Source organism: Actinomycetospora atypica, from assembly GCF_042653685.1.
GTDB classification, from domain to species: Bacteria; Actinomycetota; Actinomycetes; order Mycobacteriales; family Pseudonocardiaceae; genus Actinomycetospora; species Actinomycetospora atypica.
The window spans coordinates 1-97,714 of the sequence record NZ_JBHSIV010000024.1 but is presented as its reverse complement, the minus strand read 5'-3'; the positions used below and the strand labels follow the sequence as shown (position 1 = coordinate 97,714).

At 74.5% G+C, this 97,714-nt stretch carries 114 protein-coding genes, 2 pseudogenes and 1 riboswitch; of the genes and pseudogenes, 60 read left to right on the top strand and 56 right to left on the bottom strand.

The window, feature by feature from the left end; genetic code table 11:
- Positions 1–66: 66 nt before the first annotated feature.
- The 4 genes from ACFPBZ_RS20470 to ACFPBZ_RS20455 are packed head-to-tail and all read right to left on the bottom strand — an operon-like array spanning position 67 to position 2,864.
- Positions 67–576, bottom strand: a complete 510-nt coding sequence (locus ACFPBZ_RS20470; protein WP_378037952.1) for a phosphohydrolase — start codon at positions 574–576, stop codon at positions 67–69.
- A gap of 10 nt (positions 577–586) precedes the next feature.
- A complete protein-coding gene (locus tag ACFPBZ_RS20465) occupies positions 587–925 on the bottom strand; it encodes a hypothetical protein (protein ID WP_378037951.1) in 339 nt (112 codons plus the stop codon).
- 48 nt (positions 926–973) lie between these two features.
- Entirely contained in the window at positions 974–1,753 is a 780-nt protein-coding gene (locus tag ACFPBZ_RS20460; protein ID WP_378037950.1) for a crotonase/enoyl-CoA hydratase family protein, read from the bottom strand.
- The gene (locus tag ACFPBZ_RS20455) at positions 1,743–2,864 is read right to left on the bottom strand and encodes a TIGR03617 family F420-dependent LLM class oxidoreductase (protein ID WP_378037949.1); all 1,122 of its coding nucleotides are present in this window, start codon (positions 2,862–2,864) and stop codon (positions 1,743–1,745) included. The genes ACFPBZ_RS20460 and ACFPBZ_RS20455 overlap by 11 nt, the downstream gene beginning before the upstream one ends.
- 199 nt (positions 2,865–3,063) lie before the next feature.
- Between ACFPBZ_RS20455 and ACFPBZ_RS20450 the strand changes: the two genes are divergently transcribed.
- Positions 3,064–3,903: a tryptophan 2,3-dioxygenase gene (locus ACFPBZ_RS20450; protein ID WP_378037948.1), complete on the top strand. Its 840-nt coding sequence runs from the start codon at positions 3,064–3,066 to the stop codon at positions 3,901–3,903.
- Here ACFPBZ_RS20450 and ACFPBZ_RS20445 read toward each other — a convergent pair.
- The 4 genes from ACFPBZ_RS20445 to ACFPBZ_RS20430 all read right to left on the bottom strand — a co-directional run bounded on the left by ACFPBZ_RS20445 (position 3,900) and on the right by ACFPBZ_RS20430 (position 7,286).
- Positions 3,900–4,343: an ester cyclase gene (locus ACFPBZ_RS20445; RefSeq protein ID WP_378037947.1), complete on the bottom strand. Its 444-nt coding sequence runs from the start codon at positions 4,341–4,343 to the stop codon at positions 3,900–3,902. The genes ACFPBZ_RS20450 and ACFPBZ_RS20445 overlap by 4 nt on opposite strands.
- Positions 4,344–4,372: 29 nt before the next feature.
- Positions 4,373–5,122, bottom strand: a complete 750-nt coding sequence (locus tag ACFPBZ_RS20440; RefSeq protein WP_378037946.1) for a maleylpyruvate isomerase family mycothiol-dependent enzyme — start codon at positions 5,120–5,122, stop codon at positions 4,373–4,375.
- The gene (locus ACFPBZ_RS20435) at positions 5,119–5,703 is read right to left on the bottom strand and encodes a TetR/AcrR family transcriptional regulator (RefSeq protein WP_378037945.1); all 585 of its coding nucleotides are present in this window, start codon (positions 5,701–5,703) and stop codon (positions 5,119–5,121) included. The genes ACFPBZ_RS20440 and ACFPBZ_RS20435 overlap by 4 nt, the downstream gene beginning before the upstream one ends.
- 89 nt (positions 5,704–5,792) lie before the next feature.
- Entirely contained in the window at positions 5,793–7,286 is a 1,494-nt protein-coding gene (locus ACFPBZ_RS20430) for an amino acid permease (RefSeq protein WP_378037944.1), read from the bottom strand.
- A 162-nt stretch (positions 7,287–7,448) separates the two neighbouring features.
- Here ACFPBZ_RS20430 and ACFPBZ_RS20425 point away from each other — a divergent pair, with 162 nt between their 5' ends.
- The 5 genes from ACFPBZ_RS20425 (at position 7,449) to ACFPBZ_RS20405 (ending at position 11,712) form a co-directional block, all read left to right on the top strand.
- Entirely contained in the window at positions 7,449–8,921 is a 1,473-nt protein-coding gene (locus tag ACFPBZ_RS20425) for an aldehyde dehydrogenase (RefSeq protein ID WP_378037943.1), read from the top strand.
- A gap of 44 nt (positions 8,922–8,965) precedes the next feature.
- Complete coding sequence (locus ACFPBZ_RS20420) at positions 8,966–9,757, top strand: DUF1684 domain-containing protein (RefSeq protein ID WP_378037942.1); 792 nt, start codon at positions 8,966–8,968, stop codon at positions 9,755–9,757.
- A gap of 104 nt (positions 9,758–9,861) precedes the next feature.
- The gene (locus ACFPBZ_RS20415; RefSeq protein ID WP_378037941.1) at positions 9,862–10,464 is read left to right on the top strand and encodes a hypothetical protein; all 603 of its coding nucleotides are present in this window, start codon (positions 9,862–9,864) and stop codon (positions 10,462–10,464) included.
- A gap of 8 nt (positions 10,465–10,472) precedes the next feature.
- Positions 10,473–11,168, top strand: coding sequence for a class F sortase (locus ACFPBZ_RS20410; protein WP_378037940.1), 696 nt, complete (start codon positions 10,473–10,475; stop codon positions 11,166–11,168).
- A gap of 10 nt (positions 11,169–11,178) precedes the next feature.
- On the top strand, positions 11,179–11,712 hold the full coding sequence (locus tag ACFPBZ_RS20405) for a hypothetical protein (RefSeq protein WP_378037939.1): 534 nt from the start codon (positions 11,179–11,181) through the stop codon (positions 11,710–11,712).
- Positions 11,713–11,720: 8 nt separating this feature from the next.
- Here ACFPBZ_RS20405 and ACFPBZ_RS20400 read toward each other — a convergent pair whose 3' ends face one another.
- From ACFPBZ_RS20400 to ACFPBZ_RS20385, 4 genes are all read right to left on the bottom strand, one after another.
- Positions 11,721–12,803 (bottom strand): serine/threonine-protein kinase, encoded by a 1,083-nt coding sequence (locus ACFPBZ_RS20400; protein ID WP_378037938.1) that lies wholly within the window; start codon positions 12,801–12,803, stop codon positions 11,721–11,723.
- Positions 12,800–13,366, bottom strand: coding sequence for a hypothetical protein (locus tag ACFPBZ_RS20395; protein ID WP_378037937.1), 567 nt, complete (start codon positions 13,364–13,366; stop codon positions 12,800–12,802). Before ACFPBZ_RS20395 ends, ACFPBZ_RS20400 begins: the two co-directional genes overlap by 4 nt.
- A 107-nt stretch (positions 13,367–13,473) precedes the next feature.
- Positions 13,474–13,605, bottom strand: coding sequence for a hypothetical protein (locus tag ACFPBZ_RS20390; protein WP_378037936.1), 132 nt, complete (start codon positions 13,603–13,605; stop codon positions 13,474–13,476).
- 201 nt (positions 13,606–13,806) lie between these two features.
- Positions 13,807–14,283 (bottom strand): GNAT family N-acetyltransferase, encoded by a 477-nt coding sequence (locus ACFPBZ_RS20385; RefSeq protein ID WP_378037935.1) that lies wholly within the window; start codon positions 14,281–14,283, stop codon positions 13,807–13,809.
- Positions 14,284–14,299: 16 nt separating this feature from the next.
- Here ACFPBZ_RS20385 and ACFPBZ_RS20380 point away from each other — a divergent pair, with 16 nt between their 5' ends.
- On the top strand, positions 14,300–15,022 hold the full coding sequence (locus ACFPBZ_RS20380; RefSeq protein ID WP_378037934.1) for an SDR family NAD(P)-dependent oxidoreductase: 723 nt from the start codon (positions 14,300–14,302) through the stop codon (positions 15,020–15,022).
- Positions 15,023–15,026: 4 nt separating this feature from the next.
- On the opposite strand, the gene ACFPBZ_RS20375 is transcribed toward ACFPBZ_RS20380, so the two are convergent.
- Genes ACFPBZ_RS20375 through ACFPBZ_RS20360 form a run of 4 tightly spaced genes read right to left on the bottom strand, consistent with a single transcriptional unit; the run spans position 15,027 to position 18,151 of the window.
- Complete coding sequence (locus ACFPBZ_RS20375; RefSeq protein ID WP_378037933.1) at positions 15,027–15,731, bottom strand: methylated-DNA--[protein]-cysteine S-methyltransferase; 705 nt, start codon at positions 15,729–15,731, stop codon at positions 15,027–15,029.
- Positions 15,728–16,270 carry an RNA polymerase sigma factor gene (locus ACFPBZ_RS20370; protein ID WP_378037932.1) on the bottom strand — a complete coding sequence of 181 codons (543 nt, stop codon included), beginning with the start codon at positions 16,268–16,270 and terminating at the stop codon, positions 15,728–15,730. The genes ACFPBZ_RS20375 and ACFPBZ_RS20370 overlap by 4 nt, the downstream gene beginning before the upstream one ends.
- Before the next feature lie 37 nt (positions 16,271–16,307).
- Positions 16,308–16,943 (bottom strand): response regulator, encoded by a 636-nt coding sequence (locus ACFPBZ_RS20365; protein WP_378037931.1) that lies wholly within the window; start codon positions 16,941–16,943, stop codon positions 16,308–16,310.
- Positions 16,940–18,151, bottom strand: coding sequence for a sensor histidine kinase (locus ACFPBZ_RS20360; protein WP_378037930.1), 1,212 nt, complete (start codon positions 18,149–18,151; stop codon positions 16,940–16,942). The genes ACFPBZ_RS20365 and ACFPBZ_RS20360 overlap by 4 nt, the downstream gene beginning before the upstream one ends.
- Before the next feature lie 128 nt (positions 18,152–18,279).
- Here ACFPBZ_RS20360 and ACFPBZ_RS20355 point away from each other — a divergent pair, with 128 nt between their 5' ends.
- Positions 18,280–18,777: a hypothetical protein gene (locus ACFPBZ_RS20355; RefSeq protein WP_378037929.1), complete on the top strand. Its 498-nt coding sequence runs from the start codon at positions 18,280–18,282 to the stop codon at positions 18,775–18,777.
- A gap of 29 nt (positions 18,778–18,806) precedes the next feature.
- Here the strand turns inward: ACFPBZ_RS20355 and ACFPBZ_RS20350 are convergent, their stop codons facing one another.
- Positions 18,807–19,418 carry a maleylpyruvate isomerase family mycothiol-dependent enzyme gene (locus tag ACFPBZ_RS20350; protein ID WP_378037928.1) on the bottom strand — a complete coding sequence of 204 codons (612 nt, stop codon included), beginning with the start codon at positions 19,416–19,418 and terminating at the stop codon, positions 18,807–18,809.
- 34 nt (positions 19,419–19,452) lie between these two features.
- Positions 19,453–20,436 (bottom strand): RNA polymerase subunit sigma-70, encoded by a 984-nt coding sequence (locus tag ACFPBZ_RS20345; RefSeq protein ID WP_378037927.1) that lies wholly within the window; start codon positions 20,434–20,436, stop codon positions 19,453–19,455.
- A gap of 118 nt (positions 20,437–20,554) precedes the next feature.
- On the opposite strand from ACFPBZ_RS20345, the gene ACFPBZ_RS20340 reads away from it, so the two are divergent.
- Positions 20,555–22,054: a glutamate-cysteine ligase family protein gene (locus ACFPBZ_RS20340; protein ID WP_378037926.1), complete on the top strand. Its 1,500-nt coding sequence runs from the start codon at positions 20,555–20,557 to the stop codon at positions 22,052–22,054.
- 61 nt (positions 22,055–22,115) lie between these two features.
- Here the strand turns inward: ACFPBZ_RS20340 and ACFPBZ_RS20335 are convergent, their stop codons facing one another.
- Positions 22,116–22,592, bottom strand: coding sequence for a GNAT family N-acetyltransferase (locus ACFPBZ_RS20335; RefSeq protein WP_378037925.1), 477 nt, complete (start codon positions 22,590–22,592; stop codon positions 22,116–22,118).
- Positions 22,593–22,667: 75 nt separating this feature from the next.
- Here ACFPBZ_RS20335 and ACFPBZ_RS20330 point away from each other — a divergent pair, with 75 nt between their 5' ends.
- Genes ACFPBZ_RS20330 through ACFPBZ_RS20320 form a run of 3 tightly spaced genes read left to right on the top strand, consistent with a single transcriptional unit; the run spans position 22,668 to position 24,252 of the window.
- Positions 22,668–23,039, top strand: coding sequence for a VOC family protein (locus ACFPBZ_RS20330; RefSeq protein WP_378037924.1), 372 nt, complete (start codon positions 22,668–22,670; stop codon positions 23,037–23,039).
- 4 nt (positions 23,040–23,043) lie between these two features.
- The gene (locus ACFPBZ_RS20325; protein ID WP_378037923.1) at positions 23,044–23,790 is read left to right on the top strand and encodes an SDR family oxidoreductase; all 747 of its coding nucleotides are present in this window, start codon (positions 23,044–23,046) and stop codon (positions 23,788–23,790) included.
- Positions 23,791–23,799: 9 nt separating this feature from the next.
- Positions 23,800–24,252: a GatB/YqeY domain-containing protein gene (locus ACFPBZ_RS20320; protein ID WP_378037922.1), complete on the top strand. Its 453-nt coding sequence runs from the start codon at positions 23,800–23,802 to the stop codon at positions 24,250–24,252.
- Between the two features lies 1 nt (position 24,253).
- Here ACFPBZ_RS20320 and ACFPBZ_RS20315 read toward each other — a convergent pair whose 3' ends face one another.
- A complete protein-coding gene (locus ACFPBZ_RS20315; protein ID WP_378037921.1) occupies positions 24,254–25,000 on the bottom strand; it encodes a sulfite exporter TauE/SafE family protein in 747 nt (248 codons plus the stop codon).
- A 19-nt stretch (positions 25,001–25,019) separates the two neighbouring features.
- On the opposite strand from ACFPBZ_RS20315, the gene ACFPBZ_RS20310 reads away from it, so the two are divergent.
- The 3 genes from ACFPBZ_RS20310 to selD all read left to right on the top strand — a co-directional run bounded on the left by ACFPBZ_RS20310 (position 25,020) and on the right by selD (position 27,471).
- Positions 25,020–25,247 carry an RNA-binding S4 domain-containing protein gene (locus ACFPBZ_RS20310; protein ID WP_378037920.1) on the top strand — a complete coding sequence of 76 codons (228 nt, stop codon included), beginning with the start codon at positions 25,020–25,022 and terminating at the stop codon, positions 25,245–25,247.
- Between the two features lie 352 nt (positions 25,248–25,599).
- Complete coding sequence (locus tag ACFPBZ_RS20305; protein WP_378037919.1) at positions 25,600–26,445, top strand: DUF742 domain-containing protein; 846 nt, start codon at positions 25,600–25,602, stop codon at positions 26,443–26,445.
- A gap of 21 nt (positions 26,446–26,466) precedes the next feature.
- Positions 26,467–27,471, top strand: coding sequence for a selenide, water dikinase SelD (gene selD, locus ACFPBZ_RS20300; RefSeq protein ID WP_378037918.1), 1,005 nt, complete (start codon positions 26,467–26,469; stop codon positions 27,469–27,471).
- On the opposite strand, the gene ACFPBZ_RS20295 is transcribed toward selD, so the two are convergent.
- Positions 27,464–28,612, bottom strand: coding sequence for a glycosyltransferase family 9 protein (locus tag ACFPBZ_RS20295; RefSeq protein WP_378037917.1), 1,149 nt, complete (start codon positions 28,610–28,612; stop codon positions 27,464–27,466). The genes selD and ACFPBZ_RS20295 overlap by 8 nt on opposite strands.
- A 131-nt stretch (positions 28,613–28,743) precedes the next feature.
- Here ACFPBZ_RS20295 and ACFPBZ_RS20290 point away from each other — a divergent pair, with 131 nt between their 5' ends.
- From ACFPBZ_RS20290 to gcvP, 8 genes are all read left to right on the top strand, one after another.
- On the top strand, positions 28,744–29,496 hold the full coding sequence (locus ACFPBZ_RS20290; protein WP_378037916.1) for an SDR family oxidoreductase: 753 nt from the start codon (positions 28,744–28,746) through the stop codon (positions 29,494–29,496).
- A 25-nt stretch (positions 29,497–29,521) separates the two neighbouring features.
- A complete protein-coding gene (locus ACFPBZ_RS20285; protein WP_378037915.1) occupies positions 29,522–30,094 on the top strand; it encodes a CDP-alcohol phosphatidyltransferase family protein in 573 nt (190 codons plus the stop codon).
- Between the two features lie 46 nt (positions 30,095–30,140).
- Positions 30,141–30,527: a glycine cleavage system protein GcvH gene (gene gcvH / locus ACFPBZ_RS20280; RefSeq protein ID WP_378037914.1), complete on the top strand. Its 387-nt coding sequence runs from the start codon at positions 30,141–30,143 to the stop codon at positions 30,525–30,527.
- A gap of 256 nt (positions 30,528–30,783) precedes the next feature.
- Positions 30,784–31,248: a glycogen accumulation regulator GarA gene (gene garA, locus ACFPBZ_RS20275; protein WP_378037913.1), complete on the top strand. Its 465-nt coding sequence runs from the start codon at positions 30,784–30,786 to the stop codon at positions 31,246–31,248.
- Positions 31,249–31,276: 28 nt separating this feature from the next.
- Positions 31,277–32,170, top strand: a complete 894-nt coding sequence (locus ACFPBZ_RS20270; RefSeq protein ID WP_378037912.1) for a MerR family transcriptional regulator — start codon at positions 31,277–31,279, stop codon at positions 32,168–32,170.
- 541 nt (positions 32,171–32,711) lie between these two features.
- A complete protein-coding gene (locus ACFPBZ_RS20265) occupies positions 32,712–33,179 on the top strand; it encodes a bifunctional nuclease family protein (RefSeq protein ID WP_378037911.1) in 468 nt (155 codons plus the stop codon).
- 260 nt (positions 33,180–33,439) lie between these two features.
- The gene (locus ACFPBZ_RS20260) at positions 33,440–34,018 is read left to right on the top strand and encodes a MerR family transcriptional regulator (protein ID WP_378037955.1); all 579 of its coding nucleotides are present in this window, start codon (positions 33,440–33,442) and stop codon (positions 34,016–34,018) included.
- Between the two features lie 57 nt (positions 34,019–34,075).
- Positions 34,076–34,180: riboswitch (glycine riboswitch) on the top strand.
- A gap of 209 nt (positions 34,181–34,389) precedes the next feature.
- Positions 34,390–37,314 carry an aminomethyl-transferring glycine dehydrogenase gene (gene gcvP, locus ACFPBZ_RS20255; protein WP_378037910.1) on the top strand — a complete coding sequence of 975 codons (2,925 nt, stop codon included), beginning with the start codon at positions 34,390–34,392 and terminating at the stop codon, positions 37,312–37,314.
- 67 nt (positions 37,315–37,381) lie between these two features.
- On the opposite strand, the gene ACFPBZ_RS20250 is transcribed toward gcvP, so the two are convergent.
- The 8 genes from ACFPBZ_RS20250 to ACFPBZ_RS20215 form a co-directional block, all read right to left on the bottom strand.
- Positions 37,382–38,740 (bottom strand): MFS transporter, encoded by a 1,359-nt coding sequence (locus ACFPBZ_RS20250; protein WP_378037909.1) that lies wholly within the window; start codon positions 38,738–38,740, stop codon positions 37,382–37,384.
- A gap of 46 nt (positions 38,741–38,786) precedes the next feature.
- Positions 38,787–39,584 (bottom strand): universal stress protein, encoded by a 798-nt coding sequence (locus tag ACFPBZ_RS20245; RefSeq protein ID WP_378037908.1) that lies wholly within the window; start codon positions 39,582–39,584, stop codon positions 38,787–38,789.
- Positions 39,581–40,957, bottom strand: a complete 1,377-nt coding sequence (locus ACFPBZ_RS20240; protein WP_378037954.1) for an APC family permease — start codon at positions 40,955–40,957, stop codon at positions 39,581–39,583. The genes ACFPBZ_RS20245 and ACFPBZ_RS20240 overlap by 4 nt, the downstream gene beginning before the upstream one ends.
- Before the next feature lie 120 nt (positions 40,958–41,077).
- On the bottom strand, positions 41,078–42,043 hold the full coding sequence (locus ACFPBZ_RS20235) for a VldE C-terminal domain-containing protein (protein WP_378037907.1): 966 nt from the start codon (positions 42,041–42,043) through the stop codon (positions 41,078–41,080).
- Between the two features lie 254 nt (positions 42,044–42,297).
- Complete coding sequence (locus ACFPBZ_RS20230) at positions 42,298–43,368, bottom strand: NAD(P)/FAD-dependent oxidoreductase (protein WP_378037906.1); 1,071 nt, start codon at positions 43,366–43,368, stop codon at positions 42,298–42,300.
- A 4-nt stretch (positions 43,369–43,372) separates the two neighbouring features.
- Positions 43,373–44,509 (bottom strand): hemolysin family protein, encoded by a 1,137-nt coding sequence (locus ACFPBZ_RS20225; RefSeq protein WP_378037905.1) that lies wholly within the window; start codon positions 44,507–44,509, stop codon positions 43,373–43,375.
- Positions 44,506–45,864, bottom strand: a complete 1,359-nt coding sequence (locus tag ACFPBZ_RS20220; RefSeq protein ID WP_378037904.1) for a hemolysin family protein — start codon at positions 45,862–45,864, stop codon at positions 44,506–44,508. The genes ACFPBZ_RS20225 and ACFPBZ_RS20220 overlap by 4 nt, the downstream gene beginning before the upstream one ends.
- Before the next feature lies 1 nt (position 45,865).
- A complete protein-coding gene (locus ACFPBZ_RS20215) occupies positions 45,866–46,342 on the bottom strand; it encodes a PPOX class F420-dependent oxidoreductase (protein WP_378037903.1) in 477 nt (158 codons plus the stop codon).
- 62 nt (positions 46,343–46,404) lie between these two features.
- Between ACFPBZ_RS20215 and ACFPBZ_RS20210 the strand changes: the two genes are divergently transcribed.
- From ACFPBZ_RS20210 to ACFPBZ_RS20195, 4 genes are all read left to right on the top strand, one after another.
- Entirely contained in the window at positions 46,405–47,151 is a 747-nt protein-coding gene (locus tag ACFPBZ_RS20210; protein ID WP_378037902.1) for an SDR family oxidoreductase, read from the top strand.
- A 55-nt stretch (positions 47,152–47,206) separates the two neighbouring features.
- Positions 47,207–48,163 (top strand): type I pantothenate kinase, encoded by a 957-nt coding sequence (coaA, locus tag ACFPBZ_RS20205; protein WP_378037901.1) that lies wholly within the window; start codon positions 47,207–47,209, stop codon positions 48,161–48,163.
- A gap of 104 nt (positions 48,164–48,267) precedes the next feature.
- Positions 48,268–48,753, top strand: coding sequence for a MarR family winged helix-turn-helix transcriptional regulator (locus ACFPBZ_RS20200; RefSeq protein WP_378037900.1), 486 nt, complete (start codon positions 48,268–48,270; stop codon positions 48,751–48,753).
- A gap of 120 nt (positions 48,754–48,873) precedes the next feature.
- The gene (locus ACFPBZ_RS20195) at positions 48,874–49,416 is read left to right on the top strand and encodes a mycothiol transferase (protein WP_378037899.1); all 543 of its coding nucleotides are present in this window, start codon (positions 48,874–48,876) and stop codon (positions 49,414–49,416) included.
- Positions 49,417–49,422: 6 nt separating this feature from the next.
- Here ACFPBZ_RS20195 and ACFPBZ_RS20190 read toward each other — a convergent pair whose 3' ends face one another.
- Positions 49,423–50,211, bottom strand: a complete 789-nt coding sequence (locus tag ACFPBZ_RS20190) for a DUF427 domain-containing protein (protein WP_378037898.1) — start codon at positions 50,209–50,211, stop codon at positions 49,423–49,425.
- 52 nt (positions 50,212–50,263) lie between these two features.
- Entirely contained in the window at positions 50,264–50,881 is a 618-nt protein-coding gene (locus ACFPBZ_RS20185) for a class I SAM-dependent methyltransferase (protein ID WP_378037897.1), read from the bottom strand.
- A gap of 35 nt (positions 50,882–50,916) precedes the next feature.
- On the opposite strand from ACFPBZ_RS20185, the gene ACFPBZ_RS20180 reads away from it, so the two are divergent.
- Positions 50,917–51,654 (top strand): YqjF family protein, encoded by a 738-nt coding sequence (locus ACFPBZ_RS20180; RefSeq protein ID WP_378037896.1) that lies wholly within the window; start codon positions 50,917–50,919, stop codon positions 51,652–51,654.
- 16 nt (positions 51,655–51,670) lie between these two features.
- On the opposite strand, the gene ACFPBZ_RS20175 is transcribed toward ACFPBZ_RS20180, so the two are convergent.
- The 3 genes from ACFPBZ_RS20175 to ACFPBZ_RS20165 all read right to left on the bottom strand — a co-directional run bounded on the left by ACFPBZ_RS20175 (position 51,671) and on the right by ACFPBZ_RS20165 (position 53,639).
- Positions 51,671–52,411: an SRPBCC family protein gene (locus tag ACFPBZ_RS20175; RefSeq protein ID WP_378037895.1), complete on the bottom strand. Its 741-nt coding sequence runs from the start codon at positions 52,409–52,411 to the stop codon at positions 51,671–51,673.
- Positions 52,408–52,821: a hypothetical protein gene (locus tag ACFPBZ_RS20170; RefSeq protein WP_378037894.1), complete on the bottom strand. Its 414-nt coding sequence runs from the start codon at positions 52,819–52,821 to the stop codon at positions 52,408–52,410. The genes ACFPBZ_RS20175 and ACFPBZ_RS20170 overlap by 4 nt, the downstream gene beginning before the upstream one ends.
- A 62-nt stretch (positions 52,822–52,883) precedes the next feature.
- Positions 52,884–53,639: a DeoR/GlpR family DNA-binding transcription regulator gene (locus tag ACFPBZ_RS20165; protein ID WP_378037893.1), complete on the bottom strand. Its 756-nt coding sequence runs from the start codon at positions 53,637–53,639 to the stop codon at positions 52,884–52,886.
- A gap of 47 nt (positions 53,640–53,686) precedes the next feature.
- On the opposite strand from ACFPBZ_RS20165, the gene ACFPBZ_RS20160 reads away from it, so the two are divergent.
- Positions 53,687–54,067 (top strand): DUF4406 domain-containing protein, encoded by a 381-nt coding sequence (locus tag ACFPBZ_RS20160; RefSeq protein ID WP_378037892.1) that lies wholly within the window; start codon positions 53,687–53,689, stop codon positions 54,065–54,067.
- The gene (locus tag ACFPBZ_RS20155) at positions 54,064–54,954 is read left to right on the top strand and encodes a PhzF family phenazine biosynthesis protein (RefSeq protein WP_378037891.1); all 891 of its coding nucleotides are present in this window, start codon (positions 54,064–54,066) and stop codon (positions 54,952–54,954) included. Before ACFPBZ_RS20160 ends, ACFPBZ_RS20155 begins: the two co-directional genes overlap by 4 nt.
- A gap of 9 nt (positions 54,955–54,963) precedes the next feature.
- Here ACFPBZ_RS20155 and ACFPBZ_RS20150 read toward each other — a convergent pair whose 3' ends face one another.
- Positions 54,964–55,914, bottom strand: a complete 951-nt coding sequence (locus ACFPBZ_RS20150; RefSeq protein WP_378037890.1) for an MBL fold metallo-hydrolase — start codon at positions 55,912–55,914, stop codon at positions 54,964–54,966.
- Positions 55,915–55,918: 4 nt separating this feature from the next.
- The gene (locus tag ACFPBZ_RS20145; protein ID WP_378037889.1) at positions 55,919–56,407 is read right to left on the bottom strand and encodes a universal stress protein; all 489 of its coding nucleotides are present in this window, start codon (positions 56,405–56,407) and stop codon (positions 55,919–55,921) included.
- 282 nt (positions 56,408–56,689) lie between these two features.
- On the opposite strand from ACFPBZ_RS20145, the gene ACFPBZ_RS20140 reads away from it, so the two are divergent.
- Complete coding sequence (locus ACFPBZ_RS20140) at positions 56,690–57,670, top strand: GH12 family glycosyl hydrolase domain-containing protein (protein ID WP_378037888.1); 981 nt, start codon at positions 56,690–56,692, stop codon at positions 57,668–57,670.
- A gap of 36 nt (positions 57,671–57,706) precedes the next feature.
- Here ACFPBZ_RS20140 and ACFPBZ_RS20135 read toward each other — a convergent pair whose 3' ends face one another.
- The gene (locus ACFPBZ_RS20135) at positions 57,707–58,909 is read right to left on the bottom strand and encodes an FAD-dependent monooxygenase (protein WP_378037887.1); all 1,203 of its coding nucleotides are present in this window, start codon (positions 58,907–58,909) and stop codon (positions 57,707–57,709) included.
- A 45-nt stretch (positions 58,910–58,954) separates the two neighbouring features.
- Here ACFPBZ_RS20135 and ACFPBZ_RS20130 point away from each other — a divergent pair, with 45 nt between their 5' ends.
- The 3 genes from ACFPBZ_RS20130 (at position 58,955) to ACFPBZ_RS20120 (ending at position 60,983) form a co-directional block, all read left to right on the top strand.
- Positions 58,955–59,395 (top strand): VOC family protein, encoded by a 441-nt coding sequence (locus ACFPBZ_RS20130; protein WP_378037886.1) that lies wholly within the window; start codon positions 58,955–58,957, stop codon positions 59,393–59,395.
- A gap of 5 nt (positions 59,396–59,400) precedes the next feature.
- Positions 59,401–60,042, top strand: coding sequence for a winged helix-turn-helix transcriptional regulator (locus ACFPBZ_RS20125; protein WP_378037885.1), 642 nt, complete (start codon positions 59,401–59,403; stop codon positions 60,040–60,042).
- 137 nt (positions 60,043–60,179) lie between these two features.
- Positions 60,180–60,983 carry a helix-turn-helix domain-containing protein gene (locus ACFPBZ_RS20120; RefSeq protein ID WP_378037884.1) on the top strand — a complete coding sequence of 268 codons (804 nt, stop codon included), beginning with the start codon at positions 60,180–60,182 and terminating at the stop codon, positions 60,981–60,983.
- Here ACFPBZ_RS20120 and ACFPBZ_RS20115 read toward each other — a convergent pair.
- Positions 60,944–61,666 carry a VIT1/CCC1 transporter family protein gene (locus ACFPBZ_RS20115; RefSeq protein ID WP_378037883.1) on the bottom strand — a complete coding sequence of 241 codons (723 nt, stop codon included), beginning with the start codon at positions 61,664–61,666 and terminating at the stop codon, positions 60,944–60,946. The genes ACFPBZ_RS20120 and ACFPBZ_RS20115 overlap by 40 nt on opposite strands.
- Positions 61,667–61,724: 58 nt before the next feature.
- A complete protein-coding gene (locus ACFPBZ_RS20110) occupies positions 61,725–62,198 on the bottom strand; it encodes a MarR family winged helix-turn-helix transcriptional regulator (RefSeq protein WP_378037882.1) in 474 nt (157 codons plus the stop codon).
- Between the two features lie 69 nt (positions 62,199–62,267).
- On the opposite strand from ACFPBZ_RS20110, the gene ACFPBZ_RS20105 reads away from it, so the two are divergent.
- From ACFPBZ_RS20105 to ACFPBZ_RS20075, 7 genes are all read left to right on the top strand, one after another.
- Positions 62,268–63,374, top strand: coding sequence for a cytochrome P450 family protein (locus ACFPBZ_RS20105; RefSeq protein ID WP_378037881.1), 1,107 nt, complete (start codon positions 62,268–62,270; stop codon positions 63,372–63,374).
- Between the two features lie 35 nt (positions 63,375–63,409).
- Complete coding sequence (locus ACFPBZ_RS20100; RefSeq protein ID WP_378037880.1) at positions 63,410–64,057, top strand: DUF899 family protein; 648 nt, start codon at positions 63,410–63,412, stop codon at positions 64,055–64,057.
- A gap of 80 nt (positions 64,058–64,137) precedes the next feature.
- Complete coding sequence (locus ACFPBZ_RS20095) at positions 64,138–64,989, top strand: acyl-CoA thioesterase (RefSeq protein WP_378037879.1); 852 nt, start codon at positions 64,138–64,140, stop codon at positions 64,987–64,989.
- Positions 64,971–65,456, top strand: a complete 486-nt coding sequence (locus ACFPBZ_RS20090; protein WP_378037878.1) for an SRPBCC family protein — start codon at positions 64,971–64,973, stop codon at positions 65,454–65,456. Before ACFPBZ_RS20095 ends, ACFPBZ_RS20090 begins: the two co-directional genes overlap by 19 nt.
- Positions 65,457–65,540: 84 nt before the next feature.
- A complete protein-coding gene (locus tag ACFPBZ_RS20085; RefSeq protein WP_378037877.1) occupies positions 65,541–67,025 on the top strand; it encodes an efflux RND transporter periplasmic adaptor subunit in 1,485 nt (494 codons plus the stop codon).
- Complete coding sequence (locus ACFPBZ_RS20080) at positions 67,022–67,774, top strand: HlyD family secretion protein (protein WP_378037876.1); 753 nt, start codon at positions 67,022–67,024, stop codon at positions 67,772–67,774. The genes ACFPBZ_RS20085 and ACFPBZ_RS20080 overlap by 4 nt, the downstream gene beginning before the upstream one ends.
- Before the next feature lie 89 nt (positions 67,775–67,863).
- A complete protein-coding gene (locus ACFPBZ_RS20075; protein WP_378037875.1) occupies positions 67,864–68,220 on the top strand; it encodes a TraR/DksA family transcriptional regulator in 357 nt (118 codons plus the stop codon).
- Between the two features lie 32 nt (positions 68,221–68,252).
- On the opposite strand, the gene ACFPBZ_RS20070 is transcribed toward ACFPBZ_RS20075, so the two are convergent.
- The gene (locus ACFPBZ_RS20070; protein ID WP_378037874.1) at positions 68,253–68,753 is read right to left on the bottom strand and encodes a DUF5709 domain-containing protein; all 501 of its coding nucleotides are present in this window, start codon (positions 68,751–68,753) and stop codon (positions 68,253–68,255) included.
- Positions 68,754–68,829: 76 nt separating this feature from the next.
- On the opposite strand from ACFPBZ_RS20070, the gene ACFPBZ_RS20065 reads away from it, so the two are divergent.
- Entirely contained in the window at positions 68,830–69,486 is a 657-nt protein-coding gene (locus ACFPBZ_RS20065; protein WP_378037873.1) for an HAD family hydrolase, read from the top strand.
- Between the two features lie 22 nt (positions 69,487–69,508).
- On the opposite strand, the gene ACFPBZ_RS20060 is transcribed toward ACFPBZ_RS20065, so the two are convergent.
- Positions 69,509–70,588, bottom strand: coding sequence for a YihY/virulence factor BrkB family protein (locus ACFPBZ_RS20060; protein ID WP_378037872.1), 1,080 nt, complete (start codon positions 70,586–70,588; stop codon positions 69,509–69,511).
- A gap of 189 nt (positions 70,589–70,777) precedes the next feature.
- On the opposite strand from ACFPBZ_RS20060, the gene ACFPBZ_RS20055 reads away from it, so the two are divergent.
- Together ACFPBZ_RS20055 and ACFPBZ_RS20050 are read left to right on the top strand one after the other, a co-directional pair.
- Positions 70,778–71,452 (top strand): hypothetical protein, encoded by a 675-nt coding sequence (locus ACFPBZ_RS20055; RefSeq protein WP_378037871.1) that lies wholly within the window; start codon positions 70,778–70,780, stop codon positions 71,450–71,452.
- Between the two features lie 104 nt (positions 71,453–71,556).
- Positions 71,557–72,216 (top strand): alpha-ketoglutarate-dependent dioxygenase AlkB family protein, encoded by a 660-nt coding sequence (locus tag ACFPBZ_RS20050; protein ID WP_378037870.1) that lies wholly within the window; start codon positions 71,557–71,559, stop codon positions 72,214–72,216.
- A 14-nt stretch (positions 72,217–72,230) separates the two neighbouring features.
- On the opposite strand, the gene ACFPBZ_RS20045 is transcribed toward ACFPBZ_RS20050, so the two are convergent.
- Positions 72,231–73,214, bottom strand: a complete 984-nt coding sequence (locus tag ACFPBZ_RS20045; RefSeq protein ID WP_378037869.1) for an NAD-dependent epimerase/dehydratase family protein — start codon at positions 73,212–73,214, stop codon at positions 72,231–72,233.
- A gap of 107 nt (positions 73,215–73,321) precedes the next feature.
- On the opposite strand from ACFPBZ_RS20045, the gene ACFPBZ_RS20040 reads away from it, so the two are divergent.
- Positions 73,322–73,753: a Cif family virulence factor gene (locus tag ACFPBZ_RS20040; RefSeq protein WP_378037868.1), complete on the top strand. Its 432-nt coding sequence runs from the start codon at positions 73,322–73,324 to the stop codon at positions 73,751–73,753.
- A gap of 13 nt (positions 73,754–73,766) precedes the next feature.
- Here ACFPBZ_RS20040 and ACFPBZ_RS20035 read toward each other — a convergent pair whose 3' ends face one another.
- From ACFPBZ_RS20035 to ACFPBZ_RS20025, 3 genes are read right to left on the bottom strand one after another with little or no spacing between them, the layout of a single operon-like run.
- On the bottom strand, positions 73,767–74,540 hold the full coding sequence (locus ACFPBZ_RS20035) for a TetR/AcrR family transcriptional regulator (RefSeq protein WP_378037867.1): 774 nt from the start codon (positions 74,538–74,540) through the stop codon (positions 73,767–73,769).
- Positions 74,537–75,199 carry an MOSC domain-containing protein gene (locus ACFPBZ_RS20030; protein WP_378037866.1) on the bottom strand — a complete coding sequence of 221 codons (663 nt, stop codon included), beginning with the start codon at positions 75,197–75,199 and terminating at the stop codon, positions 74,537–74,539. Before ACFPBZ_RS20030 ends, ACFPBZ_RS20035 begins: the two co-directional genes overlap by 4 nt.
- A 16-nt stretch (positions 75,200–75,215) precedes the next feature.
- Positions 75,216–76,025, bottom strand: coding sequence for a hypothetical protein (locus ACFPBZ_RS20025; RefSeq protein ID WP_378037865.1), 810 nt, complete (start codon positions 76,023–76,025; stop codon positions 75,216–75,218).
- Between the two features lie 336 nt (positions 76,026–76,361).
- On the opposite strand from ACFPBZ_RS20025, the gene ACFPBZ_RS20020 reads away from it, so the two are divergent.
- Positions 76,362–77,276, top strand: a complete 915-nt coding sequence (locus tag ACFPBZ_RS20020) for a DUF72 domain-containing protein (protein ID WP_378037864.1) — start codon at positions 76,362–76,364, stop codon at positions 77,274–77,276.
- Here ACFPBZ_RS20020 and ACFPBZ_RS20015 read toward each other — a convergent pair.
- Positions 77,273–78,508, bottom strand: a complete 1,236-nt coding sequence (locus ACFPBZ_RS20015; protein WP_378037863.1) for an MFS transporter — start codon at positions 78,506–78,508, stop codon at positions 77,273–77,275. The two genes, ACFPBZ_RS20020 and ACFPBZ_RS20015, sit on opposite strands and share 4 nt — an antisense overlap.
- A 162-nt stretch (positions 78,509–78,670) precedes the next feature.
- Here ACFPBZ_RS20015 and ACFPBZ_RS20010 point away from each other — a divergent pair, with 162 nt between their 5' ends.
- From ACFPBZ_RS20010 to ACFPBZ_RS19990, 5 genes are read left to right on the top strand one after another with little or no spacing between them, the layout of a single operon-like run.
- Entirely contained in the window at positions 78,671–79,132 is a 462-nt protein-coding gene (locus ACFPBZ_RS20010) for an SRPBCC family protein (protein WP_378037862.1), read from the top strand.
- A gap of 5 nt (positions 79,133–79,137) precedes the next feature.
- Complete coding sequence (locus tag ACFPBZ_RS20005; protein WP_378037861.1) at positions 79,138–79,476, top strand: ArsR/SmtB family transcription factor; 339 nt, start codon at positions 79,138–79,140, stop codon at positions 79,474–79,476.
- A 27-nt stretch (positions 79,477–79,503) separates the two neighbouring features.
- The gene (locus ACFPBZ_RS20000; protein WP_378037860.1) at positions 79,504–79,947 is read left to right on the top strand and encodes an SRPBCC family protein; all 444 of its coding nucleotides are present in this window, start codon (positions 79,504–79,506) and stop codon (positions 79,945–79,947) included.
- A gap of 50 nt (positions 79,948–79,997) precedes the next feature.
- The gene (locus ACFPBZ_RS19995) at positions 79,998–80,408 is read left to right on the top strand and encodes a hypothetical protein (RefSeq protein ID WP_378037859.1); all 411 of its coding nucleotides are present in this window, start codon (positions 79,998–80,000) and stop codon (positions 80,406–80,408) included.
- A gap of 40 nt (positions 80,409–80,448) precedes the next feature.
- On the top strand, positions 80,449–81,009 hold the full coding sequence (locus tag ACFPBZ_RS19990; RefSeq protein ID WP_378037858.1) for a Uma2 family endonuclease: 561 nt from the start codon (positions 80,449–80,451) through the stop codon (positions 81,007–81,009).
- A gap of 5 nt (positions 81,010–81,014) precedes the next feature.
- Here ACFPBZ_RS19990 and ACFPBZ_RS19985 read toward each other — a convergent pair whose 3' ends face one another.
- Together ACFPBZ_RS19985 and ACFPBZ_RS19980 are read right to left on the bottom strand one after the other, a co-directional pair.
- Positions 81,015–81,284 carry a hypothetical protein gene (locus ACFPBZ_RS19985; RefSeq protein ID WP_378037857.1) on the bottom strand — a complete coding sequence of 90 codons (270 nt, stop codon included), beginning with the start codon at positions 81,282–81,284 and terminating at the stop codon, positions 81,015–81,017.
- Positions 81,285–81,287: 3 nt separating this feature from the next.
- Complete coding sequence (locus tag ACFPBZ_RS19980; protein ID WP_378037856.1) at positions 81,288–81,608, bottom strand: DUF6247 family protein; 321 nt, start codon at positions 81,606–81,608, stop codon at positions 81,288–81,290.
- A 363-nt stretch (positions 81,609–81,971) separates the two neighbouring features.
- On the opposite strand from ACFPBZ_RS19980, the gene ACFPBZ_RS19975 reads away from it, so the two are divergent.
- The 3 genes from ACFPBZ_RS19975 to ACFPBZ_RS19965 are packed head-to-tail and all read left to right on the top strand — an operon-like array spanning position 81,972 to position 84,324.
- Positions 81,972–82,382: a MarR family winged helix-turn-helix transcriptional regulator gene (locus ACFPBZ_RS19975; protein ID WP_378037855.1), complete on the top strand. Its 411-nt coding sequence runs from the start codon at positions 81,972–81,974 to the stop codon at positions 82,380–82,382.
- A 39-nt stretch (positions 82,383–82,421) separates the two neighbouring features.
- Entirely contained in the window at positions 82,422–83,444 is a 1,023-nt protein-coding gene (locus tag ACFPBZ_RS19970) for an aldo/keto reductase (protein WP_378037854.1), read from the top strand.
- 7 nt (positions 83,445–83,451) lie between these two features.
- The gene (locus ACFPBZ_RS19965; protein ID WP_378037853.1) at positions 83,452–84,324 is read left to right on the top strand and encodes an alpha/beta fold hydrolase; all 873 of its coding nucleotides are present in this window, start codon (positions 83,452–83,454) and stop codon (positions 84,322–84,324) included.
- Position 84,325: 1 nt separating this feature from the next.
- Here ACFPBZ_RS19965 and ACFPBZ_RS19960 read toward each other — a convergent pair whose 3' ends face one another.
- Entirely contained in the window at positions 84,326–84,808 is a 483-nt protein-coding gene (locus ACFPBZ_RS19960; RefSeq protein ID WP_378037852.1) for a hypothetical protein, read from the bottom strand.
- A 5-nt stretch (positions 84,809–84,813) separates the two neighbouring features.
- Positions 84,814–85,236, bottom strand: coding sequence for a hypothetical protein (locus tag ACFPBZ_RS19955; protein WP_378037851.1), 423 nt, complete (start codon positions 85,234–85,236; stop codon positions 84,814–84,816).
- Positions 85,237–85,733: 497 nt separating this feature from the next.
- Here ACFPBZ_RS19955 and ACFPBZ_RS19950 point away from each other — a divergent pair, with 497 nt between their 5' ends.
- Entirely contained in the window at positions 85,734–86,333 is a 600-nt protein-coding gene (locus ACFPBZ_RS19950; RefSeq protein ID WP_378037850.1) for a hypothetical protein, read from the top strand.
- Positions 86,330–86,896: pseudogene (locus tag ACFPBZ_RS19945) on the top strand (sigma-70 family RNA polymerase sigma factor); the annotation flags it as partial. The gene ACFPBZ_RS19950 and the pseudogene ACFPBZ_RS19945, both read left to right, overlap by 4 nt.
- A gap of 457 nt (positions 86,897–87,353) precedes the next feature.
- Here ACFPBZ_RS19945 and ACFPBZ_RS19940 read toward each other — a convergent pair.
- Both ACFPBZ_RS19940 and ACFPBZ_RS19935 read right to left on the bottom strand, forming a co-directional pair.
- A complete protein-coding gene (locus ACFPBZ_RS19940) occupies positions 87,354–88,604 on the bottom strand; it encodes a class I SAM-dependent methyltransferase (RefSeq protein ID WP_378037849.1) in 1,251 nt (416 codons plus the stop codon).
- An 8-nt stretch (positions 88,605–88,612) separates the two neighbouring features.
- A complete protein-coding gene (locus ACFPBZ_RS19935) occupies positions 88,613–90,016 on the bottom strand; it encodes an FAD-binding oxidoreductase (RefSeq protein ID WP_378037848.1) in 1,404 nt (467 codons plus the stop codon).
- Positions 90,017–90,105: 89 nt separating this feature from the next.
- On the opposite strand from ACFPBZ_RS19935, the gene ligD reads away from it, so the two are divergent.
- Positions 90,106–91,515, top strand: coding sequence for a non-homologous end-joining DNA ligase (gene ligD / locus ACFPBZ_RS19930; RefSeq protein ID WP_378037847.1), 1,410 nt, complete (start codon positions 90,106–90,108; stop codon positions 91,513–91,515).
- On the opposite strand, the gene ACFPBZ_RS19925 is transcribed toward ligD, so the two are convergent.
- Positions 91,512–92,306: a hypothetical protein gene (locus ACFPBZ_RS19925; RefSeq protein ID WP_378037846.1), complete on the bottom strand. Its 795-nt coding sequence runs from the start codon at positions 92,304–92,306 to the stop codon at positions 91,512–91,514. The genes ligD and ACFPBZ_RS19925 overlap by 4 nt on opposite strands.
- Before the next feature lie 249 nt (positions 92,307–92,555).
- Here ACFPBZ_RS19925 and ACFPBZ_RS19920 point away from each other — a divergent pair, with 249 nt between their 5' ends.
- Both ACFPBZ_RS19920 and ACFPBZ_RS19915 read left to right on the top strand, forming a co-directional pair.
- Entirely contained in the window at positions 92,556–93,362 is an 807-nt protein-coding gene (locus ACFPBZ_RS19920; protein ID WP_378037845.1) for a glycerophosphodiester phosphodiesterase family protein, read from the top strand.
- Positions 93,363–93,569: 207 nt separating this feature from the next.
- Positions 93,570–93,914, top strand: coding sequence for an RNA polymerase-binding protein RbpA (locus tag ACFPBZ_RS19915; RefSeq protein WP_378037844.1), 345 nt, complete (start codon positions 93,570–93,572; stop codon positions 93,912–93,914).
- 19 nt (positions 93,915–93,933) lie between these two features.
- Here ACFPBZ_RS19915 and ACFPBZ_RS19910 read toward each other — a convergent pair whose 3' ends face one another.
- From ACFPBZ_RS19910 to ACFPBZ_RS19900, 3 genes are read right to left on the bottom strand one after another with little or no spacing between them, the layout of a single operon-like run.
- A complete protein-coding gene (locus ACFPBZ_RS19910) occupies positions 93,934–94,731 on the bottom strand; it encodes a polyprenol monophosphomannose synthase (protein ID WP_378037953.1) in 798 nt (265 codons plus the stop codon).
- A 20-nt stretch (positions 94,732–94,751) separates the two neighbouring features.
- Positions 94,752–96,326: an apolipoprotein N-acyltransferase gene (gene lnt / locus ACFPBZ_RS19905; protein ID WP_378037843.1), complete on the bottom strand. Its 1,575-nt coding sequence runs from the start codon at positions 96,324–96,326 to the stop codon at positions 94,752–94,754.
- Positions 96,320–97,432 (bottom strand): M24 family metallopeptidase, encoded by a 1,113-nt coding sequence (locus ACFPBZ_RS19900; RefSeq protein ID WP_378037842.1) that lies wholly within the window; start codon positions 97,430–97,432, stop codon positions 96,320–96,322. Before ACFPBZ_RS19900 ends, lnt begins: the two co-directional genes overlap by 7 nt.
- A 73-nt stretch (positions 97,433–97,505) precedes the next feature.
- On the opposite strand from ACFPBZ_RS19900, the pseudogene ACFPBZ_RS19895 reads away from it, so the two are divergent.
- A pseudogene (locus ACFPBZ_RS19895) lies at positions 97,506–97,714 on the top strand (hypothetical protein); the annotation flags it as partial.

Here is a 97,714-nt window from a genome sequence, read left to right as displayed (position 1 = left end):
CGGTCATGACTCGAATACTAGTTCGAAGGTCCGACAGTCACGGCCGGAACGAGAACGGTCGTGCGACTAGGGGCGGGTGAGGCCGCCGAGCAGCTCGCGGGTCCGGGAGACGGCGCCACGCGTGGCGTCCCGGCGGCGGCCCCCGAAGTCCTCCCGGCCGTCGGGGCCGGCCACCAGGGGTGCCGCCGCGAGGTCGGCGACGAGCACGCACCACCAGAGGGTGTCGCGGGTCGGGGTCGCCTCGTCCTCGAGACCCCCGAGGTCGATCCCGCGCTCCTCGGCCTCCACCCCCGACGCCAGCTGGTGGGCCACGAGGGCCTGGACCCGCCGGTCGTAGCCCCGCACGCGGAGGAAGCGGGCGCCGTCGAGCGGCGGGAAGCCAGTGCGGGCGGCGACGGGGGAGCGGCCGACGTCGAGCAGGACGGCGGCCTGGATCAGCGGCTCGCGGTCGACGCCCGGCAGGTCGGCCAGGCGCAGAGCCTCGCGGGCCGCGGCCTGCGTGTGGCGCCAGTGCTCGGGGAGCCGGTCGGCCAGCAGGGTCTCCGCGAGGGCCCGCGACGCGGAGAAGGACGGCACGACCGCGACGCTAACGGTTCCCCCGCCGCCGCTCCGCGATCACCAGGTCGATCTTCGCCAGGGCGAAGAACGCCGCCATCGTGACCACCACGCCTCCGGCGTAGACGAGCCAGGCGAGCGCCCCGCCGCCGGGAGAGACCTCGTGCGCCGCCCGCAGCGCCCGCCGCACCCCGAGGACCAGCCATACCCACAGCCCCACGTAGGCGGGGAGCTGCAGCAGGCCGTTCCGGACGAGCGGACCGCAGGCGGGGTCGTCGTTCGCCATCGCGAACGGGATCAGGGCCGCCACCGAGAACAGCCCACCGAGGACGATCATCGCGAACGCGCTCAGCGACAGCACCACGGACATGACGCCGATCCTCACCGCCACCCGGCGCCGCGGGCACGGGGTGACTACTCAGCGACCCCGCCACTGCGGGGTGCGCTTCTCGGCGAACGCCCGCGGGCCCTCCTTCGCGTCCTCGCTGGAGAACACGGTCATCATCACGCGGGTGTTGTCGGCCCAGACGTCGTCGCCGAGCTCGTCGGCGTGGGCGGCGCGCCCCATGAGCGCCTTGGACTCCCGGACCGCCACCGGCGCGTTCGCCGCGATCGTCGCCGCGAGGGAGCGGGCGACGTCGAGGGCGGTCCCGGCGGGCGCGACCCGGTTGACCAGGCCCAGCTCGTAGGCCCGCGCGGCGCTGATCGGCGCGCCCGTCATCGCGATCTCCAGCGCGACGGCCCGCGGGACGAGCTGCGGGAGGCGGATGAGGCCGCCGGCGCCCGCGACGAGGCCCCGCGTCACCTCGGGCAGGCCGAGCTTCGCCTCCTCGTCGACCACCGCGAGGTCGCACGAGAGCATCAGCTCGAGGCCGCCGCCGAACGCGAGCCCGTTGACCGCGGCGATCGTCGGCGTGGCGATCGGGTGCCGGGCGAACCCGCCGAAGCCCCACTCGGGGTGGTCGGGGTCGAGCAGCGACTCGCCCGCCGCGACCGCCTTGAGGTCGGCACCCGCGCTGAACGCCCGCCCGGTGCCCGTCACGACGATCGCCCGCACCGCCTCGTCGTCGTCGGCCGCCTGCAGTGCGGCGCCCAGGCCGGCGGCCACGGCCGCGTTGAGCGCGTTGAGCGCCTTCGGCCGGTCGATCGTGATGACGGTGACCGCGTCGGCGGTCTCGACGTGGACCTCATCGGACATCGGTGGCCTGCCTTCCCGTCGCGATCTCGGCGCGGGCGGCCGAGTCGTCGGCACCCTGCACCACGGCGGCGAGGTCGGCGAGCGCGGCACGGTCGGTGTCGTCGGCGACGGCGATCGAGAACTCGACGTCGGTGACCACCCCGGCGTAGCGCTCGAGGAGCCGCTCGCCGATCTCGTCGTGCGTGCCGATCACGACGAACCGGTGCAGCGTCTCGTCGTCGATCATCGCGGGCAGCTCCTCCCACCGCTGGGCCTTCGAGAGCTCCTTGGCCTCGGAGGCGAGGTCGGAGAGGCCGAGGTGGTCGAAGGCGGCGCGGTAGCCGGGGGTGGAGGCGTAGAAGGCGATCCGGGCCCGGGCGTCCTCGACCTTGCGCTCCAGCTCGGCCCCGGTCCGCGCGGAGGCGACCAGCGGCTTCATGCACACGCGGAAGTCGTCGAGCGGGCGGCCCGAGCGGGCGGCGCCCCGGCGCACGGCGGGGAGCATGACCTCGGCGATGTAGCTCGGGGTGCACACCGGGTGGGGGCGGACCCCGTCGGCGACCTCGCCCGCCACCGCGCACATGTTCGTGTTCACCGCGGCGAGCTGCACCGGGACGTCGGGGTGCTCGATCGGCCCGGCGTCGAACAGCGGCACCATGAGGTCGAGCTGGTACCGCTCGCCCGAGTGCGCCAGCGGGGTGCCGTGCTGCCAGGTGTCCCAGACCGCGCGCATGGCCTGCACGTACTCGCGCATCCACGGGGCCGGCGGGTGCCACTCCATCCCGTAGCGCCGCCGGACGTGCCCCCGCACCTGCGTGCCCAGGCCCAGCGTGAACCGGCCGCCGGAGAGCTTCTGCTGCGTCCAGGCCTGCAGCGCCATCACCGTGGGGCTGCGGGGGAAGGCGATGGCGACGGCGGTCGTCGTGCGCAGGGTGGTGGTCGCCGCGGCGGCGAGGGCGAGCACGACGAACGGGTCGTCCTTGGTCTCCTCGACCGCGAGCCCGCCGTAGCCGATCCCCTCGAGGAAGCGGGCGGTCTCGGCGACCGCGCCGAGGTCGAGCGGGGTCGCCGGGGCGCGGAGCCCGGGATCGACCTTGCCGAGCGGGAGCAGGGTCTCCAGGCGCACGGGCACCGACCTCCTCGTCGTGACGCGTCGAGGAAGTGTGGCAGGCACGATGGACCCATGAGCGCCGAAGACGAGGGCGGCGACCCGGTCTGCTGGGCCCATCTGCTGTGCCCGGCGTGCGGTGCCATGCCCGATCCGGACGAACCCTCGTCCGGGACCTGTCCGCGCTGTGGCGAGGAGCTGCCCCGATGACCGGCGACTACCGATGACCGGCGACAACACCCGCCCGCTGGAACCGGGCATCGTCCGGGACTTCACCGAGAACCTGTCCTACGGCGGCTACCTGCACCTCGACGAGCTCCTGACCGCCCAGCAGCCGCGCAGCGACCACCACGACGAGCTGCTGTTCGTCATCCAGCACCAGACCTCGGAGCTGTGGCTCAAGCTCGCGCTCCACGAGCTCACCTCGGCGTGCGACGACCTCGCCGCCGACGAGCTCGCCCGGTCGCTCAAGCGGCTTGCTCGTGTGAAGCACGTGCAGCACCAGCTGATCGAGCAGTGGTCGGTGCTCGCCACGCTGACGCCGAGCGAGTACGGGGAGTTCCGGAGCTTCCTCGGGACCTCGTCGGGCTTCCAGAGCTACCAGTACCGGGCGCTCGAGTTCCTGCTCGGCAACAAGAACGCCGCGATGCTCGACCTGTTCGCCGAGGACGCCTCCGCGACGACGCTCCTGAGCGGGGCGCTCGAGCGCCCCAGCCTGTACGACGAGTTCCTCCGGTTCCTGGCCCGGCGCGGGCACCCCGTGCCGGTGGAGCTCCTGGAGCGGGACGTGACGAAGGCGCACGTCGAGAACGAGGGCCTCGTCGAGGTGTTCCGCGGGATCTACGCCGACCCCGCGCGGTACTGGGACGTCTACGAGGCCTGCGAGGAGCTCGTCGACCTCGAGGAGAACATGCAGTTCTGGCGCTTCCGCCACCTCAAGACCGTCGAGCGCACCATCGGCTTCCGCCGGGGGACCGGTGGCTCGAGCGGTGCCGGGTTCCTGCGCCGGGCCCTCGAGCTCACCTTCTTCCCCGAGCTCTACGCGGTGCGCACGGCCCTCTAGTTCCCCAGGACGCCGAGCTGGCCGAGGAGTCCGGCGACGTCCATGATGATGCGACTCTCGACGAAGATCCCGTCGCGGTAGCGGTCGATCGTCCACGCCTCGACCGTGGCGGTGCGTCCGGTCGCCGGGATGCCCAGGAACTCGCCTCGGTGCGTGCCGGTCCAGGTGGAGAAGCTCAGCACCCGGTCGCCCTCGACGAGGGTGTCGTGGAGCGTCCAGTGGAGGTCGGGGAAGCCGTCGAACATCATGCGGAGGACATCGGCCAGGCCGGCGCGGCCGGGCCCCTGGCCGGGCAGCGGGTTCAGCTCGACGAAGTCCTCGGCGACCATCTCGACCAGGGCTCCGTCCAGGTCCTGGGCGTTGATGACGTCGTCGATGAAACGTCGGGCGAGCACCCGGAGGTCCTGCTCGACGGCAGGGCCGGTGGTCGTGGAGGTCACGATGTCTTCCTTCCGGTGGAGGATCGGGTCTAGAGCGGCAGCGGGTGGCGCATGACGCCATCGCCGGAGAGTCGTCCGGAGAGGGTGCGGACGAAGTCGAGCGCGTCCATCTCGACGTGCTCGCCGCCCGCGCCCTGGCTGAAGGTGCCGCCCGCGACCCCGGTCAGGTGCAGGTCGAACGCTTCTCCGTGGAGCTCCGCCCACTCCCGCACGATGTCGGCGACCAGGCGTCCGTCGTGGTCGCGGGTCAGCTCCATGGGTCGGCCGATCGCGGCGTGGACGTCGATGCGGTGGGCCCAGACGTCGCGGGTGAAGCCCACCTCGAGCAGGTAGTTCACCGGCTTCCAGCCGATCGGGTCGCCGAACGGGACCGGGACGTAGCGCAGGGGCAGGGGTGTGCCGAACCGGCCCCTGACCGCCTTCTCGCCGACCGCCCGGAGCTGCGCGACCACCTCGTCGTCGCCGAGTCCGGCCCGCTCGCGGACCTGCAGCTCGTTGAGGCCGTCGACCCAGTGGTGGGAGTCGATCTCCTTGTTGAGCGGGAGCCCGTGGCGCAGCTGGTGCAGGAAGACCGACGGCGATGCCTGCGCATCGGCGGAGCCGAGGACATGGAGGACCATCGTGCGGACGGTCCAGCCGACGCAGTCGGTGTCGGTGGTCCGCTCCTCCGGGGTCAGCGAGGCGGCGAGGGCCGCGAACCTCTCGAACTCGGCCGACGCGAGGACGCGGGCCTCCCCGCGGGTGATGCGGGTGAATCCGCTGGAACTCGTGGTCGTCATCGGGTCGTCCCTTCCGTGGCGTCGTCGACCAGGAGATCGATCATGCGGTCGAGGTGGCGGAGCCAGCGGTCCCCGCCCGGATCGTTGCTCAGCTGGGCCTCGATCAGGCCGGCGGTGATCGCGACGAGGCAGTCGATGTCGCCGCCGTCGGTCACGCCGGCCGCGTTCATCACGCCGAGGACGCGGCCGAGCGCTTCCCGGGCCACGGCGTAGGACTCGGCACTCGGCTCGAAGCCGGGGATCACCCGGCGGAAGAGCAGGGAGTTGCGCGCCGGGTCCGCGACGGCGAAGTCGGCGAAGGCACCGAGGTAGGCCTTCAGCGCCGCCCGCGGGTCGGCGGGTCGGTCGATCGCGTCGAGCGTCGCCAGCAGCTGCCGGTTGCCGTCGGCGAACATCGCGTCGTAGAGGGCGTCCTTGGAGTCGAAGTAGGCGTACAGCGAGGGCTGCCGCATGCCGACCTCCCGGGCCAGGTCCCGCAGCGAGACCAGCTGGATGCCGCGCTCACGCGCCAGAGCCCAGGCCGCGTCGACGATCGAGGCGATCTTGACCTCTCGACGCTGCGCGACCTTGCTGACCACCACGGAAACCCCCTCTCACGCACCTATCGGCGATAGGCAGTTTGCCTATCGCCGATAGATACGTCAAGGGCCGACCGCGGTGCGCGGCTCCCCTAGTCGTCGTCGCGGTCGGGTCGCTCGGCGACCACCGGGTACCTGCCCGTGATCGCGTTGCGCTCCAGAGCGGCCAGCCGGATCTTCTCCCGGCACAGGAACCACCCGACGACGAGCGCCGGGACGATCACCACGATCGTCGCCAGCGTGTAGGTGCCGATGGGGTAGTCGAACCCGGTCAGCACCAGGACGGCGAGCAGGAACGCGAGGGTCAGCCATCCCGACCACGGGGCGCCGGGCATCCGGAACGCGGGCCGGTGCACCCGTCCCTGCTTCCACCACGCATAGAGCTTGATCTGGCAGAGCACGATCGTCGCCCAGGAGGCGATGACCCCGAGCGAGGCCATGTTCAGGACGATCTCGAAGGCCTCGCCCGGGTTCAGCGCGTTGAGCCCGACCCCGAGCAGCGTGATGCAGGAGGTCAGGACGATGCCGCCCCACGGGACGCCGTTGCCCGTCATTCGCGCGGTGAACGACGGCGCGCTCCCGTTCATCGCCATCGAGCGCAGGATGCGGCCCGTGGAGTAGAGCCCGGCGTTGAGGCTGGAGAGTGCCGCGGTGAGCACGACGAGGTTCATGACGGTGCCGGAGCCGCTCACGCCGATGTGGGCGAAGAACGTGACGAACGGGCTCTCGGACTTCGAGTAGAGCGTGTAGGGCAGCAGCAGGGCGAGCAGTACGAGCGACCCGACGTAGAAGACCGCGATCCGGAAGACCACCGAGTTGATGGCTCGCGGCATGATCTTCTCCGGGTTCTCGGTCTCCCCGGCCGCCGTGCCCACCAGCTCCACCGCGGCGTACGCGAACACGACGCCGCTGATGACGATGACCAGGGGCAGGATCCCCGAGGGGAACAGGCCTCCGGAGTCGCCCACCATGCCGAAGCCGGTGGGGCGGCCCTCGACGTCGAAGCGCCCGGCCAGGAACACGGTGCCGATCACCAGGAACGCCACCAGCGCGACCACCTTGATGATCGCGGCCCAGAACTCGATCTCGCCGAAGAGCTTGACCGAGATGAGGTTCATCGTCAGGACGATCAGCAGCGCGACCAGGGCGATCGTCCACTGCGGGATCGCCTGGAACGCGCCCCAGTAGTGCATGTAGGTCGCGATGGCGGTGGTGTCGACGATCGAGGTCATCGCCCAGTTGAGGAAGTACAGCCACCCCGCGACGTAGGCGGCCTTCTCGCCGTAGAACTCACGGGCGTAGGAGACGAACGATCCCGACGAAGGCCGGTGCAGCACCAGCTCGCCGAGCGCGCGCAGGATCAGGAAGACGAACACGCCGCAGAACGCGTAGACGAGGAACAGTCCCGGCCCGGCGCTCGCGAGCCGCCCGCCGGCCCCCAGGAACAGCCCGGTGCCGATCGCCCCGCCGATCGCGATCATCTGGACCTGCCGCGGCTTGAGGCCCTTCTGGTAGCCCTCGTCCTCGTGGGACAGGCCCGCGTCGTAGCTGTCGGCGCTGCTGGTGTCGGTCACCGGTCCTGCCATGGAGCCCTCCTTCGACGGCCCCTCCCGACGCGTACGTCCGGGGACTCGCGGCGGGACCTTAGTAAGCGCTTGCAATAACCGCGCGTCGGGCGATGACGTTCGTGTGGAGCAGAGCCCTGGCAGAGTGGGCGCGCCAGCGACCCACCACGCGGGAGGACCCTCGTGAGCGACCTCGAACAGCTGCAGATGCTGATCGGCGGCAAGCCCGTCGGCGCGATCTCGGGGAAGACCTTCGAGTCGGAGAACCCCTACACCGGGCAGTCGTGGGCGGTGATCCCCGACGGGGACACCGACGACATCGACGCCGCCGTCGCCGCGGCCCGCGCCGCCTTCGACGGCGAGTGGGGCGCGATGACGCCGTTCGGCCGGGCCGCGTGCCTGCGCCGCCTCGGCGACCTGATCACGCAGAACGCCGAGCGCCTGGCGCGGCTCGAGGTGAACGACTCCGGGAAGCTCTACCGGGAGATGCTCGGCCAGCTCAACGCCCTCGGCGGCTGGTACCACTACTACGCGGGGCTCGCGACGGCGATCGAGGGCACGCAGCCCCCGGTGCCGAACCCGAACTACCTCGTCTACACGCGCCGCGAGCCCGTCGGGGTCGTCGCCTGCATCACGCCGTGGAACTCCCCGCTGCTGCTGATGAGCTGGAAGGTCGCGCCCGCCCTCGCGGCCGGCTGCACCGTCGTCGTGAAGCCCTCCGAGCACGCTCCGGGATCGACCCTGGGGTTCGCCGAGCTCATCGAGCAGGCCGGCATCCCGGCGGGCGTGGTCAACGTCGTCACCACCGCCCGCGGGGAGGTCGGCGGCCACCTCGCCGCGCACCCCGGGGTCGACAAGGTCGCCTTCACCGGCTCGACGGCCACCGGCATCAAGGTCGGCCACGCCGCGATGGACAACCTCAACCCCGTCACCCTCGAGCTCGGCGGCAAGTCCCCGCAGGTCGTGTTCCCCGACGCCGACCTGCAGGCCGCCGCCAACGGCCTCGTCGCGGGGGTCTTTGCCGCGACCGGCCAGACCTGCATGGCGGGCTCCCGGCTGATCGTCCACGCCGACGTGCACGACGAGCTCGTCCGGCTCGTCGCCGAGCGCGCGTCGCAGATCGTGCTGGGCGACCCCTTCGGCGAGGACACCGAGATGGGGCCGGTGGCGAACGGGCCGCAGTACGAGAAGGTGCTCGGCTACCTCTCCACCGCGAAGGAGGAGGGCGCGACGGTCGAGTACGGCGGCGCGGCCGAGGACAGCCTGGGCGGCTACTTCGTCCGGCCGACCGTGCTGAGCGTGAAGCCGACCGACACGGTCTTCCGCGAGGAGGTCTTCGGTCCGGTGCTCGCCGCGGTGACGTTCACCGACGAGGACGAGGCGGTGAAGCTCGCCAACGACACCCCGTACGGCCTGGCCGGCGCGGTCTGGACCAAGGACATCCACCGCGGTCACCGGATCGCCGCGCGCATCCGGGCGGGCACGGTGTGGATCAACGCCTACCGCGCGGTGGCGCCGAGCGTGCCGTTCGGCGGCTACAAGATGTCGGGCCTCGGGCGCGAGAACGGGCACGCGGGGCTCGATCCGTACCTGGAGACCAAGTCGGTGTGGGTCGAGCTGACCGGCGGGACCCGGGACCCGTTCACCTTGGGCTAGGGCCTGAACGGAATCGTCGGGAAGGCCCCGGGGTTGGGATCGGTATGACGGCGACGGTGGACCTGCGGACCGACTGGCAGCGCTGGCACGACGAGCGCGAGGCGACGCTGCGCGAGCCCCACGGCTGGCTCGCGCTCACGGCGCTGGAGTGGCTCGAGGCGACCCCGCGGACGATCGACGGCCTCCCCGGGACGTGGAGCGCGCCCGGCGACGGCACGGTCGAGATCACCGCGGCGGCCGCCGACGGCGTCGAGGTCGAGGGCACGACGGTCGACGGCACCCGCAGCGTGACCCCGGTCGACGGGGCGCCCGGGGTGCTCGTCACCGTCGGGGAGAAGGTGGTGGAGCTCGCGCGGCGCACGAACGCCTACGCGCTGCGGGTCCGCGACCCCGAGGCGGCCACGCGGCAGACCTTCACCGGGGTCCCGACGTTCCCGGTCGACGGGCGCTGGGTGCTGGCCGGGCGGTTCGAGCCCTACGCCGAGCCGCAGCGGATCACGGTCGGCGCGGTCGTCGACGGACTGCAGCACTTCCCGACCGCCGTGGGGACGGTGACCTTCGAGCTCGACGGCACCGAGCACCGGCTCGTCGCGCTCGCGGGCAAGCCCGACGGGCTCTCGCTGCACTTCCGCGACGCCACCAGCGGCGTCAGCACCTACGGCGGCGGGCGCATCCTGCGCACGGCCGACCCGGAGCCCGACGGGACGGTCACGGTCGACCTGAACCGCACGGTCAACCTGCCCTGCGCCTTCACCGCGTTCGCCACCTGCCCGCTGCCGCCCGAGGGCAACGTGCTCGACGTGGCCGTCGAGGCGGGGGAGCGCTCACCCGCCTGAGGTTGACGCCTTCGGGCGGAAAGGGTGGCGCGATCCCGGGTCGGACCGGGCGAACCGGGTATGGACTCCTCGAATCGTGATCCGTCCGAGATCGAGGAGACCACATGACGCGAACGACCACGCGGCGCGCCGGGATGGCCGTCGCCGCGGCCGCCCTGTCCATCGGCGCCCTGGGCGCCTGCTCGAGCGGGCCGGCCGCCCCGGCGGGCCCGCCGACCGCGCCCGCCGGGTCGACGACGGCGCTGCCGTCGAACCTGCCGATGCAGGGCGGCCAGCCGGGTCAGCCCGGGCACGGTCAGCCGGCACCCGGTCAGCCGGGTGCCCCGGGACAGCCCGGAGCCGAGGGTGGCGCCGCCGGCGGGGCTGCGGGAGGTGCCGCGGGCGGCGCCACCAACGGTGAGTCGGGCGGCAACGCCGAGTCGGGCACCCAGGGCGGCGCCCCGGGCACCGGTGGGGCCTCCGACGGCGCGGGCAACGGCGCCGGCTCGGGTTCCGGCAGCGGCTCGGGCTCGGGCAGTGGCTCGGGCTCCGGGTCGGGCGGCACCGGCGGCGCGCCGAGCCAGACCCCCTCGGGTGGCGTGCAGACCGGCGCGGGCAGCACCGCGGGCGTCGAGCACCCCGAGCTGTTCGGCCTCGGCGGCGTCGCGCTGGTCGCGGCCGGTGGGGTCGCGGTCGCCGCGACCCGTCGCCGCCGCACCCAGGACTGAGGACGACCGTGGACCCGGACGACGCCGACACCCCGGTGCCGGCGTCGTCCGGCCCCCCGCCGCGCCGTCGCCTGCTCGTCGTGCTCGCGGCCGTCCTCGCGGTCGTCGGGATCGCCGTGCTCGTGGTGGCGGTGACGCTGCAGCGCTCGCCCCCGCCGGAGCGCGACGCCGGCACGCTCCCGGTCCCGGCGTCGTCGGGCACCGACGCCCGGCTCACCGGCGCTCCGGCCACCACCGCGGCCGGGCCGCCGCCGTCCCCGCCCGCCCGCATCGTCGTGCCGCGGATCGGCGTCGACTCGTCCGTCGCCTCCGTGGGACTGAACCCCGACCGCACCATGGAGGTCCCGGCCAAGGGCCCGCTGTACGACCTCGCGGCCTGGTACCGGTACTCGGTGACCCCGGGGCAGCAGGGCCCGTCGGTGATCGTCGGGCACATCGACTCGGCGGAGAACGGGCCGTCGGTCTTCTTCCGGCTCGGGGCGCTCGCCCCCGGCGACACCGTCGCCGTGACCCGCGCCGACGGCCTCGTCGTCCCGTTCACCGTCTACGCCACGCGCTCGTTCCCCAAGGACGCGTTCCCCACCGGCGAGGTCTACGCCGGGACCACCGGCCCCGAGCTGCGGCTGATCACGTGCAGCGGCTCGTTCGACGCGGCGGCGCGCAACTATCGGGACAACACCGTCGTCTTCGCCAGGGCCGGTTAGGGTCGCCGCCGTGGCGGCCCGCACCCTCGACGTCGGCGACCTGATCGGCGCCGTGGCCGGCACCCTGTTCGTCGTCCTCAACGCGGGCCTGCTCGGCGCGGCCGGGCACCTCCTCGTCTCGGTCCTCGCCGTCGCGGCCGCCGTGACGATCGTCGTGGCCTGGGCACGGGGCCGGCGGGGGACCGGGAGTGCGGGCGGGTTCCCGATGACGCGGTCCTACCGCGTGATCGTGACGATCGAGGTGCTCGCGCTCGTCGTCGGCGTCGCGGTGCTCGGCCGGACCGCGCCGCAGCTGACCGTGCCGTGGGTCGTCCTCGTCGTCGGCGCGCACTTCCTCGCGTTCGTCCGGTGGTGGCCGGTCGCGGGGCGGGTCTTCGCGGGGCTCGGCACGGCGATGGTGGTGCTCGCGGTGGCGGGCGGCGTCGTCGGGATCGTCGGCGGGCTCGACGCCCAACCGGTCGCGGCCTTCGTCGCCGGGTTCGGCTCCGGCCTCGTCATGCTGGTCCCGACGACGATCGGGGCGGTCCGCTCCCTGCGCGCCTGACCGGGTACTCAGCCGAGGACGAGCAGCAGCACCACGGCGGCGATCAGGGCGAGGGCCCCGACGACCAGCAGCGCCATCCCGGCGCGGCGCATGCCCGTGCCCCGGGTCGGCGTGTCCAGCGCGGGGGACAGGCTCGTCGTCGTGCCGGTGGCGGAGGCGCCCGGGGCCTCGCCCGCCGGCCGTGCGTCGACGACCTCGGTCGCGGCCTCCGCGGGCGACGGGACGGCGTACCGGTCGCCGAGCTCGTCGAGGGTCTCGGACAGGGCGGCGGCGTCGGGCCGGTCGCGCGGGTCGAGCGACATCGCCCGGAGCACCGCGTCCTCGAGGGGCACCGGGATCGTCGCCCGGACCCGGCGCAGCGGCATCGGGGGCTCGCGCAGCCTGGCCGAGGCCACGTCGGCCGAGCCCACACCGCGGAACGGTGGGACGCCGGTCAGCACCTCGTAGAGGGTGCAGCCCAGCGAGTAGACGTCGGAGCGGCCGTCGAGGGTCTCCCCGCGGACCTGCTCGGGGGACATGTAGGCGGCGGTGCCGACGACCCGGCCGGTCTCGGTGAGCCCGCCGACGTCGTCGGTCTTGGCGATCCCGAAGTCCATGAGCTTCGGCGTGCCGTCGCCGAGGAGCATGACGTTGCCGGGGTTCACGTCGCGGTGGACGATCCCGTGGGCGTGCGCGTGGGCGAGTGCGGAGGCGATCGCCGCCCCGATCCGCACCGACTCGAGGAGCGACGCACCGCCCTTCTCGCGGAGCTCGTCGGCCCACGTCCGGCCGTCGATCAGCTCCATCACCACGTACACGCCGTGCGGCGAGGTCCCGACGTCGTGCACCGCGATCACGTGCGGGTGGCTCAGCACCGCGGCGGAGCGGGCCTCCTCGCGCAGCCGGCGCGCGTCGGTGTCGTCGTCGCGGCGGTCGGAGGGGAGGAGCTTCACCGCGACGGTCCGCCCGAGGTCGCGGTCGCGGGCCCGGTGCACCTCGGCCATGCCGCCGGTCCCGAGGAGCTCGATCAGCTCGTACCGCTCACCGAGCACCACGCGACCCCACGGCGCCTCGTCGTCGGGCCCGCGGTCGTTGGTGAACGGCCGGGTCACAGCCGCCGGGTCCGTTGCGCGTCGCCGCCCGAGAGCAGCGCGTCGAACAGGTAGCGGTGGTCGACCATCGCCTGGCGGCGCTCCTCGAGCGGCTGCTCGCCCTGCTCGTCGGCCACCGCGACCCCGTGCGCGGAGCGGAAGTGCTCCACCAGGTCGGGGTAGTCGACGGACACGAGCTTCTCCCGCTCCTCGAAGCGCTCCGAGGGGTAGCCGCGGTCGCGCATCACCTGCTGGACGAGGAGGTCGGCGTCGCGCAGGCCGGTGGAGGGGTTCTCGACGAACGTCGACTGCGCCGTCTCCCAGGCCTTCGAGTAGCGGTCGCGCTCGTCGGCGCCGAGGTCGCGCAGCTCGAGGGCCTCGCGGCGCTCGAGCCGGGCGCGCAGCTCCTTCTCCCCGCCCCGCGTCCCGTACTCGGAGACCACGCGGTCGTACTCCTCGCCGAACCGGCTCCGGAGCCCCGCGGTGGTGGACCGGGCGCGCTGGCGCGCCACCAGCAGGAACACGATTCCGAGGACGATCACCACCACCGCGGCGATCACGACCCCGAGTACGACACCGTTCACGACAGGTCTCCCTCCGACCGACGGTGCCCATTGCACCACCCGAACGGGCCACCTGCCGGTATTCACGCGCTGCAACCGGCGGCGGCCCCTCCGTTCGCTCGGGGGTGTCAGGCCGGTCGGCCCCGCACGTTGCGCCGCACGCGAGGCCGTCCTGCCCGCCGCAGGACGATACCGACCGCCGCCACGGCCTCCGCCGCGATGTCGTAGCAGTCGGCGACGAGCCGGTAGAACATGCGCATGGAGAAGGGAACCGTTCCGGTGGGGGGTGCGGATCGGTCCGTTCCCGGCGGGGACGGCGCCGTGATCCGCGCGTGACCTGACATCGGCCGCGGGGCACGGGACGGTTACGGATTCCGCTCATGTTGCGCCGACTGCGCGGTGGTGGACCTCACCCGGTCCAGTCACGCTGCGCGTCCGGCCGCCGGGTCAGGTCGGCGGGGTCAGGTCGCCAGGGCCCGGAGCGCGTCGCCGTCCACGCGGTGGGTGGTCCAGCCGGCCGTCGGGACCGAGGAGAGCGTCGCGTAGAAGTCGAGCGCCGGGGTGTTCCAGTCGAGGACCGCCCACTCCAGCCGCGACCAGCCGCGGTCGAGGCAGGTGCGCGCGAGGTCGGCGAGCAGGGCCCGGGCGAGCCCGTGGCGGCGGTGGGCGGGGGAGACGTAGAGGTCCTCGAGGTGGATGCCGTGCACCCCGGTCCAGGTGGAGAAGGTGACGAACCACAGGGCCATGGCCGCGACCTCGTCGTCGACGGTCGCCACCGCGGCGAAGACGGCGGGGGAGTCGCCGAACAGGGCGGTGTGCAGCTGGGCGGCCGTGAGGTGGCACGACTCGGGCTCGCGCTCGTAGGCCGCGAGCTCGTGGACGAACCGGACGAGGGCGTCCACGTCGTCGGGGCGGGCTTCCCGGATGGTGACCGACACGCGATCATCATCGGCCATGACGGCGTTGGTCACGGGCGGCGGGACGGGCATCGGACGGGCGATCTCGGAGGCGCTGGCGCGGCTCGGGCACCCGGTGGCCGTGGTCTACAGCCGCTCGGCCGACGACGCGGGCGACACCGTGGCCGCGATCCGCGACGCCGGCGGGCGGGCGGAGGCGTTCCGGGCCGACGTCACCGACGACGACTCGGTGCGGGCGATGGCGGCGGAGGTCCGCGACGCGCTCGGTCCGGTCACCGTGCTGGTCAACAACGCGGGCGGCACGGAGCACATCGCGCTCGACGACCTGGAGTCCGCCACCGACGAGATCTTCGAGCGGCTCTTCCGGCTCAACACCCTCTCGGCCTGGCACTGCGCCCGGGCGGTCGCCGACGACCTCAAGACGGCCGACGACGGCTGCGTGGTCAACGTCGGGAGCGCCTCGGTCGCCTCCGGGCGCGGCTCGTCGGTCCCCTACGTGGTCAGCAAGGCGGCGCTCTCCGGGCTCACCCGGGCCCTGGCGAACGGGCTCGCCCCGGTGCGCGTCAACGAGGTGTGGCCCGGTCTGGTGATCACGCGGTGGTGGGCGGGCAAGGAGGAGCAGGGCCGGCAGCTCGCGTCGAACGCGATCGTCGGGCGCGAGACCACCGTGGAGGACGTGGCCGCGGCCGTCGTCGGGCTGGTCACCTCGAAGGCGATCACCGGCCAGACGATCACGATCGACGGTGGCCAGACGTTGTAGGCGCTCACAGGCCTGGACGGCACACCAGGCAGCCCCGGTACCCGGCCTCGCGCGCCTTCGCGGCCGACCGGAACGGCACCCGGTGGGCGTCGGTGATGCGCCGCGCGTGGTGGCACGAGGGCAGGCACGCGATGCCGGTGGTGTCGCTAGCGATCAGCACCACCCCGGTGGAGACGAACCGCTCGAGCCGGTCGAGGTCGAGACCCTCGGCCGCCAGCACCCGCGCCTTCGCGGCCTCGCCGAACATGTAGCGCCCCAGCGAGCCGTCGGCCTTCGTCACGCGGTGGCACGGCACGATCAGCGGCACCGGGTTGCGGGCGAGCACGGTCCCCACCGCGCGCACCGCGGCCGGGCGTCCGACCTCCCGCGCGACCCACCCGTAGGGCCGCACCTGCCCCGCCGGGATCGAGGCGGTGGCCCGGAGGACGTCGCGCTCGAAGGGCGAGCAGGCCCGCAGGTCGACCGCGGTGCGGGCGGTCACCGGCGGGGCCGGCCGGTCGGCGGGCACCAGCGGGCGCCCGACCCGGCGCCGGTACTCGTCGCGGAACCCGGCGTCGTCGGCCGGGCGCAGGAACGTGACCCCGGCCGAGGACGAGGCGACGAGCACGTCGCCGAGGGGGCCGGCGGTCGTCGTGACGGTGTCGACGACGTCGAGGGACACGGCCCCGGGGTCGGGGGCGGCGAGGCGGTCGAGCAGCGGGTCGCTCATGACGGGGTCCTGTCGGCGAGGAGGGTCCGCAGCCGGGCGAGGCCGCGGGAGACGTGCGAGCGGGCGGTGCCCTCGGCGACGCCGAGGGCGGCGGCGACGGCCGGGACGTCGAGGTCGGCGACGTGGCGCAGCACCACGGCGTCGCGCTGGACGGCGGGCAGGGCCGCGAGGGCGTCGGCGAGCGCCGGGTCGGCGCGGGCGGCGAGCTCCTCCGGACCGGGGTCGCGGGCGGCGCGGTCGGGGACGGGGGCCCCGGCCGTCGCGGGGCGGCGGGTGGCGGTGCGGATCTGGTTGCGGTGCTCGTTGAGCAGCACGGTGACGAGCCAGGCCCGCAGGTCGAGGGCCTCGATGCGCGCCGCGTCGTAGTCGCGCAGGGCGCGGAAGGCCCGCAGGAACGCCTCGGCGGCGAGGTCCTCGGCGGCCGCCCGGTGGCTCGTCAGGCGCAGCGCGGTGCCGAGCAGCAGGCGCTCGTGGGTACGGACGAGGCACGCGAAGCCGGTGTCGAGGTCCTCGACGAGGGCCGCGTGCAGGTCGGTCATGCCCGGGAGAACACCACGACGACGAGGCCCGTTGCGGTCAGCCGGTGACGCCGTGCCGCCACGCCCAGGCCACGAGCGCCGGCCGGCCGTCGACCGCGAGCTTGGAGATCAGGTGGTTCACGTGGGTCTTCACGGTCGCCTCGCTGACGAATAGCCGCGACGCCACCTGCTGGTTCGACAGGCCCTCGGCCACGAGGCGCAGGGTGTCGACCTCGCGCGCGGTGAGCCCCTCGGGAATCTCCGGGCGCGGGGTCGGGGTGCCGGCCAGGGCCACGAGCCGGGCCTGCACCGCGGCGTCGAGCACCGAACCGCCTGCAGCGACCGTGCGGATCGCGGCGCACAGCGCCTCGCCGGTCGTGTCCTTCGTCAGGTAACCGGCGGCGCCCGCGCGCAGGGCCGGGAGCACGGCGTCGTCGTCGGCGTAGGTGGTGAGGACGAGGACCCGCACGTCGGGGGCCTGCCGGCGCACGGCCTCGGTGACCTGCGCGCCGTCGAGCCCGGGCATCCGCAGGTCGACCAGCGCCACGTCGGGGGCGGCGGCCAGGACCGCCTCGACCGCCGCCGTGCCGTCGGGCGCGGTCGCGACCACGTCCAGGTCGTCGGCGGCGCCGAGCAGCATCGAGAGCCCGTCCCGGACGACCGCCTGGTCGTCGGCGAGCACGATCCGGATCACGTCGGCAGTGTGCCGAGTGGCACCCGCAGGGCCACCCGCCACCCCTCGTCGTCGGGACCCGCCTCGAGCGTGCCGCCGACCAGCGCCGCGCGTTCGCGCAGCCCCGCGAGCCCGTGCCCGCCGCCCGTTCCCGACGACGTCCCGGTGCCGGCCGGGTTCGTCACCGTCGCCTCCACGGCCTCCGGCCCGGCCGCGACGGTCACCCTCACCGGAGCCCCCGGGGCGTGGCGCCCGGCGTTCGTCAGGGCCTCGCGGACCGTGGCGAAGAGGGCCTCCCGGACCGCGGGCGCGGCCTCGTCGGGATCGCCCGTGACCTGCAGCGTCGCGTCGTGCCGGTCGGCGAGGGCCCGCAGGTCGGCGGCGGTGGGCGCGGGGGTGGAGCGCAGCGCGGCGACGGCCTCCTTGGCCTCGGCGAGCCCGGCACGGGCGAGGTCGGCGGCGCGGTCGACGGAGGCGAGGACCGGGTCGTCGGGGGCGTCCCGCTTCACGAGCACCGCCCGGATCGCCTGCAGGTGCAGGGAGAGCCCGGAGAGGGAGTGGGCGAGGACGTCGTGCAGGTCGCGCGCGATGCGGGCCCGCTCCTGGGCGGCCGCGCCGGCGAGCTCGGCCTCGCGCAGGGCGTCGCGCTCGGCGAGCAGCGCGACGACGCGGGTGTGCTCGCGGTGCAGCCGGGCCCGGTCGAGCGAGCGGGAGGCGAGGACGGGCACGGCGAGCCCGAGCAGCAGGCCCCACGACGAGCCGACGGCGAGCGCGAACACGACCGACAGCGCGGCCCCGGCGAACGCCGCGAACCCCCGGATCAGGCGGGCGTCGAGGACGACGCGCCCCACGAGCCCGCCGGCGACGAGCACCGCGGCGTAGGCCGCCCCGACCGGGACCAGCGCGGTCGCGGCGAGCCCCGCGACCGCGCAGGCCGCGAGCATCGCGGTCCGCCAACGGTCGCCGTCCCCGGTGGGGGAGGGGATGCGGGGGTCGCGGGCAGCGGCGACCGCGCAGCCCGCCCCGGCGAGCACCAGCAGGCCCGCCGTGACCGCGCCGAGGGTGAGCGGCCAGAGGGTGCCGGCGGCGATCCCGAGCCACAGCAGCGGGCGGGCGGCGCGGGCCAGCGCGTAGAGCCGCGGGGGCGTCCCCGGCTCCGGGACGCCCGCCGTCGCCAGCGCGGGCCGCGGCGCCGGCTCCGTCCGCGGGGGCGCCTCGAGGGTGGTCACGGCGACGAGTGTGGCCCCGCACCCGGCCCCGCACACCCGTTCTCCACCCCGTCTCCACCTGCGGGTGGACGTGCCACGGGCCCTCCGCGGACGACGCTCGTGAGCATCGGCAACGAAGGGAGCGGGACATGAGCGGGTCGGTGCAGGCGGTCGTCGGGATCGCGGTGATCGCGTGGGTCCTGTGGAACCAGCTGCGGACGCGGGAGTTCACGTCGCGCCGGGTGCGGATCGCGGCGGTGCTCGGCGTGATCGGGCTGGTGGAGGTGGTCTCGGCGGCGGGGTCGCACCCCGTGTCGGCGGCGGGCTGGGCGCTGCTCGTCGTCGGGCTGGTGGTCGGTGCCGCGACCGGTCTGCTGCGGGCCGCGACCGTGTCGCTGTGGGTGCAGGACGGGCGGGTGCTCACCCGGGGCCACTGGGGGACCGCCGCGTTGTGGGTCGTCGGGATCGGGGTGCACGTCGGGCTCGACCTGCTCGCCGGGGTGGTCGCGCCCTCGGCCGGTGCGGTGGACGCGTCGAGCATCCTGCTCTTCGTCGGGGTGAGCCTGGGCGCCCAGGGGCTGGTGACCATGCAGCGGGCGCGGGCCCTGCCGGGGGCGCCGGCGCGGGTGTTCCAGTCCGTCCGGTGACCGACCGGGGCCCCGCGCCGTCGCCGTTCTCAGCCGGTACGGGGCGCCACCGGCACGCGACCGGTGACCCGCAGCAGGAGGTCGACCGCCGGCAGCTCGACGACCTCCGGTCCCGGTCCGAGGACGATCTCCGTGTCGGTGGCGACGAGCCGGAGTCCGGTGAGGTCGGTGCCGAAGTAGGCGAGGGCCTTGGGCCCGGCCGACTCCAGGACGTGCCGCACCCGGTCGGCGGGGACGCGGTCGAGGCCGAGGGCCTCGGTGACGTCGAGGCCGTGGATGACGTCGTGGCTCAGGGCGCCGGCCTGCCCGCCGCCCGGCGGCAGCCACGGGTGCCGGACGTTGTCGCGCAGGGCGGCGAGGAGCTCGTCGTCGGAGAGCCGGGCGGTGTCCTGGCGCGCGACGCGGTCGGCGAAGCGGTTGAAGTCGCCACGGGCCGCCGCGATGCCGCGCAGCACCCGCCACGTGGAGTGGCGGTAGGGCATCGTGACGTGGGCGAGGACCTCGCGGACCCGCCAGCCCGCGCACAACGAGGGCGCCGCCCACTGCTCGGGGGAGAGCCCGGCGTAGAGGTTAGCCAGGCGTTCCCGCTCGGCGGCGGTCTCGCGGGCGAGAGGGTCGGAGGGGTCGAGCTGTCGGGGCACGGGGGTCTCCTCGTCGGCAGGGGTGTCCCGCCTCCTACGTCCCGGCCGCCGCCAACTCATCGGTCGCGCGGGGGAGGACCTCGGGGAGCCCGAACTCCCCGAAGCGCCCGCCCGTCCCGAGGAACGTCGTCAGGTGGGCGATCCGGCCGTCACGGGGCTCGACGAGGACGATCGCGAAGGGCCGCAGCACGCCGTCGTCGTCGGGCCGGTACTGCCCGAACCCCGGCTGTCCGTTGACGGCGGTCGGGGCGAGCCGGGCGCCCTCGCACCCGCCGGCCGCGACGAGCCGGGCGATGACCGACCCGCCCTCGATCCACCACCGGAACGGCGGCATCGACGTCCGGGCGTCCTCGCGGAGCAGGGCGACGAGCCGCACCGGGTCGTGCGCCTCGAAGGCCGCCACGTAGCGCTCGAGGAGTTCGCGCTGGGCGGGGTCGCCGGGGGCGAGGGCGTCGGTCGGGTCCCGGCGGTGCCGGTCCATGGTCTCGCGGGCCCGCTGCAGGGCGCTGGTCACCGCGGCGGTGCTCGCCCCGAGGACACCCGCGGTCTCCGCGGCGGAGAAGCCGAGGACGTCGCGCAGGACCAGCGTCGCCCGCTGCCGGGGCGGGAGGTACTGGAGGGCCGCGACGACGGCGAGGCGCACGCTCTCCCGCTCCACCGCGACCTCTCCCGGGTCGCGGGCCGCGACGAGCCGGGCGTCCGGCATGGGCTCGACGAAGTTCTCCGGCCGCAGCGGGCTGCCGAGGTCGGCGCCGGGGACGGCGGCCGGGCCGAGGTCGACGCACAGGGCCCGGCGGCGGGCCCCGCGGAGGATGTCCAGGCAGATGTTCGTGGCGATGCGGAAGACCCAGGCCCGGAGGCCGCCGCGCGCCGGGTCGAACCGCTCGCGCTGCAGGTGGGCCCGCACGATCGCCTCCTGGACGGCGTCGTCGGTGTCCGCGGACGACCCCAGGAGGCGGTAGCAGTAGGCGCCGAGCGGGATCCGCAGCGCCTCGAGATCCTCGACCGTCGGGGGCACCCGCCCAGTGGACCAGAGACCCCGGCTCCCGTCTCGGGTCTTAGCCGCGGCGTCGGTCGGGTATGGGTCCCCGCCAGGCCGGCGACACCACGCCGGCCGCGAACGACCCGGGAGACGCATGGAACCCGCCCGCTCCGACCACGTCCCGGACGGGCCGTCCCTCATCGACCAGGCCCGCTTCCGCGAGCGCCTGGACCGGTGCCTGACGGCCCTCCGGCGGATGGTCGCCGAGGGACGCCTGGCGGGGGAGGAACCCAGCACGGGCGTCGAGCTGGAGGTGGCCCTCGTCGACACGGAGATGCGCCCGGCCCTGCGGAACGAGGCCGTGCTGGAGTCGTCCGACTCCGAGGACCTGACCTCGGAGCTCGGGAGCTGGAACCTCGAGCTCAACCTGCCGCCGAGGAAACTGTCCGAGGCCGCCGAGGGCGTGCTCGAGGAGGACATCCGCACCGCGGTGGCGGGCGCCGAGGCCTCGGCGCGCCGGGTGGGCGTGCGGGCGGTGACCATCGGCATCCTCCCGACCCTCGAGGCCCGCCACCTCGACTCCTCGCGGCTCACCGACGATCCGCGGTACACCCTGCTCGACTCGCGTCTGACCGAGGCCCGGGGGCGGCCCTTCCACCTCGACATCGCCGCTCCCGACGGCACGGAGCACCTGCGGATGGACGTCCCCTCGGTCGCCGCCGAGGCCGCGTGCACGTCGCTGCAGCTGCACCTGCAGCTCGCGCCCGACGCCCTCGGCGCGCACTGGAACGCCGCGCAGGCGGTGGCCGGGGTGCAGCTGGCGATGGCCGCGAACTCCCCGTTCCTGCTGGGCCACCGGCTCTGGGCCGAGACGCGGATCCCGCTGTTCACCCAGGCCGTCGACATCCGCACCGACGAGGAGCGTCGGCAGGGGGTCCGCCCGCACGTCTGGTTCGGGGACCGCTGGGTGGAGAGCGGTCTCGACCTGTTCGCGGAGAACGTCGGGCACTTCGGGACGCTGCTCCCGCTCGCCGGGCCGGACGAGGAGGACCCGCTCGAGGCGCTCGACCGCGGCCTCGCCCCCTCGCTCGCCGAGCTGCACACCCACGACAGCACGGTCTGGCGGTGGAACCGGCCGGTCTACGGCGTGGCCGACGGGGTGGCCCACCTGCGCCTGGAGAACCGGGTGCTCCCGGCCTGCCCCACCGCCGCCGACGCCGTGGCCGACGCCCTGTTCTTCTACGGCCTCGTCCGGGGCCTCACCCGCCAGGACCGGCCCGTGTGGCGGGAGATGTCCTTCGGCACCGCCGAGGCCAACTTCACCGCCGGCGCGCAGCACGGCATCGAGGCCACCCTGTCCTGGCCCGGGAGCGGCAGCACCGGGGCGCCCGCGCTCGTCGAGGAGACGCTGCTGCCGGTGGCCGAGGAGGGCCTGGCGTCCTGGGGCGTCGACCCGGCGGTCGTCGCCCGCCACCTCGGGGTGATCGAGCAGCGGTGCCGCACGCGGCGCATCGGCGCCACCTGGCAGCTCGAGGTCGTCGCCGACCTCGAGCGCCACGGCACCGACCGCCGGGAGGCGATGCGACGGATGCTCGGGCTCTACGCGGAGGGGACGGCGTCGGGCGAGCCCGTGCACACCTGGTCGAGGCCCTGACGAGCACCGACCGTCCGGGACGGCAGGCGGAGCGGCTTCGTCGGGGGCCGAAGCATCCGGGCTAGACGAGCCGCTCCCATTCCTTCACGCGCACGACGGTGCCCGCCTCGTCGGCGTCGTCCACCTCCCGCAGGTCCGTGAAGCCCGCCTTCTCGAGCACCCGGCCGCTCTGCGGGCGATCCAGCGGCGTGTGGGCCACGACGCGGCGGACCGTGGGTGCCTCGCGCGCCAGCGCGACGAGCGCTTCGACCGCCGCGGTCGCGTAGCCACGGTTGCGGTGCGACCCGACGATCGCGTACCCGATCTCGATCGTCCCGTCCTCGTCGACGAACGCGCCGCCGATCTCGCCGATGACGACGTCGTCCTCGGCGCGGTGCACGAAGAACGGACCGAACTGCCCCGCGCGACCCACGTGCTGCGCCACGCCGACGGAGAACTCGGTCGGGTGGTCGTCCGCCGTGCGGGCGTCGCCGGGCCGCTCGCCCGCGGCCACCGCCTCGGCCGCCCGGCGCGTCATCTCGCGGAGCGTGACCGGCATGCGGCGAACCTAGACCTCCCCGCGGCCGGATCCGTCCAAGCCGGCCACGGGCCTCGTCGGGCAGGCTCCGCCGGTATGACGAGCCCCGTCCGCCGCATCATCGCCGACATCGCCCTGGCCGACCCGGCCGCCGACCGGGTGTTCTGGACCGACCTGCTCGGCCTCGACACCCCGATGGACCAGGGGTGGGTGGTCAACCACAGCGCGACCGGGATCGCGCAGATCCCGCAGGTCCAGCTCCTGACGCACGACCGGAGCGCCCCGGTGGACCCGGTGCTCTCGGTGGCGGTGGAGCCGGCCGAGCACGAGCCGCTGTACCGCCGCATGATCGACGCCGGGCTGGAGATCGTGCACCCGATGACCACCGAGCCGTGGGGCGTGCGGCGCTTCTTCGTGCGGACGCCCGGGGGTGTCGTGGTGAACATCCTGGAGCACCACGACGCGTGATGGGATGGGTCCCGTGCGGACACTGATCACGGGGGCGTCGAGCGGGCTCGGCGAGGGGATGGCGCGCGAGTTCGCCGCGCGGGGCCACGACCTCGCGCTCGTCGCGCGGCGGGGCGAGCGCCTCGAGGCCCTGGCGACCGAGCTCTCGGCGCGCCCGGGGGCCTCGCAGGTCGTCACCGCGACCCTCGACGTGAACGACGACGCCGCGGTCGCCGAGGTGGTCCCGGCGATGGCGGCGAAGCTCGGTGGGCTCGACCGCATGATCGTCAACGCCGGGATCGGCGACGGCCGGAAGGTGGGCTCGGGGCAGCCCGAGGCCAACCTGCGGACCGCGCGGACGAACTTCGTCGCGGCGATCGCGCAGTGCGAGGCCGCGATGGAGATCTTCCGGGCGCAGGGTTCCGGGCACCTCGTGGTGATCACCTCGGTGGCGGCCGACCGCGGGCTGCGCGGCGCCCAGACCGTCTACGCCGCCGCGAAGGCCGGCCTGTCGACGTTCACCGAGGGGCTGCGCTCCGACGTCCACGGCACCGGCATCGTCGTCACCGAGATCGCCCCGGGCTTCATCCGCACCGACCTCAACGAGGGCATGTCGATGCCGTTCGGCGTGGACGCGGCGACGGGGGTGCGCACGATGGTCGACGCGATCGAGCGCCGCCCGGGCCACGCCTACACGCCGCGCTGGCCCTGGTCGGTGCTCGGCCCGGCGCTGCGGGTATTGCCGATGCCCCTGGTCCGGGCGCTCACCTAGAGTGCGGGGGTGCTCAAGGAGAGGTTGCGCGGGGATCTGACCACCGCGATGAAGGCGCGCGACCAGACGAAGGTCCTCACCCTGCGGATGGCGCTGACGGCCGTCACCAACGCGGAGACCGCGGGGGACTCGCACCACGAGCTCTCCGACGACGAGGTCATGAACGTCCTGGTCCGCGAGACCAAGAAGCGCCGGGAGTCGGCCGAGGCCTTCGACGGGGCCGGGCGCACCGAGCTCGCCGAGCGGGAGCGCGCCGAGGAGGCCGTCCTCGCCGAGTACCTCCCGCAGCCGATCACCGACGACGAGCTCACCGCGCTGGTCGCCGCCGCCATCACCGAGACCGGGGCGGAGGGGCCGCGCCAGATGGGCCAGGTGATGAAGGTCGTGCAGCCGCAGGTCGGCTCGCGCGCCGACGGCAAGCGGATCTCGGCCGAGGTGAAGCGCCAGCTCAGCGGGTCCTGAGTCAGCTGACGGCCTGCACGAAGAGCACGACGGCGAGAACCAGCCCGGCGATCGCGATGCCGACGCGCAGCACCGTCGGCGGCAGGCGGCGCGCGATGGCCGGGCCGGTGAAGTTCCCGACGAGCAGCCCCGCCATCAGCGGCAGGGCGGCGCTCCAGACGACCTCGCCGAAGACGATGAACCCGATCGCCGCGACCGCGTTCGACGCGCCGAGGAGCACGTTCTTCACGGCGTTGACCCGGACCAGGGTGTCGGCGAGCAGGTGGGACAGCAGCGCCAGCATCAGCACGCCCGCCGCCGCGCCGAAGTACCCGGAGTAGACGCCGATCCCGATCGCGGCGAGCACGATCGCGGGCCGCGGGCGGCCGTCACCGGAGGCCGGCGACGGGTCGACCCTCGGGGGGCGGAGCAGCACCAGCGACGCGCCCCCCACGAGGAACGGCACGATCAGCGCGAACGTCTCCGACGGCGTGATCAGCACCAGGGCGCCGCCGATCACGCCGCCGACGATCGTCAGCGGGAGCAGTCGCAGCACCCGGGCGCGCTGGCCGCGCAGCTCGGGGCGCGACCCCGCGATCGAGCCGACGCTCGAGGCGGCGAGCGCGATGGTGTTCGCCTGGTTGGCGACGACGGGCGGCAGGCCGACCGCGAGCAGCGCCGGGTAGGAGAACAGCGACGCGAGACCGGCCATGGAGCCGGAGAGCCCCGCCGCCACGCCCGCGAGGACGAGCAGGACGGGGGAGGGCACCGTGTGATCAGATCACGGGGTGTCTGAACGCGCGCCGGTCCGGGACGTCGAGGTGACGGGGACGATCCGCCTCGGTCAGTTCCTCAAGCTCGCGGGCCTCGTGGAGCACGGGGCGGACGCGAAGGATCTCGTCGCGGCCGGCGACGTGGGCGTCAACGGAAGGCCCGAGTTCCGGCGCGGAAGGCAGCTCGAGGGCGGGGACGTGGTGTCGCTGGGCGGCGACCGCGCGAGGGTCGTCGCGACCTGACGATCCGTCTCCGGACGAGAAGATCGTTGGCGTATGCAACGAAGCCCGGAGGCGTCGTCCCGGCGAACCGGGTGGAACGACGACGACCCCCGGGCTCCGCCGAGATGAGCCCTGCCGAGAGGTCAGAGGCAGGGCCACCATCAGCCTAGTGCTCCGCCGCCCGAGCTCGACGAGGGACCACCGGAACGGCCGAATGCTGATGGGGGTCAGCCGTCCGGAGCAGGAATGGACACGGTCGCGTCACACGACCGTCACGTCGTGACCCACCGCGTCGTTCCGTTGTGTCCTAGTCTGTCGCGTAGTCCACTCCGTAGGGACATGTCACCCGACGTAGCGAGAGCGAGCACGGATCGTGACCGACGAGCGCGAGGAAGGTGGGCATCGCGCCCCGCCCCGCCGTCGCCCGGTCGTGGGCCGGACCGGCGCCCGGTTCCCCCGGATGCCCGAGCCCGAGGCCGTCGAGCCCGCGGCCGCCGGGCCCGACGCCGTCGACATCGAGGCCGCCCCGCCGGAGCAGGAGCCCGAGCCGTTCCTCGGGCGCACCGGGGCGCGGTTCGACTCCCGGGCCCGGCGCCGACGGCGCGCGGAGGCCGCCGAAGCCCCCGCCCTGCCGCCCGGGTCGACCACCTCGTCGTCGGGAACGCCGGATCCGCTCCTGGGGCGCACCGGCGCCCGCTTCGGCTCCCGGGCGCGGCGCGACCGGCGCGAGGCCGAGCGCCTCGCCGTCGAGGACGCCGCCGTGCCCGTGCAGGCCGGCTCGCTGCGCGAGCGGTACGACCCGACCAACCCCTGTCCCGACGAGACGCCCACCGCGCCGCTGCACCTCGCCGAGCTGCGCGCGATGGCCGAGGGCATCGAGTCGCGGGTGTCGGTGCGGCCCTACGTCCGCACGGGGGGACGCACCCACGCGCGCCCCGACCTGTTCGTCGAGACCCTCATCTCGCTGCCCCGCCCGCGCCCGCCGCTCGACGACCCGGAGCACCGGGCGATCGGCGACCTCTGCGACGACGCGCCGCGCTCGGTCGCGGAGGTCGCGGCGCTGATGCAGGTGCCGCTCGGGGTGGCGCGGGTGCTGATCGGCGACATGGCCGACGACGGCTCGGTGCGGGTCCACCGCACGGCCGACGACCTCTCGCCCGGCCCCGGACCCGACGGCGCCGTGCTCGCCCGCGTGCTGCGCGGACTGCACCGGCTGTAGGTCCGCGCGCACAATGGCGCCATGACGGCGACGGCGGAGAAGCGACTCACCGGCTACGCGCACGGCGGCGGCTGCGCCTGCAAGATCCCGCCGGGGGAGCTCGAGTCCTTCGTGCGCACCCTGTCCCCGTCGCCGACAGCCGAGCGGGTCGGCGAGCTCGTCGTCGGGCTCGACGACGGCGACGACGCGGCCGCGGTGACGATCCGCGACGGCCTCGCCCTCATCGCGACCACCGACTTCTTCACCCCGGTCGTCGACGACCCCTACGACTGGGGCCGGATCGCCGCGGCGAACGCGCTCTCCGACGTCTACGCCATGGGCGGGCGCCCCGTCGTGGCGCTGAACCTGCTCTGCTGGCCGCGCGACGTGCTGCCCTACGAGATGGCCGCGGAGGTGCTGCGCGGCGGGCTCGCCGTCGCCGACCTGGCCGGGTGCCACGTCGCGGGCGGGCACTCCGTCGACGACCCCGAGCCCAAGTACGGCATGGCCGTCACCGGCATCGCCGACCCCGACCGGCTGATCCGCAACGACGCCGGCCGGGCCGGGCTGCCGCTCTCGCTCACCAAGCCGCTCGGGCTCGGCGTGCTGAACAACCGGCACAAGGCGACCGGCGAGGTGTTCGCGCAGGCGGTCGAGACCATGACGGCGCTGAACGCGGCGGCGTCGCGGGCGGCGCTGGAGGCGGGCATCGTCGCGGGGACCGACGTGACCGGGTTCGGGCTGCTCGGGCACGCCTTCAAGCTGGCCCGGGCCTCCGGCGTGACCGCGGTGATCGACCGCGCCGCCGTCCCGTACCTGGAGGGCGCCCGCGAGTCGGTGCGCGACGGCTTCGTCCCCGGCGGGTCGCGCCGCAACCTGGACTGGGTGGCCCCCGAGTCCGACTTCGGCGACGCGTCGGAGGAGGACCGGGTGCTCCTCGCCGACGCCCAGACCTCCGGCGGCCTGCTGCTCGTCGGCGAGATCCCCGGTGCCCCCGTCATCGGGGAGCTCGTCCCCGACGAGGGCGTGCGCCTGCGCATCAGGTGAGCGCGGCCTGCTCCCAGAGGTCCTGCGCGGCCTCGCGGACGTCGTCGACCGGCACGTCGTGGGTGGCCGACTCGTGGTGGCCGCACCAGCCCTCGAGCACCCGCATGCCGCACACCCGGCAGCCGCCGTGCCACGACACCAGCACCCGGTGCCACACGCGGGTCAGCGGCGCGACGTCGGCGAGGTTCGCGTAGGTGAACACCGCGACCGTCGGCGTCCCCACCGCGCCCGCCACGTGGCGCGGGCCGGAGTCGTTGCCGATCATCAGCCGCGCCCGCGAGAGCAGGCCCACCAGCCCGGGCAGGGTGAGGGTCCCGACGACGGTCTCCGGCTCGCGACCCGCGACGGCCGCGTAGCCGGCGGCCACCGCCGCGACCCGGTCGTCCTCGGCGGGGCCGCCGACGACCACCACGCGGGCGCCCTCGAGCGAGGCGGCCACGGCGCCGAGCCGGTCCTCGGGGTAGCAGCGGCGGGCGTCGGTGGCGCCGGGGTGCACGACGACCAGCGGCTCCGCGGTCTCGGCGACGACGTCGCGGGAGGCGGCGAGGTCGGCCGCGGTGACGGTGAGGCGCGGGTCGACCCGCGACGCCGGGGCGCCGACCGCGGCCGCCAGCTCGTTCCAGCGCAGCGTGTCGTGCTGGTAGGGCGTGTAGGGCAGCCAGCGGTCGGGCCGGGGCGCCCCGGGAGCGGCCGTGCCGGCGGTCACGCGGGCGCCGAGGCGGGCCAGGAGGCGGTTGGAGTTCCCGCCGCCGCCGTGCATCTGGATCGCGAGGTCGTAGCCCTCGGCCCGCCGGGCGGCGCACCAGGCCTCCATCTCCTCCTCGGGCGCGTCCGGCCCCGACCCCACGCGCACCCCCGGGAACTTCGGGACGGCGATCACCCGGTCGACCGGGGACGGCCGGCCCGCGAGCAGCGCCTCCGAGTGCGGCTGGCCGAGCAGGGTGATGTCGGCGTCGGGGTAGGCGGCGCGGACCGCGGCGAGCGCGGGCTCCGAGACCACCAGGTCGCCGAGCCCGTTGGCCCGCAGGATCGCGATCCGCCGCACGTCGGGGACGAGGCCCGCCGGGTCGGCCGGCCTCCCCAGGGCGGGAGGGTGCTGCTGGGCCTGGTCGGCATCGGGGGCGAGGGTCGCGACATCCACGGGTACGGGTGCTCGTCGGGGACGGTGCACTACGCCCCGAGATGCCGGGGGACCGCCGGACGGCGTACTCCGGGCGTCGAGCGGCCGGTCACCGTGGCCGGGACGACCGTCCGCCCGTACCGTGGCCCGACGTGAGTACCGAGGACAGGGCAGCCATCGTCACCGGGTCGACCAGCGGCATCGGCCGCGCCATCGTCGACCGACTCGTCACCGACGGCTGGCAGGTCCTCGGCGTCGACCTCGAGGCGGCCGACGACCTCAAGGGCGCGGAGACGCTCGGCGCCGACCTGACCAGCCGCGAGGGCAACCGGGCCGCGGTCGACACCGCGCTCGAGGCCTTCGGGCGGATCGACCTCGTCGTGCCCAACGCGGGCTTCCAGCACGTCTCCCCGGTGGCCGACTTCCCCGAGGACCGCTGGGACGCCCTGCTCCAGATCCTGCTGACGAGCCCCTTCCTCCTCGCGAAGTACGCCTGGCCCTCGCTGCTCGAGGCGCCCCGCGGCGGCCGGTTCATCCCGATCGCCTCCGCGCACGCGCTCGCCGCGAGTCCCTTCAAGGCCGGTTACGTCTCCGCCAAGCACGGGGTGCTCGGCCTCGTGAAGACCCTGGCGCTCGAGGGCGCCGCCCAGGGCATCACCGCCGCCGCGGTCTGCCCCGCCTACGTGCGCACCCCGCTGGTCGAGAAGCAGATCGCCGACCAGGCGAAGGCCCACGGCATCAGCGAGGACCGCGTGCTCGAGGAGGTCATCCTCACCCCGCACGCGGTCAAGCGGCTCATCGAGCCGAGCGAGGTCGCCGACGTGGTCGCCTTCCTGACGACGCCCGCGGGCTCCACCTTCACCGGCGTCCCGGTGACGATGGACATGGGGTGGACCGCGCGGTGACCGGCCCTGGGCCAGACTGCGCCTCGTGACGCTCCGGGAGATCGCGGCCGAACGCTGGCTGACGGTGCCGAACCTGCTGTCGGCCGTCCGTCTCGCCGGCGTGCCGGTGTTCCTCTGGCTGCTGCTCGGGCCACGGGCCGACGGCTGGGCGCTGATCGTGCTGGTGATCTCCGGGATCACCGACTGGCTCGACGGCAAGCTCGCCCGCTGGCTCGACCAGTACAGCAAGCTGGGGGAGGCGCTCGACCCGCTGGCCGACCGGCTCTACACGCTGGCGGCCCTCGTCGCCTTCGTCGTGCGCGACATCGTCCCGTGGTGGGTCGTCGTGCTCATCGTCGGGCGGGACGTGGTGGTGTCGGCCGCGCTGCCGCTGCTGCGGCGCAAGGGCTACCTCGCCTTCCCGGTGCTCTACCTCGGCAAGGCCGCGACGTTGTGCCTGCTCTACGCCTTCCCGCTGCTGCTGCTCGCGCAGATGGACTGGCCGGGCGCCGACGCCGCCCGTCCCTTCGCCTACGCCTTCCTGGTGTGGGGCGTCGCGCTGCACCTGTACTCGGGGGCGCTCTACGTGGTCCAACTCGTCCGGACGCCGGCGCGCTAGGCTTCGCGCCCGCCCACCGCATCTGATCATCACGAGGGAGTCGAACGTGGTCCCCGAGGGTCTGCAGTACACGGCCGAGCACGAGTGGATCGCGTCGGCGGGGGACGAGGCGATGGTGCGTGTCGGCATCACCGACTACGCCCAGGAGCAGCTCGGGGACGTCGTGTTCGTCCAGCTGCCGACCGTCGGCGACACCGTCTCCGCGGGCGACTCGATCGCCGAGGTCGAGTCGACGAAGTCGGTCTCGGAGATCTACGCGCCGCTGGCGGGCCAGATCACCGCGGTGAACGGCGACCTCTCCGACACCCCGGAGCAGGTCAACTCCGACCCCTACGGCTCCGGCTGGATGTTCGAGCTGCGCCTCACCGACGAGGGCGCCCGTTCGGAGCTGCTGGACGCCGAGGCGTACCAGTCGGTCATCGACGGCAGCTGAGCGGCCGTGTCCCCGGTCGGTCACGGTCGTTGACGTTGCGTGAGCGTCCCGGTCACGAACCGTGGACGACCACGCGAGTGGACCGGGCCCCCGGAACGGGGACCGACCCACGGCGGGACCGTGACGCACGGTACCGTGACTGCCACCTCGTTCCCGGTGCCCCGACGGGGTCCCGTGACCGGGTGACGGTCGAACGAACAGGGCGTCCCGCGGGACGCCCCGGCAGTCCCAGGCGAGCAATCCACGGAGGAGCACGGTGAGCACAGGCGGTCCGGTCCCCCCCGAGCGTCAGGGCGAGACGACGTCGGTCTTCCGGGCCGACTTCCTCGCCGAGTCCAGCGAGGAGAGCCGCAGCGGCGGGGTCTCGGGCGTCGACTCGCTCCCGGCCGGGTCGGCCCTGCTGGTGGTGAAGCGCGGGCCCAACGCCGGGTCGCGCTTCCTGCTCGACCGCGACACCACCAGCGCGGGGCGCCACCCCGACAGCGACATCTTCCTCGACGACGTCACCGTCTCCCGGCGCCACGCGGAGTTCCGCCGCGACGGCGCGGAGTTCGTGGTCGTCGACGTCGGCAGCCTCAACGGCACCTACGTCAACCGCGAGCCGGTCGACACGGCCGTCCTCGCCAACGGCGACGAGGTGCAGATCGGCAAGTTCCGCCTGGTCTTCCTGACCGGGCCGCGCGACGGCGGGTCCGCCGGTCAGGGCGCCGAGTACTCGTGATCGGGGCGAGCGCAGCGACGGGGATGCGGTGACCGCGGCAGGGCTTCCCCAGGGCGACTCCCGGGGTGCGCTGTCGATCGGGGCGGTGCTCGACGCCCTGCGCGGCGACTTCCCCGAGATCACGATCTCCAAGATCCGGTTTCTCGAGTCCGAGGGCCTGATCTCCCCGTCGCGGACCCCCAGCGGGTACCGGCAGTTCTCCGGCGCCGACGTGCTCCGACTGCGCTTCGTGCTCTCCGCGCAGCGCGACCACTACCTCCCGCTGAAGGTCATCCGCGCCAAGCTCGACGAGTTCGACCGCGCGCCCACCGCGGAGGGCCCCGTGCTCACCGCGTCCACCGACACCGTCAGCCCCGGCGAGGTCCTCTCCGGTCCCGCGACCGGCGGGGGCGGGGGCTCCGGCGGCGGAGGCCATGGCGGCGGCGGGTACGACGACCGCGGACGGCGCCTCGGGGCCGTGCCCCGGCCGCGGGGGCTCTCCTCCGTCGGGTCCCGCGCGGCGGCGGAGGTCGACGAGGACCCCGACCGCTCGCTGGTCGCCGGTGTCGCCGCCGAGGGGGTCGACCGGGACACGGTGCTCGCCGAGGACGGCGTCGACGAGGCGCTGCTGACCTCGCTGGAGCACCACGGCATCCTGCGGCCCGACGTCTCGGGCCGCTACGAACCCGAGGCGCCCGTCATCGCGCGCACCGCGGCCACCCTGGCCGCGCTCGGTGTCGAGCCCCGCCTGCTCCGCGGCCTCCGGGCCGGGGCCGACCGCGAGGTGGGGCTGCTCACCCAGCTCGTCACCCCGGTGGCCCGCAGCCGTGCCCCCGAGGCCACCCGCCGGGCGCACGACCTCTCCGGCGAGCTCGCCGGCCTCTCGGGGCGCCTGCACGCCCTGCTCGTGGCCTCCGGGCTGCGCAACGGCCTGCGTCGCTGACCTCTCCCGACGAGGCCCGGCGCAGGCCTGACGGCGCACCTGCGCGCCTCGACGGCTCGGCCGGCTCCGCCGCTCCGCCCGCTGCTGGGGCCGTCGGCCCGGGGAAGATCCTGACGAGCGGCGCGGAACGGGGCCGGGACCGATCGGTCCGCGCCGCCGAACAAGATCTTCTCGCTCAGCCCGGGTCTCGGGGCGGCCCCGACCGAGTCACCGCGACTCGGTCCGGCGCGCGTCGGCCCGAGCGGGTGCTGCGCGTCGTCGCCCGGCGCACGGGGGAGCACCGGGCACCCGCTGGTCCCCACCGAGCCCACCGATCTCCCCGTCGCGACGGCCCGCCGGCCGGAACACGCGTGGGCTTCCCCGCCCCCCTCGGGCGGGCCGCGGGGCGGTCCTCGACCGGGCGCACGGACCGCCCCGGAACCCCGCCGAGCGTGTAGCGTTCCCCGGGTCGACGGGGTCGTTCAGCTCCCTCGCGGGGCGTCCTCTCGATCCGGGACCGACGGTGCGGTGACCGCGCCACGTGGGAACAGGGAGGCGACGCATGAGCGAGATGCGTGTCGTGGGCGTACGGGTCGAACTGCCTGCGAACCAGCCGATCCTCCTGCTGCGGGAGTCCGACGGCGACCGGTACCTCCCGATCTGGATCGGCTCGGTCGAGGCCACCGCGATCGCCCTCGAGCAGCAGGGTGTGAAGCCGGCCCGGCCGTTGACCCACGACCTGCTGAAGGACGTGCTCGGCGCCCTCGACCGGCGCCTCGAGCAGGTGCGGATCACGGACCTGCAGGAGGGCACCTTCTACGCGGAGCTGGTGTTCGACGGCGACATCCGGGTCTCGGCGCGGCCGAGCGACTCGGTGGCGCTGGCGTTGCGGGTGGGCGTGCCGATCCACGCCGAGGAGGGCGTGCTCTCCGAGGCGGGCCTCGTCATCCCCGACGAGCAGGAGGACGAGGTCGAGAAGTTCCGCGAGTTCCTCGACAACGTCTCGCCGGAGGACTTCGCCGGCACGTAGGAGACTTCAGCGGAGCGGAGCCCGACCATCGGGCTCGGCCGAGATGGACGGCGCGTCCCCGCGCGACGCGCCGTTCGTCTCACCGTGAAGTTCAGGTAGAGACTTGGCCGCGCGTCGCGTTGACCCCCGTGGACACCCCTCGTACGGTCGTCTGACCAGCCAGGTTCGGCACGGGCCGGACGGGGTCGAGGAGGCAGGACGTGGCGGGAGCCGGAGAGCGGCCCGGAGCCGGGGACGAGAGCCCGGCGAAGGATGCCTCGTTGCAGCCGCTCGGGCCGGCGGGGGAGCAGGGCTCCCTCTTCCCCGACGAACTCTTCGGTGAGGGTCCGAACGACGACGTGCTGGGCTACCGCGGTCCGGCCGCGTGCCAGATCGTCGGGATCACCTACCGGCAGCTCGACTACTGGGCCCGCACCAAGCTCGTCGTGCCGAGCATCCGCACGGCGACGGGCTCGGGGTCGCAGCGCCTGTACTCGTTCAAGGACCTCGCGGTGCTCAAGGTGGTCAAGAACCTCCTCGACACCGGGGTCTCGCTGAACAACATCCGCACGGCCGTCGAGCAGCTGCGCCGCCACGGCGTGCGCGACCTCGCCCGGATCACGCTGTTCTCCGACGGCGTCACCGTGTACGAGTGCACCTCCCCGGAGGAGGTCGTCGACCTGCTCCAGGGCGGTCAGGGCGTGTTCGGGATCGCCGTCGGCGGCGCCATGCGCGAGCTGAGCGGCTCCATCGCCCACTTCCCGGCCGAGCGGGCCGGTGCCGGCGCCGCGGTGGTCGACCACGCCCCCGAGGACGAGCTCGCGTCCCGCCGTGCGCGGGGCGCCCGGTCGGTGAGCTGACCCTCTCGTGGGCTGACACCCCGGCGTCACCCCGGTACTGTCCGGGGCGTCGGTCGACGACTCCACGCGGGAGAGACCTGCAGTCAGAAGCCTCTGGACGCAGGCGCCGAAGGAGCAACTCCTCCCCGGAATCTCTCAGGCATCGAGTACCGCGTGGGCGAGACGACCTCTGGAAAGCGGTTCTGCCCCGACAGGGGCCGAACCCGCCGATGGTGCAAGCCGGCCCGACGATGTCCGTCGGGACGAGGTCCGGTGAAGCTCTCAGGCGCCCGCGCACCACGAAGCGGGCAGAGGCAGAGGGGGAGGGACCTGGTCCGCCCGTCGAGGCGCGGGCCGGGGTGACCCTGACCCCTGCCTCCGGGAGGCCCCGCGTGAGCCCCAGCCGTGACCGTCGCACCACGGATCGTCTGTCCCTCGCCGCGCTCGAACACGGCCGGCCGTTCTCCGAACGGCACATCGGACCCGACTCCGCCGAGCTGGCGGCCATGCTGGACACGATCGGCGTCGGCTCCCTCGAGGAGCTGGCCGACCGGGCGATGCCCACCTCGATCCGCACCGATCCGGCCGACTGGGAGACCAGCGGGCAGCGGGACCAGGCGCCGCCGCCGGCCGCGACCGAGGACCAGGTGCTCACCGAGCTGCGCACCCTCGCCGACTCGAACACCGTCCTCGTCCCGATGCTCGGCCTGGGCTACCACGGCACGATCACTCCGCCGGTGATCCGCCGCAACGTCCTCGAGGACCCGGCCTGGTACACCGCCTACACGCCCTACCAGCCCGAGATCAGCCAGGGTCGGCTCGAGGCGCTGCTGAACTTCCAGACCGTCGTCTGCGACCTCACCGGTCTCGACGTCGCGGGCGCCTCCATGCTCGACGAGTCCACCGCGGCCGCCGAGGCCATGCTGCTGCTGCGCCGGGTCGACAAGTCGAAGTCGGACGTCTTCCTCGTCGACGACGACACGCTGCCCCAGACGATCGCCGTGCTGCGCACGCGGGCGGAGTCGCTGCAGATCCGCATCGAGCTCGTCGACGTCACCTCCGAGCTGCCGACCGACGACTTCTTCGGCCTGCTCCTCGCCGCCCCCGGCGCCTCCGGGGCCGTGCGCGACCACACCGGGGTCATCGCCGCCGCCCACGAGCGCGGCGCGAAGGTCGTCGTCGCCTGCGACCTCCTCGCGGCCACGATGGTGACCCCGCCGGGGGAGCAGGGCGCCGACGTCGCCGTGGGGTCCACCCAGCGCTTCGGCGTGCCGCTCGGCTTCGGCGGCCCGCACGCCGGGTTCCTCGCCGTGCGCCAGCAGCTGGCGCGCCAGCTGCCGGGACGCCTCGTCGGGACCTCGATCGACGCCGACGGCAACCCCGCGCACCGCCTGGCCCTGCAGACCCGCGAGCAGCACATCCGCCGCGACAAGGCCACGAGCAACATCTGCACCGCCCAGGTGCTCCTCGCGGTGATCGCCTCGATGTACGCGGTCTACCACGGCCCGTCCGGGCTGACCGAGATCGCACGCCGCACCCACCGCATGGCCACGGTCCTCGCCGCCGGGCTCGCCAAGGGCGGCGTCGAGGTGGTGCACCGCTCGTTCTTCGACACCGTCCTCGTGCACGTGCCGGGCGGGGCCGCCGAGGCCGTCGCGGCCTGTCGTCGGGACGGCGTGCTGGTCCGCGAGGTGGACGCCGACCACGTCGGCGTCTCCTGCTCCGAGGTGACCACCCGCGAGCACCTGGCCGCCGTGTGGGGCGCGTTCGGCGTGCAGGGCGTGGGCGTCGAGGACCTCGACGCCGCCACCGAGGACGCGGTCCCCGCGGCGCTCGAGCGCTCCACGGCGTTCCTGACGAACCCGGTGTTCCACCGCCACCGCAGCGAGACCTCGCTGCTGCGCTACCTGCGGATGCTCTCCGACAAGGACGTGGCGCTCGACCGCAGCATGATCCCGCTCGGCTCCTGCACGATGAAGCTGAACGCGACCGCGGAGATGGAGCCGATCACCGACCCGGGCTTCGCCGGGCTGCACCCGTTCGCGCCGGAGTCCGACGCCCCCGGGATGATGCAGGTGATCGGTGACCTCGAGGCCTGGCTGGTCCACCTCACCGGCTACCACTCGGTGTCGCTGCAGCCCAACGCCGGCTCCCAGGGCGAGCTCGCCGGGCTCCTCGCGATCCGGGCCTACCACCGCTCCCGCGGCGACCTCGACCGCGACGTCTGCCTCATCCCCTCCTCGGCGCACGGCACCAACGCCGCGTCGGCGATCTCGGCGGGCATGCGCGTGAAGGTCGTGAAGACCACCGAGCGCGGCGACGTCGACGTCGAGGACCTGCAGCGCGTGATCGACGAGGTCGGCGACCGGCTCTCGGCGATCATGATCACCTACCCGTCGACGCACGGGGTCTACGAGCCGCACGTGCGCAAGGTCCTCGCCGCGGTGCACGACGCCGGCGGCCAGGTCTACGTCGACGGCGCCAACCTCAACGCGCTCGTCGGGCTCGCCCGGCCGGGCCGCTTCGGCGCCGACGTCAGCCACCTGAACCTGCACAAGACCTTCTGCATCCCGCACGGCGGCGGCGGGCCCGGGGTCGGGCCGATCGGCGTGGCCGAGCACCTCGCGCCGTTCCTGCCCAACCACCCGGCCCAGGCCTCGGCCGGGCCGGAGACCGGGGTCGGGCCGGTGGCCGGCGCCCCGTGGGGGTCGGCGTCGATCCTGCCGATCTCATGGGCCTACGTCCGGCTCATGGGGGTCGACGGGCTGCGCCGGGCGACCCTGACGGCGGTCGCCGCGGCCAACTACGTCGCGGCGCGGCTGCGCGACTCGTTCCCGGTGCTCTACACCGGGCCGGGCGGCTTCGTCGCCCACGAGTGCATCCTCGACCTGCGGCCCCTGACGAAGTCCTCGGGGATCACGGTCGACGACGTCGCGAAGCGCCTGGCCGACTACGGGTTCCACTCCCCGACGATGTCGTTCCCCGTCGCGGGGACGCTGATGGTGGAGCCGACCGAGTCGGAGAACCTCGCCGAGATCGACCGGTTCTGCGACGCGATGATCGCGATCCGGGCCGAGGCGGCGCGCGTCGAGTCGGGCGAGTGGCCCGCCGACGACAACCCGCTGGTGCACGCCCCGTTCACGGCCCGCTCGGTCCTCGTCGACGAGTGGACCCACCCGTTCACCCGCGAGGAGGCGGCGTTCCCCGCGGCGGGGCGGCCCGACAAGATCTGGGTCCCCGTCCGACGGATCGACTCCGCGCACGGCGACCGCAACCTCGTCTGCTCGTGCCCGCCGCTGGAGGAACTGGCCTCCTAGGTCCTGCTGCTGATCACCAGCACACCACGCACCCTCCCCGCGGGAGAGGTGCGTGGTGTGCCGATGATCATGGGACCGGGTCGACGGCGGGGGAGTTCCGCTCCTTCGCGATGCGGGCGCCCACCAGCACCACCACGGCGGCGGCCGCGACCATGCACCCGCCGACCACCCACAGCCCGGCGCGCTGCGAGCCGGTGAGGTCGGCGAGCGCCCCGGTGATGTACGGCGCGCCGAAGCCGCTGAGGTTGCCCAGCGAGTTGACGAGCGCGATCCCGCCGGCCGCCGCGGCGCCCGTGAGGAACTGGGCGGGCAGCGCCCAGAACGGGGCCAGCGCCCCGCAGACCCCGACGGCGCAGAGGGTCACGGCCCCCATCGCGAGCCAGGGGTTGGACAGGTAGAGCGCGATCGGGATCGCCAGCCCGCCGAGCAGCGCCGGGGCCGCCACGAACCAGGCGCGGCCGCGCGTCGTCGTGGCCGTGTCCGCCCGCCGGCCCCAGAACACCATCGCCACGGCGGCGACGACGTAGGGGATCGCGGTGACGAACCCCCGCTCGAGCACCGAGAGCTTCGTGCCGAACTGCTGCTCGAACCCGGCGACGATCGTCGGGAGGAAGAAGCTCAGCGCGTACAGACCGTAGGTGACGCCGAAGTAGACGAACGCGAGCGCGAGGATGCGGGGGCTGGTCAGCGCCCGGCGCAGCGGCCAGTGGCCGCCGCGCTCGGTGGCCCGCGCCTCCTCCTCCAGCTTGGTCGAGAGCCACTCCCGCTCGTCCGGCCGCAGCCACGTCGCCTGGCCGGGCCGGTCGGTGAGCGCGAAGAAGGTCAACACCCCCAGCAGGATCGCGGGCACACCCTCCGCGAAGAACATGATCCGCCAGCCCGAGGCCCCCAGCAGCCCGTCCCCGGCGCGGATCAGCAGGCTGGAGACGACCGAGCCGACGGCCACCGACACGGGCACCGCCGTCATGAACAGCGCGACCGCGCGGGCGCGCTGCTCGGCGGGGAACCAGTAGGTCAGGTACAGGATGATGCCGGGGAAGAACCCGGCCTCCGCGACCCCGAGCAGGAACCGCAGCACGATGAGGGTCGTCGCGTTGGGGACGAACGCCATCGCGGTGGCGATGATGCCCCAGGTGACCAGGATGCGGGTGATCCAGATCCGGGCCCCGAAGCGGTGCAGCGCCAGGTTCGACGGCACCTCGAGCAGCAGGTAGCCGATGAAGAAGATGCCCGACGCGAGCCCGAACACCGTCGCGGTCATCCCGAGCTCGGCGTTCATGCCGTTCGGACCGGCGAAGCCGATGTTGACCCGGTCCAGGTAGTTCACGAAGTACAGCAGGATGAGCAGGGGCAGGAGACGCCGCGCGACCCGCCGCAGTGTCCGCTTCCCGATCTCCGCGTCCGCCGCGGGCGTCGTCGTCGACATGGGGTCCACCCGATACGCCCGGTGTGGTCCGCGTCAAGCGGGAGGGTCAGGCCGACGGGACGATCACCGCGGGCACCGGGGCGGCCGCGACGATGGCGCGGACCCGGTCGCCCAGGAAGAGCCGGGTCGCGGGGCCGGCGGAGCCCCCGACGACGAGGAGGTCGCCCGGGGTCCAGCCGGCGGCGTGCACCGCGTCCTCCCACGTCGCCCCGGCGTGCACGGCGGTCTCCGCCTCCACGCCCAGGTCCGAGAGCGCCTCGGCCTGTCGCCGTGCGACCTGCTCGGACCACTGGGCGATCACCGGCTCCTCGGCGTCGAGCCCCACCTCGGGCGGGATCGCCGGGGGCCGGCGCACCGCGAAGGAGACCACCCGCAGGGTCGCCGCCGACCGGGCCGCGAGGTCGGCGGCCGCGGCGAGCACGGCGGACGAGGCCGTCGTGCCGTCGAACGCGCAGGTCACCCGCTCGACCGTCCGTCCGGACGCCGCGCCCGCGTCGCGGGCGAGCACCACGGGCACCGGCGAGCTGCGGGCCACGCGGACGGCGACCCGGCCGGTGCGGTCGGGGTCGGAGCCGAGCACGATCACGCTGACGTCCCCGGTGACCGCCTCGACGAGCCCGTCGGCCACGGAGCGGCCCTGCACCGTCCGCCAGGTCACCTCCACCCCGGCGCCGGCGAGGACCCCGCCGAGGGCGGCGCGCACCGGGTCGGCGGAACTGCCGGCCGGGGCCACCACGGCCACGGTGAGGTCCTCGCGCCACGCCCGGGCGAGACGGGTGGCCAGGGCGAGCGCGCCCCCGGCGTCGTCCCGGGCGTCGGGGGAGAGACCCACGAGGACCGTCACCGCTGCACCTCCGTCGCCAGCGCGGATCGTCGGGAACCGTAGAAGAACCAGAAGACGAGCGCGGCGGTCAGCCACAGCAGGAACACGATGATCGTGATCCAGGACAGCCCCGAGATCAGGTAGGCGCACGCCAGGATCGACAGGACCGGCACCACGGGGTAGCCCGGCACCCGGAACCCGCGGGGCAGGTCGGGGGCCGTGCGGCGCAGCACCATGACGCCGATCGAGACCACCGTGAACGCGACCAGCGTGCCGATCGACACCAGGTCGGCGAGCACGTCGAGCGGGACGAGGCCGGCCAGCAGGCCCACCGCCACCGCGACGACGATCGTGTTCCGCACCGGGGTCAGCGTGCGCGGGTCGACCCGCGAGAACACCGGCGGGATCATCCCGTCGCGGCTCATCGTGAACAGGATGCGGGTCTGGCCGTACATGGTGACCAGCGTGATCGAGAAGATCGAGATCACCGCGCCCGCGGCCAGGACGATCGAGGGCCAGGCCGAGCCGGTGACGTCGGCGAGGATGGCGGCGAGGCCGGCCTCCTGGCCCTCGAAGCGCGGCCAGTCCTGGGCGCCGATCGCCGTGACGGCGACCATCAGGTAGATCACCGTGACGATGATCAGGGAGAGCACGAGGGCGCGCGGCAGGGTCCGGCGCGGGTCGACGGCCTCCTCGCCGGCCGTGGAGACCGCGTCGAGCCCGATGAAGGAGAAGAACACGGTGCCCGCGGCCGCGCCGATCCCGGCGGTGCCGAAGGGCGCGAAGTCGGCGAACCGGTCGGCGGAGAAGGCGGTGACCGCGATCGCCGCGAACATCACCAGGACGGCCAGCTTGATGACGACCATCACCGCGTTGGCCGTCGCCGACTCGCTCACCCCGCGCACGAGCAGCAGGGCGCACAGCCCGACGAGCACCATGGCCGGCAGGTTCACGATCCCGCCTGCCCCCGGGGCGCCCGAGAGCGCGTCGGGGATCCGCACGCCGACGGTCTCGGAGAGCAGCGCGTTGAGGTACTCCGACCAGCCGACCGCGACGGCGGCCGAGGAGACCATGTACTCGAGCAGCAGGCAGGCCGCCACGCCCATCGCCACCGACTCCCCGAGGGTCGCGTAGGCGTAGGAGTAGCTCGACCCGCTCACCGGGACCGCCGACGCGAGCTCGGCGTAGCAGAGCGCGGTCAGCCCGGCGGTGACCGCCGCGATCACGAAGCTGACGACGACCGCGGGCCCGGCCTCCGGGGTGGCCTCGGAGAGCACGAAGAAGATGCCGGTGCCGACGGTGGCGCCGACGCCGAACGCGGTGAGCTGGAACAGCCCGATGCTGCGCCTGAGCTCACCGCCGGCCGCCTCGTCGGCGCCGGTCTCGGCGGCCATCGCGGTGACCGGTTTCCGGCGCAGCCAGGCGTGCGCGGGTGGGGCGAGGGGCACGACGACACTCCGGGGGAGGGCAGGGAGCCGACGGCGCAGCCTAGCCGCCCGCGGCCCTCCCCTCGATCACGTGCAGGAGCGCAGGGCGGAGACGTCGGGTTCGGCGCCGCGCTCGAAGGAGATGTGGACGTGGTCGCGGTGGTTGGCGGTGTCGCCGCCGCGGTCCTCCATGCCCTTCCACCCGGAGCCGGTGTTGATCCGCTGGTCCCAGATCGCGTAGCTGACCCCGAGCGCGCCCGCGTTGTCCATGACGCAGTCGGCGATGGCGTCGCCGTCGCGGGTCATGACGTCCAGCGCGTAGCCCGAGGGGTGGTCGGAGGCGCCGGAGCGGCTGCCGATCCCGCCGAGGTCGTGGCCGGGGAAGACGCACTCGAGGGCGTTGCCGACGGTCTGCACCGAGTCGGCCACCCCGCCGTAGTTCGAGTCGGCGCCGCAGCTGGTGATCCGCGTGGCCTTCTCGGCGGCGGCCGCCTGCTCGGCGCGGGCCTTCTCCGCGGCCTGGGTGGCCTGCGCGGCCCGCGTCCGGTCGGCGGCGGCCTGCTCGGACTGGCGGCGCACGCGGTCGCCGGCCTTGAACAGGTCGGCGGTGGCCGGGTCCCCCGTGGCCGGGGCGGCGGCCGCCACGACGACGGGCGCCACGGCCGGTGCCGCGGCCAGCCGGCTGCTCTGCGAGGACAGGGCGAGGGCCGCGTCCTGCGTCGCGAGGGCGCCGTCGGCCGGGGCCTGCAGGGCGGCCGGCGCGACGACCGCCAGCGCGGCGGCGGCGACCCCGGCGGCGGCGATGCCGTGGCGGCGCGCGTCCCGGACGGCGGCGTCGGTGGCCCGGGAACGGCGGCGCCGGGGAGCGGGGCCGCAGTGCTGCGGCCGCGTGGCGTTCCGCTCGGCGACGAGCGCGGCCAGGTCGAGGACCGTGGTGGGGGCGTCGGTCGGGGAGGCGGAGCGGTGGGACGGGGGGTGGAGACGGGCGCGATCGTTCTCGACCGCGTTCCGGCTCCGGGAGACGGAGCGGAACGGAGCTCGAACGGTCGGCACGGGGGAGCGATGCCGGGACACGTGGGACCTTCCGTGCGGGGAGCACTACACGACCGGAGCGGTCACCGGCCCGGCCGTCTCGGGGTCGGCCGGGACGGTGCGGGGAGTCGAGGTGGGGAGCCGTGACTCGTCCGTGACCGTTCCTTGACCGACGCTAGACCGGCGCGGGGCGGGTTCCCGGTCCCGACGGCGGCCGGGCGTGCTCGGGCGGCGGACGGCCCTGCTTTCTCAGGGACGTTCTCAGGCGTGTGAGGTCAGCAGTCGACGCGGGCGGCGAGCGCGCGCCCGAGGAGCGTCCCGGAGCGCCAGGCCGTCTCGACCTTGGGGCTGCCCCAGCCGTCGCCCACCACCGCGACGAGGTCGTCGTCGAGGTGGAACGGCCGGTCGGCGGGGGTGTCGTGCGGGTCGGCGGGGCTCGCGTAGGTCCAGCGGTGGGCGTGCGTCCAGACGGGACGCTCGTCGAGCCCGAGGACCTCGGTGACGGCGTCGACCACGGCGGGGATCACGCCGTCGGGCGCCTCGAGGTGGCGCTGCGCGAGGTCGCCGGTGGTGTGGGCGACGAGGACCGGGGCGTCGTCGCCGCGGCGCGACCCGTCGTCGGCGAGGAGCGACAGGGACGGGTGGTCGTTGACGAACGCCGCGGGGAACTCGTCCCAGGTGCGGCGCTCGTAGCCCAGGGCCACCGCGATGACCGGGTTCCACGGGTGGTCGGCGAGCACCTGCGCGCTGCGCATCGGGGCGCGGACGAGCCGGGCGGCCTGCGGGTCGGGCATCGCGAGCACCACCGCGCAGGCGGGCTCGCCGTCGACGGAGGGGCCGGGCGTGACTTCGGAGACCGTGTGCCCGGTGTCGATCCGCAGGCCCTCGGCGAGGTCGGCGACCAGCGAGCGCAGGCCCCCGGGGGCGGCCCAGCGCTGCGGGCCCGACTTCGGCTCCATCGAGCCCTCGGACCACGCGAGCAGCGTGTCGGTCCAGGGGCGGGCGAGGCCGCGGCGCTCCCAGTCGGCGACCTGCTCGCCGAACTCGTCGTCGCTCACGGTGAAGTAGGCCGTGCCCATGTCGACGGGCCGGGCGTCGTCGGGTCGGGCACCGTCGCCGCCGCGGGGGAGCGGCGGGCTGGACAGACGACCGCCGACCCGGTTCGAGCGCTCGAGAACCCGCACCGGCACCCCGGCCGCGTCGAGGGCCCGGGCGCACGCGAGCCCGCTGATCCCGCCGCCGACGACGATGACGTCGGCCCGGTGCGACGCGGCGGGGATGTCGGAGGGCGAGTACCCGGACGCGGCGACCATGTCGGAGAGGTCCCCGCCCTCACCGGAACTCATGCGCTCAGCGGCCGGAGCGCGCGACGTGGGTGGAGTCGCGCACCGTGCCGACGTACTCCTCCACGAGGTCCTCGAGCGCCACGACGCCCACGGTGGTCCCCTCGTCGTCGACGGCCCGCGCGAGGTGCGAGCCCTCGCGGCGCATCGAGGCCAGGGCCTCGTCGACGGGCGCGGACACCGAGACCGGGGGGAGGGCCCGGATGCGCTCGGCGGGCACCACCTCGTCGGGCCCGCCCTCGATGTCGAGCACGTCCTTGATGTGCAGGTAGCCGTCGAGCCCGACGTCGGTGCCCACGTGGTCGCCGGGCTCCAGCACCTCGGTGCCCGCGGCGAACGGGTCGGTGTCGAGCCGCGGGTGGGCGTCGGGCGCCTCGGGGGCCTGGACGGGGTACCGGGAGAACCCGGTCCGGTGGACCGCGTCCTCGACCGCGCCGACCGTGGGGCGCGCCGGCAGGACGGTGAGCCGCTCGCGCGGGATCAGCACGTCGGCGACGGTGCGCTCGGCGGTGTTCAGCGCCTGCGTGAGCCGCCGGGTCTGCGAGGCGTCGAGCAGGCCCTCGCGGCGGGACTCGGAGAGCATCTCGGCGATCTCCGAGGTGGTGAACGCCGACTCCCGCTCGTCCTTGGGCTCCACGCCGAGCAGCTTGAGGACGTGGTTGGCGATCCAGTTGAGCAGGTAGATGATCGGGCGGGCGACCTTGAGGAAGGCCACCAGCGGCGGCACCAGCCACACCGACGTCCGCTCGGGGCCGGCGATCGCGATGTTCTTCGGGACCATCTCGCCGATGACGATGTGCAGCACCGTGACGATCAGCAGGGAGATCACGAAGGCGATCGGGTGCAGCAGCGCCTCGGGCACCCCGAGCGGCTCGAAGATCCCCTCGAGCAGGTGCGCCAGCGCCGGCTCACCGAGCGAGCCGAGGGCCAGCGAGCAGATCGTGATGCCCAGCTGCGCGGCGGCCATCATCATCGACAGGTGCTCGGTGGCCCGCAGCACCGTCGCCGCGCCGGAGGTGCCGGCGTCGACCATCGTCTCCACCCGGTCGCGCCGGGCGGAGATGAGCGCGAACTCGGCGCCGACGAAGAAGGCGTTCGCGAGCAGCAGGGCCGCCATGGCGACCAGGGCGAGGTAGTCGTTCACAGCGACATCCCCGCCGTCTCGCGGTCGTCCGTGCGCTCGTCGGCGTCGGCGGGCCGGACGACCCGCACGTCGGCGATCCGCCGCCGGTCCATGCCCGTGACGACCATCTGCCACCCCTCGTGGGTCACCGCGTCACCCACGGACGGGATACGGCCGAGCTGCGAGAGCAGGAAGCCCGCGAGGGTCTCGTAGACCTCGGAGTCGGGGAACGTCCAGCCGACGACCTCCTCGAGCTCGTCGGGGCGCAGGGTCCCCTCGACGATCCAGGTGTCGTCGCCCGCGTCGCGGAAGCGGGCCGCCTCGCCGCGGTCGTGCTCGTCGCGGACGTCGCCGACGATCTCCTCGACGAGGTCCTCGAGGGTGACGATGCCCGCGGTGCCGCCGTACTCGTCGACCACCACGGCCACCTGGAACCCCGCGCCGCGCAGCCGGTCGAGCAGCTCGTCGCCGTCGAGGGAGTCGGGCACCGTGGTGGGCGTGCGCATGACGTTGCGCAGGAACTGCCCGCCGCGCCGCGAGCGCGGCTCGGCGAAGGCCTGCTTGACGTGCACCACGCCCTTGACGTCGTCGAGGTCGCCGTCGACCACCGGGAACCGGGAGAACCCGGTGCGGATCGCGGCGGCGATCAGGTCGTCGACCGTGTCGTCGGTGGACAGCGACTCCACCCGCACCCGCGGGGTCATCAGCTCGTCGGCCGTGCGCTCGCTGATGCGCAGCGACGCCGTCAGCACCGCGGCCGTGCCCTCGTCGATCGTGCCCTGCTCGGCGCTGGTGGCCACGAGCGAGCCGAGCTCCTGGGGCGAGCGGGCCGACCGGAGCTCCTCGGCGGGCTCGACCCCGAGCCGGCGCACGATCCAGTTCGCCGCGCCGTTGAGCCCGGAGATGAACCACGACAGGGCCCGCGAGAAGGCGGACTGGATGCCGGCGACGGTCCGCGCGGTGCGCAGCGGGTCGGCGATCGCGAGGTTCTTGGGGACCAGCTCGCCGAACACCATCGACAGGGCGGTGGCCAGCACCAGGGCGACCACGGCGGCGACGCCGGCCGCGGCCCCGACGGGCAGCCCGACGTCCTCGAGCACCGGCGAGATCAGCGTCGCGATCGCCGGCTGGGCCAGGTAGCCGGTGACCAGCGTGGTGATCGTGATGCCGAGCTGGGCGCCCGAGAGCTCGAAGGAGAGGTTGCGGTGCGCCTTCGCGACCGTCTTCGCACGCCGGTCCCCGACCTCCTCGGCGTGGTGGTCGATCTGGCTGCGCTCGAGCGTGGTCAGCGAGAACTCGGCCGCGACGAAGACCGCGGTGCCGAGGGTGACCGCGACGACCCCGACGAGGCCGAGGACGGAGAGGAGGACGTCCACGTCAGTTCCGGGCTCCCGGCTCGGCCGAGCGGGGCGGGAACCCACCGGTGGCGATGGGGCCCCAGTGGTCGATGGTGAGGCGGATCAGGCACTTGTTGCCGTCGGCCATGGCCTGCCGGTACTCGTCCCAGTCGGGGTGCTCGCCCGAGATGGAGCGGAAGTACTCGACGAGCCCGTCGAGCGCGTCGGGCATGTCGAGGATCTCGGCCTCGCCCTCGACGTGCACCCACGGGTCGTTGAACTCGTCGGAGAGCACGCACATGGCGATGCGCGGGTGCTTCCGGATGTTGACGACCTTCGAGCGCTGCGGGTAGGTGGACACCAGCAGGCGGCCCTCGGCGTCGATCCCGAGCGTGACCGGGCTCGTCTGGTCGCCGCCGTCCTCCCGCCGGGTCACGACGATGGCCTTGTGGCGCGTCCTGAGGAACTCCACCAGCCGGTCGAAGTCGACCCGGTCGTTGGTCGCGATGTTGGCCATGTCCGGAATCCTACGGGCGGGGACCGACACCCTCGTCGTGCGGCGATCCCTACGCTGCGCGGGTGACCAGCCTGACCGGACGCCGGGTCCTCGTCGTCGGCGCCTCCTCGGGCATCGGTGCCGCCACCGCGCACGCCGCGGCGGCCGCGGGCGCCCACGTGGGCCTCGTGGCGCGTCGTCGGGAACACCTCGACGCCGTCGTCGCCGGGCTGCCCGGCCACGGGCACGCGGTCGCGGCCGCCGACGTCACCGACCCCGCCGCCCTCGTCGCGGCCGTGGACGGGCTGGCGGCCGAGCTGGGCGGGCTCGACGACGTGGTCGCCGCCGCCGGGGTCATGGCGCTCGGCGCGGTGGCCGACACCGACCCGGAGACCTGGCGGGGCGTCCTCGACGTCAACGTGACCGGCCTGCTGGCCACGGCGCGGGCCGCGCTACCGCACCTGGGGGAGGGCGGCACGGTCGTCGTGCTGTCCTCGATGTCGGGGCGGCGGGTGGCCTCGGCCGCGGGCGGCGTCTACGCGGCGAGCAAGCACGCGGCGCACGCGGTGGCCGAGACGCTGCGGCTCGAGGTCGGGCCCCGCGGTGTGCGGGTGACCACGGTGGCGCCGGGCTTCGTCGCCACCGACCTCGTCGCCGGGCAGGACGACGCCCGGGCGTTCGCCGGGCGCATGCACGACGAGGGCCTCGACCCCGGCGACGTCGCCGCCGCGGTGGTGCACGTGCTGGGGCTGCCGCCGGCGGTCGTCGTCGTGGAGTACGCGCTCCAGTCGATCCGTCAGCTGGGCCACCGCCCGGAAGACGCGTCGTGACGGTGGGAACAGCGGGTGGCGGTCGGCCGGGGTCGCACCCCGAGAATGGGCGCCCATGAGCGGGTCCCCGTTCGTCGACTTCGACCGCAGTTCGTGGGCCGCGCTCAGTGAGGGCGGCCCCGGTGCCCCGGTCGAGTCCGACGACCTCCCCCTGACCGGCGCCGAGCTGGACGAGCTCGCCTCGCTGGGCGACCCCGTCGACCTCGCCGAGGTCCGGGACGTCTACCTCCCGCTGTCGCGGCTGCTCGACCTGCACGTGCGGGCCACGTCCGGGCTCCTGGAGGCCTACCGGACCTTCCTGCGCCAGGACGAGGAGCCGACCCCGTTCGTCGTCGGGATCGCCGGCTCGGTGTCGGTGGGCAAGTCGACCACCGCCCGCCTGCTGCGCCTGCTGCTGGCCCGCTGGGACGACCACCCGAACGTCGCGCTGGTGACCACCGACGGGTTCCTCTACCCGAACGCCGAGCTGGAGCGGCGCGGGATCATGGCGCGCAAGGGCTTCCCGGAGTCCTACGACCGGCGGGCCCTGCTGCGCTTCGTCTCCGACATCAAGGCGGGCAAGCCCGAGGTCCCCGCGCCGGTGTACTCCCACCTCGTCTACGACGTCCTCGACGAGCAGCGGTCGGTCGCGCGCCCCGACATCCTCGTGCTCGAGGGCCTCAACGTCCTCCAGCCCGCCCCGCAGACCGGGGAGCGCGCGAGCGCCCTCGCGGTCAGCGACCTCATCGACTTCTCGATCTACGTCGACGCGCACCCCACCGACGTGCGCCGCTGGTACATCGAGCGGTTCCTCGCGCTGCGTGAGACCGCGTTCCGCGACCCCGCGTCCTACTTCCGCCGGTTCGCCGAGATGGACGAGGAGAGCGCCCGCAACCGGGCCGCCGAACTGTGGGACACGATCAACGGCCCGAACCTGCGCGAGAACATCGCGCCCACCCGGTCGCGGGCCGGCCTGGTGCTCACGAAGGGCCCCGACCACGCCGTGCGACGGGTCCGGCTCCGCAAGCTCTGACCGGCGGCCGGACGGAGCAGCGCCGCCGGAGCAAATCGGACCAAAGCGGCACGAAGAACCCTCCCGGTGCTGTGGCGGGTGCCCGCGGGGTGGGATAGTGAGGTATGGCAACGGCCCCAGCAGCGACGAGCGGCTCCCCGATGGGGGTCGGCGGCGCGACCGATCCGGACGACCCGATGCTCCCCGCGCGCCTGCGTCTGGCCGTCGGTCGGCTGAACCGGCGCATCCGCGTCGACTCGGCCGCCGTGCTGCCCCCGCTGCAGACCTCCGTGCTGGTCACCCTCGAGGAGCACGAGCCGCTGCGCCTGTCCGAGCTCGCCCGGCGGGAGGCCGTCACCCCGCCCACGATGAGCCGGGTCCTCGCGGCGCTCGACGACGCCGGGCTGCTGGTCCGCACGCCCGACCCGCAGGACGCCCGGTCGGCGCTCGTCGAGCTCTCCGCGGAGGGGCGCGCGATGATCGAGCGGCTGCGCACCGAGCGGACGGCGCTGCTCGCCGAGCGCCTCGAGCGGCTGCCCTCCGACCAGCGCGACGCCCTCGCGGCGGCCCTCCCGGCCCTCGAGGCCCTGGTGACCCTCCCGTCCGAATAGCCGGAACCGCTTGTCCGTCGGCCTCCGGACGGGCATGCTCGGCCGTCGCCACCTCCGGGTGTGGTCGAGGCGTCGGGGCCCGATCCGTGCACCCGGGCCGTTCGACGGCAGGAACCCCCAGTGAGCATCGACGACCAGCAGCCCCCGGTGTACCGCGCCCCGGTCCGCCGCCTGCAGCCGCCGCAGGTGGCCGACGAGCGGGAGGCGCTCGAGGGGTGGCTCGATCACTTCCGGTCGCAGGTGATCGCCAGCCTCGACGGGCTCCCACCCGAGGCGCTGCGCCGGCAGGTCCCCGAGGGGGGCGCGAGCCTGATCGGGATCGTCCGGCTGCTGACCGACCTCGAGCGCACCTGGCTGGTCGAGCGCTGGGGCGAGCGGGGCGGCCGGGCCGCCTACTCGTTCAGCTACGTCGACGACTCCAACGCCGAGATCCGGGTCAGCGACCTCGACCAGCCCGAGGTGCTCGTCGGGGCCTACCAGGAGGTCTGCGAGCAGGGCCGCGACGCGCTCGCGGGCGCGGAGTCGCTGGACGACGCCGTCCGGGACGACCGCCGCGGCCACATCGAGCTGCGCTGGATCCTGCTGCACCTGATCACCGAGACGGCGCTGCGCGCGGGCCAGGCCCAGCTCCTCCGCGCGGTGGTGGTCGCGGAGGCCCGCTGACGGCGACTAGCTCCGCGCGACCTCGACGACGAACGGGTCGCCGAAGCTGATCAGGCCGGTGATGCCGCGCGACTCGTCCAGCGGCGTCTCGTAGGACCACGCGCCGTCGACGTGGGTGGTGCCGCCGGTCCCGACCGTCCAGTAGGTCGACACGCCCTTGTAGGGGCAGGTCGTGACGGTGTCGGTGGCCGTGAGGTCGGCCCGTACGTCGGCGCGGGGGAGGTAGAACCGCACGCCGAGCCCGGTCTCGTCGAGCAGCACCGCGTTCGACGAGTCGGCCACCACGGTGCCGTCGGGGGCGGTGACGGTGACCGGGCGGCTCGTCGGGCGCAGGTCGACGCGGTGGTAGGGGTCGGGCAGGTGGCCGAGCACCTCGACGTCCTCGTCGAGCCACGTGTCGGCGGCGCTCATCGGCAGCGCGACGAGTCCCGTGAGCCAGGCGGCGTCGGGCTTGGGGTCGGGGTAGGACCAGACCGCGTCGGGGATCGTCCGGTCCCCGACCGTGAGGTGCTGGTAGCTCGCGTCACCCTTGAAGGGGCAGTGGGTCGAGGTGTCCGAGGGCGAGAGCAGGTCGGCCCGGACGTCCTCGGCGGGCAGGTAGAGCTGCGGGCCGAGCCCGGTCTCGTGCAGCAGCGAACCGCGCACCGTGTCGAGCACGGTCACGCCGTCGACGACCGCCCGCACCCGGCGGCCGAAGGGCTGGAGCAGCAGGGAGTGGGCGGGGCCCTCGACGGTGAAGGTCCGGGTCTCGGTCAGGCCCCGCGACAGCGGGCCGCCGGAGCGGGTGAGCGACATGTGTCCTTCGTACCCGTGAGCACTTTCCGGTGCCATGGCTCCCGGAAAGTGCTCACGAGCGCGGAGCGCACACCGCGAACACCGGGTCGCCGGCCGACGGGCGCTCCTCGGCCACGGGCTCGCCGAACGCCCCCGAGGCACGGAAGTAGTCGGTCACGATCCGCACGTGCCCGGCGTCGTCGGTGGAGAGCCAGCCGCGCACGGCCTTCGTCGGGAAGCAGCGGTTGGAGAACGTCACCGCGAACTTCCCGCCGGGACGCAGCACCCGCGCCACGTCGCGGAACACCGACACCGGGTCGGTGAGGTAGTCGACGGACATCGAGCACACCACCGTGTCGAACGACCCGTCGTCGAAGGGCACGCGCGGGTCGGCGTTGAGGTCGTGGACCACGCGCTCGTGCGCCCAGGTGTTGGCGCGCATCTCGGCGTCGTTCATGCCGAGCACGGTCAGCCGGCGGGGCGGGGTGGACATGTGGGAGACCCACGACGACATCAGGTCGAGGACGTCGCCGTCGACGCCCACCTCGTCGTAGTAGGCGCTGACCGAGGCGATCGCGCCCTCGTCGATGTGCTGGACCAGGCGCGGCATGCCGTAGAACACGGTGTCGTCGCGCGGGTCCGAACGGTCGAAGAAGCCGGCGGGGAAGGACACGGAGATCGGAGTGCCCACGGGTCGCGCACCTCATTCGCGGGCACACCGGCGGGATGCAGCCCGAACCGGTCACCGCGCAGGCCCCGCCCTTCCGGGGCCCGACGATGATGACGCAGGCCTGGCGCGACGCCGCCTTCCTGCACTGGGCCGTCGACCCCGCCGACGTCGCGCCGTTCCTGCCGCCCGGAGTGCGGCCCGACGTGCACGACGGCGCCACCTACGTGGGGCTCATCCCGTTCCGCATGGTCGGCGCCGGGGTGTCCCGCGGGCCGGCCGTGCCGTGGTTCGGGACGTTCCTCGAGACCAACGTCCGGCTCTACACCGTCGACGACTCCGGGCGGCGCGGCATCGTCTTCCGCTCGCTCGACGCCTCCCGGCTCGCGGTGGTGATCGGGGCGCAGGCGGCGTTCGGGCTGCCCTACCGGTGGGCGCGGATGTCGTTCCGGCACACCGACGGGGAGCTGACCTACCGCTGCGCGACGTGGACCGGCGGGCACCGCAGCGTCGTCGCGATCCGGCCCGGCGACCCGGTCGAGGACGAGCTGACCACGTTCCTCACCGCGCGCTGGGGGCTGCACGAGCGCCACCTCGGCGTCCCGCTGTACGTCCCGAACGTCCACGGCCCGTGGCCGCTGCGCCGGGCCGAGCTCACCGCGTTCGACGACGACCTCGTCCCCGCCGCCGGGTTCCCGATGCTGGCGGGCCGGGCGCCCGACCTCGTGCACTACTCCCCGGGGGTCGAGGTGCGCTTCGGGCTGCCGTGGACGCGGACCGAGCTCGCCGCCGGCTAGCGACGCCGACCCGGCTCTAGACCGAGGCGAGCCAGGCCGCCCACTGGGCCTGGAGGCGGTCGGCCACCGCGTCGTCGCCGAAGAGCAGGGCGTGCACCTCGTGGACCGGGGGCGTGCCGGCGGTGGAGAGGACGGCCAGCCCGGGCGCGGGCTCGTCGATCAGCACCAGGGCCGCGCTGTGGTGGTGCCCGCCGCGCCGCTCGAGGCACGTCCCGGCCATCGCCGGCAGCCCGCGGAACGTCGAGACCGGCTGGCCCGGGACCAGCACCCCCACCTGGGACAAGAACCGGGCGTGCGCCTGCTCGTGGGTGGAGCCCGCGCCGCGCCCCCGCGAGGGCCCCCAGGCGTGCACCTCGGTGCCCGGCGGGTCGGGGAAGTGCTCGAGGTGGGCCGCGAGCACGGTGAGCACGGTCGTCATGCGCTCGCGGTGGGCGTCGGCGTCGGCGGCGTCGGTGAACCCGGCGGTGCTGGTCACGACGACCGCCGTCCGGTCGGCCCGGGCCTGCAGCGTCCAGGTGGTGCGCAGCGGCCCGGCGCCCTCGTCGATCCCGGTGACCAGCGGGTCGCGCTCGAGGACCTGCACCGGGACGTCGCTGGTGGCCACGGCGATCTCGCCGCCGGCGCGGGAGACCACGCCCGACGGGCGCAGCCACACCGTCACCGAGTCGGCGAGGCTCGCCCGCACCCGGCCCGGGTCGGCGGCGATCTCGACCGCCATCTCGACGGGGGCCAGGGGCTCGATCGCCGCGTCGGTCACCGCCCCACTGTGTCAAGCCCTCCCCGATGGGCCCACTGCAGGTCGGCGAACACCGCCACGGCCGCGGCCTGGGCCAGCACGACGACCGCGCCGAGCGTCGTGAGCCGGTCCCAGGCCCCGACGACGAGCGCCGCGCTCATCAGCACCCAGGCGGTGTTGCCGAGCACGACGACGAGGGTGAGGCCGCGCGGGACCGGCGTCATCCGGGCCAGCCCGACGAGGCCGAGGGCGTAGACGACGAGGAACACCCCGACGCCGAGCAGGAGCGCCGCCGGCAGCCCGAGGAGGTCGTCGAGGGCGGTGGAGCCGACGAGCCCGGCGAGCCCGAGGGCACCGGACGCCGCGGCGTCGAGGAGGAGGACCCGCCGGAGCGGGGTCCGGGAGCGGGTGGCGGTCGTCGTGGTCGTCATGGGAGCAACGGTGGCTCCCGGGAGGTCGTCGGGTCGATGACCTCCGAGGTCATGGGAGCGGCTCAGCTCGCCGGCAGCACCGGTACCCCGGCCCGGTCGAGTGCCTCGGTGGTGTCGGTGGGCGTGCCGTCGGTGACCACGCCGGCGACGCGCGAAACGGGCAGGACCGTGTACGGCGAGACGGCCCCGAGCTTCTCGGCGCTGGCGAGCACCCAGGTCTCGGCGGCGCGGCCGGCCAGGGTCCGCTTCATCGCCGCCTCGTCGGCGTCGCCGGTGGTCAGCCCGTGGGTGGGGTGCACCCCGGTGACGCCGAGCAGGAAGAGGTCGGCGGCGATCCCGGCGGCGGCCTCGGCCGCGGCGGCGCCGCAGGTGACCGCGGAGTGCTTGAACAGCCGCCCGCCGAGCAGGAAGACCTCGACGCCGGGGTGACGGACCAGGGCCACCGCGATGGTGGGGCTGTGGGTGATGACGGTGCAGGTCAGCGCCGGGTCCAGAGCGTCGACCACAGCCGAGGTGGTGGTGCCGCCGTCGAGGATGACGGTGCTCCCGGGCTGGACCAGCTGCGCGGCGCGGTCGGCGACCCGGCGCTTGCTGTCCGGGGCGACGGTGGTGCGCGTGGCGTAGTCGGCCGCGGCGGGGGAGGACCGCACCGCCCCGCCGTAGACGCGCTGGCACAGGCCCGCCGCCGCCAGCTCCCGCAGGTCGCGTCGCACGCTGTCCTCGGACAACCCCAGCTCGCCCGCGATCTCCTTGGCGACGATCTTCCCGTCGGCCTCGAGCCGGGCCAGCAGGTAGTCACGCCGCTCCGCTGCCAGCATGCGCACTCCTTCTTGTTTGTGCACGATTCTGCACGTACTCTACCGCCATGACCGATCGACCTCTCCTCATCCTCATCGCCGGCCCCTACCGCTCCGGCACCGGCGGCGACCCCGACGCGATCGCGGCCAACCTCGACCGGCTCGAGCAGGCCTCGTGGCCGGTCTTCGCCGCGGGCCACGTCCCGATCATCGGGGAGTGGGTCGCCCTCCCGGTGCTGCGGACCGCGGGCGCCGGCCTCGACGACCCCCTGGCGGAGCAGGTGCTCTACCCCACCGCACAGCGCCTGCTCGAGCACTGCGACGCCGTCCTCCGGCTGCCGGGGGAGTCCGCCGGCGCCGACCAGGACGTCGCCATCGCCGAGCGTCGGGGCCTGCCCGTCTACCACCGCGTCGAGGACATCCCGACCCGCGTGCCGGCGGAACGGTGACCACCGGTACGCGGTCGTCCGGACCCGTCGAGGTGCTCCGCTACACCGCCTTCACGACGACGCCCGCCGGCGGCAACCCGGCCGGCGTCGTCCTGCGGGCCGACGGGCTCGACCCCGCCGGCATGGCCCGGATCGCCGCCGACGTGGGGTTCTCCGAGACCGCGTTCCTCTCGGCCGCACCGCCCGACGCGACGCCCGCCCCGGACGAGACCCACTGCACGGTCCGCTACTTCAGTCCCCGCGCCGAGGTGCCGTTCTGCGGGCACGCCACGATCGCCGCCGCGGTCGCCCGGGCCGCCCGCGAGGGCACGGGCACGCTCGTGCTGCACACCCGGTCGGGGCGGGTGCCCGTGCGGACGCGGTGGGAGGGCGACGCGCTCACAGCCACCCTCACCAGCGTGCCGCCCCGGGTCCTCCCCGTCGACGACGCCGACGTGGACCGCACGCTGGACCTCCTGGGCTGGCGCCGGGACGAGCTCGACCCGCGGCTGCCGCCGCGCGTGGCCTTCGCCGGCGCCCACCACCTGGTGCTGGCCGCGGCCACCCGCTCGCGGCTCGCGCGCCTGGAGTACGACCTCGAGGCCCTCGGCGAGCTCATGGCGGCCCGGGACTGGACCACGCTCCAGCTCGTCCACCGCACCGGACCACGGGGGTTCGACGTCCGCGACCCCTTCCCGCCCGGCGGGGTGTTCGAGGACGCCGCGACCGGCGCGGCGGCGGCGGCCCTCGGGGCCTATCTCGCCGACCTCGGAGCGATCGAGCCGCCGGTCCGGCTGACGCTCGCGCAGGGCCACGACATGGGTCGGCCGAGCACGCTGCTCGTCGACGTCGCGGCCGACCCGGGCCGGGGTGTCGACGTCACCGGGTCCGCGGTCCCCCTCGCCTGAGGGGCGTCCTCACGCGAGGCAGGTGAGCGGGCGGCCGCCGTTGTAGGTGACCATGTCGCCGAGCGCGCCGGGGAAGTCGATCGGCCCGCCGCGCTGGTGCTCGGGCACGGTGAGGTCGGCGTAGGCGCGGTGCAGGTTCCCGACGATGCGTTCGGGGTCGGTCCACTCGGCGTAGGCGCCGAGGTCGGTGCCGCGGGCGAGCTCGAGGGGCGGGACGCCGGCGGCGTGGCCGTCGCGGGCGACGTCGCGGACGAAGCGCAGGTAGCCCAGCACCTCGTCGATCATCTCCGGGCCGCCGACCGGCCCGTGGCCGGGGACGATCGTGCGGGCGCCGAGTGGCTTCACGAAGCCCTCGAGGACCTCGATGGCGCCGAGCACCGACCCGGAGAGCAGGAACGGGGTGCCGCCGTGGAAGAGCAGGTCGCCGGCGAAGAGCACCGACTGCTCGGGCAGCCAGACGACGACGTCGTTGGTGGTGTGGGCGGGGCCGCCGCAGTAGAGCAGGTCGGCGCGCTGGTCGTCGGCCCACAGGGTCATGCGGTCGGTGAAGGTGAGGAACGGCAGGGCGAGTTCGAGGTCGCCGTAGTCGACGTCGCTCCAGATCCCGGAGTTGTGCGGCAGCCCGAGGGCCCGCATCTCGGGGCGGGCGTTGTCGTGGGCGACGATCGCCGCGCCGGAAAACAGGCCGTTGCCGGCGGTGTGGTCGGGGTGGTGGTGGGTGTTCACCAGCGTGCGGATCGGCGCGGTGGTGACGCCGGCGATGGCGTCGAGGAAGTTGCGGGTGCGGCGTTCGGTGGCGCAGCTGTCGATGGCGCTGACCCCGTCGCGGGCGACGAGGAACCCGGTGTTGTTGATCATCCAGCTGCCGTCGGGCTGGATGTGGGCGAACACGCCGTCGCCCACCTCCACCAGCTCCGACTCCGGTGACGCGTCGACGTGGAGGGCAGGGGGTCGGCTCATCGGCTCATCCTCGGGGTTCGCGCGGCAGGTCGCCCGGGTGGACCACGAGCACGGGGCACCGCGCGTTCACCACGACCCCGAGCACCACCGACCCGATGAGGCGGCTCGTCAGCGCCCCGCGTCCCCGGTCGCCGATGACCGGCAGGAGGGACCGCGCGCTCAGCCGGCACAGCACGTCGCTGGGGGAGCCCGTGCGGATGCCGACCCGGACGGCGGGAGCGACCACGCCGCGCTCCCGCTGCTCCGCGACCACCTCATCGACGAACTGCTGCGCGGCGCCGCGGACCTCGCCGACGGCCCGCTCGTCGAGGACCGTGGCGACCCGCGGTGCCCAGGCGGCCTGGGAGTGGTGGATGGTCACCGCGAGGACGGGCGCCTGGCGCCGGTGGGCCTCCTCGATGCCGTAGGTCAGGGCCGCGCGGGCCCCGGCGGAGTCGTCGATCCCGACGACGATCGCGCCGGTCGCCGCTGCCAGGAGGTCGTCCTCGGCCATGGTCCCGCCTTCCTGGGGTCTTCACCGACATCGCGGATTCCGACGATCTGCGGGGTGATCCGCTCCGGGGATTAGACGTCAGATGTGCCGCCGAGGTCACGTCGGGACGCGAATGCTGCGGCATTCGTGTCCCCCGACATCCAGCAATTCGGACAATCGGGTGGGAAACGCGTCGCAGCCTCCCGACTTCTCCGATGCGGGTCTGTAACAGTTCCGAGACCTGGTCCGAGGAGTAGCCGAGTGCCCGGCGGACCGTCGGGCCCAGGGGGTGGGGGAGCGGGAATGGGACCGTCGGTTTCGGCAGGTCAGGCGGCTGGTTCGAGCGGCGCGCAGCGCCCGGGGCGCCACCGCGCCCGGCGCCCGCTGGTGGTCGTCGCGCTCGTCGCGGCCCTGGCCGCCGGCCTCGGCGCCCTGATCGTGGGCCCGACGATGGGATCGGCGGCGGCACCGCGGCGGACCTGCGAGCAGTTCGGGTCCATGGGCGTCTCGGGCGACAAGTACGTCATCCAGAACAGCCGCTGGGGTGCGAGCACCGCCCAGTGCATCACCGAGAACGGGCCCACCGGGTTCATCGTCGACACCGCCGAGCACACGAACAACCAGGGCCCGGCCGGCTACCCGTCGATCTACCGCGGCTGCAACTACGGCTACTGCACCAAGGACTCGCCGTTCCCCGCGATGGTCTCCCAGCTCGGGACCGTCCGGTCCTCCTGGGACACCTCGGGCCCCACCGCCGTCCCGGCTGCCGTGCCCGCGACGACGACGACGAAGGCCGCGACGACCACCAAGGCGCCCGCGGGCACCACGACGGCCCCCGGCGCGACGCCCACCACGGCGCCCGCCGCCACGACCACGGCGGCCCCCGCGAGCCGGGTCCAGCAGTACAACACCGCCTACGACGTCTGGTTCCACCCGACGAAGGACTACGCGGGCCGCCCGGCCGGCGCCGAGATGATGATCTGGCTCAACCGGACCTCGTGGGTGCAGCCGATCGGCAAGCCCTACTACGACGTCACGATCGCCGGGACCAAGTGGACCGTCTGGTACGGCGCCGCCAACCCGCCCGTCATCTCCTACGTCCGCAAGACCCCGGTGACCTCGGTGAAGGACCTGCCGATCGAGGCCTTCACCCGCGACGCGATGCTCCGGGGGGTCGTCAAGCCCACCTGGTACATGCAGAGCGTCCAGGCCGGGTTCGAGCCCTGGACCGGCGGCACCGGCCTGACGACGAAGTCGTTCTCGGTCACACGCAACGGCAAGTAGGACCCCGCGGGGTCCGGCCCGGCTCACCGGCGGCGCTCAGGCGCCCCGGGAGTCGGGCACCTCGGCGTAGTCGGGGAGCTCGACCCCGTTGATCGCGCGGTCCGCCAGCGCCATGACCGCCTCCATGTCGACCGCGTCCGGCTCGGCGTCCGACCCGGACGCGTCCAGGCTCTGCACGTGCATGCGGCCGATCTCCTGGTTGGCCTCGACGAACGGCCGCATCCGCCGCTCGTACCCGGCGAACCCCGCCCCGGGATCCCAGCCGGCGGCGGCGAGCTCCCCGGCGAGCAGGTAGGCGCCGACGAGCGCGATCCCGGTGCCCTGTCCGGACATCGGCGACGAGCTGCACGCCGCGTCCCCGAGCAGCCCCACCCGCCCGCCCGACCACCGGTCCATCACCACCTGGGCGACCTGGTCGAGGTAGAAGTCCGGGGTGTCGTCCAGGTGCGCGAGGAGGCGCGGGGTCGACCAGCCCAGGTCGGCCACGCGGTCGCGCAGCAGGCGCTTCTGGGCCGGGACGTCGCGGGGGTCGACGTCGAAGGCGGGCGCGGGGAAGGAGAACATCGCCATCGCCCGGGTGGCGTCCTGGATCGGCCGCAGGAGCGCGGAACGCCCGGACTCCCGGTCCTGGTACTGCAGCAGCCAGCGGTCCAGCCCGAACTCGTTGGGCAGGCTGTAGAAGGCGAGCACCAGCCCGAGGTGGCGGACGAACCGCTCGTGCGGCCCGAAGGTCATCGCCCGCAGCGCCGAGTGCAGCCCGTCCGCCCCGATCACCAGGTCGAACCGCCGCCGGTCGCCGCCCGCGAGGAGCACGTCGACCCCGTCCGCGTCCTGGGTCAGCTCGGCGATCCGGTCGCCGAAGACGTACTCGACACCGTCCCGGGTGTCGTCGTGCAGCACCTGCGACAGGTCCCCGCGCAGGATCTCGATCTCGGCGATGTAGCCGTCGCCGCCGTGGTCCTCCGCCCGGTGGGTCTCCAGCACGGTCCCGTCCGCGGCCACGGTGTAGGCGCCGAGGGTCTCGGTGCGGGCCGCCCGGACCGCCTCGTCCAGCCCCATGCGCCGGATGACCTCCCGGGTCACCCCGCGCGCGTCCACCGCCTGCCCGCCGGGTCGGAGACCCGGGGCCCGCTCCACCACGGTCACCTCGGCGCCCCGTCGGTGCAGCCAGTGGGCCAGCGCGGGACCCGCGATGCTCGCGCCCGCCACGAGGACCTTGACGTCGCACTTGTTTTTCACAAGTGTGAGCCTCGCACGGCCCGGACCCCGAGGAGAAGAGCCCCGATGAGCGTGACCGCGATGTTCGTCAACCTGCCGGTGACCGACCTGGAGCGGGCGAAGGCCTTCTACACGGCCGTCGGCTTCACCATCGACCCGAGGTTCTCGGACCACAACGCCGCCTGCGTCGTCGTCGAGGACGGCCACAGCTACGTCATGATCCAGACGCGCGAGTTCTTCCAGACGATGACCGAGCTGTCGATCGGCGACCCGGCGGTGCACCCGACGGCGGCGACCGCGGTCTTCCTCGAGAGCCGGGAGGCCGTCGACGCCGCGGTGGCCGCCGGGGTCGCCGCGGGCGGGTCCGAGCCCGGGCCGCCCGCGGACCACGGCTTCATGTACCAGCGCCCGCTCGCCGACCCCGACGGCAACGTCGTCGACCTCGGCTGGATGGACCCGGCCGCGATCGAGCAGGGCCCCGAGGTCCTCGCGAGTCAGCAGGTCTGAGGCCCGTGGCCCCCCGGGAGTACGGCCAGTACGACGGCATCACGCGGGCGATGGAGCTCGTCGGCGAACGCTGGGCGCTGCTCATCGTCCGCGACCTGCTCGTCGGGCCGCGCCGCTACGGCGAGCTCGCCGCGGGGCTCCCGCGGATCCCGAGCAACGTCCTGGCGGCGCGGCTCAAGGAACTGCAGGCGGCCGGCGTCCTGCGCCGGGCCCCGCGGTCGCGCGTGGTCATCTACGAGCTGACGCCCTACGGGCGCGAGCTCGAGCCCGTCGTGCTGGCGCTCGGGGCGTGGGGCTTCAAGGCGATGGGCGACCCGCGCGAGGAGCAGATCCTCAGCCCGGACGCGATGACCATCTCCCTGCGCACCGCCTTCCGACCGCAGGTGGCGGCGACCCTGCCCGCGACCGCCTACGCGGCGCACGTCGGCCCCGCCGAGCTGCGGATCCAGGTCGACGGCCCCACCCTCGACGTCACCCGCGAGGACGGGCCGGCCGACCTCGCCTTCGCCACGGGCCCGGGCATCCACCGGCTCCTCACCGGGGAGCTCGCCCCGGCGCGGGCGATCGAGACCGGTGTGGTCGAGGTGCTGCGCGGGCCCGGCGACCTCCTCGGCCGCTTCGCGGAGACGTTCCACCTGGCCGCCTGACGACGTCACCGGACGGCCGTGCCGGCCCGGTGGCAGGGAACGGCGGCCGCGCGCTGCCATCGAAAGGTGCAGGTCGTCGTGGCCATGACCTCGGAGGTCATGGCCGCCGTTCCCGCCGCGTCCTACCGTTCCGGCCCATGAGCACCGCCGGGACGATGCTCCGGGGATGGCGCACCCGCCGTCGCCGGAGCCAGATGGACCTCGCGCTGGAGGCCAACGTCTCCACGCGGCACCTGAGCTTCGTCGAGACCGGCAAGGCGCACGCGAGCCGCGCCCTGCTGATCGACCTCGCGACGCGACTCGAGGTCCCGCTGCGCGAGCGCAACGCCCTGCTGCTCGCCGCGGGCTACGCCCCGAGCTACCCCGAGTCGGTCCTCGACGACCTCTCGGCGGTCCGCGAGGCGCTGCACCACCTGGTCACCGGCCACGAGCCGTACCCGGCGCTCGTCGTCGACCGTCGCGGGGACGTGGTGCTGACCAACGGCGCGGTCACCACGCTGCTCGCGGGCCTCGACCCCGCGTTCCTCGCCCCGCCGGTCAACATCTACCGGCTGGCCCTGCACCCCGGGGCGCTCGCCCCGCGCATCCGCAACCGCGCGCAGTGGTCGGGCCACCTGCTCCACCGGCTCGACCGCCTCGTCGACCTCACCGGCGACCCGCGGCTCGTCGCGCTGCGGGCCGAGGTGGGGCCGTGGGTCCCCGACGATCGCACGGTGCCGGTGCTCGACCGGGCCGCGCAGCTGATGCTGCCCCTGCACCTGGAGCACCCCGAGCTGGGGGAGCTGCGCTTCTACTCGACGATCACGCACTTCGGGGCGGCGTTCGACGTCACCCTCGACGAGCTCTCCATCGAGACGTTCGTCCCGGCCGACGCGGCGACCCGGGAGGCCCTCGGGAGTGCTCAGCCCACCGCGGTGCCCAGCAGCATGCCGATGCCGTAGGTCGCGGCGAGGCCGACCGCCCCGCCGAGGCAGACCCGCAGGACGGCCTTGACCGGAGGGGCCCCGCCGAGCCGCGCCGAGACCCAGCCGGCGACCGCCAGCGCGAGCAGCACCGCCACGAACGTCACGGGCACCCGCCACGCCAACGGCGGCAGCAGGATCGCGAGCAGGGGCAGCACGCCGCCGAGGGTGAACGCGACCGCGGAGGTCAGTGCGGCCTGCGTCGGGCTGGTGAGGTCGTCGGGGTCGATCTTCAGCTCGGCCTCGACGTGCGCGGCGAAGGCGTCGTGCGCCGAGAGCTCGCGGGCCACCTGCATCGAGGTCTCCTCGCTCAGCCCCTTCGACCGGTAGATCGCGGCGAGCTCCGCGAGCTCGTCCTCCGGGTCCTCGCGGAGCTCCCGCTCCTCCTTGGCGAGCATCGCCTTCTCGGCGTCGCGCTGGCTCGACACCGACACGTACTCGCCGAGCGCCATGGACACCGCGCCCGCGACGAGGCCGGCCACGCCCGCCGTGAGGAGCGGGGCGCTGTCGATGGTCGCGCCGGCCACGCCGAGGACGATGCCGGCGGTCGAGACGATGCCGTCGTTGGCGCCGAGGACACCGGCCCGCAGCCGGTTGAGGCGGTTCTCGTTCTGCTCGACGTGCGGCTCGTCCGCGTGGGTCGGGAGGGCGGCATCGGTCACGGCCGCGAGTAGATCAGCTCCACCGCTCCCCGGCCACGCAGGCCAGCCTGCCCTGCGATCAGCCCAGCCTGCCCTCGTCGAGGAGCCCGGCGAGGGTGGTGTCGAGCTCGTCGAGCAGGGCCTCGGTGTGCTCGAGCTGCGGACGGGGGTGGGGGTCGAGCATCGCGTCGAGGGCCTCGGCGAGGGGGGCGAAGAAGGCGTACGCACGCTCGTTCGTCCCCGGGCCGCTGCGCAGCGAGACGACCCGGCGGTCGGTGTGCTCCCGGCTGCGGACGACGTAGCCCGCGGCCTCGAGCCGGTTGAGCAGGATCGTCGTCGCGCCCGAGGTGAGCCCGAGGCGCCGGGCGAGCCGGGCGGGGGTGATCGGGGTCCCGCTGTCCTCCGCCGTGAGGATCTCGGTCAGTGCGGTCGCGTCGGTGGCGTGCAGCCCGAGGTGGTCGGCGAAGCGCCGGGTGATCTCCGCGTACCGCGCGCCGAAGGACCGCAGCCCCGTGAGCAGCCGGTTCCGGTGGGCCGCCACCTCGTCGTCCATGGCGTCGGACTCTAGTACCCGCTAAAGTCACTTTGTCAGAAAGTAACTTTGCCGATGACGGGGGACCGCATGACCGCCTGCCCGCACGCCGGGATCGACCCGTTCGCCGCCCGCGTCCACGGTCCCGACGAGCCCGGTGCCCCGCACGCCGCGCTGCGCGCCGCCGGTCCGGTGGTGGAGGTCGCCGCGCCGGCCGGGGGACACGCCCTCGTCGTCACCCGCGCCGACCTGGCGCGCGAGGTCTGGAACCACCCCGACCTGGTCAAGGACCCGGCGTGGGCGCCGGCGTCATGGGACCGGACCACGGGCGTCGTCGAGCCGACCGCCGCCGAGGCACCGTCGCTGTCGACGCTCGACGGGCCCGCGCACCTCGCCCTGCGCCGCGCCCACGCTCCGATGTTCGCCCCGCGGCGCATCCGGGAGCTCGCGGCCGGCATCGAGGCGACCGTGCGGGAGCTGCTGGCGGGCGCGGGTCCCGGCGAGGTCGTCGACCTCGTGCCCACCGTCACGGTGCCGTTCCCGGCCACCGTGCTGCTCGACCTCGTGGGCGCCCCGCGGTCGTGTCTCGCGACGATCGTCGAGGCCTGCGCGGGGATGCAGGCGGGCGACCCGGCGGCGTTCGGCTCGTTCTTCGCGGTCGCCGGGGCGGCCGTGGGGGAGGGGGACGGCATCGCGGCGGAGCTCGCGGGGCGGCTCGACGGCGCCGACCCCGTCTACCAGGTGTTCTCCGTGCTCTTCGTCGGCCAGCTCACCACGCAGCCCCTGCTCGGCCTCGTGCTCGCCCGCGCCCTCGCCGCCCCGGGGCTCGCCGCGGACGATGTCGTCGAGCAGGTCCTGCGCGAGCATCCGCCGGCCCCCTTCGGACTGTGGCGCTTCGCGGTCCGCGACACGTCGGTCGGTGGGGTCGCGGTCGCCGCGGGGACCCCGGTGCTGGTCGACCTCGTGTCGGCGCAGCAGGACACGGAGGTGACCCTGGCCTTCGGTGGCGGACCCCACGTCTGCATCGGGGCGCACCTCGCCCGCCTCGAGCTCGCCGCCGCGGTGCGGGTGCTGCGCGCGGAGTACCCCGACGCCCGGCTCGCGGTGGACCACGACGCGCTGGTCGCCCGGCGGCGGGCAGGCACCGACGGCAGCCGGCTCGACGAGCTCCCGGTCGTCCTCGTCCCGGCGGGTTGACCTCTCCCGGTGGTCCTACTCTAGGATCAGCCGGTATGGATGTGGTGAGCGAGCAGGAGTGGGCGGCGGCCGCGGCGGAGTTCCGGGAGCGGGAGAAGGCCGCGACGCGGGAGCGGGACGCGCTCGCCGCGGCGCGCCGGCGCCTGCCGGCCGTGGAGGTCGATCCCGCCCACCGCTTCGTCGGGCCGGGCGGGCGGGAGCTGACCCTCGCCGACCTGTTCGACGGACGCCCGCAGCTGATCGTCTACCACCACATGCTCGGCCCGGCCGACGACGACCCGTGCGCGGGCTGCTGCCTGTTCACCGACAACGTCGGCCACCTCGACCACCTGAACGCCCGCGGCGTGACCTTCGCGCTCTCCTCCCGCGCGCCGATCGACGAGATCGAGGCGTTCCGCGCGCGGATGGGCTGGGACGTCCCCTGGTACTCCGACCCCGGCGGGTTCCGCGACGCGATGGGCGTGCGGGGGTTCCAGCTCGACGTGTTCCTGCGCGAGGGCGAGCGGGTGCTCCGCACCTACTCCACCACGGGCCGCGGGGTCGAGGCGCTGGGCAGCACGTGGACGTTCCTCGACCTGGTGCCCTTCGGACGGCAGGAGACCTGGGAGGACACCCCGGCGGGTCGGCCGCGGTCGGAGCCCTACGTCTGGTGGCGCCGGCACGGGGAGTACGCGGCCACCTGACGGGTGCGTGTGACCGGCACCGCTGTGACGGGCGCCGGACCCGCGCGCGGTCGCCGCGCCGTCCCGACGACGATGGCCCCATGTCCGATCCGACCCTCCCGACGGCCTACCCGGTCCTGCGCGACGTCGTGCCGCGCTACTCCGATCTCGGGCCCGACGGGCAGATCTCCGCGATCGGGCTCGGTCGCTGGTTCGAGGACGCCCGCGTCGGGGCCGAGCTCCCGCTCTTCCGCCGCCTCGTCGAGGACGGCGGGTTCGGGGCGTTCCGCATCCTGCTCGCCGCGCAGCGCCTGGAGCGCCTCGAGCCGATGCCCTTCGACGGGAAGTACCGCATCGGCATCGGTGTCCGCCGGATCGGCGGCTCGTCGTTCACCTACGGCTACGCCGCGTTCGACGGCGACCGCTGCGTGGCCGTCGGCGACACCGTCACCGTCTTCGGCACGGCCGAGGGCTCGGCGCGGCTGCCCGACGCGCTGCGCGCCGACCTCGCGGCCATGGGCCTCGACGAGCCCGACGCGCCGCCGGCGTACCAGCCCGGGCCGGAGCGGCGGGACCGCTCGCTCTACCCCTTCGCGCTCCCGTTGCGCGCGCGGGTCGGCGACATCGACACCAACCGGCACGTCAACAACGTCGCGCTCGTCGGCTGGTACGCCGACGGCGTCGCCGCCCTGCACGACGACCTCCTCGCGCCCGGCTGGGGCGGACCGCCGCCGGAGATCGCGCCGACGTCGGTCCGCGTCCAGTACGTCGCGGAGGTCGGCTACCCCGCCGAGTACGAGATCGGCGTGTCCGTCCTGGCCGTCGACGGCGACCGGGTCGACTACGGGCTCGGGGTGTTCCTCGGCGAGCGCTGCGTCGGGCTCGCCGACGCCTCCGGCTCGCGCGGGGACCTCCCGGGCGAGACGCTCGCGGCATGGCGACCCCTGACGTGACCGAGCGCATCGAGGTCTCGCGCACCCTCCCCGCCCCGCCCGAGGCGATCTTCGCGGTGCTCACCGACCCGGTCGGGCACGTGGCGATCGACAGCGCGGGCATGCTGATGGACGCCACCGGCGAGCGGGTGACGGCGGCCGGCGACCAGTTCGTCGTGCACATGGACCGCGAGGCGCTGGGGGACCGGCCGCTCGGGCGCTACGACGTCACCGTGACGATCACCGCCTTCGAGGCCGACCGCGAGATCGCCTGGACGATCGTCGGGGTCTCCCGCCCGCCGATCGGCCACGTCTACGGCTACCGCCTCGAACCGGCCGACGGGGGCACCCTCGTGACCAGCTACTACGACTGGTCCGACATCCACCCCGAGTGGCGGGCCCGCGACATCTTCCCGGTGATCTCCGGGCAGGCCCTGCGCAACACCCTCGGCATCCTCGAGCGCGTGGTGCGGCGCGGCTACCGCTGAGGTGTGCGCCACGTGAGGTGATTCCCGGACCGGGAGTCGTATCCCGTTTCGATCTCCGGCGTTGGGCCGATCGTGACCCATCGGATGGCGCTCGCCGCCCTCGCCGGAGTGGCCGCCCTGACCCTCGCCGCCTGCGGCGGGTCGGAGGGCGGCGCGCCACCGCAGACGGTCCGCGTCGAACGCGCCACGGTCAGTTCCGGCGTCGAGTCGGCCGGGTCGGTGTCGGCGCTCGGGGCGACCAACCTCGGGTTCCCCACGGCCGGACAGCTCGAGGACGTCGAGGTCAAGGTCGGCGACCGCGTCGAGGCCGGGGACGTGCTCGCCCGGATCGACGACTTCACGGCCCGCCAGCAGCTCAAGCAGGCCCAGGCCCAGCTCGCGGGCCAGGAGGCGAGCTACAACCGCACGAAGGACGCCACGTCCGTCGGCGGCGCCCAGAACTCGCTGAACGCCGCGGCCTCGGTGGTGTCGGCGACGAAGCGCCAGGTCGACGCCACCCTCGCCGCCGACGACGCCGCGATCCGCGCGGCCCGGTCGGCGGTGCCGCAGGCGCAGGCGGGACTGGCCCAGGCGACGGCGAAGCTCACCGCCGACCAGACGGCCTGTGCCCAGGGCGGGGCCTACGTGTCGGCGCCCGCCGCCCCGTGCAACTCCCTGATCGTCGACCAGTACGCCGTGCAGTCGGCGCAGCAGGGACTCCAGCAGGCCCAGCAGGCGCTCCAGCAGGCCCAGCAGAAGCGCTCCGTCGACGCGGCGGCCGGCGACCTGCAGGTGGCCAGCGCCCGGCAGGGCCAGGTCAGCGCCCAGAACGGGCTCGACTCCGCGAGCGCCGACCGGCCGAACACCCTCGACGGCGCGGCCGCCGCGGTCGACGGGGCCCGCACGCAGGTGCAGATCGCCCGCCGGAACCTCGAGAACACCACGCTGCGCGCCCCGGCCGCCGGGACCGTCTCCGCCCTCAACGGGGCGGTGGGGGAGTTCGTCGCCCCCAGCAGCGGCACCTCCGCCCTCGCCCCCGGCTCCGACGCGACGATCCCCGGCGCCGCGCAGGCCGCGGGGGCCGGTGCCGCGCCGGGCGCGGCGTCGCCGACCCGTCCCGGCGGCACCCAGTTCCTGGTGCTGCAGAACGTGGCCCAGTTCGCCGTCGTGGCCCCGTTCCAGGAGGTCGACGCGGCGAAGGTCGCACCCCAGCAGCGCGTGGTCGTGTCCCTCGACGCGGTGCCCGAGCGCACCTTCACCGGCACCGTGCTCTCGGTGGCGCCGTCGGGCACGGCGATCAGCGGCAGCATCGAGTACTACGTGACCATGGCCCTCACCGACGTCGACCCGCGCGTCCGCGACGGGCAGTCCGCCCGGACCACCGTCGTCACCGCGCAGTCGGACAAGCTCAGCGTGCCGAACTCCGCGCTGCGCCGGGAGGGCGACCGGACCGTGGCGAACGTCCTGCGACCGGACGGGACGCAGTCGCCCACGCCGGTCACCACGGGGCTCGCGGGCGCGGACCGCACGGAGATCCTCGGTGGGCTGTCCGAGGGCCAGCAGGTCGTCATCGGCGGGGGGAACTCGTGAGCGCACCGGAGAGCACCGACACCGACGCGGACACCGCCGCGACCCCGGTCGCCGAGGAGGGCGGGGAGGAGAAGGCCGCCCGCCGCCCGCTCAAGCGGTCGACGAAGATCGCGCTCGTCGTGATCATCCTGCTCGCGGTGGCCGCCGCGGCCGCCTTCACGATCAGCTACCTCCTCGACGCCAGCAAGTACGTCTCCACCGACAACGCGCAGGTCGACGGCACCCAGATCCCGATCGTCGCCCCGTCCAGCGGGACCCTCGTCGGCTGGACCGTGAGCACCGGCACGGTGCTGCGCAAGGACCAGGTGGTGAGTCGCGTGCAGCTGCAGGGCGCCTACGTCCAGCCCCAGCTGCCGATCCGGGCGCCCGCCGAGGGCACGGTGGCCACGACGAGCACCACCGAGGGCGCCTACCTCACCGCCGGCTCGCAGCTCGCGATCGCCTACGACCCGACCGACGTCTACGTGACGGCCCGCGTCGACGAGACCGACATCGACGAGGTCGCCGTCGGCCGGGCGGTCGACTTCACCGTCGACGCGTACCCGGGGCGGACCTTCCACGGGTACGTCGACCAGATCCAGGGCGGGGCCGCGGCCGTGTTCTCGCCGTTCCCGCAGTCGAACTCCGGCGGCAACTTCCAGAAGGTCACCCAGGTGATCCCCGTGCGGGTGGGCCTGGACGACAAGCAGGGCGTCGACCTCATCCCCGGGATGAACGTCACCGTGGACATCCACAAGTCGGGGTCCTGACCGCCCGGACCAGGTGTGACGGGCCGCCCGCCCTGGTATCCCCGCGCCTCCGCCGCACCCGGCGGGGACCGAACGAGGAGGACACCGACATGGACGCCGAACAGGCCCGCCGCGACCTGACCGAGGAGCGGCGCCGCCTCGTCGACATGGGCGACTTCGCGGACCAGCAGCGTCCCGACCCGGCCGAGGAGCAGGAGGGCGCCGGGGGTCAGCACGCCGCCGACTACGGCTCCGAGGTCGAGGAGCAGATGGAGAACCAGGGCCTGTCCGACGAGGCCCGCCGCCAGGTCGGCGAGATCGACGCCGCGCTGGCCCGGCTCGACGAGGGCACCTGGGGCCGCTGCGTGGTGTGCGGGAAGGACATCGACGCCGAGCGGCTCGAGGCGCTCCCGTACGCCGCCCGGTGCCGGGAGCACCAGGAGGAGCTGGAGCGCTCCTCCCGGTGATCTCGCGGACCGGGTGATCCAGGGCATCCCGCTCAGGGCTGGATGTCGTCCTCGCTGATCTCGTGCATGGCGGCCTCCTCGGCGGTGGCGACGCCGCCGGACATCCCGGCGTCGTCGGCGTCGAGGACGTCCGTCGAGGCGGTGTCGGGGTTCGTGTCGTCCGCGACCAGCCGGCCCGCCCGGACCGCGCCGGCCTCGCTGCCCGGGTCGTCCCCGAGAGCGTCGGTGGCCGAGGAGTCCGCGCCGAGCCCGTCCTCGGCCGGGTCGTCGGCCGCGGGGTCGCCCGCGTTCACGTCGTCGGGGATCTCGCGGGCAAGGCGCTCGTCGAGGGTGTCGCCGTCGCGCTGGCCGTCGGCGGTCGTGGCCTTGTCGTCGAGCCCGAACGGGCGGTCCGGCGCCACCGTCAGGGCGTCCATCGGGTCGGTCCCGGGCTGCCCGTCGAGGCTCTCGCCCCCCTCCAGCTGGATCGCCGACCCGAGGTCGGCCTCCTCGGGGACGGCGTCGTCGTACGTGGCGTTCTCCGGCTCGGTCATCCGCGCGTCTACCCGTGTCCGGGGCGCCATACCCCTTCGACGGGTGGGTCCGGGGGCCGTTGGGCATCCGCGCGCCATGCCGGACACCGCCATCCTCGACGTCGACGGGACTCTCGTCGACTCCACCTACCAGCACGCCCTGGCCTGGTACCGGGCGTTCCGCCGCTTCGACATCACGCTCCCCGTCCGGCACCTGCACCGGGCCATCGGCATGGGTGGCGACCAACTCGTCCCGCACGTCGCCGGCGACGAGGCCGAGGCCGCTCACGGCGACGACCTGCGGGCCGCCCACGGCGAGGAGTTCGACAGGCTGATCGACGAGGTCTCCGCCTTCCCCGACGCCCGGGAGCTCCTCGAGGGGCTGCGCGCCGACGGTCTGCGGATCGTGCTCGCCACCTCCGGCGGGGGCGAGCAGGGCGAGCACCTCCTGTCCCTGTTCGGGGGGCGCGATCTCGCCGACGCCGTCGTGACCTCCTCCGACGTGGAGTCGAGCAAGCCGGCCCCGGACATCGTCGAGCTCGCCCTCGCGCAGGTCGGGAGCAGCGACGCGTTCCTCGTCGGCGACGCGACGTGGGACGGCCAGGCCGGGGTCCGCGCCGGCGTCCCCTTCTACGCCGTGCGGACCGGGGGATTCTCCGACGACGAACTCCTCGAGGGCGGGGCGACGCGGGTCGTCCAGTCCCTCCACGAGCTCCTCGGGGTCATCCGCTCCGAGCTGCTCCCGACCTCCTGACCCCGGGGTCGGCCCCGGCCCGTCAGCGCTGCCGGGTCGGCACCGTCCCGCCGGTGATCTCGATGGCGTCGTCCGCCTTCGCCGCGCCGCGCCCGCCGATCGGCCGCGGCCGCCCGCGGGTCGTGTCGGCGGTCGTCTGGTACTCCGACTCGGAGTTGATCTCGGCGCCCAGCAGGACGATGTAGCTCGTCAGGTACATCCACAGCATCAGGACGATGACGCCCGCGAGCGCGCCGTAGGTCTTGTTGTAGCTGCCGAAGTTGTCGACGTAGAGGCTGAACGCGACGCTGCCCACGACCCACAGCACGGTGGCCACCAGCGAGCCCAGGGTGACCCAGCGGAAGCGGGGGGCGTCGCGGTCGGGAGCGGTCCGGTAGAGGACGGCGAGGGCCGCCACGACGATCACCACGAGCAGCACCCAGCGGATGACCTGCCCGACGAACTGCCCGACCGGGCCCAGGACGTCCAGGACCACCGGGGCCACGGCCACCAGCACGATGGCGACGATGATGAACAGGACCGCGCCGAGGGTCAGCGTCAGAGCCAGCAGCCGCAGCTTCACCGCGCCCCGGCTCTCGGTCTCGTCGTAGGCGATGTTGATGGCGGCCATGAGGTTCTGGACGCCGCTCGATGCGCTGAACAGCGCGGCCAGGGCGGAGATGATCAGCCCGGTCGTCAGGCCGCCGCTGCTGCTCGTGACCACCGCCTGCAGCTGGTCGGCGACGAGCGGGCGGGCGCTCTCCGGGAGACCGGACGTGAGGCTCTCCAGGGTCTGCGCGGCCTGGGCCGGGTCGGCGACGAGGCCGTAGAGCGACACGAGTGCGATCAGCGCCGGGAAGATCGCGAGGAAGCCGAAGAAGGCGACGCCGCCCGCGAGCATGCTCACGTTGTCCTTGCTGCCCTCGGCGAAGGCGCGGCGCAGGATCTGCCACCAGCCCGCCGGCGGGATGTCCTGCGGGCGCTCCGCGTCGCCCCCCGGGTTCGAGGGGCCCGGCGCCACCTTCGTCTCGGGATCCCGCGTGCGCGGTGGGTGCGGATCGCGGGCCCCGCGGGCGAGGGAGCGCGCGACGAGGCCGGCGGAGAGCAGCTGTGCGGGCTTCATGGCCGCGCGTATACCCGTCCGGGTCCGCGGACTCCCGATCGATTTTGCACGGTTGCGCCGCCCGGGCCCCGGGCATCACCGGCCCACTGCGGTCCATTCCAGGGCCCTCGGGTCGGTCGCCCTCGACGGTGTCCGACGTCCTCGACGCCCGGCCGCCCCACCGAACGCGACCGGCAGCATGGGAGAAGAATGACCACGCGCAACACCACCCTCCGCGCCCTCCACGACGTCGGCCTCGCCGGCTGGTTCGGCGGCTCGCTGTTCGGCGTCACCGCGCTGAACACCGCCGCCGAGGAGGCACAGCAGCAGCGCACCACCGCGCGGATCACCTCGGTCGGCTGGGCCAAGTGGGCCCCCGTGAACGCCGTGTTCCTGGGCGCGCACCTCGTCGGCGGTGCCGGCCTGCTCGCGGTGAACCGCAAGCGCGCCGCCGCGCAGAAGGGCGTCACCGGCACCACGGTCGCCAAGCTGGTCCTCACCGGCGCGGCCCTCGGCGCCACCGCCTACACCCGCGTGCTGGGTAAGAAGATCGAGGACCTCGTCGTCCACGACTCGCCGGGGATGTCCTCCAGCACCACCTCGCAGCTCGGCAAGGAGACCACCCGCGGCGCCCAGGGCGGCGCGGCGCAGGCGGTCCAGGAGGCCGACAAGCAGGCCGGCCAGGCCGTCAGCGCGGCCGCCGAGGCCCTGCCGATCGGCGTCGCCGAGGCGCAGCGCCAGCTCAAGTACTTCCAGCTCGCGGTGCCGGCCCTGACCGGTGCCGTCGTCGTGCTGGCCTCGCAGGCCGGGGAGCAGCAGCGCCCGGGCGACCAGCTCCGCGGCGCCGTGCGTCGCGTGGGCGACGTGCTCGGCGGGAACTCCTGATCATCGGGTAGCGACGAACGGGGCGCGGACTTCGGTCCGCGCCCCGTTCTCGTGTGTCCGGGGGACCCGGGATCATCGGGGCGGTCCACCGAGGGAGGCGCACCGTGACGTTCGAGCTGATCGCCCGTCCCCGACGCACCGTCGCGCCCGGCGTCGTCCACGTCCCCGACTGGCTCGACCTCGACGCCCAGCGCCACCTCGCCGACGCCTGCCGGGAGTGGGCGGCGGCGGGACCGGGGGCTCGGCGGGCCCGGCTGCCCAGCGGCTCGACGATGACCGTCGCCGCCGTGTGTCTCGGGTGGCACTGGAGCCCCTACCGCTACAGCCGCACGCGCGACGACCAGGACGGCTCACCCGTCCTGCCGCTGCCCGGCTGGCTCCGGGACCTCGGACGGGCGGCGCTGCGGGACGCCTACGAGGACCCGCACCTCACCTACGACCCCGACGTCGCCCTGGTGAACCTCTACGACGGGGACGCCCGGATGGGTCAGCACCAGGACCGTGAGGAGCGGGCGCCCGACCCGGTCGTCTCGCTGAGCCTCGGGGCCGCATGCGTGTTCCGCGTCGGCAACACCGAGAACCGCAACCGGCCGTGGACCGACCTCGAGCTGTGCTCCGGCGACCTCGTGGTGTTCGGTCGGGAGAACCGCCTCGCCTACCACGGGGTGCCCCGGCTGCTGCCCGACCGCGACGTCCCCGACCTGGGCCTGCCGCCCGGGATGCGCGTCAACGTCACCCTGCGGGTCACCGACCTCGCGGACTGAGCCCCCCGGCGGGGTCAGCGCGTGTAGATCCCGGTCGGCCGGTCGTGGTACCCCTTCGCCCCGACCACCCGGGCGAGGGGGCTGAGGACGTGGCCCTCGGCGAGGGCCAGCCCGGCGGCCGCGGGGAAGTCCCAGCGGGGCGACCAGCCCAGCTCGGTGCGGGCCCGCGTGTTCACGTAGACCCGGTCGAGCGCGGGCGGCACCATCCAGCCGCGCTCGGCGAACCGTCGGGACAGCTCCGGGAACAGACGGGCGACGACGGCCGGGGCGTCGCGCCCCAGCTCCTCCCGGTCGGCCTCGACGAACGGGGTCGTGGCGCTGACGACGAAGCGGGCGAACCCCAGCGCGGGCGCGCGGGCGGCCGCGAGCAGGTGGGCGTCGACGACGTCGTCGATCGCCACCCGGCGGTAGAGGTACTCGACGGCCTTGAGGTTGGCGTCGTCGTAGCGGGCGCGGGCCTCGTCGCGGTCGTCGGGCTCCGGGAAGAACCGCGAGGTCCGCAGGACGACCACGGGCAGCCCGTCGGCGGCGGCGAGCTCGGCCAGGTCCTCCGCGGCGGTCTTCGTCGCGCCGTAGACGTTGCGGATCCGGTGGGCGACGTCCTCGGTGATCCACGCCGCCGGCTCCCCGGGCGCCGGGGTGAGGGCCCGTCCGAAGGCGCTGGTGCTCGAGGTGACCACGACGCTGCGCACCCCCGCGTCGCGGGCCGCGTCGAGGACGGCGAGCGTGCCGGTCACGTTGACGTCGACGAACGCCTGGCGGGAGTGGGTCCCGACGTGCGGCTTGTGCAGCGTGGCCGTGTGCAGCACGTGGTCGACCCCGGCCGTCGCGTCCGCGAGCGCGGCGCGGTCGGTGACGGAGGCGACGTGGTCGGTGGTGGGGGAGGGGGCGACGTCGAGCCCGGCGACGGTCCCGCCCCGCTCACGCAGCACCCGCACCAGGGCCTCGCCGAGGTGCCCGCTGCTGCCGGTCACCAGCCACCGACCCGTCACGTCCACGCCGTCCCCTCCCTGTCGCGCCGCCGTGATCCTTCCCGACGATGCCTGCCATCGGCACCCTCGAGAAGTGCGTACGCTGTACTGAGTACGTCGTACGAGGAGGACGCATGATGGAGACCGAGCAGGTGCCGGCGGGGTACGATGCGAGCGGGGCCGAGGTGGCGGAGGTGCTCGCCTGGTTCGAGCGCTACGACGCCCTCGTCGCGGCGGGGGACCTCGAGGCGATGGCGGACGTGGCGCACTTCCCGCTGAACGAGGTCACCGACGACGCGGCGGGGCACGCGGTGGTGGGCCCGTGCGACCGGGAGCGGTTCCTCGCCCAGATGCGGGAGACCGTCGGGTCGGCGGGAGAGGTGTCGTCGCGCTCGACGCGGCACCCGGTCTTCCTGTCGGCCGCGCTCGTGTTCGTGGTGACCGACTCGGTGATCACCGCGGGCGGCGAGGACCACCACCTGCGCTACGGCGACCTGCTCGTCCGGACGGAGGACGGCTGGAAGTTCCAGACGATGGTCGCGGGCGGTTGGGCGGGCCAGATGTAGCGCCGGCAGCCCCTCAGGGCAGGTCGAGGTGCCGGGCGAGCCCGTCGAGGACCACGGCGAGCCCGAACTCCCAGGCCCGGTCGGGGTCGGCGGCGCTGCCGTGGGCGGCCCCGACCGCGCTGCCGACCCGGGTCGCCGTCGGGTACTCGGCGTCGTCGACCAGCTCGGCGAGCGCCGGTCCCGCGACGTCCCACCAGCCCTGGTCGTCGACCCCGGTGCCGGCGTCGGTGCCGGCCGCGGCGGCCCGGGCCCGGGCGTGCCCGGCGACGAAGTCGAGGAGGTGGGCGAGGGCGGCGTCCCGGTCGAGGTCGTCGAGCCCGAGGCCGTCGAGGCCGCGCAGCTCGTGCTCGTACTTCGCGAACTGGCCCGGGCCGAGCGGGGGCCGGCCCGTCGCGACCGCCGCCGCCCACGGGTGCGCCGTGAACAGGGCCCGGTTCCGCTCCGCCGTCGCGCGCAGCCGCGCCCGCCAGCCCTCGTCGGGATGGTCCGGGCGCTCCATGGCGAGGTAGGCGGCGTCGAGCATGAGGTCGATCAGCTCGGCCCGGCCGGGCACGTAGGAGTAGAGCGTCATCGGCCCCACGCCGAGCGCGCCGGCGACCTGCCGCATCGTCAGGCCCTCCAGACCGTCGCGGTCGGCGATCCGCGTCGCGGCCGCCACGATCTCGTCGACCGACGTGCCGCGCCGCGGGCCTCGTCGGGACGGCTCGATCGGTCGCCGGTGCCGCCACAGCAGCGCCACGGTCCGCGCGGGGTCGCCCGCGCCGGTCGCCGCCGGGCCGCCCGTCACGGATTCCCGACGACGGAGCGCCCGTCGAGACGGCGCCGCACGCGGGCACGGACGTCGTCGGGCAGGGCGTCGAGGGCGGGCAGGAGCCGGGGGAGGAGCTCGGGCTCGCGGGTGACGGCCCGGAAGACGAGCCCGATGGTCACGTCGTGGTCGGGACGGTCGAGGACGACCACCCGGTCGCCGGCCCGCACCGTGCCGGGGAGGAGCACGCGCAGGTAGGCGCCGGGCACCGCGGCCTCGGTGAACGTGCGGACCCATCCGGTGCGCCCGAGCCAGGCCGCGAAGGTGCGACAGGGGGTGCGGGGGACCGTGACCTGCAGGACGACGTCGTCCCCGACGCGCCAGCGCTCGCCGATCCGGGCGTCCGTGACGTCGACCCCGCGGGTGGTGAGGTTCTCCCCGAACGTCCCGGCGCGCAGCGGGCCGAGGGTCGGGCCCCAGGCCTCGAGGTCCTCGCGGGCGTAGGCGTAGACGGCCTGGTCGGGCCCGCCGTGGAAGTCGGTGTCGCAGATCGGGTCGCCGGCCAGGCCGCTGCGGCCCGCGCCCGGGACGTCGACCGCCACCGGGCCCGCGGTCGGCACCTTGTCGATGCCCGACCGCCCGGGCGTCGACACCGCGGGGCGCACCACCCCGACGTTCACCGACTCGATCAGTCCCACGTCCGCACGATAGCCACTACGGCTGCGCGACGAGCTCCCGGCGACCGGCCTCGAGGGCGTGCGGGCGGCGCAGGGTGGTGGCGAGCCAGAGCAGTACGTCGTGCAGCCGCAGCCGGGTCGGCCGGACCCCGAGGAGCCGGGCGAGCTCCGCCTCGAGCGCGTCGAACGCGTCCGCGTTGGCGGCCAGCTCGCGCCGGACCACCGCCTCCACGCCGCTGTCGCCCTCCTCGAGGAACGGGAGCAGCGCCCGTCGCGTGGTGCGGGTCAGGTGCGGCACGAGCGCGGGGTGGCGGTGGTGCACCGCGGCGAGCACGTGCGCCGGGTGGGCCCCGGCCGCGGCGTGGACCGCCCGCAGGAGGGCGCCGACGGAGCCCGGCTCCTCGAGGACGGAGAGCTCGGAGGCGGGCAGCTCCCACAGCGCGCGGTCGTCGGCCTGCCGGACGAGGTCGTCGACCACCGGTCCCACGCGGTCGAGGGCCTCGCGGACGTCGTGCCACCCCTCGCGGTCGAGGCGGCCGTGCAGGCCCTCGCCGAGCAGCACGTCCGCGTCGCCGGTGGTGCTCGGCGCCGCGACGTCGAAGCGCGACCAGCCGTAGGCCGGGACGAGCACCCAGCGCCCACCGGGCTCGCCGGGCGACCGGAACCGCAGGGGCCGGCAGGCGCGGGCGTACCCGACGACCGCCTGCACCGCCTCGGTGAGCGGGACCGGGTCGGGACCGGTGCTGGGCAGGACGAGGACCGGCTCGTCGTCCCCGGCGGCGCGCACGCCGCCATCGTGCCCGGACCCCGGCCGTCGTCGCAGCCCGGTGGTGCGCTGGAGGGACATCGGGGAGGACCTCCCGGGCCGGGTCGCCGTGGTGGGGCCTAGCGGCCGGGGAAGGTGGGGCCCGAGTCGTCGGCCCTGGCCTTCTTCTCGGCCCGCTTCTCCTTGAGCGACTTGTCGGACTTCTTGCTCGAGGACTGGCGCGGCGACTTGTCGGACATCGTGACTCCCTGGGGACGTGATCGACCGACTGCGGATCGAGACCGAGGGAGTTCGGGGCCTTTCGCTGTCCCGGAGGCGACGTCCGGTGCGGGGCAACGGGTCGGTGAGGCCGACCGTACCCCCCGCGCCGCCCCGTCGGGGTGTACCAGGACGTCCGGCCGGGGACCTCGGGGGACGATGCCCGCCCCGCCCGCCCCCGCTCCGCCCGCCCGGGGACGGGTGCGCGTGGGCACCTCCGGGTGGACCTACGACCACTGGCGCGACGTCTTCTACCCGCCCGGCCTGGCCCGCCACCGGCGGCTCGGGTACCTGGCCTCCCGGCTCGGCACCGCCGAGATCAACGGGACTTTCTACTCGCTGCAGCGGGCCTCGTCGTTCCGACGCTGGGCCGACGCGACGGGGGAGGACTTCCGGTTCGCGGTGAAGGGCAGCCGCTACATCACGCACATGAAGAAGCTGCGCGGGATCGACGAGGCCCTCGGCCGGTTCCTCGCCTCCGGTCCGCTCGCGCTCGGGCCCAAGCTCGGCCCGATGCTCTGGCAGCTGCCCCCGAACCTCGGCTGGGACGCCGACCGGATCGGCGAGTTCCTGACGATGCTCCCGCGCAGCACCGCCGCCGCCGCGGACCTCGGCCGCGGTCACACCGACCGCGTGCCCGACCCGTACGTCGAGGTGGACGACGACCGCCCGCTGCGCCACGCCCTGGAGGCCCGGCACCCGAGCTTCCGCGACCCGGCGGTCGTGCGGCTGCTCCGCGAGCTCGACGTGGCCCTCGTCGTCTCCGACGGCGCCGGGACCTTCCCCCTGTTCGACGACGTCACGGCCGACCTCGTCTACGTCCGGCTGCACGGCGACACCGAGCTCTACCGCAGCGGGTACGACGAGGCCGCGCTGGACGCGTGGGCCGTCCGCGCCCGGAACTGGGCGGAGGGCGGGGTGCCGACGTCGACGGCGACGATCGCCCCCGACGACCCGGCGCCGTCCGCCCCGTCGGGCCGCGAGGTCCTCGTCTACTTCGACAACGACGGCGGGGGCCACGCCCCGCTCGACGCGCTGGCCCTCGCGCAACGGCTCGGGGAGCCGGACCGCTAGATCTGGTCCCCGGGCCCGCCGCCTGCCACCGCGGACGACCGCTCGGTCCGGGGCTGCGTCCTCGGGCGCACGAGGGCGCCGAGCACGGTGATCCCGGCGGCGAGGAGGAACGCCTGCGGGGTGCCGAGCGCGTCGGCCACGGCGCCGAGCAGCGGAGCGCCCACGGCCTGGCCGAGCGCGAGGAGCAGGAACCCCGCACCGACGCCGAGGGCGGGCCGGTCGGGGTTGACGCGGGTGCCCCAGAGCAGCAGGAACCCCGACAGCGCGATGTAGACGGCGCCGAAGACCGCGAAGGCGAGCACGGCGACGACCACCTGTCCCGGCGCGAGGGCGAGGGCGACGGTCGCGGCGGCGAGCAGCAGCATCGCGGCGGACCAGGAGCGGGCCGGCCCGAGCCGGGTGGTGAGGTCCCCGGCGAAGGCCCCGAGCAGTCCGGCGGCGCCGAGCACGATCCACAGCACGGAGGCCGTGACGTCGCCGAGGCCGGCGGCGGACACCAGCTCCCGGCCGTAGGTCCATACCGCGGCGCTGCCGATCCCGGTCACCGCCGCCGCGAGCAGCAGCCGTCCCGACCCGGGCGGCAGCACCTCCGCGAGGGCGACCCGGCCCGTCGTCGCCGCGGCGGGCCCTCCGGACGGGACCGTGCGCGCCAGCCAGACCGTGACCGCCACCGCGGCGAGGCTGAACGCCGCCCACGCCAGGCGCCACTGCCCACCGGCGGCCAGCAGGGCGACCGGGCCCGACACGAGGACCCCGAACCCCGTCCCGGCGTTCACCACGCTCTGCGAGCGCGACTGCCGGGCGGGGGAGAGGTGCGTCGCCACCGCCTGGGCCATCGGCGGGGAGGCCAGTCCGGTGCTCGAGCCCGCGAGCACCACCCCGACGACGAGCACCGGCGTGCTCGGGGCGAGGGCGACCAGTCCGGTGCCGACGGCGGCGGTGGCCCCGGCGGCGACGCCGACCGTCCGCGCCCCCCAGCGCGTGGTGGCGACGGTGGCGAGCACGACGGCCACGCAGTAGCCGATGTAGCTGCCCGAGGCGATGGCTCCGACGGACGTCGCGTCGAGGTTGAACTCGGCGCGGAGGCTCGGGACGAACAGCCCGTAGGCGAAGCGCGCGAGCCCGTAGCAGACGGCGATCAGCGCCATCCCGACCGTGGTCAGCCGTACCGCCCCGACCCGCTCGACGGCCGTCCCGACGGGACCCTCGGTCTCGACCTGACACTGCTGCACTGCGGCCACCTCCACGAGTAACCCGACCGGTATACCGAGCGGGTGCCCCGAAGGGTACGCCGATAACCCCACCGGTCGGTATACCTATCGAGCAACCGATGGTTGCGCTTTTCTCGTGGTGCGGATACCTTCATCCGCAACCACCAGTTGCAGGAGGATGGCATGGAGTTCGGGACCATCGAGCGCGAGGTCTTCGTCGAGGCGACCCCCGAGATCGTCTTCGAGGTGGTGAGCAGCCCCGACCACCTCCGGCAGTGGTGGCCGGACGACGCCCGCTACGAGCCGACGCCCGGATCGGCGGGCGAGATCGTCTTCGGCGACCGCGACGCCGACGGGACGATCGTCGGCTTCACCGTCGTCGACGCGCGCCCGCCGCGGAGCTTCTCCTTCCGCTGGACGCACCCGGTGGGGGAGGCCGCGGCGGAGGGCAACTCGCTGCTGGTCACCTTCGACCTGACCCCGTCCGGCGGCGGGACCCTACTGCGGATGACCGAGACCGGCTTCCGCGAGATGGGCTGGGAGGCCGCGGTCCTCGAGCAGCAGTACCGGGAGCACCACACCGGCTGGGACTACTACCTGCCGCGGCTCGCGCCCTACGTGGCGACGCTGGCCACCCGGCCGTGACAGCAATGTCCGGCGAGGTCGACGACGACCTCTGGTCGGCCATCGGCGACCCGACACGGCGCCGTCTGCTGGACCTGCTGCTCGTCGACGGCGGCGGCACCGCGACCTCGCTGGGGCAGCAGCTCCCGGTGACCCGCCAGGCGGTGGCCAAGCACCTCGGCGTCCTGGACCGGGTCGGCCTGGTGCACGCGACGCCCGCGGGCCGGGAGCGGCGCTACCGGGTGGACGACGCGCAGCTGGCGCGGGCCGTGGAGCAGCTGACGTCGGTCGGGTCGGCATGGGACGCCCGGCTGCAGCGGATCAAGCGGATCGCCGAGTCGATCCAGCAGGCACAGCAGGACTGAGACGGACACGGGAACGAGGAGGACGAGATGGTGGACATCCTGCACCGCATCGGGGTCGAGGCCGCGACGCCGGAGAAGGTCTACGAGGCCCTGACCACGGTCGAGGGGCTCGCCGGCTGGTGGACGGAGGACGTGAAGGGGAGCAGCGGGGTCGGGGACACCCTCGCGTTCCGGTTCCCGCAGGGCGGGTTCGACATGGACGTCGTCGACGCCCGGCCCGCCGAGCGGGTGACGTGGCGGGTGGTCGACGGGCCGCAGGAATGGATCGGGACGACGATCGACTGGCGGCTGCACCGGGCCGACGACTGGACGATCGTGCTGTTCGCCCACGAGGGCTGGGTCGAGCCCGTGGAGTTCATGCACCACTGCAGCACCAAGTGGGCCACGTTCCTGGTGAGCCTGAAGGCGCTGCTCGAGACCGGTGCGGGCTCACCGTCGCCGCGGGACCTGCCGATCAGCGACTGGCACTGATTCCGCGAAACGGCCACCAGGGGCCGGGCTCGCTGCTCACCATGAGCTGCATGACGATGTCGCCCACGTCCCTGCCGCCCCTGCTCACCGACGACGACGTGCTCGAGCGTGTGGCATCCCTCCTGGGTCCCGCGACCAAGGATCGATGCCTCTGGCTCCTCCTGGTCGACGGCGACCGGAAGCAGACGCCGGTCCTGATGCCCATCGAGGACACCCCACCTCGGCCCGACCCGAGGATGGTCGACGGGCTCGTCCGCGTGCTCGGTCAGGTCGCCGACGCCCTGGTGACGTCGGCGGGCGCGGGCTCGGCCGTCTTCGTCCTCGAACGAACGGGCCACGGGACCGTGACGACTGCGGACGCGGCGTGGGGCGAGGCGCTGAGGGCGGTGTGCGAGAGCTCCGGGCTCGGGCTGCTCGGCGTCTTCACCAGCACGGTCGACGGCGTGCACCGCGTGCGGTGAGCGCTGGTGGAGACAGGGGAGAGGCGCGACCATGGCGGGCGTGACGGCGTCGAGTGCGGGCTACACGGTGGCCGAGCTGCACGCCATGCCCGACGACGGGCGTCGTCGTGAACTCATCGACGGAATGCTGTTCGTGAGCCCGGCGCCCGGGTGGCCGCACCAGGAAATGGCGCTGACCCTGTACCGACTGCTGCACGCGGCCTGCCCGCTGGAGCTGCACGTGCTGGCGGCGCCGTTCGCGGTGCAGACCAGCCTCGTCGACGAGGTGCAGCCCGACGTGCTCGTCGCCCGGTTCGCCGACCTCACGCGGGCGAATCTGCCGGTGGCCCCGGTGATGGTCGCCGAGGTCGCCTCGCGAAGCACCCGTCTGCACGACCGCAACACCAAGCAGGCGCACTACGAGCGCCTCGGCGTCGGCTCGTACTGGTTGCTCGACCCGGAGGGGGCGGGCGTCGTCGAGGTCCTGGAGCTCGACGAGGCGGGCCGGTTCCGTCCGGTGGCCGAGGCCGTGGGCGATGAGGTCGTGACCGTGCAGCGGCCGTTCGCGGTCACGGTGTCGCCGGCTGGGCTGCTGGCGGGTCTACGACGTCCGTCGTCCTGAGCCGGTCAGTCGAGATCGGGTGCGGCGGTGACCATCCAGAGCCACACCATCTGACGGTCGGAGTCCTCGACGGCGTAGACGACCAGTCCGCGACCGTCCGGTCCGAAGGTCGCCGACCGGGACCCGGTCGGATTGCTCGGCACGTACGGAGTCCCGACAGTCCAGGGCGAGACCTCGAGCGCGACCCGCAGCTCGGCGAATGCGTCGAGCAGGTCGGCCGGCAGCGCGTCGATCGCCGCGGCAATGTCGTCGCCGACGGGTCGGACGCGGTACACCGGCTACATGCCCGCCTTGTGGCGAGTGACCTCGAACGGCTCGTCGTCCGGTATGGACTTGCCGGTGAAGAACTCCGCCGCCCGGCGCACCATCCGCCGGAACCCGTCCCGGTCGGACTGCGCGATGGCCTGACGTCGCCAGTTCTCCAACGTCGAGTGCACCGGCGTCACGTCGTACTCGGTCTTGGCGCGATCCAGGGCCTCCCAATAGGCCTGGTCGAACGCGGGACGATCCTCGGGCAGCAACGCCGCGCGGATCGTCGCCGGTGAAGCGCCCTCGGCCAGGGAACCGCTGGCGGGGCGGGTCGAGGGGGAGGCCGTCACAGTGCGACGGTAGCGGCTCGCGCCGACAACGAAGGGCACTTCCGTCGAGGTGCTGCTGGTTGGCTCTGGAAGAGGGGGTTCGTTCGGGCAATCTGACATAATGTCGATTATCGGATGACGGAGCAGGGTCGAGAGGGGCTCGTCGTCGGCCGACCGGCACGTCAGGCAGCCGCTGAACGCCCCGAGCCTGCCCCGTGTGCCTGTCGAGCCTCGATGATCCGACGACTCCGCCGGTGGCGACCGGCACGTGCGGCAGGTCGACGACGCTCGGGGCCTGGCTGGCGTGCCTCTCGAGCGCGCCCCGTGTTGGCCGCACCAACACGTTCGTCTAGTGTTGGCGTCACCAACACCGAAGGGCGGCCGTTGCCCACCTCCTGGTCCGACCTCGACACCACCGCCCTGGCCCGCGCCGCCGCGCACGCCCAGCATGTCCTGCAGCGCCGCCTGGCCGAGGCCGGGTCCAGTCCGTTCGAGTACCGGGTCCTCGCGGTGCTCGCCGGGATCGAGCACCGCACGCAGGCCGACCTCGGCCGGGCCGCGGGCCTCGACCGCAGCGACGTCACCGCCACCGTCCGGACCCTCGACGGGAAGGGCCTCGTCACGCGGCGCCCGGACCCCGACCACGCGAAGCGGGTCCTCGTCGCCCTCTCCCCCGCCGGCGTCGCCGCCCACTCCGACCTCGCCATCGTCGTGCACGAGGCGCAGGCCGAGGTGTTCACCGCACTCGAGAAGGCCGAGCGCCACCAGCTGGTCGCCCTGCTCCGCCGAATCTGACTTGCGTTCGAGTGCGCTCCAACTCCTAGCGTGGCCGCCATGAGTCTTCCGCACACCACCCTCGGCGACGGCCTCGACGTCAGCGCGCTCGGCTTCGGCGGCATGGCGCTCTCCGACGTCTACGGCACCACCGATCCCGACGAGGCCGTGCGCACCCTGCACGCCGCGCTCGACGCGGGCGTCACGTTCGTCGACACCGCCGACGTCTACGGCACGCCCCGCGAGGGCACCACCGGCCCGTCGGGCACCAACGAGGAGCTGATCGCGCGCGTCCTCGCCGACCGGCGCGACGAGGTGCAGCTCGCCACCAAGTTCGGGATCACCGGCGCGGTGGGCCAGGGCACGCCGACCCGGGGCGACCGCGACTACGTCCGGCAGGCCTGCGAGAACTCGCTGCGCCGCCTCGGCGTCGACACGATCGACCTCTACTACATGCACCGCCGCCAGCTCGACCTGCCGATCACCGAGACGGTCGCGGCGATGGGCGAGCTCGTCGCCGAGGGCAAGGTGCGCCACCTCGGGCTCTCGGAGGTCACGGCCACCGAGCTGACCGAGGCGAGCGCGGTCCACCCGATCGCCGCGGTGCAGAGCGAGTGGAGCATCTGGTCGCGCGACGTCGAGGCCACCGTGGTGCCCAGAGCGGCGCAGCTCGGCGTCGGCTTCGTGCCCTACAGCCCGCTCGGGCGTGGGTTCCTCACCGGGACGATCACCGCGGAGCGGGTCGCGGACACGATGCTGAGCAAGCAGCCGCGCTTCGCCGAGCACTTCGACGCCAACCAGAGGGTCGTCGAGGTGGTCCGCGAGGTGGCCGGGGAGCTCGACGCCACGGCCGCGCAGGTCGCCCTCGCCTGGGTCTACGCCCAGGGCGCCGCGTTCGGCGTCCCCACGGTCCCGATCCCCGGCACCCGCTCGGCGAAGCGCGTCGTCGAGAACGCCGGCGCGGTGTCGCTGACGCTCACCGGGGAGCAGAAGAGCCGGCTCGACGCCGCGGCCGAGCTGGTGCAGGGCGGCCGCAACTTCTCGTTCGCCTCCGACGACTGGATCTCCTCCGGCCGGGAATGATCTCCCCGTGGAGACGAGGCACATCGCGCTGGGCGATCTCGACGTCGCGTACCTGACGACGGGCCCCGAGGACGGGACGGTGGCGCTGCTGCTGCACGGCTACCCCGACACGCCGTGGTCGTGGCGCCACCTCGCGCCCGTGCTCGCCGGACGCGGGTACCGGGTGGTCGCGCCGTTCCTGCGCGGCTACGCCCCCACCGGCCTCGCGCCCGACGGCTGCTACCAGCCGGGGGCGCTCGTGGCCGACGCGGTCGCCCTGCGCCGGGCCCTCGGCGACCACCGGCCGGCCCTGCTCGTGGGGCACGACTGGGGGGCGCTCGCCGCCTACGGCGCCGCCGTCCACGCGCCCGCCCTGTGGGACCGGGTGGTGACGATGGCGGTGCCGCCCCTGGCGACCGTGGCGCGCCTGCGCGACCCGCTCCTCGTCGGGAAGCAGCTGCGCGCCAGCTGGTACATGGGCTTCCAGCAGCTCCCGTGGCTCTCCGAGTGGGCCCTCCCCCGGCTCGTCCCGCGCCTGTGGGCCGACTGGTCGCCCGGGTACGACGCCCGCGAGGACGTCGCCCGGGTGCTCGCGGCCCTTCCCGACGAGGCCCGCCGCGCGGCCGCCCTGGGCTACTACCGGTCGTGGGCCCAGCCGTGGCGCCGGCTCCCCCGCTACCGCCGCGAGGAGCGCGCCGTGTACGGCCTGCCCACCCACCCGCTGCTCTACCTGTTCGGGGCCGACGACGGCTGCGTCCGGCCGGAGGCGAGCCGGCTCGCGGCGGGGCTCTGCGAGACCGTCGAGGTGCCCGGGGCGGGCCACTTCCTCGCCGTCGAGCGGCCCGACGCGGTGGCCGCGGCCGTGACCGCCTTCCTGGACCGGGAGAGCCTCGACGCGTGAGCTACAGCGCGTCGAACCCGGCGACGAGCCAGCGGTCCTCGTCGTCGGGCGCCAGGGCCACCCGGGCGCCGCGCGCCTCCCGCGTCCCGGTCGGGTCGCCCTCGCGGCGGGTGACCTGGGTGTACAGGACGAGGGTCTCCACCCGGTCCGGGGCGGCCGACAGCACGGCCACGCGCTCGACCGTCGCGGCCGAGGACGCGCGAGTCTCCAGTGCCGCCGGCACGACGAGGCTCGCCACGATGGCCCGGTTCTGGGCGGCGAACGGGCCGGTCGTGGCGGCGTCGATGCGGGTGGTGTCGGCGTCGAGGGTGCGCCAGTCGTAGGTGAGCAGGACCGGGGTGAGCTCCTGCGCCGCCCGCGTGGCCGCCGTCGCGGCCGCGTCGCTCTGCTGCGCGACGACGAGACGCCGGCCGAGCACCCCGACCGTGACCGCCAGGGCCAGCACGACGAGGCCCAGCGCGACGAGCACCGCCCGCTGCCGCACCGCGCTCAGAGCTCCACCACGTCGGCGACCAGCCACCGGTCGTCGGCGTGGACCAGGGCGACCTCGACCCGGTAGGTCCGCGGCACGGTCCCCCCGGCGACGAGGCCGACCGCCAGCACCCGGGCCGCGTCCCCGTCGAGGGACTCGAGGCCCGCGGTGCGCACCACGCTCGTCGTCGGGCGGGCGCCTCGGAGGTCACCGAGCCGCTCGCGCCAGGCGCCGGTCGCCCCGTCGGCGGCGCGGGCACGCCCGGCCGGGTCCGGGGCCCCGAGCGCGTCGAGGTGCGTCCGGGCGGCGGTCACGGCCGCGACCCGGTCGTCGTCCCGGCCCGCCCCGCGGGCCGTGAGGACCCCGAGCACGACCGCCGCCACGAGCAGGACCGCGCCGAGTGCTGACAGGGCGCGCGGGACGGGGCGACGGAAGATCATGGCGGGCGGGAGCCTAGTGGGCCCGATTCGTCGGGGTCGTCGTCGCGCCACGGCGCGCAGACCAGTGACACGCCGCTTAGAGACCCCGTTCAGCCGTTCAAGATACCACCGAATGGGCTAGTCATACACTCCATCCGGCCTGCTCTGACCTCGCTGCGACGGGCGAGTGGTGCCGTTCGCCGACGCTGGGCGACCGGTGACGGCGCCGTCCGGCGTGTCGCTGCCCTGCCTTCGGACCACTGGTGCGACCCCATGTGCCGCCGGTCGACCCGGCCTTCCGGACCCCTCCCTCGTCGGTCACGGTGGGATCACACGACGGCGTGGAGCGAGACCGGGCAGGGGGACGCCGTTCGGGTCCGGTCCGCGACGTGGGGTGATGATCGCGCCGTCCCGGATCCGGTCCGGAGCGGCGATCGCGGGGGGTCGGGGCACGGGGTGGACGGACGAGTGGATCAGCGGGACGGGCGGGGCGACGCGGTCGCGCCGTGGAGCACGCGGTGACGTCACAGTCGCTCGGCCCGCGCGACGCGGCGGGTGCGGCCCACGCGTTCCTCGTCCGGCACGACGAGCACCTCCAGCCGCGCGCCGCCGTCCTCGGCCACGCGTACGGCGCCCCGGGGCACGACGTCTTCCTCCTCACCCGCGCAGCCATGGTCGACCGGTGGCCCGAGCTGGGGAACGCCACCGAGCACGTGCGGACCGTGGAGCTGGACCTCCTGCTCGCCCGGACCGCACGCAGCCTCGGCGGGCACGCGACGCCGCCCGGCCACCGGCCCCGCCCGGCTGTGCCACCGACTCCGCGGTCGGTGCTGCTCGCCCGGGGCCTCGAGCCCGGCTGGCGCCGGCCCGACCCCTGGCGGCTGCTGGCCGCGCCCGCCGCCCGACCTCTGCGGGCGCTCGTGCACCTCGACCCGCTCGCCCGCGACCTCGCGGTGCTGCGCTGGCTCGAGGTGCCGCACCCCGACGCCGCCGCCGAGCTCGGCCTGCCGGGCGCCGGCCTCGCCGCCCGGCTCGACGACGCGATGCGCCAGTGGGCGGCCGTGGTCGAGGCCGCCGAGCAGGGACACGGCACGGGCGGACCGGGGCCCGGCCGGTGAGCGGCGACCCGGTCGGCACCGACTCCCGCGAGCTCGACCGCCTCGTCGCGGGTGCCCTCGCGGGCGAGCGCGGCGCCATGGACACGCTGCTGCGCATCCTGCGGCCGCTCGTCGTCCGCTACTGCCGCAGCCGGCTCGGCGGGTACGACCGCGTCAACGCCACCCCCGACGACGTCGCCCAGGAGGTGTGCCTGGCCGTCCTGCGCGCCCTGCCCACCTACCAGGACCAGGGCCGGCCGTTCCTCGCGTTCGTCTACGGCATCGCCCAGCACAAGGTCGTCGACGCCCACCGCTCCGCCGGGCGCGACCGGTCCGACCCGGTCGACGAGCTGCCCGAGGAGCAGGACGTCCGCGACGGGCCGGAGCAGCACGCGCTCAACCTGTCCGACTCCCACGACATGGCGGCCCTGCTGGCCGAGCTGCCGGAGAAGCAGCGCGAGGTGCTGCGCCTGCGCGTCGTCGTCGGGCTCTCCGCGGAGGAGACCGCGGAGGCCGTCGGCTCCACCGCGGGCGCCGTGCGCGTCGCCCAGCACCGGGCCCTGACGCGGCTGCGTCAGCTCATCGTGGAGCGCGGCGGGGACGGTGCCCCGGCGCCGGAGGAGTCCGCGCCGCCCGGGTCGCGCCGCCGCAGCGGGTCGCGCGGACCCCGCCGGACCCGCACCGCCGAGCCGTCGGAGCCGGAGCTGCCGGAGGCGGGGATGCCGGAGGCGGAGGTGGCGGAGACGGCGGTGGCGGTGCCGCCGCCCGTCGAGGATCCGTCCCCCACCGGGCCGGTGGCCGTCGGCGGCGCCTGGCAGGAGGCGCCGCGGACCGGCATCGTCGTGCTCGACCGCCTGCTGCAGGCCGCGGACACCCACGTGGCGCAGGCGGCCGCGCAGGCGCCCGCGGCGGCCCGGCCGATGCGGATGGCCGACCCGGGCGCTCGTCAGGACGTGCTGGCCGCCGAGGACGCCGCCATGGCGGCCGCCGCTCGGCGGTTCCGCAGCCGGTAGGTCCCGGGGATCCGGAGGTCCCCGGGGCTCAGTAGGCCGGGCGCAGCGGGAAGCCGGACTGGCCGCGGTCGTCGAGCTTGACGCCCAGGACCTGGTGGAGCTGGATGTTGTTGAGGTCGAAGCCCACCGCGCACGCCGGCATGTAGAGCTTCCACACCCGCGCGCGGCCCTCCCCCGCCTCGGCGACGCACTCGTCCCAGTTCGCCTCGAGGTTGGCGCTCCAGGCCTTGAGGGTCTTCGAGTAGTGCTCGCGCAGGTTCTCCTCGTGCCGGATCTCGAACCCGGCGGCGTTCATCCGGCTCACGAGGTGCCCGATCGGCAGGAGCTCGCCGTCGGGGAAGACGTACCGGTCGATGAACGGGTCGGCGTGCGCGCGGTGGTGGTCGTCGGGGCGGGTGATGCAGTGGTTGAGCAGCCGCCCGCCCGGGCGCAGCTTCGAGTACAGGAACGAGAAGTACGTCCGGAGCTGGCTGCGGCCGATGTGCTCGGTGAGGCCGATCGAGCTGACGGCGTCGAACCCGGTCTCGGTGACGTCGCGGTAGTCGGCGTGCCGGATCTCGACGAGGTCGGACAGGCCGCGGCGCGCGACCTCCTTCTGGGCCCAGAGCGCCTGGTCGCGCGAGAGCGTGACGCCGAGGACCTGGACGCCGTGGTGCTCGGCCGCGTGCATCGACATCTGGCCCCAGCCGCAGCCCACGTCGAGCATCCGCATCCCGGGCTTCAGCGCAAGCTTGTCGGCGACGAGCGCGTGCTTGGCGAACTGCGCCTCCTCGAGCGAGGAGGTCTCGTCGGGGTAGGCGGCGCACGTGTAGGCCATCGACGGGCCGAGCACCAGCTCGTAGAACCGGTTGGAGACGTCGTAGTGGTGGGCGATGGCCTCGGCGTCGCGCGACTTCGAGTGCATCAGGCCGCGCTGGCGGTGCTCCTCGGGCGGCGGCCCGAGGCGACGGTGGCGCAGCCGGATCGGCGCGAGGCGCAGCGCCATCGTGGCGAGGGTGGCGGGCGAGACGTCGGAGATCGCCAGCTCGCTCACGGCGGTCAGCGCGTCGTAGAGGTCGCCGTCCACGTCGAGGTGACCGGAGACGAAGGCGCGGGCCAGGCCGAGGGAGTTCGGCGAGCCGGCGAGGTAGGCCAGCGCGGTCTCGCTGCGGACGTCGACCGTGGCGGTCGGCGTGCCGGTGGCGGGCTCGGAGACGCTGCCGTCGTAGGCGCGGACGGTGATCGGGGCGTCGGCGCCCAGCACCGGGCGGAACAGTTCCGCGACTGATGCGTCCAACATGGCTCTCCCTACGAATTCGTGACGCACTTGGTGTAGAGGTCCGGCAGGCGGCCCGCGGGGTCGTAGCGCGCCTTGAGCCGGCGGTAGTGCTCGCCGCCGTACAGGGCGTCGAACTCCTCCCGGGTGTAGCTCGCCGTGGAGTACAGCGACTTGTGCCCGTCGAGCTCCATGAGCTTCAGCTCGATGAGCCGGTTGTGATGGTCGCGCGCCATCCCGGGCTGCAGGAGGGCGTCCGACCAGAAGCCGACGTTGACGTAGGTCGTGTCGGGCTCGAGGGGGTAGAGCGGCCAGGTGTGGCCGGGGTGGGCGGGGTCGGGGCGCAGCCGCAGCGGGCAGACCCAGACCGGGGTGATGCCGATCTCGCGGTGGAAGAAGTCGAGGAACTCCGCCAGGCGCGTCACCGGGACCTCGACGTCCTGGATGATCGGCTCGACACCCGCGGCCCCGGTGGCCCGGGTCTGGAGCCGCTCGGAGAACCCGTAGCGCCGGTCGAGCGCGACGAGGCGACGGTAGACGTCCGAACGCCGGTAGCGCGACGGCCAGACGCGGCGCACGAGCGGGTTCTGCACGCCGAGGGCCCGCGAGCACCAGAACCAGTCGGTGTCCCAGCGCCACAGGTAGTCCGAGATCGCGAGGAAGTCGTACGCGCGCTGCTGGACCGAGCGGTAGTAGATGCCCTGGCCGGTGTAGTCGGACAGGTAGGGCGCCTCGTCGACCATCCGGCCGAGGGTCAGGTACTGCTCCCCCGCCGAGAAGACGGTGCCGTCGACGAAGTCGACCGGCTCCCCCTCGTAGGCGCGGTCGGCCGAGATCCGCGCGGTCGCCTCCGCGAGCGACACGGCATCGTCGAACCGGAGGTGGCGGAGCGCGACGAACGGCTTGACCGGTGCCAGCTCGATCCGCAGCGCGACGGCGTAACCGAGGGTGCCGTAGGAGTTGGCGAGCCCGTCGAGGAGGTCGGCGGCCTCGTTGTCCCGGGTGGCGTGGACGATCTCGCCGGCGCCGGTGAGGACGTCGGCCGAGATCACCGACTCGTGGGGCAGGCCGTCGCGGAACGAGCTCGACTCGATCCCGAGGCCCACCACGGCGCCCCCGAGGGTGATGGTGCGCAGCTGCGGGACCACGAGCGGCATCAGCCCGTGCGGCAGGGTCGCGGCGACCAGGTCCTCGTAGGTCGTCATGCCGCCGACGTCGGCCGTGCGGGCCTCGGCGTCGACGTGCAGGACGCGATCGAGCCCGTCGACCTCGAGACCGCCCGCCCCGTCGCGGAAACGGAAGAGGTTGGAGGTCTTCTTGTGCAGCCGCACCGGGGCATCCGGAGGGAGGGCCGCGAGTCGCTCGCGCGCCGCCGCCACCGCCCGGTCGTGCGCCGTCGCCGTCGTACTCCCCGTCGTTACGTCCGCCCCGGCCACGGCACCGGAGACTATGCCTGCTCCTGATCAGGAGCACGGGGGTTGACAGTGGGATCCTTCACGGTGGCGATACGGGGAGGATGAGTGACGTGGGAGAGCTCCGGACCTATCGGGACAAACGGGACCCCGACCGCACGCCCGAGCCGTTCGGGGAGGTCGGCGGGCAGGACACCGACGCCGGCGGGCGTTTCGTGGTCCAGGAGCACCACGCGCGTCGGCTGCACTACGACGTCCGGCTCGAGCGCGGGGGCGTCCTGGTGTGCTGGGCGGTGCCCAAGGGGCTCCCCGAGGGCCCCGGGGCGCCACGCCTCGCGGTGCACACCGAGGACCACCCGATCGAGTACCTCGACTTCCACGGCGAGATCCCGGCCGGCGAGTACGGCGGCGGGTCGATGACGATCTGGGACTCCGGCACCTACGAGACCGAGAAGTGGTCCGACGACGAGGTCGCCGTGACGCTGCGCGGGGAGAAGGTCGACGGCCGGTTCGTGTTCTTCCGGCCGGCCCGCGGTGAGGACGCGAAGGACTGGCTGGTCACCCGCCGCAGCGAGGAGCCCCGTCCGGCCCGGCGCGACGTCCAGTCCCCCCGGGTGACGGTCGGCGGGCGGGCCCTGAAGCTCTCCAACCTCGACAAGCTGCTCTACCCGGCCACCCCGAAGAGCGGCGTGATCGACTACTACGCGCGGGTGACCGACACGGTCCTGCCCCACCTCGCCGGCCGCCCGCTCACGCTGCGCCGCTTCCCCGACGGGGTCGAGGGCGAGTCGTTCTACGAGAAGAACGCCGGGCGCAACGCGCCCGACTGGCTGCGGACGGTCGTCGTGCCCACCCCCGGGTCGTCGCGGGGCGCGTCGTCGGCGGCGTTCCTGGTGGTCGAGGAGCTCGCCACCCTGGTGTACCTGGCCAACCTCGCGGTGCTCGAGCTGCACGTGCCCCAGTGGCGCGTCGACGCCGACGACGCCGTGCTCCCGCCGGACGAGCTGGTGTTCGACCTCGACCCCGGCCCGGAGACCGGCCTGCGGGAGTGCAGCGCGGTCGCCGGGCGGATCCGGGCCCGGCTCGCCGACGACGGGGTGCGCGCCGTGGTGAAGACCAGCGGGTCGAAGGGCATGCAGATGACCGCGCCCGTCGTCGTCGACGACCCCGCCGCGACCTCGCGGTACGCGAAGGCGATCGCCGAGGAGCTGGCCCGCGAGACCCCCGACATCGTCACCGCCGTGATGGCGAAGGACCGCCGCCGCGGGAAGGTGTTCGTCGACTGGAGCCAGAACAACACCGCCAAGACCACCGTGGCGCCCTACTCGCTGCGGGCGCGCTCGGTCGGCGGGGAGCCGACCGTGTCCACGCCGCTGACGTGGGACGAGGTCGCGGCGTGCGCGCAGGGCGACACCCCCGTCGAGGAGCTCGTGTTCTCCCCGACCGCGGTGCTCGACCGGATCGACGAGCACGGCGACCTCTACGCGGGCGCTCTCGGCGACGGCACGGAGCTGCCGGGTTAGAGGAGCCCGCCGACGGTGTTTGTCAGGCCGCCGACCACTCCTCCCGCGGCTCTCCCGACCGCGGGCAGCAGACCGTCCGAGCCGGAGGACGAGGGCTTCGAGGGTCCCGACGACGAGGCCGGGGGCTTCGCGGGGGCCGGTGCCGGCTTCGGGGCGGTGCGGGGCCCGTCGTCGCCGCCGTCGTCGCCACCGGTGGTGGTCGTCGGCTTCGGCTTCGGGGTCGTGGTGGACGTCCCGGCCAGCGGCTTCGCCGGCGCGGTGGTCGTCGAGGTGGCGGCGGGCACGCCGGGCCGCACGACCGCGGCGGGCTGCGGGGCCGGCACGACGGGACCCGGCACGACCGCTCCGGCCCCGCCGGGCACGCCGGCGGGTGCCTCGAGGACACCGCCGGTGGACGGGTCGCTGCCGGGAGCCGCGGGCACGGTGCGGGTGCCGCCCTGGGTCGCGCCGCCCTGGGCCGCGCCGCCCGACTCGAGCGGACCGGGGGCGCCGGCGGTGAAGGTGTTGACGGTCGGCAGCGGGTCGTCCGAGCGGTCGGCGGCCACCGAGGAGATGGCGAGGGGCACCGCGCCGACGGCGGCGGCGACCGAGACGACCGCGACGCCCCAGCCCTTGAGGCGGTGCGCCGGTTCCGGGGCCGCGCGACGGCGGTGGCGGGACGGGGAGGGGGTGGCGATGGTGACGGTCTCGACGCTCTCCCCGGCCTCGCCGAGGTGGCGCTGCGCCCAGGACGGGAGTCCGGTCCCCCCGACCGACTCCCCCGCGCGGTGACCGTGCCGCGATCGCGCCATCCGCCCCCCAGTGAGTCGATCGACTGTTTGCCCCGCCGAACACTACTCCATGTGTACGTATGTGCCCAAGGTGGCTACGGAGTGACGTATGATCATCGTTTTCCTCCCGTGACCGTGTCGTGTCCTCACTACCGAGCGGTTCCACGACAGGACCGGTTCACCCGGACGGCCCTCGTCGCACTCACATGGACCATCGCCGGTCGCCCACGGGACACCCGGCCGTCGGCGGTCTGCGGCACACTGCGGGCCGTGATCCCGGCCGTCCGTTCGCACCCGTACCTCGCCGCCCGCCGCCCGCGGGCCTTCGCGCACCGGGGCTGGCACGTCGGGGAGACCGAGGGGCTCGAGAACACGGTGGCCGCCTTCGTGCGGGCCGGGCAGGAGGGCTACTCCTACGTCGAGACCGACGTGCACGCCACCCGCGACGGCGTCCTCGTCGTCCACCACGACGCGACCCTGCGCCGCGTCGCCGGGCACCCCGGGGTCCTGCGCGCCCTCGACTGGGCCGACCTCGCCGACGTCCGGGTGCGCGGCCGGGAGAGGCTGCCCCGCCTCGAGGAGGCCCTGGAGGCGGTCCCCGGGATGCGGTTCAACGTCGACCTCAAGTCCCCCGGCTCGCTGCGCCCGATGCTCGCGCTGCTCGAGCGCGACGACGTCGCGCAGCGGGTGGCCGTCGCGAGCACCGAGGAGGGCCGGCTGCGCGCGGTGCGGCAGCGCTTCGGCGACCGGGTGGTCACCGGGGTGGCGGCCCGCTCCGCGCTCTCGCTGCGCACCCGCTCGCTGCTGCCCGGCCCGCTGGCCCGGCGGGTCCCGGTCGGCGGCGACCTCGCGCAGCTGCCGACCCACGTCGGGGCCCTGCCGGTGGTCGACGCCGCCAGCCTGCGGGCCGCCCACGCCCTGGGCATCGAGGTGCACGTGTGGACCGTCGACCGCGCCTCGGAGATGCACCGCCTGCTCGACCTCGGCGTCGACGGGCTGATGACCGACCGGCCCGACGTGCTGCGCGACGTGCTGGTGGTGCGCGACGAGTGGGACTCACCATCCCCTGGCGTGTGACCTCCCCCGCCGCCGGGTAACACAGCGGTGAACACGGCGATGTGTGCCGGGGGCCCGGGAACCCCTACGGCCCACCCCGTCGTGAGACGGGTCACGACCACGTGTCCGGCGGATGTCCCGGGAACGAACAGCCTCCGCCCGACGTTGGGACCCGGAGTGCCGCCTCACGAGGGCGTCACGCACGCAGTCGAGGAAAGGACAGCACCCATGGCCGACCGCGTCCTCCGTGGCAGTCGTCTCGGAGCCGTCAGCTACGAGACCGACCGGGACCACGACCTCGCTCCGCGTCGCGCCTTCGCCTACCGCTGCCCCAAGGGCCACGATTTCGAGGTCCCCTTCTCCGACGACGCGGAGGCCCCCGTCACCTGGGAGTGCCGCCTCCACGGCGAGGAGGGCAAGCGGATCGACGGGACCGAGCCGGAGGCGAAGAAGACCAAGCCGCCGCGCACCCACTGGGACATGCTGCTCGAGCGCCGTTCGGTGCCCGAGCTCGAGGAGCTCCTCGACGAGCGCCTCGGCCTGCTGAAGGAGCGCCGCTCCGAGAGCGCGTGAGACACCACGTCGAACCCCGTCACCGTCCGGTGGCGGGGTTCTTCCGTATCTGCAGGCCCCGCAGCCGGTCCCGCACCGCCCACACCGTGATCCGCCACAGCGCCTCGCGGACCACCGCGCCGCTCATCTTCGAGGCGCCGGCCGACCGCTCGGTGAACCTGATCGGCACCTCGCGCACGGCGTGGCCCGCGCGCTGCACCCGGAACGCCAGGTCGACCTGGAAGCAGTAGCCCTGCGACGACACCGGGGTCGCGGTGATCTCCTCGAGCACCGCGCGGCGGAACAGCCGGAAGCCGCCGGTCACGTCGCGGATCGGCAGGCGCAGGGCGCGCCGGGAGTAGACGTTCGCCGAGCGCGACAGGGCGTTGCGGTACCAGGGCCAGTCGACGACCTCCCCGCCCGGCACGTACCGCGACCCCAGGACCAGGCCCACGTCGTCGGCCCGCGCGGCCGCGAGCAGGGCGGGCAGGTCCTCGGGGGCGTGCGACCCGTCGGCGTCCATCTGCACCACCCAGCCGACGTCGTCCGCGTGGTGGGTGGCCACGACGTGGGCGAACGCGTCGACGTACGCGGCGCCGAGCCCCCGCTTCGGGCGGTGGTGCAGCACGGCGACCCGACCGTCCTCGCTCGCGAGCTCGTCGGCCAGCTCCCCCGTGCCGTCGGGGCTGCCGTCGTCGACCACCAGCACCCGGACCCCCGGGACCGTGGCGAGGATGCGTGCGACGAGCCCCGGGAGGTTCTCCCGTTCGTCGTAGGTGGGCACGACGACGAGGACCCCGCTCCCGTCCGTGGCGGGTACCGCTCCCCCGGTCTCCACCACGCCCTGCTCCCCTGCCGTCACGCGTTCTCCCCCCGTCGTCGTCGCACCGCCGCCACCCCTACCGCGGCGACCCCCAGTGCGACGAGCACCCACTCCGGTCCCGCCCCCAGACGGGTCGCGAGGGTGGTCGTGGTGCGCAGTGGCACCCGGTCGACCAGCACCCCGGCGGTGTACAGCTCCCCGGTCCGGTCGAGCACCGTGCCGTCGGGGGCGATCACCGCGCTCTGCCCGCTCGTCGCGGCGATCACAACAGCCCGGTCGTGCTCCACCGCGCGCAGCCGGCTCATGCCCTGCTGCTGGTAGGTCATGTCCGTGTAGCCGAAGGTCGCGTTGTTCGTCGGGACCGTCAGCAGGTCGGCGCCCGCGTCGACGGCGTCGGCCACGTCGCCGTCGAACACCACCTCGTAGCAGGTCGCGACGCCGAGCCGGGCCGGTCCGGCGTCCAGCACCGGGTCGCCGGTGCCGGGCTCGAAGTCCACGACCCGCGCCACGTCGCCGGAGAACATCGAGGCGATCCCCCGGATCGGGATGTACTCCCCGAACGGCAGCAGGTGGCGCTTGACGTACTGGTCGGTGGGTCCGGCCTGCGGGGTCCAGACGACCGCGGCGTTGCGCGGGCCCTGCACCACCGCGGTGTTCTCGGGGTTCGTGGTACCGCGCAGGACCGCCCCGACGACCACCGGCACCCCGACCTCGTCGGTCACCGCCTGGATCTCCGCGCGGGCGTCGGCGTTGGCGAACGGGTCGATGTCCGAGGAGTTCTCGGGCCAGATCACGAGGTCGGGCCGCGGGGTCCGGCCGGCGGCGACTCCCGCCGCGAGCGCCCGCGTCTCCCGCACGTGGTTGTCGAGCACGGCCCGGCGCTGGCTCGCGAAGTCGAGGCCCGCCCGCGGCACGTTGCCCTGCACCGCCGCGACCGTGATCTCCCGGTCCCCCGGCTGCGCGGCCGGGTGCGCCGGGACCACCAGCCCGACGACCGGGCCCACCAGCACGGCGACCAGGCCGCCCGCGAGCGCCGCGGGCCGTCGTCGGGACCGGACGAGAGTCCACAGCCCGGCACCCGACAGGACCACCGCGAAGCTCACCAGCGGCGCCCCGCCGAGCGAGGCGAGCCTCGCGTACGCCCCGCCGGCCTGCCCGAACGCGAGCTTCGCCCACGGGAAGCCACCCCACGGCGCACGCTCGATCACGGCCTCCCCCGCGACCCACAGGCACGCCACCCACAGCGGCGCCCCGGGCAGCCGGGCCAGGAGCGGCACGAGCGCCATCGGGATCGCGACGGCGAGCACCACCACGGCGAGCGCGCCCAGCCACACCGCGCCGACGTAGGTCCCGGTCCACGACAGCAACGGGTACTGGAAGGCCACCGCGGCCAGCGCACCCCACCCGAGGGCGCCCTTCCACGACGTCCCCGCCACCACCGTGAGCAGCAGCGCGACCCCGAGCGGCGCCGCCCACCACCAGCCCAGCGGCGGGAAGCTGACGTAGAGCGCCAGCCCCGCGACGACCGCGGCCACCGCGCGGGCCGCTGTCGTCCCCCGCGACCGGGCGGGCGCCGTGGCCGGCCGCTCCCGCGGGTCGCGGGTCAGCACGACAGGAGCTCGTGAGGACGGGTGTTGACCGCCTCGCACCCGTCCTCGGTGACGACGACGATGTCCTCGATGCGGGCGCCCCAGCGGTCGGGGAAGTAGATGCCGGGCTCGATCGAGAACGCCATGCCCGGCTCCAGGGTCAGGGCGTTGCCGGCGACGATGTAGGGCTCCTCGTGCACCTCGAGCCCGATCCCGTGCCCGGTGCGGTGCACGAAGTACTCGCCGTAGCCCGCGTCGCGGATGATCGCGCGGGCGGCCTCGTCGACGCTCTCGGCAGTGGCGCCCGGGCGGGCCGCGTCGACCGCCGCGCGCTGGGCGCGCTGCAGGACGGCGTAGGCCTCGACGATCTCGTCGGTCGCGCCGCCGACCACGTAGGTGCGCGTGCAGTCGGAGTTGTAGCCCTCCGGGAGCGGCCCGCCGATGTCGACGACAACCACGTCGCCGGTCTCGATGACCCGGTCGGAGAGCTCGTGGTGCGGGCTCGCGCCGTTGGGGCCCGAGCCGACGATGACGAACGCGGCCTCGGTGTGCCCCGCCTCGACGATCGCGGCGGTGATGTCGGCCCCGACCTCGGCCTCGGTGCGCCCGGCCCGCAGCCACCCCGGCACCTGCTCGTGGACGGAGTCGATCGCGGCCCCGGCCCGGCGCAGGTACTCCACCTCGGCGGGGTCCTTGCGCATGCGGAGCTCGCGCAGCACCGGCGTGGCCAGCTCCTGCGTCGCCATCGGCAGGGCGTCGCGCAGGCCCAGGACGTGCAGCGCGGGCATGTCGGAGGCGACCGCCACCCGCTTCGCGCCGTCGAGGCAGGCCGCCACGAGGCCGTGCGGGTCCTCGCCGTCGACCCAGTCGAGCACCCGGATGCCGGCCAGGTCGACGCCGCTGCCGTCGAGCCCGGGCCGCTCGAGGCGCGGGACGACGAAGGCCGCCTCGTCCTGCGTCGGCAGGACCAGCGCCGAGAGCCGCTCGTGGGAGTGCTTGACCACCCCGGCGAGGTACTGCAGGTCGGGCCCCGGAGTGACCACGAGGGCGTCGACCCCGGCGTCCGCGGCCAGCCGGCGGGCGCGGTCGAGGCGGGCAGAGACCTGGTCGGCGAGCGAGGACCCCATGGGGAGCAGCCTACGGGCGGCCTAGGTAGATGCCCCCTGCCCGCCCGCCGCTCCGCGCGCCAGGGTGTCCCGCATGACGAACCCGTCCGGCGGTCCCGCCCCCTCCCCCACCGCCCTGCTCGACCGTCTCGACATCGAGCTCGCCGACCTCGGGGCCCGCCTCGCCCGCGTGCGCGACGACCTCGGGGGCCTGCGCGGCGCCCCGACCGCGACGCCCGCCCGGGAGCCGCTGCCGTCCGCTGTCCCGCCCGCCGCACCCCCGCGCCCCGCAGCGCCCCCGCC

Coding starts and splice junctions, on each gene's coding strand:
- ACFPBZ_RS20465 (WP_378037951.1), bottom strand. CDS start 925: ATGTCCGTGGTGCTGTCGCTGAGCGCGTTCGCGATGATCGTCCTCGGT.
- ACFPBZ_RS20460 (WP_378037950.1), bottom strand. CDS start 1,753: ATGTCCGATGAGGTCCACGTCGAGACCGCCGACGCGGTCACCGTCATC.
- ACFPBZ_RS20450 (WP_378037948.1), top strand. CDS start 3,064: ATGACCGGCGACAACACCCGCCCGCTGGAACCGGGCATCGTCCGGGAC.
- ACFPBZ_RS20440 (WP_378037946.1), bottom strand. CDS start 5,122: ATGACGACCACGAGTTCCAGCGGATTCACCCGCATCACCCGCGGGGAG.
- ACFPBZ_RS20430 (WP_378037944.1), bottom strand. CDS start 7,286: ATGGCAGGACCGGTGACCGACACCAGCAGCGCCGACAGCTACGACGCG.
- ACFPBZ_RS20420 (WP_378037942.1), top strand. CDS start 8,966: ATGACGGCGACGGTGGACCTGCGGACCGACTGGCAGCGCTGGCACGAC.
- ACFPBZ_RS20415 (WP_378037941.1), top strand. CDS start 9,862: ATGACGCGAACGACCACGCGGCGCGCCGGGATGGCCGTCGCCGCGGCC.
- ACFPBZ_RS20390 (WP_378037936.1), bottom strand. CDS start 13,605: ATGCGCATGTTCTACCGGCTCGTCGCCGACTGCTACGACATCGCGGCG.
- ACFPBZ_RS20380 (WP_378037934.1), top strand. CDS start 14,300: ATGACGGCGTTGGTCACGGGCGGCGGGACGGGCATCGGACGGGCGATC.
- ACFPBZ_RS20375 (WP_378037933.1), bottom strand. CDS start 15,731: ATGAGCGACCCGCTGCTCGACCGCCTCGCCGCCCCCGACCCCGGGGCC.
- ACFPBZ_RS20370 (WP_378037932.1), bottom strand. CDS start 16,270: ATGACCGACCTGCACGCGGCCCTCGTCGAGGACCTCGACACCGGCTTC.
- ACFPBZ_RS20355 (WP_378037929.1), top strand. CDS start 18,280: ATGAGCGGGTCGGTGCAGGCGGTCGTCGGGATCGCGGTGATCGCGTGG.
- ACFPBZ_RS20340 (WP_378037926.1), top strand. CDS start 20,555: ATGGAACCCGCCCGCTCCGACCACGTCCCGGACGGGCCGTCCCTCATC.
- ACFPBZ_RS20335 (WP_378037925.1), bottom strand. CDS start 22,592: ATGCCGGTCACGCTCCGCGAGATGACGCGCCGGGCGGCCGAGGCGGTG.
- ACFPBZ_RS20330 (WP_378037924.1), top strand. CDS start 22,668: ATGACGAGCCCCGTCCGCCGCATCATCGCCGACATCGCCCTGGCCGAC.
- ACFPBZ_RS20325 (WP_378037923.1), top strand. CDS start 23,044: ATGGGTCCCGTGCGGACACTGATCACGGGGGCGTCGAGCGGGCTCGGC.
- selD (WP_378037918.1), top strand. CDS start 26,467: ATGACGGCGACGGCGGAGAAGCGACTCACCGGCTACGCGCACGGCGGC.
- ACFPBZ_RS20265 (WP_378037911.1), top strand. CDS start 32,712: ATGAGCGAGATGCGTGTCGTGGGCGTACGGGTCGAACTGCCTGCGAAC.
- ACFPBZ_RS20250 (WP_378037909.1), bottom strand. CDS start 38,740: ATGTCGACGACGACGCCCGCGGCGGACGCGGAGATCGGGAAGCGGACA.
- ACFPBZ_RS20240 (WP_378037954.1), bottom strand. CDS start 40,957: ATGGCCGCCGAGACCGGCGCCGACGAGGCGGCCGGCGGTGAGCTCAGG.
- ACFPBZ_RS20230 (WP_378037906.1), bottom strand. CDS start 43,368: ATGAGTTCCGGTGAGGGCGGGGACCTCTCCGACATGGTCGCCGCGTCC.
- ACFPBZ_RS20215 (WP_378037903.1), bottom strand. CDS start 46,342: ATGGCCAACATCGCGACCAACGACCGGGTCGACTTCGACCGGCTGGTG.
- coaA (WP_378037901.1), top strand. CDS start 47,207: ATGAGCGGGTCCCCGTTCGTCGACTTCGACCGCAGTTCGTGGGCCGCG.
- ACFPBZ_RS20200 (WP_378037900.1), top strand. CDS start 48,268: ATGGCAACGGCCCCAGCAGCGACGAGCGGCTCCCCGATGGGGGTCGGC.
- ACFPBZ_RS20190 (WP_378037898.1), bottom strand. CDS start 50,211: ATGTCGCTCACCCGCTCCGGCGGCCCGCTGTCGCGGGGCCTGACCGAG.
- ACFPBZ_RS20180 (WP_378037896.1), top strand. CDS start 50,917: ATGCAGCCCGAACCGGTCACCGCGCAGGCCCCGCCCTTCCGGGGCCCG.
- ACFPBZ_RS20170 (WP_378037894.1), bottom strand. CDS start 52,821: ATGACGACCACGACGACCGCCACCCGCTCCCGGACCCCGCTCCGGCGG.
- ACFPBZ_RS20165 (WP_378037893.1), bottom strand. CDS start 53,639: ATGCTGGCAGCGGAGCGGCGTGACTACCTGCTGGCCCGGCTCGAGGCC.
- ACFPBZ_RS20160 (WP_378037892.1), top strand. CDS start 53,687: ATGACCGATCGACCTCTCCTCATCCTCATCGCCGGCCCCTACCGCTCC.
- ACFPBZ_RS20150 (WP_378037890.1), bottom strand. CDS start 55,914: ATGAGCCGACCCCCTGCCCTCCACGTCGACGCGTCACCGGAGTCGGAG.
- ACFPBZ_RS20145 (WP_378037889.1), bottom strand. CDS start 56,407: ATGGCCGAGGACGACCTCCTGGCAGCGGCGACCGGCGCGATCGTCGTC.
- ACFPBZ_RS20140 (WP_378037888.1), top strand. CDS start 56,690: ATGGGACCGTCGGTTTCGGCAGGTCAGGCGGCTGGTTCGAGCGGCGCG.
- ACFPBZ_RS20130 (WP_378037886.1), top strand. CDS start 58,955: ATGAGCGTGACCGCGATGTTCGTCAACCTGCCGGTGACCGACCTGGAG.
- ACFPBZ_RS20120 (WP_378037884.1), top strand. CDS start 60,180: ATGAGCACCGCCGGGACGATGCTCCGGGGATGGCGCACCCGCCGTCGC.
- ACFPBZ_RS20110 (WP_378037882.1), bottom strand. CDS start 62,198: ATGGACGACGAGGTGGCGGCCCACCGGAACCGGCTGCTCACGGGGCTG.
- ACFPBZ_RS20105 (WP_378037881.1), top strand. CDS start 62,268: ATGACCGCCTGCCCGCACGCCGGGATCGACCCGTTCGCCGCCCGCGTC.
- ACFPBZ_RS20100 (WP_378037880.1), top strand. CDS start 63,410: ATGGATGTGGTGAGCGAGCAGGAGTGGGCGGCGGCCGCGGCGGAGTTC.
- ACFPBZ_RS20095 (WP_378037879.1), top strand. CDS start 64,138: ATGTCCGATCCGACCCTCCCGACGGCCTACCCGGTCCTGCGCGACGTC.
- ACFPBZ_RS20090 (WP_378037878.1), top strand. CDS start 64,971: ATGGCGACCCCTGACGTGACCGAGCGCATCGAGGTCTCGCGCACCCTC.
- ACFPBZ_RS20085 (WP_378037877.1), top strand. CDS start 65,541: ATGGCGCTCGCCGCCCTCGCCGGAGTGGCCGCCCTGACCCTCGCCGCC.
- ACFPBZ_RS20075 (WP_378037875.1), top strand. CDS start 67,864: ATGGACGCCGAACAGGCCCGCCGCGACCTGACCGAGGAGCGGCGCCGC.
- ACFPBZ_RS20070 (WP_378037874.1), bottom strand. CDS start 68,753: ATGACCGAGCCGGAGAACGCCACGTACGACGACGCCGTCCCCGAGGAG.
- ACFPBZ_RS20065 (WP_378037873.1), top strand. CDS start 68,830: ATGCCGGACACCGCCATCCTCGACGTCGACGGGACTCTCGTCGACTCC.
- ACFPBZ_RS20060 (WP_378037872.1), bottom strand. CDS start 70,588: ATGAAGCCCGCACAGCTGCTCTCCGCCGGCCTCGTCGCGCGCTCCCTC.
- ACFPBZ_RS20055 (WP_378037871.1), top strand. CDS start 70,778: ATGACCACGCGCAACACCACCCTCCGCGCCCTCCACGACGTCGGCCTC.
- ACFPBZ_RS20040 (WP_378037868.1), top strand. CDS start 73,322: ATGATGGAGACCGAGCAGGTGCCGGCGGGGTACGATGCGAGCGGGGCC.
- ACFPBZ_RS20025 (WP_378037865.1), bottom strand. CDS start 76,025: ATGTCCCTCCAGCGCACCACCGGGCTGCGACGACGGCCGGGGTCCGGG.
- ACFPBZ_RS20020 (WP_378037864.1), top strand. CDS start 76,362: ATGCCCGCCCCGCCCGCCCCCGCTCCGCCCGCCCGGGGACGGGTGCGC.
- ACFPBZ_RS20010 (WP_378037862.1), top strand. CDS start 78,671: ATGGAGTTCGGGACCATCGAGCGCGAGGTCTTCGTCGAGGCGACCCCC.
- ACFPBZ_RS20005 (WP_378037861.1), top strand. CDS start 79,138: ATGTCCGGCGAGGTCGACGACGACCTCTGGTCGGCCATCGGCGACCCG.
- ACFPBZ_RS20000 (WP_378037860.1), top strand. CDS start 79,504: ATGGTGGACATCCTGCACCGCATCGGGGTCGAGGCCGCGACGCCGGAG.
- ACFPBZ_RS19995 (WP_378037859.1), top strand. CDS start 79,998: ATGACGATGTCGCCCACGTCCCTGCCGCCCCTGCTCACCGACGACGAC.
- ACFPBZ_RS19970 (WP_378037854.1), top strand. CDS start 82,422: ATGAGTCTTCCGCACACCACCCTCGGCGACGGCCTCGACGTCAGCGCG.
- ACFPBZ_RS19955 (WP_378037851.1), bottom strand. CDS start 85,236: ATGATCTTCCGTCGCCCCGTCCCGCGCGCCCTGTCAGCACTCGGCGCG.
- ACFPBZ_RS19940 (WP_378037849.1), bottom strand. CDS start 88,604: ATGTTGGACGCATCAGTCGCGGAACTGTTCCGCCCGGTGCTGGGCGCC.
- ACFPBZ_RS19925 (WP_378037846.1), bottom strand. CDS start 92,306: ATGGCGCGATCGCGGCACGGTCACCGCGCGGGGGAGTCGGTCGGGGGG.
- ACFPBZ_RS19915 (WP_378037844.1), top strand. CDS start 93,570: ATGGCCGACCGCGTCCTCCGTGGCAGTCGTCTCGGAGCCGTCAGCTAC.
- ACFPBZ_RS19900 (WP_378037842.1), bottom strand. CDS start 97,432: ATGGGGTCCTCGCTCGCCGACCAGGTCTCTGCCCGCCTCGACCGCGCC.